109 protein-coding genes, 1 tRNA gene and 1 pseudogene (1 of these 111 cut by a window edge) are annotated in these 113820 nt (G+C 71.3%); 90 read left to right on the forward strand and 21 right to left on the reverse strand.

What is annotated here, in order from left to right; genetic code table 11:
- Nucleotides 1–155 precede the first annotated feature (155 nt).
- The 4 genes from ACZ407_RS07470 to ACZ407_RS07485 all read left to right on the forward strand — a co-directional run bounded on the left by ACZ407_RS07470 (nt 156) and on the right by ACZ407_RS07485 (nt 4038).
- The gene (locus ACZ407_RS07470; RefSeq protein ID WP_468126291.1) at nt 156–725 is read left to right on the forward strand and encodes a TetR/AcrR family transcriptional regulator; all 570 of its coding nucleotides are present in this window, start codon (nt 156–158) and stop codon (nt 723–725) included.
- A 108-nt stretch (nt 726–833) separates the two neighbouring features.
- On the forward strand, nt 834–2324 hold the full coding sequence (locus ACZ407_RS07475) for an MFS transporter (RefSeq protein ID WP_468126292.1): 1491 nt from the start codon (nt 834–836) through the stop codon (nt 2322–2324).
- A gap of 78 nt (nt 2325–2402) precedes the next feature.
- Nucleotides 2403–3458, forward strand: coding sequence for a UDP-N-acetylmuramate dehydrogenase (locus ACZ407_RS07480; RefSeq protein WP_468126294.1), 1056 nt, complete (start codon nt 2403–2405; stop codon nt 3456–3458).
- 97 nt (nt 3459–3555) lie between these two features.
- On the forward strand, nt 3556–4038 hold the full coding sequence (locus tag ACZ407_RS07485) for a hypothetical protein (RefSeq protein ID WP_468126296.1): 483 nt from the start codon (nt 3556–3558) through the stop codon (nt 4036–4038).
- Here ACZ407_RS07485 and ACZ407_RS07490 read toward each other — a convergent pair.
- Both ACZ407_RS07490 and ACZ407_RS07495 read right to left on the reverse strand, forming a co-directional pair.
- On the reverse strand, nt 3973–4992 hold the full coding sequence (locus ACZ407_RS07490; protein WP_468126298.1) for an adenosine deaminase: 1020 nt from the start codon (nt 4990–4992) through the stop codon (nt 3973–3975). The two genes, ACZ407_RS07485 and ACZ407_RS07490, sit on opposite strands and share 66 nt — an antisense overlap.
- Nucleotides 4993–5122: 130 nt before the next feature.
- Nucleotides 5123–6349, reverse strand: a complete 1227-nt coding sequence (locus ACZ407_RS07495) for a pyridoxal phosphate-dependent aminotransferase (protein ID WP_468126299.1) — start codon at nt 6347–6349, stop codon at nt 5123–5125.
- Between the two features lie 216 nt (nt 6350–6565).
- Here ACZ407_RS07495 and ACZ407_RS07500 point away from each other — a divergent pair.
- The 10 genes from ACZ407_RS07500 (at nt 6566) to ACZ407_RS07545 (ending at nt 19778) form a co-directional block, all read left to right on the forward strand.
- Nucleotides 6566–6638 (forward strand) — tRNA-Trp (locus ACZ407_RS07500).
- A gap of 105 nt (nt 6639–6743) precedes the next feature.
- Complete coding sequence (secE, locus tag ACZ407_RS07505; RefSeq protein ID WP_468126301.1) at nt 6744–7025, forward strand: preprotein translocase subunit SecE; 282 nt, start codon at nt 6744–6746, stop codon at nt 7023–7025.
- 86 nt (nt 7026–7111) lie between these two features.
- Complete coding sequence (gene nusG, locus ACZ407_RS07510; protein ID WP_468126303.1) at nt 7112–8017, forward strand: transcription termination/antitermination protein NusG; 906 nt, start codon at nt 7112–7114, stop codon at nt 8015–8017.
- Between the two features lie 171 nt (nt 8018–8188).
- Nucleotides 8189–8623 (forward strand): 50S ribosomal protein L11, encoded by a 435-nt coding sequence (rplK, locus tag ACZ407_RS07515; protein WP_468126304.1) that lies wholly within the window; start codon nt 8189–8191, stop codon nt 8621–8623.
- An 84-nt stretch (nt 8624–8707) separates the two neighbouring features.
- A complete protein-coding gene (gene rplA / locus ACZ407_RS07520; protein ID WP_468126306.1) occupies nt 8708–9430 on the forward strand; it encodes a 50S ribosomal protein L1 in 723 nt (240 codons plus the stop codon).
- Between the two features lie 159 nt (nt 9431–9589).
- Nucleotides 9590–10462: an SCO4651 family lipoprotein gene (locus ACZ407_RS07525; RefSeq protein WP_468126307.1), complete on the forward strand. Its 873-nt coding sequence runs from the start codon at nt 9590–9592 to the stop codon at nt 10460–10462.
- Nucleotides 10463–10731: 269 nt separating this feature from the next.
- Entirely contained in the window at nt 10732–11262 is a 531-nt protein-coding gene (gene rplJ / locus ACZ407_RS07530; protein WP_468126309.1) for a 50S ribosomal protein L10, read from the forward strand.
- Nucleotides 11263–11376: 114 nt separating this feature from the next.
- On the forward strand, nt 11377–11763 hold the full coding sequence (gene rplL / locus ACZ407_RS07535; protein ID WP_468126310.1) for a 50S ribosomal protein L7/L12: 387 nt from the start codon (nt 11377–11379) through the stop codon (nt 11761–11763).
- 534 nt (nt 11764–12297) lie between these two features.
- Nucleotides 12298–15780, forward strand: a complete 3483-nt coding sequence (gene rpoB, locus ACZ407_RS07540) for a DNA-directed RNA polymerase subunit beta (RefSeq protein ID WP_468126312.1) — start codon at nt 12298–12300, stop codon at nt 15778–15780.
- A gap of 98 nt (nt 15781–15878) precedes the next feature.
- Nucleotides 15879–19778, forward strand: a complete 3900-nt coding sequence (locus ACZ407_RS07545) for a DNA-directed RNA polymerase subunit beta' (protein ID WP_468126314.1) — start codon at nt 15879–15881, stop codon at nt 19776–19778.
- A gap of 82 nt (nt 19779–19860) precedes the next feature.
- Here the strand turns inward: ACZ407_RS07545 and ACZ407_RS07550 are convergent, their stop codons facing one another.
- Nucleotides 19861–22329 carry a YfhO family protein gene (locus tag ACZ407_RS07550; RefSeq protein ID WP_468126571.1) on the reverse strand — a complete coding sequence of 823 codons (2469 nt, stop codon included), beginning with the start codon at nt 22327–22329 and terminating at the stop codon, nt 19861–19863.
- Nucleotides 22330–22722: 393 nt separating this feature from the next.
- Between ACZ407_RS07550 and rpsL the strand changes: the two genes are divergently transcribed.
- From rpsL to truA, 35 genes are all read left to right on the forward strand, one after another.
- Nucleotides 22723–23094, forward strand: coding sequence for a 30S ribosomal protein S12 (rpsL, locus tag ACZ407_RS07555; protein ID WP_007265893.1), 372 nt, complete (start codon nt 22723–22725; stop codon nt 23092–23094).
- Nucleotides 23095–23096: 2 nt separating this feature from the next.
- Nucleotides 23097–23567 carry a 30S ribosomal protein S7 gene (gene rpsG / locus ACZ407_RS07560; RefSeq protein WP_053731192.1) on the forward strand — a complete coding sequence of 157 codons (471 nt, stop codon included), beginning with the start codon at nt 23097–23099 and terminating at the stop codon, nt 23565–23567.
- A 39-nt stretch (nt 23568–23606) separates the two neighbouring features.
- Nucleotides 23607–25739 carry an elongation factor G gene (gene fusA, locus ACZ407_RS07565; RefSeq protein WP_468126315.1) on the forward strand — a complete coding sequence of 711 codons (2133 nt, stop codon included), beginning with the start codon at nt 23607–23609 and terminating at the stop codon, nt 25737–25739.
- Between the two features lie 150 nt (nt 25740–25889).
- Entirely contained in the window at nt 25890–27083 is a 1194-nt protein-coding gene (gene tuf / locus ACZ407_RS07570) for an elongation factor Tu (protein ID WP_468126316.1), read from the forward strand.
- A 501-nt stretch (nt 27084–27584) separates the two neighbouring features.
- Nucleotides 27585–27893 (forward strand): 30S ribosomal protein S10, encoded by a 309-nt coding sequence (gene rpsJ, locus ACZ407_RS07575; protein ID WP_003948644.1) that lies wholly within the window; start codon nt 27585–27587, stop codon nt 27891–27893.
- A 14-nt stretch (nt 27894–27907) separates the two neighbouring features.
- On the forward strand, nt 27908–28552 hold the full coding sequence (gene rplC / locus ACZ407_RS07580; RefSeq protein ID WP_468126318.1) for a 50S ribosomal protein L3: 645 nt from the start codon (nt 27908–27910) through the stop codon (nt 28550–28552).
- Nucleotides 28553–28557: 5 nt separating this feature from the next.
- Nucleotides 28558–29208 (forward strand): 50S ribosomal protein L4, encoded by a 651-nt coding sequence (rplD, locus tag ACZ407_RS07585; RefSeq protein WP_468126320.1) that lies wholly within the window; start codon nt 28558–28560, stop codon nt 29206–29208.
- Complete coding sequence (gene rplW / locus ACZ407_RS07590) at nt 29208–29528, forward strand: 50S ribosomal protein L23 (protein WP_125642234.1); 321 nt, start codon at nt 29208–29210, stop codon at nt 29526–29528. Before rplD ends, rplW begins: the two co-directional genes overlap by 1 nt.
- 39 nt (nt 29529–29567) lie before the next feature.
- Nucleotides 29568–30404: a 50S ribosomal protein L2 gene (rplB, locus tag ACZ407_RS07595; protein WP_393574707.1), complete on the forward strand. Its 837-nt coding sequence runs from the start codon at nt 29568–29570 to the stop codon at nt 30402–30404.
- Nucleotides 30405–30416: 12 nt separating this feature from the next.
- Nucleotides 30417–30698, forward strand: coding sequence for a 30S ribosomal protein S19 (rpsS, locus tag ACZ407_RS07600; RefSeq protein ID WP_166628878.1), 282 nt, complete (start codon nt 30417–30419; stop codon nt 30696–30698).
- Nucleotides 30699–30741: 43 nt separating this feature from the next.
- Nucleotides 30742–31089 carry a 50S ribosomal protein L22 gene (gene rplV / locus ACZ407_RS07605; protein WP_030201575.1) on the forward strand — a complete coding sequence of 116 codons (348 nt, stop codon included), beginning with the start codon at nt 30742–30744 and terminating at the stop codon, nt 31087–31089.
- Nucleotides 31089–31922: a 30S ribosomal protein S3 gene (rpsC, locus tag ACZ407_RS07610; RefSeq protein ID WP_219664737.1), complete on the forward strand. Its 834-nt coding sequence runs from the start codon at nt 31089–31091 to the stop codon at nt 31920–31922. Before rplV ends, rpsC begins: the two co-directional genes overlap by 1 nt.
- Before the next feature lie 5 nt (nt 31923–31927).
- Nucleotides 31928–32347, forward strand: a complete 420-nt coding sequence (rplP, locus tag ACZ407_RS07615; RefSeq protein ID WP_352193895.1) for a 50S ribosomal protein L16 — start codon at nt 31928–31930, stop codon at nt 32345–32347.
- Nucleotides 32347–32571, forward strand: coding sequence for a 50S ribosomal protein L29 (gene rpmC, locus ACZ407_RS07620; protein ID WP_114053741.1), 225 nt, complete (start codon nt 32347–32349; stop codon nt 32569–32571). The genes rplP and rpmC overlap by 1 nt, the downstream gene beginning before the upstream one ends.
- A complete protein-coding gene (gene rpsQ / locus ACZ407_RS07625; RefSeq protein WP_468126323.1) occupies nt 32571–32852 on the forward strand; it encodes a 30S ribosomal protein S17 in 282 nt (93 codons plus the stop codon). Before rpmC ends, rpsQ begins: the two co-directional genes overlap by 1 nt.
- A gap of 98 nt (nt 32853–32950) precedes the next feature.
- Nucleotides 32951–33319: a 50S ribosomal protein L14 gene (gene rplN / locus ACZ407_RS07630; protein ID WP_003956455.1), complete on the forward strand. Its 369-nt coding sequence runs from the start codon at nt 32951–32953 to the stop codon at nt 33317–33319.
- A 2-nt stretch (nt 33320–33321) separates the two neighbouring features.
- On the forward strand, nt 33322–33633 hold the full coding sequence (rplX, locus tag ACZ407_RS07635) for a 50S ribosomal protein L24 (protein ID WP_468126325.1): 312 nt from the start codon (nt 33322–33324) through the stop codon (nt 33631–33633).
- Complete coding sequence (gene rplE / locus ACZ407_RS07640; protein ID WP_352193892.1) at nt 33633–34184, forward strand: 50S ribosomal protein L5; 552 nt, start codon at nt 33633–33635, stop codon at nt 34182–34184. The genes rplX and rplE overlap by 1 nt, the downstream gene beginning before the upstream one ends.
- A gap of 5 nt (nt 34185–34189) precedes the next feature.
- Nucleotides 34190–34375, forward strand: a complete 186-nt coding sequence (locus tag ACZ407_RS07645; RefSeq protein ID WP_003956452.1) for a type Z 30S ribosomal protein S14 — start codon at nt 34190–34192, stop codon at nt 34373–34375.
- Nucleotides 34376–34596: 221 nt separating this feature from the next.
- Nucleotides 34597–34995 (forward strand): 30S ribosomal protein S8, encoded by a 399-nt coding sequence (gene rpsH / locus ACZ407_RS07650; protein WP_079429302.1) that lies wholly within the window; start codon nt 34597–34599, stop codon nt 34993–34995.
- Between the two features lie 20 nt (nt 34996–35015).
- Nucleotides 35016–35555, forward strand: coding sequence for a 50S ribosomal protein L6 (gene rplF / locus ACZ407_RS07655; RefSeq protein ID WP_468126327.1), 540 nt, complete (start codon nt 35016–35018; stop codon nt 35553–35555).
- Nucleotides 35556–35559: 4 nt separating this feature from the next.
- Nucleotides 35560–35943, forward strand: coding sequence for a 50S ribosomal protein L18 (gene rplR / locus ACZ407_RS07660; protein ID WP_468126329.1), 384 nt, complete (start codon nt 35560–35562; stop codon nt 35941–35943).
- A 45-nt stretch (nt 35944–35988) separates the two neighbouring features.
- Nucleotides 35989–36594 carry a 30S ribosomal protein S5 gene (gene rpsE, locus ACZ407_RS07665; RefSeq protein WP_030201551.1) on the forward strand — a complete coding sequence of 202 codons (606 nt, stop codon included), beginning with the start codon at nt 35989–35991 and terminating at the stop codon, nt 36592–36594.
- Nucleotides 36594–36776: a 50S ribosomal protein L30 gene (gene rpmD, locus ACZ407_RS07670; RefSeq protein WP_005313525.1), complete on the forward strand. Its 183-nt coding sequence runs from the start codon at nt 36594–36596 to the stop codon at nt 36774–36776. Before rpsE ends, rpmD begins: the two co-directional genes overlap by 1 nt.
- A 2-nt stretch (nt 36777–36778) precedes the next feature.
- The gene (gene rplO, locus ACZ407_RS07675; RefSeq protein ID WP_226734101.1) at nt 36779–37234 is read left to right on the forward strand and encodes a 50S ribosomal protein L15; all 456 of its coding nucleotides are present in this window, start codon (nt 36779–36781) and stop codon (nt 37232–37234) included.
- 349 nt (nt 37235–37583) lie between these two features.
- A complete protein-coding gene (secY, locus tag ACZ407_RS07680) occupies nt 37584–38897 on the forward strand; it encodes a preprotein translocase subunit SecY (protein WP_468126331.1) in 1314 nt (437 codons plus the stop codon).
- A complete protein-coding gene (locus ACZ407_RS07685; protein ID WP_468126333.1) occupies nt 38897–39544 on the forward strand; it encodes an adenylate kinase in 648 nt (215 codons plus the stop codon). Before secY ends, ACZ407_RS07685 begins: the two co-directional genes overlap by 1 nt.
- Nucleotides 39545–39632: 88 nt before the next feature.
- The gene (gene map, locus ACZ407_RS07690; protein ID WP_468126334.1) at nt 39633–40484 is read left to right on the forward strand and encodes a type I methionyl aminopeptidase; all 852 of its coding nucleotides are present in this window, start codon (nt 39633–39635) and stop codon (nt 40482–40484) included.
- A gap of 153 nt (nt 40485–40637) precedes the next feature.
- On the forward strand, nt 40638–40859 hold the full coding sequence (gene infA / locus ACZ407_RS07695) for a translation initiation factor IF-1 (protein WP_003956442.1): 222 nt from the start codon (nt 40638–40640) through the stop codon (nt 40857–40859).
- A gap of 61 nt (nt 40860–40920) precedes the next feature.
- On the forward strand, nt 40921–41034 hold the full coding sequence (gene rpmJ / locus ACZ407_RS07700; RefSeq protein ID WP_003956441.1) for a 50S ribosomal protein L36: 114 nt from the start codon (nt 40921–40923) through the stop codon (nt 41032–41034).
- A gap of 187 nt (nt 41035–41221) precedes the next feature.
- Complete coding sequence (gene rpsM, locus ACZ407_RS07705; protein ID WP_146481856.1) at nt 41222–41602, forward strand: 30S ribosomal protein S13; 381 nt, start codon at nt 41222–41224, stop codon at nt 41600–41602.
- Nucleotides 41603–41670: 68 nt separating this feature from the next.
- Nucleotides 41671–42075, forward strand: coding sequence for a 30S ribosomal protein S11 (rpsK, locus tag ACZ407_RS07710; protein ID WP_003948617.1), 405 nt, complete (start codon nt 41671–41673; stop codon nt 42073–42075).
- A gap of 174 nt (nt 42076–42249) precedes the next feature.
- Nucleotides 42250–43272, forward strand: a complete 1023-nt coding sequence (locus ACZ407_RS07715) for a DNA-directed RNA polymerase subunit alpha (RefSeq protein ID WP_010473911.1) — start codon at nt 42250–42252, stop codon at nt 43270–43272.
- A gap of 163 nt (nt 43273–43435) precedes the next feature.
- A complete protein-coding gene (rplQ, locus tag ACZ407_RS07720) occupies nt 43436–43900 on the forward strand; it encodes a 50S ribosomal protein L17 (RefSeq protein ID WP_468126336.1) in 465 nt (154 codons plus the stop codon).
- A 91-nt stretch (nt 43901–43991) separates the two neighbouring features.
- The gene (truA, locus tag ACZ407_RS07725; RefSeq protein WP_468126338.1) at nt 43992–44855 is read left to right on the forward strand and encodes a tRNA pseudouridine(38-40) synthase TruA; all 864 of its coding nucleotides are present in this window, start codon (nt 43992–43994) and stop codon (nt 44853–44855) included.
- Nucleotides 44856–44967: 112 nt separating this feature from the next.
- Here the strand turns inward: truA and ACZ407_RS07730 are convergent, their stop codons facing one another.
- Entirely contained in the window at nt 44968–45783 is an 816-nt protein-coding gene (locus ACZ407_RS07730; protein ID WP_468126340.1) for a hypothetical protein, read from the reverse strand.
- Nucleotides 45784–45846: 63 nt separating this feature from the next.
- Here ACZ407_RS07730 and ACZ407_RS07735 point away from each other — a divergent pair, with 63 nt between their 5' ends.
- From ACZ407_RS07735 to glmM, 4 genes are all read left to right on the forward strand, one after another.
- Nucleotides 45847–47484: an ABC-F family ATP-binding cassette domain-containing protein gene (locus ACZ407_RS07735; RefSeq protein WP_468126341.1), complete on the forward strand. Its 1638-nt coding sequence runs from the start codon at nt 45847–45849 to the stop codon at nt 47482–47484.
- Nucleotides 47485–47964: 480 nt separating this feature from the next.
- The gene (gene rplM, locus ACZ407_RS07740) at nt 47965–48408 is read left to right on the forward strand and encodes a 50S ribosomal protein L13 (RefSeq protein ID WP_468126343.1); all 444 of its coding nucleotides are present in this window, start codon (nt 47965–47967) and stop codon (nt 48406–48408) included.
- 42 nt (nt 48409–48450) lie between these two features.
- Nucleotides 48451–48966, forward strand: a complete 516-nt coding sequence (gene rpsI, locus ACZ407_RS07745) for a 30S ribosomal protein S9 (protein WP_226734092.1) — start codon at nt 48451–48453, stop codon at nt 48964–48966.
- A gap of 129 nt (nt 48967–49095) precedes the next feature.
- Nucleotides 49096–50454: a phosphoglucosamine mutase gene (gene glmM, locus ACZ407_RS07750; protein ID WP_468126345.1), complete on the forward strand. Its 1359-nt coding sequence runs from the start codon at nt 49096–49098 to the stop codon at nt 50452–50454.
- Nucleotides 50455–50502: 48 nt separating this feature from the next.
- Here glmM and ACZ407_RS07755 read toward each other — a convergent pair whose 3' ends face one another.
- Together ACZ407_RS07755 and coaA are read right to left on the reverse strand one after the other, a co-directional pair.
- Nucleotides 50503–51468, reverse strand: a complete 966-nt coding sequence (locus tag ACZ407_RS07755) for a DUF389 domain-containing protein (protein ID WP_468126347.1) — start codon at nt 51466–51468, stop codon at nt 50503–50505.
- An 88-nt stretch (nt 51469–51556) separates the two neighbouring features.
- Entirely contained in the window at nt 51557–52552 is a 996-nt protein-coding gene (gene coaA / locus ACZ407_RS07760; RefSeq protein ID WP_468126349.1) for a type I pantothenate kinase, read from the reverse strand.
- A gap of 289 nt (nt 52553–52841) precedes the next feature.
- Between coaA and ACZ407_RS07765 the strand changes: the two genes are divergently transcribed.
- The 8 genes from ACZ407_RS07765 to ACZ407_RS07800 all read left to right on the forward strand — a co-directional run bounded on the left by ACZ407_RS07765 (nt 52842) and on the right by ACZ407_RS07800 (nt 61093).
- On the forward strand, nt 52842–53618 hold the full coding sequence (locus ACZ407_RS07765; RefSeq protein WP_468126350.1) for a hypothetical protein: 777 nt from the start codon (nt 52842–52844) through the stop codon (nt 53616–53618).
- A gap of 136 nt (nt 53619–53754) precedes the next feature.
- Complete coding sequence (gene glmS, locus ACZ407_RS07770) at nt 53755–55602, forward strand: glutamine--fructose-6-phosphate transaminase (isomerizing) (protein WP_468126352.1); 1848 nt, start codon at nt 53755–53757, stop codon at nt 55600–55602.
- Nucleotides 55603–55642: 40 nt separating this feature from the next.
- On the forward strand, nt 55643–56011 hold the full coding sequence (locus tag ACZ407_RS07775) for a holo-ACP synthase (protein ID WP_468126353.1): 369 nt from the start codon (nt 55643–55645) through the stop codon (nt 56009–56011).
- Between the two features lie 4 nt (nt 56012–56015).
- Complete coding sequence (locus ACZ407_RS07780; protein WP_468126355.1) at nt 56016–57449, forward strand: NAD(P)H-hydrate dehydratase; 1434 nt, start codon at nt 56016–56018, stop codon at nt 57447–57449.
- Between the two features lie 426 nt (nt 57450–57875).
- Nucleotides 57876–59018, forward strand: a complete 1143-nt coding sequence (gene alr / locus ACZ407_RS07785; protein WP_468126356.1) for an alanine racemase — start codon at nt 57876–57878, stop codon at nt 59016–59018.
- 34 nt (nt 59019–59052) lie between these two features.
- On the forward strand, nt 59053–60228 hold the full coding sequence (locus ACZ407_RS07790; protein WP_468126358.1) for an alpha/beta fold hydrolase: 1176 nt from the start codon (nt 59053–59055) through the stop codon (nt 60226–60228).
- Nucleotides 60197–60745, forward strand: coding sequence for a tRNA (adenosine(37)-N6)-threonylcarbamoyltransferase complex ATPase subunit type 1 TsaE (gene tsaE, locus ACZ407_RS07795; RefSeq protein WP_468126359.1), 549 nt, complete (start codon nt 60197–60199; stop codon nt 60743–60745). Before ACZ407_RS07790 ends, tsaE begins: the two co-directional genes overlap by 32 nt.
- Before the next feature lie 135 nt (nt 60746–60880).
- Nucleotides 60881–61093, forward strand: a complete 213-nt coding sequence (locus ACZ407_RS07800) for a hypothetical protein (protein ID WP_468126360.1) — start codon at nt 60881–60883, stop codon at nt 61091–61093.
- Nucleotides 61094–61206: 113 nt separating this feature from the next.
- Here the strand turns inward: ACZ407_RS07800 and ACZ407_RS07805 are convergent, their stop codons facing one another.
- Complete coding sequence (locus ACZ407_RS07805; RefSeq protein WP_468126361.1) at nt 61207–61761, reverse strand: hypothetical protein; 555 nt, start codon at nt 61759–61761, stop codon at nt 61207–61209.
- Nucleotides 61762–61886: 125 nt separating this feature from the next.
- Between ACZ407_RS07805 and tsaB the strand changes: the two genes are divergently transcribed.
- The 5 genes from tsaB to ACZ407_RS07830 all read left to right on the forward strand — a co-directional run bounded on the left by tsaB (nt 61887) and on the right by ACZ407_RS07830 (nt 65651).
- Nucleotides 61887–62549 (forward strand): tRNA (adenosine(37)-N6)-threonylcarbamoyltransferase complex dimerization subunit type 1 TsaB, encoded by a 663-nt coding sequence (gene tsaB / locus ACZ407_RS07810; protein ID WP_468126362.1) that lies wholly within the window; start codon nt 61887–61889, stop codon nt 62547–62549.
- 20 nt (nt 62550–62569) lie between these two features.
- A complete protein-coding gene (gene rimI, locus ACZ407_RS07815) occupies nt 62570–63055 on the forward strand; it encodes a ribosomal protein S18-alanine N-acetyltransferase (protein ID WP_468126573.1) in 486 nt (161 codons plus the stop codon).
- Complete coding sequence (gene tsaD / locus ACZ407_RS07820) at nt 63048–64211, forward strand: tRNA (adenosine(37)-N6)-threonylcarbamoyltransferase complex transferase subunit TsaD (RefSeq protein WP_468126363.1); 1164 nt, start codon at nt 63048–63050, stop codon at nt 64209–64211. The genes rimI and tsaD overlap by 8 nt, the downstream gene beginning before the upstream one ends.
- A gap of 2 nt (nt 64212–64213) precedes the next feature.
- Nucleotides 64214–64474, forward strand: a complete 261-nt coding sequence (locus tag ACZ407_RS07825; RefSeq protein WP_468126575.1) for a hypothetical protein — start codon at nt 64214–64216, stop codon at nt 64472–64474.
- Nucleotides 64475–64937: 463 nt separating this feature from the next.
- Entirely contained in the window at nt 64938–65651 is a 714-nt protein-coding gene (locus ACZ407_RS07830) for a hypothetical protein (RefSeq protein WP_468126365.1), read from the forward strand.
- On the opposite strand, the gene ACZ407_RS07835 is transcribed toward ACZ407_RS07830, so the two are convergent.
- On the reverse strand, nt 65648–66928 hold the full coding sequence (locus ACZ407_RS07835; RefSeq protein ID WP_468126367.1) for a class I SAM-dependent methyltransferase: 1281 nt from the start codon (nt 66926–66928) through the stop codon (nt 65648–65650). The genes ACZ407_RS07830 and ACZ407_RS07835 overlap by 4 nt on opposite strands.
- Before the next feature lie 100 nt (nt 66929–67028).
- Here ACZ407_RS07835 and ACZ407_RS07840 point away from each other — a divergent pair, with 100 nt between their 5' ends.
- Both ACZ407_RS07840 and ACZ407_RS07845 read left to right on the forward strand, forming a co-directional pair.
- Nucleotides 67029–67961 (forward strand): polysaccharide deacetylase family protein, encoded by a 933-nt coding sequence (locus tag ACZ407_RS07840; protein ID WP_468126368.1) that lies wholly within the window; start codon nt 67029–67031, stop codon nt 67959–67961.
- A complete protein-coding gene (locus tag ACZ407_RS07845; RefSeq protein ID WP_468126369.1) occupies nt 67958–68857 on the forward strand; it encodes a polysaccharide deacetylase family protein in 900 nt (299 codons plus the stop codon). Before ACZ407_RS07840 ends, ACZ407_RS07845 begins: the two co-directional genes overlap by 4 nt.
- 45 nt (nt 68858–68902) lie before the next feature.
- On the opposite strand, the gene ACZ407_RS07850 is transcribed toward ACZ407_RS07845, so the two are convergent.
- Nucleotides 68903–70315: an FtsW/RodA/SpoVE family cell cycle protein gene (locus ACZ407_RS07850; RefSeq protein ID WP_468126371.1), complete on the reverse strand. Its 1413-nt coding sequence runs from the start codon at nt 70313–70315 to the stop codon at nt 68903–68905.
- A 469-nt stretch (nt 70316–70784) separates the two neighbouring features.
- On the opposite strand from ACZ407_RS07850, the gene groES reads away from it, so the two are divergent.
- Nucleotides 70785–71093: a co-chaperone GroES gene (gene groES, locus ACZ407_RS07855; RefSeq protein ID WP_007265952.1), complete on the forward strand. Its 309-nt coding sequence runs from the start codon at nt 70785–70787 to the stop codon at nt 71091–71093.
- 114 nt (nt 71094–71207) lie between these two features.
- Nucleotides 71208–72839 carry a chaperonin GroEL gene (groL, locus tag ACZ407_RS07860; RefSeq protein WP_468126373.1) on the forward strand — a complete coding sequence of 544 codons (1632 nt, stop codon included), beginning with the start codon at nt 71208–71210 and terminating at the stop codon, nt 72837–72839.
- A 90-nt stretch (nt 72840–72929) separates the two neighbouring features.
- Here the strand turns inward: groL and ACZ407_RS07865 are convergent, their stop codons facing one another.
- From ACZ407_RS07865 to ACZ407_RS07875, 3 genes are all read right to left on the reverse strand, one after another.
- Nucleotides 72930–73622 (reverse strand): ester cyclase, encoded by a 693-nt coding sequence (locus ACZ407_RS07865; RefSeq protein WP_468126374.1) that lies wholly within the window; start codon nt 73620–73622, stop codon nt 72930–72932.
- A 74-nt stretch (nt 73623–73696) separates the two neighbouring features.
- Complete coding sequence (locus ACZ407_RS07870) at nt 73697–74470, reverse strand: SDR family NAD(P)-dependent oxidoreductase (protein WP_468126375.1); 774 nt, start codon at nt 74468–74470, stop codon at nt 73697–73699.
- A gap of 25 nt (nt 74471–74495) precedes the next feature.
- Complete coding sequence (locus ACZ407_RS07875) at nt 74496–75176, reverse strand: MOSC domain-containing protein (RefSeq protein WP_468126376.1); 681 nt, start codon at nt 75174–75176, stop codon at nt 74496–74498.
- A gap of 80 nt (nt 75177–75256) precedes the next feature.
- Here ACZ407_RS07875 and ACZ407_RS07880 point away from each other — a divergent pair, with 80 nt between their 5' ends.
- Complete coding sequence (locus ACZ407_RS07880; RefSeq protein WP_468126378.1) at nt 75257–76153, forward strand: LysR family transcriptional regulator; 897 nt, start codon at nt 75257–75259, stop codon at nt 76151–76153.
- A 99-nt stretch (nt 76154–76252) separates the two neighbouring features.
- On the opposite strand, the gene ACZ407_RS07885 is transcribed toward ACZ407_RS07880, so the two are convergent.
- Nucleotides 76253–76576: a WhiB family transcriptional regulator gene (locus ACZ407_RS07885; protein WP_468126379.1), complete on the reverse strand. Its 324-nt coding sequence runs from the start codon at nt 76574–76576 to the stop codon at nt 76253–76255.
- Between the two features lie 377 nt (nt 76577–76953).
- Here ACZ407_RS07885 and ACZ407_RS07890 point away from each other — a divergent pair, with 377 nt between their 5' ends.
- The 4 genes from ACZ407_RS07890 (at nt 76954) to ACZ407_RS07905 (ending at nt 81496) form a co-directional block, all read left to right on the forward strand.
- Nucleotides 76954–77565, forward strand: coding sequence for a response regulator transcription factor (locus tag ACZ407_RS07890; RefSeq protein WP_003948568.1), 612 nt, complete (start codon nt 76954–76956; stop codon nt 77563–77565).
- A 369-nt stretch (nt 77566–77934) separates the two neighbouring features.
- On the forward strand, nt 77935–78564 hold the full coding sequence (locus ACZ407_RS07895) for a sigma-70 family RNA polymerase sigma factor (protein WP_468126381.1): 630 nt from the start codon (nt 77935–77937) through the stop codon (nt 78562–78564).
- 142 nt (nt 78565–78706) lie between these two features.
- Nucleotides 78707–80212, forward strand: coding sequence for an IMP dehydrogenase (gene guaB, locus ACZ407_RS07900; RefSeq protein WP_468126382.1), 1506 nt, complete (start codon nt 78707–78709; stop codon nt 80210–80212).
- Nucleotides 80213–80371: 159 nt separating this feature from the next.
- Entirely contained in the window at nt 80372–81496 is a 1125-nt protein-coding gene (locus ACZ407_RS07905; protein WP_468126384.1) for a GuaB3 family IMP dehydrogenase-related protein, read from the forward strand.
- Nucleotides 81497–81644: 148 nt separating this feature from the next.
- Here ACZ407_RS07905 and ACZ407_RS07910 read toward each other — a convergent pair whose 3' ends face one another.
- Nucleotides 81645–82874, reverse strand: a complete 1230-nt coding sequence (locus ACZ407_RS07910; protein ID WP_468126385.1) for a nucleotide sugar dehydrogenase — start codon at nt 82872–82874, stop codon at nt 81645–81647.
- A gap of 262 nt (nt 82875–83136) precedes the next feature.
- Between ACZ407_RS07910 and ACZ407_RS07915 the strand changes: the two genes are divergently transcribed.
- The 7 genes from ACZ407_RS07915 (at nt 83137) to ACZ407_RS07945 (ending at nt 98055) form a co-directional block, all read left to right on the forward strand.
- On the forward strand, nt 83137–84843 hold the full coding sequence (locus ACZ407_RS07915; protein ID WP_468126386.1) for a glycerol-3-phosphate dehydrogenase/oxidase: 1707 nt from the start codon (nt 83137–83139) through the stop codon (nt 84841–84843).
- A gap of 151 nt (nt 84844–84994) precedes the next feature.
- Nucleotides 84995–87349 (forward strand): serine/threonine-protein kinase, encoded by a 2355-nt coding sequence (locus tag ACZ407_RS07920; RefSeq protein WP_468126387.1) that lies wholly within the window; start codon nt 84995–84997, stop codon nt 87347–87349.
- Between the two features lie 174 nt (nt 87350–87523).
- Nucleotides 87524–90604, forward strand: coding sequence for a protein kinase (locus ACZ407_RS07925; RefSeq protein ID WP_468126389.1), 3081 nt, complete (start codon nt 87524–87526; stop codon nt 90602–90604).
- Between the two features lie 137 nt (nt 90605–90741).
- Complete coding sequence (locus tag ACZ407_RS07930; RefSeq protein WP_468126391.1) at nt 90742–92421, forward strand: serine/threonine-protein kinase; 1680 nt, start codon at nt 90742–90744, stop codon at nt 92419–92421.
- A gap of 143 nt (nt 92422–92564) precedes the next feature.
- Entirely contained in the window at nt 92565–94196 is a 1632-nt protein-coding gene (locus tag ACZ407_RS07935) for a succinic semialdehyde dehydrogenase (RefSeq protein ID WP_468126392.1), read from the forward strand.
- 25 nt (nt 94197–94221) lie between these two features.
- Nucleotides 94222–96024 (forward strand): GMC family oxidoreductase N-terminal domain-containing protein, encoded by a 1803-nt coding sequence (locus ACZ407_RS07940; RefSeq protein ID WP_468126393.1) that lies wholly within the window; start codon nt 94222–94224, stop codon nt 96022–96024.
- A gap of 321 nt (nt 96025–96345) precedes the next feature.
- The gene (locus ACZ407_RS07945; RefSeq protein WP_468126395.1) at nt 96346–98055 is read left to right on the forward strand and encodes an LPXTG cell wall anchor domain-containing protein; all 1710 of its coding nucleotides are present in this window, start codon (nt 96346–96348) and stop codon (nt 98053–98055) included.
- Between the two features lie 343 nt (nt 98056–98398).
- On the opposite strand, the pseudogene ACZ407_RS07950 reads toward ACZ407_RS07945, so the two are convergent.
- A pseudogene (locus ACZ407_RS07950) lies at nt 98399–98710 on the reverse strand (chorismate mutase); the annotation flags it as partial.
- Nucleotides 98711–98969: 259 nt separating this feature from the next.
- On the opposite strand from ACZ407_RS07950, the gene guaA reads away from it, so the two are divergent.
- The 4 genes from guaA to ACZ407_RS07970 all read left to right on the forward strand — a co-directional run bounded on the left by guaA (nt 98970) and on the right by ACZ407_RS07970 (nt 104009).
- On the forward strand, nt 98970–100550 hold the full coding sequence (gene guaA / locus ACZ407_RS07955; RefSeq protein WP_468126396.1) for a glutamine-hydrolyzing GMP synthase: 1581 nt from the start codon (nt 98970–98972) through the stop codon (nt 100548–100550).
- A gap of 205 nt (nt 100551–100755) precedes the next feature.
- Nucleotides 100756–101673 (forward strand): class II aldolase/adducin family protein, encoded by a 918-nt coding sequence (locus tag ACZ407_RS07960; RefSeq protein ID WP_468126398.1) that lies wholly within the window; start codon nt 100756–100758, stop codon nt 101671–101673.
- 80 nt (nt 101674–101753) lie between these two features.
- Nucleotides 101754–103019, forward strand: a complete 1266-nt coding sequence (locus tag ACZ407_RS07965) for a hypothetical protein (protein WP_468126400.1) — start codon at nt 101754–101756, stop codon at nt 103017–103019.
- Between the two features lie 525 nt (nt 103020–103544).
- Nucleotides 103545–104009 (forward strand): TQO small subunit DoxD, encoded by a 465-nt coding sequence (locus ACZ407_RS07970; RefSeq protein ID WP_468126577.1) that lies wholly within the window; start codon nt 103545–103547, stop codon nt 104007–104009.
- Here ACZ407_RS07970 and ACZ407_RS07975 read toward each other — a convergent pair.
- Both ACZ407_RS07975 and ACZ407_RS07980 read right to left on the reverse strand, forming a co-directional pair.
- Nucleotides 103979–104179, reverse strand: a complete 201-nt coding sequence (locus tag ACZ407_RS07975) for a hypothetical protein (RefSeq protein WP_468126401.1) — start codon at nt 104177–104179, stop codon at nt 103979–103981. The genes ACZ407_RS07970 and ACZ407_RS07975 overlap by 31 nt on opposite strands.
- Nucleotides 104166–105521 carry a PspC domain-containing protein gene (locus tag ACZ407_RS07980; protein WP_468126402.1) on the reverse strand — a complete coding sequence of 452 codons (1356 nt, stop codon included), beginning with the start codon at nt 105519–105521 and terminating at the stop codon, nt 104166–104168. Before ACZ407_RS07980 ends, ACZ407_RS07975 begins: the two co-directional genes overlap by 14 nt.
- 132 nt (nt 105522–105653) lie before the next feature.
- On the opposite strand from ACZ407_RS07980, the gene ACZ407_RS07985 reads away from it, so the two are divergent.
- Together ACZ407_RS07985 and ACZ407_RS07990 are read left to right on the forward strand one after the other, a co-directional pair.
- Nucleotides 105654–106958 (forward strand): ATP-binding protein, encoded by a 1305-nt coding sequence (locus ACZ407_RS07985; RefSeq protein ID WP_468126403.1) that lies wholly within the window; start codon nt 105654–105656, stop codon nt 106956–106958.
- Nucleotides 106955–107647: a LuxR C-terminal-related transcriptional regulator gene (locus tag ACZ407_RS07990; RefSeq protein WP_468126405.1), complete on the forward strand. Its 693-nt coding sequence runs from the start codon at nt 106955–106957 to the stop codon at nt 107645–107647. The genes ACZ407_RS07985 and ACZ407_RS07990 overlap by 4 nt, the downstream gene beginning before the upstream one ends.
- 70 nt (nt 107648–107717) lie before the next feature.
- Here the strand turns inward: ACZ407_RS07990 and ACZ407_RS07995 are convergent, their stop codons facing one another.
- Nucleotides 107718–108812 carry a C40 family peptidase gene (locus ACZ407_RS07995; RefSeq protein WP_468126407.1) on the reverse strand — a complete coding sequence of 365 codons (1095 nt, stop codon included), beginning with the start codon at nt 108810–108812 and terminating at the stop codon, nt 107718–107720.
- Nucleotides 108813–108953: 141 nt separating this feature from the next.
- Here ACZ407_RS07995 and ACZ407_RS08000 point away from each other — a divergent pair, with 141 nt between their 5' ends.
- Nucleotides 108954–109307 carry a hypothetical protein gene (locus ACZ407_RS08000; RefSeq protein ID WP_468126409.1) on the forward strand — a complete coding sequence of 118 codons (354 nt, stop codon included), beginning with the start codon at nt 108954–108956 and terminating at the stop codon, nt 109305–109307.
- Nucleotides 109308–109388: 81 nt separating this feature from the next.
- Here the strand turns inward: ACZ407_RS08000 and ACZ407_RS08005 are convergent, their stop codons facing one another.
- Nucleotides 109389–109904: a C40 family peptidase gene (locus ACZ407_RS08005; RefSeq protein WP_468126411.1), complete on the reverse strand. Its 516-nt coding sequence runs from the start codon at nt 109902–109904 to the stop codon at nt 109389–109391.
- Nucleotides 109905–110462: a coiled-coil domain-containing protein gene (locus ACZ407_RS08010; RefSeq protein ID WP_468126413.1), complete on the reverse strand. Its 558-nt coding sequence runs from the start codon at nt 110460–110462 to the stop codon at nt 109905–109907.
- Nucleotides 110463–110658: 196 nt separating this feature from the next.
- Between ACZ407_RS08010 and pcrA the strand changes: the two genes are divergently transcribed.
- Nucleotides 110659–113178, forward strand: a complete 2520-nt coding sequence (gene pcrA / locus ACZ407_RS08015) for a DNA helicase PcrA (RefSeq protein ID WP_468126415.1) — start codon at nt 110659–110661, stop codon at nt 113176–113178.
- Nucleotides 113179–113262: 84 nt separating this feature from the next.
- Here pcrA and ACZ407_RS08020 read toward each other — a convergent pair whose 3' ends face one another.
- A protein-coding gene (locus ACZ407_RS08020; protein ID WP_468126416.1) for a M23 family metallopeptidase crosses the window boundary here: on the reverse strand, nt 113263–113820 show its 3' end. 972 nt of this gene lie beyond the right edge of the window; only the last 558 of its 1530 coding nucleotides appear in the window; its start codon lies off the right edge, out of view — the gene reads right to left on this strand; it ends in the stop codon at nt 113263–113265.

Below are 113820 nucleotides of genomic sequence, written 5' to 3' on the forward strand. Positions count from 1 at the left end.
GCCACGGGCTGCGGTGCGCTCCGCTCTCTTTTCCCCCTCCCCCTTCCCCCCCCCCCCCCCCCCCCCCCCGCCCCCCCCCCCCCCCCCCCCCCCCCCCCCCGCGGCGCGTTCGGACCCCCTTGACGGAGTTAGTGATTGAGTACTAACTTTCTTGCATGGTCAGGATGAGCGCGGACGAGCGGCGCGAGAGCGTCATCCGGGCGGCGATGCACGAGTTCGCCCGGGGCGGGTACTACGGCACCTCCACCGAGGCGATCGCCAAACGGGTCGGGGTCTCGCAGCCCTACCTCTTCCGGCTCTTCCCGAACAAGCAGGCGATCTTCCTCGCCGCCGCGATGCGGTGCATGGCGGAGACCCGGCAGGTCTTCGCCGACGCCGCCGAGGGGCTGGAGGGGGAGGAGGCGCTGGACGCGATGGCGAACGCGTACACGCAGCTGATCGCCGACGATCCCGACAAGCTGCAGATGCAGCTCCAGACGTACGTGGCCGTGGCGGCCGCCGAGGCGGCGGGCGAGCACGAGTTCGGCGAGCTGGTCCGCGCCGGCTGGCTGGAGCTCTGGAGCACCGTCCACATCCCCCTGGGTGCGGACGAGAAGGAGACCACGACGTTCATGGCGTTCGGGATGCTGATCAACACCCTCGCCGCCATGGGGTTCAAGCCGGGCCATCCCATCTGGGAGGGCCTCTACCCGTCGGCGCGGGCCAAGGGCGCCGCAGGGGAGTAGCCGGGCGGGAACGCGCGCCGGGAGCGGCGCGCGTCTTTTCACGGCAAGGAAAGTTAGTCATCAATAACTAACTCGAACCGACCGACCACGGGAACCGCAGGGGAAGCGATGGAACAGCAGTCCGGGACACTGCGCGGCCGCGCCGCGTGGGCCCTCGTCATCACCGGTGCCGCCAGCTTCATGGCGGCCCTCGACAACCTCGTCGTCACCACCGCCCTCCCCGCCATCCGCGAGGACCTCGGCGGCGGGCTCGAAGACCTCGAATGGACGGTGAACGCCTACACGCTCACCTTCGCCGTCCTGCTGATGCTCGGCGCCGCACTCGGCGACCGGTTCGGCCGCCGCCGGCTCTTCCTCGGCGGCCTCTCCGTCTTCACCGCCGCCTCCGCGGCCGCCGCCCTCTCACCCGGCATCGACGAGCTGATCGCCGCCCGGGCCGTCCAGGGCGCCGGCGCCGCCGTCATGATGCCGCTCACCCTCACCCTGCTCACGGCCGCGGTCCCGGCCGCCCGCCGGGGCACCGCCCTGGGCATCTACGGAGCCGTCACCGGAATCGCCATCGCCAGCGGCCCGCTGATCGGCGGCAGCCTCACCGAGCACATCTCCTGGCAGTGGATCTTCTGGCTGAACGTGCCCATCGGCCTGGCCCTGCTGCCCCTCGCCCGCCTGCGGCTCGCCGAGTCCACCGCCCCCGAGGCCCGCCTCGACCTCCTCGGCACCGTGCTCATCAGCCTCGGCCTCTTCGGCATCGTCTACGGCCTGGTCAACGCCAACATCGAGGGCTGGACCAGCCTGCCCGTGCTCACCGCCCTCGGCGGCGGAAGCCTCTTCACCGCCCTGTTCGTCCGGCACGGGGTCCGCGGCCGCCGGCCCCTGCTGCCCATGAAGCTCTTCCGCAACCCCGGGTTCTTCGGCATCAACATCGCCAGCCTGCTGATGTTCCTCGGCATGTTCGGCTCGATCTTCCTGCTGGCCCAGTTCCTCCAGGGCGTGTCCGGCTTCTCGCCCACCGAGGCGGGGATCCGGATGCTCCCGTGGACCGCCATGCCCATGATCGTCGCCCCGCTCGCCGGATTCCTCTCCGACCGGATCGGCGGCCGCCCCGTGGTCGTCGCCGGACTCGCCCTCCAGGCCGCCGGGCTCGCCTGGTTCGCCGCCGCCCTCGCCCCCGGCGTCGCGTACACCGCCCTGCTGCCCGCCCTGGTCCTCGGCGGCACCGGCATGGCCCTGTTCATCGCCCCCGCCGCCAACGTGCTCATGTCCACCGTCGGTCCCGCCGACCGGGGCGTGGCCTCCGGCGCCAACAACGCCCTGCGCGAGGTCGGGGGAGCCCTCGGGGTGGCCGTGCTCTCCTCCGTGTTCTCCGCCCGGGGCGGCTACGAGAGCGCCGAGGCCTTCACCGACGGCACCGTCCCCGCCCTGTGGATCGGTGCCGCCGCCGTGGCCCTCGCGGCCCTCGCCGGGCTCCTCATCCCCGGCCGGGCCAAGGCCGCCCGCACCCTCCTCGCGGCCACCGGCCCCGAACCGGCCACCGGCCCCGAACCGGCCCCCGAACCGGCCCCCGGAACCGCCCCCGCCCCCGCCCGCGCCCGGGTGTGAGCAACCGCGCACCCCGAACCCCACAGCGGTCCGTGGCCCCGCCGGGAAGGCAGGGCCGCGGACCGTACTCTTGTCCACGTGCAGGAACTCCACGACGCCCCCCTCGCCCCGCTGACCACCTTCCGGCTCGGCGGCCCGGCCACCCGGCTGGTCACCGCGACCACCGACGCCGAGGTCGTCGCCGCCGTCCGCGCAGCCGACGAGAGCGGCACCCCGCTCCTCGTCATCGGCGGCGGCAGCAACCTGGTCATCGGCGACCGCGGCTTCGAGGGCACCGCCCTGCGCATCGCCACCACCGGCTTCCACCTCGACGGCACCCGCCTGGAGCTCGCCGCCGGCGAGAACTGGTCCGACGCCGTCGCCCGCACCGTCGAAGCCGGGCTCGCCGGCATCGAATGCCTCGCCGGCATCCCCGGCTCCGCCGGCGCCACCCCGATCCAGAACGTCGGCGCCTACGGCCAGGAAGTCTGCGACACCATCACCGAGGTCGTCGCGTACGACCGCACCCGCCGCGAGACGGTCACCCTGACCGCCGCCGAGTGCGCCTTCTCCTACCGCGACAGCCTCTTCAAGCACCAGCCGGACCGCTACGTCGTCCTGCGCGTCCGCTTCGCCCTGGAGGACGCGGGCGGCCTCTCCGCGCCGATCAAGTACCCCGAGACGGCCCGCGCCCTCGGCGTCGGCGCCGGCGACCGGGTCCCCGCCGCCACCGCCCGCGAGACCGTGCTGCGGCTGCGCGCCGGCAAGGGCATGGTCCTCGACCCCGAGGACCACGACACCTGGTCGGCCGGCTCCTTCTTCCACAACCCGGTCCTCGGCGACGAGGCGTACGCGGCCTTCCTCGCCCGCGTCCACGACCGGCTCGGCCCCGACACCGCCCCGCCGGCCTACCCCGCCGGGGAGGGCCGTACGAAGACCTCCGCGGCCTGGCTCATCGACAAGGCCGGCTTCACCAAGGGCTACGGCACCGGCCCGGCCCGGATCTCCACCAAGCACACCCTCGCCCTGACCAACCGCGGCGGGGCCACCACCGAGGACCTCCTCGCCCTCGCCCGCGAGGTCGTCGCGGGAGTCCACGCCGCCTTCGGCGTCACCCTGGTCAACGAACCGGTGACCGTCGGCGTCAGCATCTAGGACGACCGAGACCACCAGACCCCCCCGAGGCACCGGAGGACCGCGGCCGGCCATGCGCTGCCCCCTGCACGGGTCCGGAACGGACCCCACCCGACTGGTGGGACGGACGATCGAGCGGATCGTCGCGTCCTGGCACCTCTACGAAGGCGAGCGCTCCGAGGTCCCCCTCGACGTCTGGCTCATCGACGGCCTGGGCGAGGCCACGCGGATCACCACCGGCTCCGACTGGTGCCTGATCGTCGAGGCCTCCGCCCCGCACGAGTCCTACGAGTCGCACGACATGGGCGCCTGGGGCCGCATCGAGATCGGCGAGGACCTCGGCGACCACCCGTTCCTGCGCCACCTCGGCGAGACCGTGGCCTCCGTGGCGGAGTTCGCCCTCCCCGACCACGGCCGCACCCACCTGGAGATCGGCTTCCCCAGTGGCCAGGTCCGCGCCGACTGCCACGAGGGCGACCTGCGCCTCACCCGGATCGCCGGCCCGCCCGCCGGCACCCCCGCGGGCCGGCCCCCGTCAGCTCGCGAGCCAGTCGTCGATGCCCGAGAGCAGCTTTCCCCGGACGTCCTCGGGAGCCGCTGAGCCGCGCACCGACTGCCGGGCCAGCTCCGCCAGCTCCGCGTCCGTGAAGGCGTGGTACCGGCGGGCGATCTCGTACTGCGCGGCCAGCCGCGAGCCGAAGAGCAGCGGGTCGTCGGCGCCCAGCGCCATCGGGACCCCCGCATCGAAGAGCGTCCGCAGCGGCACGTCCTCGGGCTTCTCGTACACGCCCAGCGCCACGTTCGAGGCCGGGCAGACCTCGCAGGTCACCCGCCGCTCGGCGAGCCGCCGCAGCAGCCGGGGGTCCTCGGCGGCCCGCACCCCGTGCCCGATCCGGGAGGCGTGCAGGTCGTCCAGGCAGTCCCGGACCGAGGAGGGCCCGGTCAGCTCCCCGCCGTGCGGGGCGGCCAGCAGCCCGCCCTCGCGGGCGATGGCGAAGGCCCGGTCGAAATCACGGGCCATGCCGCGCCGCTCGTCGTTGGACAGGCCGAAGCCCACGATGCCGCGGTCCGCGTAGCGCACGGCCAGCCGGGCCAGGGTCCGGGCGTCGAGCGGGTGCTTCATGCGGTTGGCGGCGATCAGCACCCGCATCCCGAGACCGGTGTCCCGCGATGCGGAGTCCACCGCGTCGAGGATGATCTCGATCGCCGGGATCAGCCCGCCCAGCAGCGGGGCGTACGAGGTCGGGTCGACCTGGATCTCCAGCCAGCCGCCGCCGTCGCGGACGTCCTCCTCGGCGGCCTCCCGCACCAGCCGGACGATGTCCTCGGGCTGCCGCAGACAGGCGCGGGCGGCGTCGTACAGGCGTTGGAAGCGGAACCAGCCCCGCTCGTCCGTGGCCCGCAGCTTGGGCGGCTCCCCGGCCGTCAGCGCATCGGGCAGCCGTACGCCGTACTTGTCGGCGAGCTCCAGCAGCGTGGCCGGGCGCATGGACCCGGTGAAGTGCAGGTGCAGATGGGCCTTCGGCAGAAGCGTGAGATCGCGTACTTGCTCCATCTGGTGATCCTGCCGCACGAACGGGTGGTTTGGGAGGGCGTTTTCCCGATCGTGGAATGCGCGAACACAAAAGCGGGCGGCACCTCGAACGAGGCGCCGCCCGCTTCCGGGACGCGCGGGGACCGCAGGCTCAGGCCTTGGCCTCGGCCAGCAGGTTCTGGATCCGGGTGACGCCCTCGACCAGGTCGTCGTCACCGAGCGCGTACGAAAGGCGCAGGTAGCCGGGGGTGCCGAAGGCCTCGCCCGGGACCACGGCGACCTCGGCCTCGTCCAGGATCAGCGCGGCCAGCTCCATGGAGGTCTGCGGGCGCTGCCCGCGGATCTCCTTGCCCAGCAGCTCCTTCACCGAGGGGTAGGCGTAGAACGCGCCCTCCGGGGTCGGGCAGAAGACGCCGTCGATCTCGTTGAGCATCTTCACCATGGTCTGGCGGCGGCGGTCGAAGGCCTTGCGCATCTCCGCGACGGCGTCCAGGTTGCCCGAGACGGCGGCGATGGCGGCCACCTGGGCGACGTTGGAGACGTTCGAGGTGGCGTGCGACTGGAGGTTCGTCGCGGCCTTGACCACGTCCTTCGGGCCGATGACCCACCCGACCCGCCAGCCGGTCATCGCGTACGTCTTGGCGACGCCGTTGACCACGATGCACTTGTCGGCCAGCTCGGGCACCAGCACCGGCAGCGAGGTGAAGACCGCGTCGCCGTAGACCAGGTGCTCGTAGATCTCGTCGGTCAGCACCCACAGGCCGTGCTCGGCGGCCCAGCGGCCGATCGCGCGGGAGTCCTCCTCGCTGTAGACCGCACCCGTGGGGTTGGACGGGGAGACGAACAGGACGACCTTGGTGCGCTCGGTGCGCGCGGCCTCCAGCTGCTCCACGGTGACCCGGTAGCCCGTGGTCTCGTCGGCCACGACCTCGACCGGGACGCCGCCGGCCAGGCGGATGGACTCGGGGTACGTGGTCCAGTACGGAGCCGGGACGATGACCTCGTCACCCGGGTCCAGGATCGCGGCGAAGGCCTCGTAGATCGCCTGCTTGCCGCCGTTGGTGACCAGCACCTGCGCCGGGTCCACCGCGTAGCCGGAGTCCCGCAGGGTCTTCTCGGCGATGGCCTTCTTGAGCTCGGGCAGGCCGCCGGCCGGCGTGTACCGGTGGTACTTCGGGGTGCGGCAGGCCTCGACCGCGGCCTCGACGATGTAGTCCGGGGTCGGGAAGTCGGGCTCGCCCGCGGCGAAGCCGATGACCGGGCGCCCGGCGGCCTTGAGGGCCTTGGCCTTGGCGTCGATCGCGAGGGTCGCGGACTCGGAAATGGCGCCGATGCGGGCGGACACGCGGCGCTCGGTGGGAGGCGTTGCAGAGGTCATGCGGCCCATCGTCCCAGACGGAAAACGGCCGCCGCACACCGTTTCAGGGACCGGACGCAAGAGGTCCGGATCCGCGCCGGCGGGAGGTCGGGACAGGTGCTGTTCGACGCGGGGACCAAGAGCACGTACACTCACCTGTCGTTGGCCTTCGCCGATCGCTCAGAACGCGGGCACTCCGTGCACTCGCTCCGATGCGGTAGGTTGGGGAAGCAACAAAGGGTCGTAGCTCAATTGGTAGAGCACTGGTCTCCAAAACCAGCGGTTGGGGGTTCGAGTCCCTCCGGCCCTGCTCCACACTCCTTCGCCGGATGTGTGCGCAGGTACGTACTTCGATGCACCGCCGTGCGGCTCAACCGGGCGCGGCACGGCCATGACCCGGATTCAGGTGAGAGACGTGACGGACGCCCTGGGCTCCATCGACATGCCTGACGCCGAGGACGACACCCGCGAGAAGAAGGCCCGCAAGGGCGGCAAGCGCGGTAAGAAGGGCCCTCTCGGCCGCCTCGCGCTGTTCTACCGCCAGATCGTTGCGGAGCTCCGCAAGGTCGTTTGGCCGACTCGGAACCAGCTGACGACGTACACCACCGTGGTGATTGTCTTCGTCGTCATCATGATCGGTCTCGTTACCGTGATTGACTATGGGTTCCAGGAAGCCATCAAGTACGTCTTCGGCTGATCCCCGCGGAGGGCGGCGCCTTGATGAGGCGACCGCCCCTTTTCGCATGTTCCACCCCTCTTTGTATCCAGGAAGAAGCAGCCACCGTGTCTGACCCGAACCTGAACGTGAGCCACGACTCCGTCGAGTCCGTCGAGGACGAGCTCGACATCGTCGAGGCGGCGGACGCTGTGGACCCGGACGAGGCTGAGATCGCCGACGCCGCCGAGGCGGACGAGGACGCCGCCTTCGAGGCCGACGAGGACGAGGCCGACGAGGACGGCCAGGCCGAGGACGCCGACGAGGACGAGGAAGACGAGTCCGAGGACGAGGAAGGCGCCGAGGAGGACGAGGCCCCCGAGGCCGAGGCCGCCCCGGAGGAGCCCGCCGAGCCCGTCGACCCCGTCCAGGCGCTCCGCGACGAGCTGCGCCTGCTCCCGGGCGAGTGGTACGTCATCCACACCTACGCGGGCTACGAGAAGCGCGTGAAGGCGAACCTGGAGCAGCGTGCCGTCTCGCTGAACGTCGAGGAGTTCATCTACCAGGCCGAAGTGCCCGAGGAAGAGATCGTCCAGATCAAGAACGGCGAGCGCAAGAACGTCCGCCAGAACAAGCTTCCCGGCTACGTCCTGGTCCGCATGGACCTCACCAACGAGTCCTGGGGCGTCGTCCGCAACACGCCGGGCGTCACCGGCTTCGTGGGCAACGCCTACGACCCGTACCCGCTGACCCTGGACGAGATCGTCAAGATGCTCGCGCCGGAGGCCAAGGAGAAGGCCGACAAGGCCGCCGCCGAGGCCGCGGGCCTGCCCGCCCCGGCCGTCAAGCGCACCATCGAGGTCCTGGACTTCGAGGTCGGCGACTCGGTCACCGTCACCGACGGCCCCTTCGCCACCCTCCAGGCGACCATCAACGAGATCAACCCCGACTCGAAGAAGGTCAAGGGCCTCGTCGAGATCTTCGGTCGCGAGACCCCGGTCGAGCTCAGCTTCGACCAGATCCAGAAGAACTGATCCAGGTCTTCTGAAGCGAAGCTTCCGGACAGGTCAGACCGGCCCCTCGCGGCCGGTCTGACCTGCTCGGTTTTAAGCCCCGCACCGATACCCGCTATCGTGGTGCGGTATGCCTCCATCCGGATGACCGGTTGGCGGCTGGAAAACTCTCACTAGGACCCGGAGAGAGCAATGCCTCCCAAGAAGAAGAAGGTCACGGGGCTTATCAAGCTCCAGATCAACGCCGGTGCGGCCAACCCGGCCCCGCCGGTCGGCCCCGCGCTGGGTCAGCACGGCGTCAACATCATGGAGTTCTGCAAGGCCTACAACGCCGCGACCGAGTCGCAGCGTGGCATGGTCGTGCCGGTGGAGATCACGGTCTACGAAGACCGTTCCTTCACCTTCGTCACCAAGACCCCGCCGGCCGCGCGCCTGATCCTCAAGGCCGCCGGTGTGGAGAAGGGCTCGGGCGAGCCGCACAAGACCAAGGTCGCCAAGCTCACCAACGAGCAGGTTCGCGAGATCGCCACGGTCAAGCTGCCCGACCTGAACGCCAACGACCTGGACGCCGCCGCGAAGATCATCGCCGGCACCGCCCGTTCCATGGGCATCACGGTCGAGGGCTGATCAGCCTTTCGCAGTCCCCAGTGGTAGGGCCCGCGCTGGCCCGCACCACGACTCCACACCTGAAGCAAAAACACAGGAGCAGAAGTGAAGCGCAGCAAGACCCTCCGCGCTGCGGACGCCAAGGTCGACCGGGAGAAGCTGTACGCCCCGCTCGAGGCCGTCCGTCTCGCCAAGGAGACCTCCTCCACCAAGTTCGACGCGACCGTCGAGGTTGCCTTCCGCCTGGGTGTCGACCCGCGCAAGGCCGACCAGATGGTCCGTGGCACCGTGAACCTCCCGCACGGCACCGGTAAGACCGCCCGGGTCCTGGTCTTCGCGACCGGTGACCGTGCTGCGGCCGCGGAGGCCGCCGGCGCCGACATCGTCGGCTCGGACGAACTGATCGACGAGGTCGCGAAGGGCCGTCTGGACTTCGACGCGGTCGTCGCCACCCCGGACCTCATGGGCAAGGTCGGCCGCCTCGGCCGCGTGCTCGGTCCGCGTGGTCTGATGCCCAACCCGAAGACCGGCACGGTCACGATGGACACGGCCAAGGCCGTGACCGACATCAAGGGCGGCAAGATCGAGTTCCGCGTCGACAAGCACTCGAACCTGCACTTCATCATCGGCAAGGTCTCCTTCTCCGATGACAAGCTGGTCGAGAACTACGGCGCGGCCCTGGAGGAGATCCTCCGTCTGAAGCCGTCCGCCGCGAAGGGCCGCTACATCAAGAAGGCCGCCCTCTCCACCACCATGGGCCCCGGCATCCAGCTGGACCCGAACCGCACCCGGAACCTCCTCGTCGAAGAGGACCCGGCCGCGGTCTGAGCCTGACGGCTCGCCTGCACGGAACCGGGCCCCGCACCTCTCCGGAGGTGCGGGGCCCGGTTTTTGGCTTTCCGCCCGCCTGTACGCGCCGGTAATGTCGGTTTCCGTTTGCTGATCACAGCCGATGACCACAGCCGTACCACGTGGGGGGAACGATCCATGAGCACGTACCAGAGGAAGACCGCCGCGGCCCTGCTGGCCGCCGTCCTGCTCGCCGGCGGAGCCACCGCCTGCGAGGACGGGAAGAAGGCCGACAAGGGCGCCGCCAAGGCCTCCGGGGCGGCGCAGCCGGCCCGCAAGCCCGCCATGGCGCCGGCCGCGTACCTGGAGAAGGTCGAGCGCAACTCGCAGGACATCACCTCGCTGCGGTACACGATGCAGGGCGGTGCGGGCGGGCAGAAGGTCTCGGGCGAGGTCTCCATGCGCCTCAAGCCGACCATCGCGATGTCCATGGTGATGGCCAACCCGCAGAAGGCCGGGGAGAAGATCGACATACGCCTGGTCGACGGCGTGATGTACATGGGCGCCGAGGGCAAGTGGCTCAAGTTCGACCTCAAGGCCGCGAGCCCGGAGTCGGCGGCGCAGCTGGACGCCCTGGGGAACGCGGGGCAGAGCGGGGAGAACCCCGGTGACCGCGCCGGCGCGCTGAAGGCCTCCAAGGACCTCAAGGTGGTCGGCGAGGAGACCGTCGACGGCGAGAAGACCACCCACCTGTCGGGCACGGTGACCCTGGACCAGATGAAGGCCTCGCTCGCGGGGAACACCCCCGAGGCCAAGGCCCGCAAGGAGAAGCAGATCAAGCAGCTGGAGCAGCAGGGCGTGACCAGCCTGCTCATGGACATGTGGATCGACGGCACCGACCACACCAAGCAGATGCGCATCCGGGGCCGGATGAAGCAGGGCCCGATGGACATGACCATGAAGTTCCTGGACTACAACAAGCCCGTGCAGGTCACCGCCCCCACGGGGGAGGTCGTGGACCTCGGCGAGGCCATGAAGAAGAAGGGCGCCACCGGCGGCGTCCAGGGCTGAGGCGGAGCCCGGGCCGGGCGATTTGCCTCGGCTCGGGCCCTTCACGTACAGTCGTCGAGAAGCCAAAGACCGCTGGTCGTTGCTGCGTCCCTCACCGGGCGCGGCGGCCGAAGGATCCGTTGAATACGGACGACCCGCGCAGGTGACAGTGGAAAGTTCCCGGATCCCGTATCCGGTCGAGCTCAGCCCCGTGCGCCTGCGCCGGGGCGTTTTGTTTTGTTCAGCCCCTTCCGAGCGGTCCTCATCACCCGGAAGGAGGCCGACGCTCTATGGCAAGGCCCGACAAGGCTGCATCGGTAGCCGAGCTCACGGACGCGTTCCAGAGCTCGAACGCCGCCGTGCTGACCGAGTACCGGGGTCTCACCGTGGCGCAGCTCAAGACGCTGCGTCGTTCGCTCGGTGAGAACGCCCAGTACGCCGTGGTGAAGAACACGCTGACCAAGATTGCGGCCAACGAGGCCGGGATCACCGCACTGGACGAGCACTTCGCTGGTCCGACCGCGGTCGCCTTCGTCACCGGTGACCCGGTGGAGTCGGCGAAGGCTCTGCGTGACTTCGCCAAGGAGAACCCGAACCTCATCATCAAGGCCGGTGTCCTTGACGGTAAGGCTCTCTCCGCCGACGACATCAAGAAGCTTGCGGACCTCGAGTCCCGCGAGGTTCTGCTCTCCAAGCTGGCCGGCGCGTTCAAGGGCAAGCAGTCCCAGACTGCCTCGCTCTTCCAGGCGCTGCCGTCGAAGCTCGTCCGCACCGTGGACGCCCTTCGCGCCAAGCAGGACGAGCAGGGCGGTGCCGAGTAATTCGGCTCGCGCATTGATCCGCGCCGCCTAGTGCGCGGGTCGTAGCGGGCCGTAAGTACGCCCGCCTTTCGATACATACGGCACCTGCCGGAATTAGTGGAAGGATCGCCCATCATGGCGAAGCTGTCTCAGGAAGACCTGCTCGCGCAGTTCGAGGAGATGACCCTCATCGAGCTCTCCGAGTTCGTGAAGGCGTTCGAGGAGAAGTTCGACGTCACCGCCGCTGCGGCGACCGTCGCCGTTGCCGCCCCGGCCGGTGGCGCGGGCGACGCGGGTGCGGTCGAGGAGAAGGACGAGTTCGACGTCATCCTCACCGGCGCCGGCGACAAGAAGATCCAGGTCATCAAGGTCGTGCGTGAGCTGACCTCCCTGGGCCTGAAGGAGGCCAAGGACCTCGTCGACGGCACCCCGAAGCCCGTCCTCGAGAAGGTCAACAAGGAGGCCGCTGACAAGGCCGCCGAGGCCCTCAAGGCTGCCGGCGCGGCTGTCGAGGTCAAGTAACACCTCTGGGGCCTCCTGCAGGCCCCTGCCAAGGGCGATCACCCGTAAGGGTGGTCGCCCTTTGGCGTATCCGCGGTGCCTGACTTGCCCTCTCCTCGTTGGGGAGTATGGTGATCTTCGTTGCCTGGCGGCCCCCCGATCGGGCCCGGTGATGATCCGCACGGGGCAGGGGGCCTTGACGAACGGCACGCGGCGCGCAATTCTCAGGACGCGTCGTTACGTCGATCCGGATTCGAGGCATGGATCGACTGCGAAGAGGGCAGTACTGATACACGCTCTGTGTGCGAGGGCCGCAGTGTGAACAACAAGGGGAAGGCCTGTTGCCGGACTCCGGAAACCTGGTCTGGACATCAGTGAGCCAAGTGGCTACACTGACCCTTTGCGCTGCCTGTTAGCTGCCCCCTGCCCGTCGCCAGGGGCATGCCCACGCTGAAGCACACACGGAGAAGTCTCTCTGACCAGGGGTTTCATCCTTTGTGTACGGCTGGGACCGGTACGCGCGTAGTGAGTCCGAGCCCTCGGAAGGACCCCCTCTTGGCCGCCTCGCGCAACGCCTCGACCAATATGAACAACGGCGCCAGCACTGCCCCGCTGCGCATCTCCTTTGCAAAGATCAAGGAGCCCCTCGAGGTTCCGAACCTCCTGGCGCTGCAGACCGAGAGCTTTGACTGGCTGCTCGGCAATGCCGCCTGGAAGGCTCGCGTCGAGTCGGCTCTCGAGAGTGGACAGGACGTCCCCACCAAGTCCGGTCTGGAGGAGATCTTCGAGGAGATCTCCCCGATCGAGGACTTCTCCGGGTCGATGTCGCTGACCTTCCGCGACCACCGCTTCGAGCCCGCGAAGAACTCCGTCGACGAGTGCAAGGAGCGCGACTTCACGTACGCGGCCCCGCTCTTCGTCACGGCCGAGTTCACGAACAACGAGACCGGCGAGATCAAGTCCCAGACGGTCTTCATGGGCGACTTCCCGCTCATGACCAACAAGGGCACCTTCGTCATCAACGGCACCGAGCGTGTCGTCGTGTCCCAGCTGGTCCGCTCCCCGGGTGTCTACTTCGACTCCTCCATCGACAAGACGTCCGACAAGGACATCTTCTCCGCCAAGATCATCCCGTCCCGGGGTGCCTGGCTGGAGATGGAGGTCGACAAGCGCGACATGGTCGGTGTCCGCATCGACCGCAAGCGCAAGCAGTCCGTGACCGTCCTCCTGAAGGCCCTCGGCTGGACCACCGAGCAGATCCTCGAGGAGTTCGGCGAGTACGAGTCCATGCGCGCCACCCTGGAGAAGGACCACACCCAGGGCCAGGACGACGCGCTGCTCGACATCTACCGCAAGCTGCGTCCGGGCGAGCCGCCGACCCGTGAGGCCGCGCAGACGCTGCTCGAGAACCTGTACTTCAACCCGAAGCGCTACGACCTCGCGAAGGTCGGCCGCTACAAGGTCAACAAGAAGCTGGGTGCCGACGAGCCGCTCGACGCCGGTGTGCTCACCACCGACGACATCATCGCGACGATCAAGTACCTGGTCCGCCTGCACGCCGGCGAGACCGAGACGATCGGCGAGAACGGCAACTCGATCGTCGTCGAGACCGACGACATCGACCACTTCGGCAACCGTCGTCTGCGCAACGTCGGCGAGCTCATCCAGAACCAGGTCCGCACGGGTCTGGCCCGCATGGAGCGCGTCGTCCGCGAGCGCATGACCACGCAGGACGTCGAGGCGATCACGCCGCAGACCCTGATCAACATCCGGCCGGTCGTCGCCTCCATCAAGGAGTTCTTCGGCACCAGCCAGCTGTCGCAGTTCATGGACCAGAACAACCCGCTGTCGGGTCTGACGCACAAGCGTCGCCTCTCGGCGCTGGGTCCCGGCGGTCTGTCCCGTGAGCGGGCCGGCTTCGAGGTCCGAGACGTGCACCCGTCGCACTACGGCCGCATGTGTCCGATCGAGACCCCCGAAGGCCCGAACATCGGTCTGATCGGCTCGCTCGCGTCCTACGGCCGCGTCAACGCGTTCGGCTTCATCGAGACCCCGTACCGCAAGGTCGTCGACGGCGCCGTCAGCGACGAGGTCGACTACGTCACCGCCGACGAGGAAGACCGCTTCGTCATCGCCCAGGCCAACGCGCGCCTGGACGACGACATGCGCTTCGCCGAGGGCCGCGTCCTGGTCCGCAAGCGCGGCGGCGAGGTCGACTACGTCGAGCCGTCCGACGTGGACTACATGGACGTCTCCCCGCGCCAGATGGTGTCCGTCGCGACCGCGATGATCCCCTTCCTGGAGCACGACGACGCCAACCGCGCCCTCATGGGCGCGAACATGATGCGCCAGGCCGTTCCGCTCATCAAGGCGGAGGCCCCGCTCGTCGGCACCGGCATGGAGTACCGCTGTGCCGTCGACGCCGGCGACAGCATCAAGGCGGAGAAGGACGGTGTGGTCCAGGAGGTCTCGGCCGACTACATCACCGTCGCCAACGACGACGGCACGTACACCACGTACCGCGTAGCCAAGTTCTCCCGCTCGAACCAGGGCACCTCGGTCAACCAGAAGGTGATCGTCAACGAGGGCGACCGGGTCGTCGAGGCCCAGGTCCTCGCCGACGGTCCGGCGACCGAAGAGGGCGAGATGGCCCTCGGCAAGAACCTGCTCGTGGCATTCATGCCGTGGGAGGGTCACAACTACGAGGACGCGATCATCCTGTCGCAGCGCCTCGTGCAGGACGACGTCCTCTCCTCGATCCACATCGAGGAGCACGAGGTCGATGCCCGTGACACCAAGCTCGGCCCCGAGGAGATCACCCGGGACATCCCGAACGTCTCCGAGGAGGTCCTGGCCGACCTCGACGAGCGCGGCATCATCCGCATCGGTGCGGACGTCGTCGCCGGCGACATCCTCGTCGGCAAGGTCACGCCCAAGGGCGAGACCGAGCTGACCCCCGAGGAGCGCCTGCTCCGCGCGATCTTCGGCGAGAAGGCCCGCGAGGTCCGTGACACCTCCCTGAAGGTGCCCCACGGCGAGATCGGCAAGGTCATCGGCGTCCGCGTCTTCGACCGCGAGGAGGGGGACGAGCTTCCCCCGGGCGTGAACCAGCTGGTCCGCGTCTACGTCGCCCAGAAGCGCAAGATCACCGACGGTGACAAGCTCGCCGGCCGCCACGGCAACAAGGGTGTCATCTCCAAGATCCTCCCGATCGAGGACATGCCCTTCCTCGAGGACGGCACCCCGGTCGACATCATCCTGAACCCGCTCGGTGTCCCGTCCCGAATGAACCCGGGGCAGGTCCTGGAGATCCACCTCGGCTGGCTCGCCAGCCGCGGCTGGGACGTCTCCGGCCTCGCGGACGAGTGGGCCCAGCGCCTGCAGGCCATCGGCGCCGACAAGGTCGCCCCCGGCACCAACGTCGCCACCCCGGTGTTCGACGGTGCCCGTGAGGACGAGCTCGCCGGCCTCCTGCAGCACACGATCCCGAACCGCGACGGCGAGCGCATGGTGCTCCCGTCCGGCAAGGCGCGCCTGTTCGACGGCCGCTCCGGCGAGCCGTTCCCGGACCCGATCTCGGTCGGGTACATGTACATCCTCAAGCTCCACCACCTGGTCGACGACAAGCTGCACGCCCGTTCGACCGGTCCGTACTCGATGATCACGCAGCAGCCGCTGGGTGGTAAGGCGCAGTTCGGTGGCCAGCGCTTCGGTGAGATGGAGGTGTGGGCGCTGGAGGCTTACGGCGCCGCGTACGCCCTCCAGGAGCTCCTGACCATCAAGTCCGACGACGTCACCGGCCGAGTGAAGGTCTACGAGGCCATCGTCAAGGGCGAGAACATCCCCGAGCCGGGCATTCCCGAGTCCTTCAAGGTGCTCATCAAGGAAATGCAGTCGCTCTGCCTCAACGTGGAGGTGCTGTCCTCGGACGGCATGTCCATCGAGATGCGCGACACCGACGAGGACGTCTTCCGCGCGGCGGAGGAGCTCGGTATCGACCTGTCCCGGCGCGAGCCGAGCAGCGTCGAAGAGGTCTGACGGGCCTGACGGGGGCTCCCACCGGAGCCCCCGTCGTCCCCGGGACCGTTCAGACCACTGATCAAGAGACACGACCCCGAAAGAGGGATTGACGCACAGTGCTCGACGTCAACTTCTTCGACGAGCTGCGGATCGGCCTTGCCACCGCGGACGACATCCGAACCTGGTCGCACGGCGAGGTCAAGAAGCCGGAGACCATCAACTACCGCACCCTGAAGCCCGAAAAGGACGGACTCTTCTGCGAGAAGATCTTCGGTCCGACCCGGGACTGGGAGTGCTACTGCGGCAAGTACAAGCGTGTCCGCTTCAAGGGCATCATCTGTGAGCGCTGTGGCGTCGAGGTCACCCGCGCCAAGGTGCGCCGTGAGCGGATGGGCCACATCGAGCTGGCCGCTCCCGTCACGCACATCTGGTACTTCAAGGGCGTCCCGTCGCGCCTGGGCTACCTGCTCGACCTGGCGCCGAAGGACCTCGAGAAGGTCATCTACTTCGCCGCGTACATGATCACCTTCGTGGACGAGGAGCGTCGTACCCGCGACCTGCCGTCCCTGGAGGCCCACGTCTCCGTCGAGCGCCAGCAGATCGAGAACCGCCGTGACGCGGACCTCGAGGGCCGCGCCAAGAAGCTGGAGTCGGACCTCGCCGAGCTCGAGGCCGAGGGTGCCAAGGCCGACGTGCGCCGCAAGGTGCGCGAGGGTGCCGAGCGCGAGATGAAGCAGCTCCGCGACCGCGCCCAGCGCGAGATCGACCGTCTGGACGAGGTCTGGTCGCGCTTCAAGAACCTCAAGGTCCAGGACCTGGAGGGCGACGAGCTCCTCTACCGCGAGCTGCGTGACCGCTTCGGCACGTACTTCGACGGCTCGATGGGTGCCGCGGCGCTGCAGAAGCGCCTGGAGTCCTTCGACCTGGAGGAGGAGGCCGAGCGCCTCCGCGAGATCATCCGTACCGGCAAGGGCCAGAAGAAGACCCGTGCGCTCAAGCGCCTCAAGGTCGTCTCCGCGTTCCTGCAGACCAGCAACAGCCCCAAGGGCATGGTGCTCGACTGCGTGCCGGTCATCCCGCCGGACCTGCGTCCGATGGTGCAGCTGGACGGTGGCCGCTTCGCGACCTCCGACCTGAACGACCTGTACCGCCGTGTGATCAACCGCAACAACCGCCTGAAGCGCCTTCTCGACCTCGGTGCCCCCGAGATCATCGTGAACAACGAGAAGCGCATGCTCCAGGAGGCGGTCGACGCCCTCTTCGACAACGGCCGCCGCGGCCGCCCGGTGACGGGCCCCGGCAACCGTCCGCTGAAGTCCCTCAGCGACATGCTGAAGGGCAAGCAGGGTCGATTCCGTCAGAACCTGCTCGGCAAGCGAGTCGACTACTCGGCGCGTTCCGTCATCGTCGTCGGCCCGCAGCTGAAGCTGCACCAGTGCGGTCTGCCCAAGGCCATGGCGCTGGAGCTCTTCAAGCCGTTCGTGATGAAGCGCCTGGTGGACCTGAACCACGCGCAGAACATCAAGTCGGCCAAGCGCATGGTCGAGCGCGGCCGCACCGTCGTGTACGACGTCCTCGAAGAGGTCATCGCCGAGCACCCGGTGCTGCTGAACCGTGCGCCCACGCTGCACCGCCTCGGCATCCAGGCCTTCGAGCCGCAGCTGGTCGAGGGCAAGGCCATCCAGATCCACCCGCTCGTCTGCACCGCGTTCAACGCGGACTTCGACGGTGACCAGATGGCCGTCCACCTGCCGCTCTCCGCGGAGGCGCAGGCCGAGGCCCGCATCCTGATGCTGTCCTCGAACAACATCCTCAAGCCCGCCGACGGCCGTCCGGTGACGATGCCGACCCAGGACATGGTCCTCGGTCTGTTCTTCCTCACCACCGACGGCGAGCTGCGCGACGTCAAGGGCGAGGGCCGTTCCTTCGGCTCCACCGCCGAGGCGATCATGGCGTTCGACGCCGGCGAGCTCTCGCTGCAGTCGGCCGTGGACATCCGCTTCCCGGTGGGCACCATCCCGCCGCGCGGCTGGGTGCCCCCGGTCGCCGAGGAGGGCGAGCAGGAGTTCCAGCCGGGCGACAGCTTCCGTCTGAAGACCACGCTGGGCCGTGCGCTCTTCAACGAGCTGCTGCCCGAGGACTACCCGTTCGTCGACTACTCGGTGGGCAAGAAGCAGCTCTCCGAGATCGTCAACGACCTGGCGGAGCGCTACCCCAAGGTCATCGTGGCGGCGACGCTCGACAACCTGAAGGCGGCCGGCTTCCACTGGGCGACCCGTTCCGGTGTCACCGTGGCCATCTCCGACGTCGTCGTGCCCGAGGCCAAGAAGGCCATCGTCGCGGGCTACGAGGCTCAGGACGAGAAGGTCCAGAAGCAGTACGAGCGCGGTCTGATCACCAAGGACGAGCGCACGCAGGAGCTCATCGCGATCTGGACCAAGGCGACCAACGAGGTTGCCGAGGCGATGAACGCGAACTTCCCCAAGACCAACCCCATCTTCATGATGGTTGACTCGGGTGCCCGAGGAAACATGATGCAGATGCGACAGATCGCCGGTATGCGTGGTCTGGTGTCGAACGCGAAGAACGAGACCATCCCGCGTCCCATCAAGGCCTCGTTCCGCGAGGGCCTCTCCGTGCTCGAGTACTTCATCTCCACGCACGGTGCCCGTAAGGGTCTCGCCGACACCGCCCTGCGTACCGCCGACTCGGGTTACCTGACCCGTCGTCTGGTGGACGTCTCGCAGGACGTGATCATCCGCGAGGAGGACTGCGGCACCGAGCGCGGTCTGAAGCTCAAGATCGCGGTCCGCGGCGAGGACGGCGTCCTGCGCAAGGCCGACGACGTCGAGACCTCCGTGTACGCCCGCATGCTGGCCGAGGACGTCGTCATCGACGGCAAGGTCATCGCGCCGGCCAACGTGGACCTCGGCGACGTCCTGATCGACGCGCTGGTCGCCAACGGCGTCGAGGAGGTCAAGACCCGCTCGGTCCTGACCTGCGAGTCCGCGGTCGGCACCTGTGCCTTCTGCTACGGACGCTCGCTCGCCACCGGCAAGCTGGTCGACATCGGTGAGGCGGTCGGCATCATCGCCGCCCAGTCCATCGGTGAGCCCGGTACCCAGCTGACGATGCGTACCTTCCACACCGGTGGTGTGGCCGGTGACGACATCACCCAGGGTCTGCCGCGTGTCGTCGAGCTCTTCGAGGCCCGTACCCCGAAGGGTGTCGCCCCGATCTCCGAGGCCGCCGGCCGCGTGCGGATCGAGGAGACGGAGAAGACCAAGAAGATCGTCATCACGCCGGACGACGGCTCGGACGAGACGGCCTTCCCGATCTCGAAGCGCGCCAAGGTCCTCGTGCACGAGGGCGACCACGTCGAGGTGGGCCAGAAGCTCACCGCGGGTGCCACCAACCCGCACGACGTGCTCCGCATCCTCGGCCAGCGTGCCGTCCAGGTCCACCTGGTCGGCGAGGTCCAGAAGGTCTACAACTCGCAGGGCGTGTCGATCCACGACAAGCACATCGAGATCATCATCCGGCAGATGCTCCGCCGGGTGACGATCATCGAGTCCGGCGACGCCGAGCTGCTCCCGGGCGAGCTCGTCGAGCGCTCGCGCTTCGAGACCGAGAACCGTCGTGTGGTCACCGAGGGCGGTCACCCCGCCTCCGGCCGTCCGCAGCTGATGGGTATCACCAAGGCCTCGCTGGCGACGGAGTCCTGGCTGTCGGCCGCCTCCTTCCAGGAGACGACCCGAGTCCTGACGGACGCGGCGATCAACGCCAAGTCCGACAGCCTCATCGGCCTCAAGGAGAACGTCATCATCGGTAAGCTCATCCCGGCCGGTACGGGTCTGTCCCGCTACCGCAACATCCGGGTGGAGCCCACCGAGGAGGCCAAGGCCGCGATGTACTCGGCCGTCGGCTACGACGACATCGACTACTCGCCCTTCGGCAGTGGGTCCGGCCAGGCCGTCCCGCTGGAGGACTACGACTACGGCCCGTACAACGGCTGACGGTCGCGCGAGTCAGGCTCGTGAAGAAGCCCCCCACCGCTCCGAGAGGAGCGGCGGGGGGCTTCTCCCGTTTCCGGTCCTCCTACGCAGCACGGGACCTGCGATGCAGCCCGTGCAGGGTGCCCGCGGCCAGGAGCAGCAGGGCCGCCCCGCCGGCCGCGAGCCCGGGGAGCAGCCCCCGGGGGCGGAAGGTGCAGGACACCTCCCGGGTGCCCGGGGCCGCCGCCACCGCGAGCAGGCCGTGGAACGCGCGCCGCGGGGCCGAGCAGTGCCAGCCGGGCACGGCGGGGGCCGCGATCACCACGGTGCCGGCGCTGCCCGCGGGCAGCACGGCCCGTACGGAGTGCCCGCCGGTGCGGACCGAGACGGCCCCCTCGGCGGTCAGCCGCCGGACGGCCGCGCCGAGGGCGGCGCGGTCCAGGCAGCCCACGGCGTCCGCGGGAGCGCTGCCGGGGCCCTCGGTGCGCAGCAGCAGGTCCACGCGCCCGGAGGCCGGGACCGGGCCGAGCCGCAGGACGCCGGTGGCCTTCCCGGCCAGGGGGCGGGATGCGGTCCCGTACCGGAGCCGGCCGGTGAGGGCGGGGGCGTACCAGTGGGCCTCGGTGCCGGGGGTGCACCGGGCGGAGAACAGGGTGCCGGCCGGGGTGCGCGGGCCGCGGACCGTGCGGGGGACCTCGTACACGGTGCTGCCGAGGACGGCCTCCTGGCGGCCCCAGACCCCGGCCGGGGAGTGCGGGGAGGCGTACGGGCGGCGGCGTACGGTCACCAGCGGGGGAGCGGGGAAGGTGCGGGCCCGCCAGCCACCGCCGGGCGCCGGGTGGACCCGGGCGCCCACCGAGAAGACCGCGTCGAGCACCGGGCTGTCGGCGCCGAAGAGGGTGCGGCCGTCGTTCTTGTAGCCGTATCCGAGGGGGGCGAGGGTCCGGAAGGCGACGGCCGGCAGGTAGCTGCTGTAGTACTGCGGGCCTTCGCCCCCCAGCGCCAGACCGTCGTTGTACGAGAGCTCCGGGCGGCCGGGGTCGGTCCGGTACGCGGGCCAGCCGTCCACCCTGCGGACGGCGGCGGCGCGGGCGCCGACCTCCGGACCGGAGGTGGGCCGGGGCCGGGCCCAGCTCTCGCGGGAGCGGCGGAGGTCGGCCGTCAGCGCGGAACCCGCGGACTCGGCGCACACGGTCGCGGCCATCAGCAGGGCCCCGGCCGCGGCCAGGCCCCGGCGCCGCCGAGGGCCGCTGCCGTGCAGCCCCAGGCAGAGGCCGAGGACCGACAGGGAACCCCCGCCGAGGACGGCGGCCCAGGTCCAGGGGGTGAAGTCGTCGGCCCCGCGCAGCAGGAAGGCGGCCGCGGCCAGGATGCCGAGGGCGGCGGCGAGCCGGGCGGGCCGGGGCCGGGCCGCCAGCCCCAACCAGGCCGTGACCACGAGCAGGGCGGCGAGCACGAAGGTCTCGCGGTACGGGTTCCCGTTGGGCACCGCCAGCCCGTGCCAGGCGTACTGGGTGGGCGGGAACTGGAAGGAGGCCGCGACCAGCACGGCCGCCGCCCCCCAGGCCAGCCGGGTGCGCCGGGCCACCGCCGGGTCGAGGAGGAAGGCCAGGGCGAGGACCAGGCCGAGGGAGGCCACGTAGAGCCGGGGGTGCCCGCCCCAGTGGTAGGAGCCGGGCAGCAGGCCCATGAGGAAGAGCGGGGTGGGCACCGGCTCGAACGCGGCGGCCCGGGTGGGCTGGGAGGCTCCGCTGGCGAGCACCGAGGGCAGCAGCAGGGGCAGGGTGAGCGCGATGCCGGTGCCCGCGGCGGCGGCCGCGCGCACGAGGGCCCGCACCTGCTGCCGGGTCCCGGCCCGCAGCAGGAACAGCCGGACCGCGAGCACGATGCCGGCGGCCGCCGTGGCCATCATCGCGGTGTAGAAGTTCCCCTGCCAGGCGAGCGCCACCAGCAGCACGGCCGAGGGCAGCCGCCGCTCCTGCACGCACCACTCGACGGCGATGCCGAGCAGCGGCAGGGACACCAGCCCCCACTGCCACATCGGGATGTACGAGGCGTCGGCGAGGGACCAGCCGCACAGCCCGTAGCAGGTGCCGAGCACGGCGCGCAGCGGGCCGGGGCCCGGGGCGAGCCGGCCCAGCCAGCAGGCCATGGTCGCGGCGGCCAGCCCCAGGGTGAGCGGGGTGAGGGCGAAGACGGCCAGGTCCACGCGGTCCCGGGGGACGAGGACGGCCGACCAGGAGAGCGGATTGCCGAGGTAGGTGTGGAAGTCCGCCAGGAACTGCTGGCCGTAGCCGGTGCGCCAGGTGAACAGCAGGTCCCCGGCGGCCCGGCCGTGCACCAGGTCCCACAGGCCCTGGTGGAAGGGCACGTACTGGTTGGCCTGGTCGTTCAGGGCCCGGGGGCGGTCGCCGAAGGGCTGCGCGCCGCGCAGGGCCCAGGCGAGGGTGAAGGAGCCGGCGGTCAGGAGGAAGGCGAGGACCGGGCCGCGAAGGGCGCGGCGGATCCGGTCGGGGTCCGGTCGGAAGGGTCCCGGGCGCGGGGCCGGCAGGGTGATCGGCTCCGGTACCACGGTCCCCAACGTGCTGCTCCCATCCGCCCGCGAGCCGCTGACCTGCGGACCCGTCCCGACCTGGACTGACCTGCTGGAACGTTTTGGTGCTTAAGAACCATTCGGCAGTTTAGGGGCGGGGCGGGCGCGGGGCCCGGAGGTCGTGCGGGGGGTCGCCGGGCGTGGGCATTTGTTTTGACCGGAGTGGATGCGATAGGTACGCTCAGACCTTGTGCCTGGGGTGTGCCTGGGCTCCTGTGCGTGTCCATCCACCGCACGCGAGCCCGCCGTGGCCGCCGCAATCTGTACGTCTCCGCGTTTCGCGGGAGCTTGCAGCATTCGACACACCCGACCGCGTGGGTCGGCGAAGTTCCAGGTTAGTTTCACCAACGGCACACAGAAACCGGAGAAGTAGTGCCTACGATCCAGCAGCTGGTCCGGAAGGGCCGGCAGGACAAGGTCGAGAAGACGAAGACGCCTGCGCTTGAGGCTTCGCCCCAGCGCCGTGGCGTCTGCACGCGTGTGTTCACGACCACCCCGAAGAAGCCGAACTCGGCGCTCCGCAAGGTCGCGCGTGTGCGTCTGACCTCCGGCATCGAGGTCACCGCTTACATTCCGGGTGAGGGACACAACCTGCAGGAGCACTCGATCGTGCTCGTGCGTGGTGGCCGTGTGAAGGACCTGCCGGGTGTTCGTTACAAGATCATCCGCGGTGCGCTTGACACCCAGGCTGTCAAGAACCGCAAGCAGGCCCGCAGCCGCTACGGCGCCAAGAAGGAGAAGTAAGAATGCCTCGTAAGGGCCCCGCCCCGAAGCGCCCGGTCATCATCGACCCGGTCTACAGCTCTCCTCTGGTCACCTCGCTGATCAACAAGATCCTCCTGGACGGCAAGCGCTCCACCGCCGAGCGCATCGTCTACGGCGCCATGGAAGGCCTCCGCGAGAAGACCGGCAACGACCCGGTCATCACGCTGAAGCGCGCGCTCGAGAACGTCAAGCCGTCCCTCGAGGTCAAGTCCCGCCGTGTCGGTGGCGCGACCTACCAGGTCCCCGTCGAGGTCAAGCCGGGTCGTCAGTCGACCCTGGCCCTCCGCTGGCTCGTGGGCTACTCCCGCGCCCGCCGCGAGAAGACCATGACCGAGCGCCTCATGAACGAGCTGCTCGACGCCTCCAACGGTCTTGGCGCTGCCGTCAAGAAGCGCGAGGACACGCACAAGATGGCCGAGTCCAACAAGGCCTTCGCGCACTACCGCTGGTAGTCGCAACCCACATCGAGACCGAGAGAAGACCGAAGCCTTATGGCTACCACTTCGCTTGACCTGGCCAAGGTGCGCAACATCGGCATCATGGCCCACATCGACGCGGGCAAGACGACCACCACCGAGCGCATCCTGTTCTACACCGGTGTGTCTTACAAGATCGGTGAGGTCCACGACGGCGCTGCCACGATGGACTGGATGGAGCAGGAGCAGGAGCGCGGCATCACGATCACGTCCGCCGCGACGACCTGCCACTGGCCGCTCGAGGACGTCGACCACACGATCAACATCATCGACACCCCGGGCCACGTGGACTTCACGGTCGAGGTGGAGCGTTCGCTCCGCGTCCTCGACGGTGCCGTCACCGTGTTCGACGGTGTTGCCGGTGTCGAGCCGCAGTCCGAGACGGTGTGGCGCCAGGCCGACCGTTACGGCGTCCCGCGCATCTGCTTCGTCAACAAGCTCGACCGCACCGGCGCCGAGTTCATGCGCTGCGTCGACATGATCAAGGACCGCCTGGGCGCGGTTCCGATCGTGATGCAGCTGCCGATCGGTGCCGAGGCCGACTTCCAGGGTGTCGTCGACCTCGTGCGCATGAAGGCGCTCGTCTGGTCCGCCGAGGCCACCAAGGGCGAGATGTACGACGTCGTCGACATCCCGGCCTCGCACACCGAGCTCGCCGAGGAATGGCGCGGCAAGCTCGTCGAGACCGTTGCCGAGAACGACGAAGAGATGATGGAGCTCTTCCTCAACGGCGACGAGCCGTCCGAGGAGCAGCTGCACGCCGCCGTGCGTCGCATCATCCTGGGCTCCGGCAAGGGCAAGGGCGAGCCCACGATCACCGCGGTGTTCTGTGGCACGGCGTTCAAGAACAAGGGCGTCCAGCCCCTGCTCGACGCCGTCGTCCGCTACCTCCCGTCCCCCCTGGACATCGAGGCCATCGAGGGCCACGACGTCAAGGACGCCGAGGTTGCCGTGAAGCGCAAGCCGTCGGACGAGGAGCCCCTCGCCGCGCTCGCGTTCAAGATCATGAGCGACCCGCACCTCGGCAAGCTCACCTTCGTCCGGGTCTACTCGGGCCGCCTGGAGGCCGGCACCTCGGTGCTGAACTCCGTCAAGGGCAAGAAGGAGCGCATCGGCAAGATCTACCGCATGCACGCGAACAAGCGTGAGGAGATCGACGCGGTGGGCGCCGGCGACATCGTCGCCGTCATGGGCCTGAAGCAGACCACCACCGGTGAGACGCTGTGCGACGAGAAGGCCCCGGTCATCCTGGAGTCCATGGACTTCCCGGCCCCGGTCATCCAGGTCGCCATCGAGCCCAAGTCCAAGGGTGACCAGGAGAAGCTGGGTGTCGCCATCCAGCGTCTCGCGGAGGAGGACCCCTCCTTCCACGTTCACTCGGACGAGGAGACGGGCCAGACCATCCTCGGCGGTATGGGCGAGCTGCACCTCGAGGTGCTGGTCGACCGTATGAAGCGCGAGTTCAAGGTCGAGGCCAACGTCGGCAAGCCGCAGGTCGCGTACCGCGAGACGATCCGCAAGGCCGTCGAGCGCATCGACTTCACCCACAAGAAGCAGACCGGTGGTACCGGTCAGTTCGCCAAGGTGCAGATCGCGATCGAGCCGATCACCGACCCCGATGGTCCGGCGTACGAGTTCGTGAACAAGGTCACCGGTGGCCGCATCCCGAAGGAGTACATCCCTTCGGTCGACGCGGGTGCGCAGGAGGCCATGCAGTTCGGCATCCTGGCGGGCTACGAGATGACCGGCGTCCGCGTCATCCTGCTCGACGGTGGCTACCACGAGGTCGACTCCTCCGAGCTCGCCTTCAAGATCGCCGGTTCGCAGGCGTTCAAGGAGGGTGCGCGCAAGGCGTCGCCCGTTCTGCTCGAGCCGATGATGGCCGTTGAGGTCACCACGCCCGAGGAGTCCATGGGCGATGTCATCGGTGACATCAACTCCCGCCGTGGCCAGATCCAGGCCATGGAGGACCGTCACGGAGCCAAGATCGTCAAGGGCCTCGTGCCGCTTTCGGAGATGTTCGGCTACGTCGGAGACCTCCGCAGCAAGACCTCGGGTCGCGCAAGCTACTCGATGCAGTTCGACTCCTACGCCGAGGTTCCCCGGAACGTCGCCGAGGAGATCATCGCGAAGGCCAAGGGCGAGTAACTCTCTCGTTTCACGCTTTAGGCTTGTCACCGGAATCCCTGGGGCAACAACGGCAACCGCTCGAGTTGCCCCGGGGGAGCCGGCATTCCAGCAAAGATCACCTGGCGCCGATGAGTAAGGCGTACAGAACCACTCCACAGGAGGACCCCAGTGGCGAAGGCGAAGTTCGAGCGGACTAAGCCGCACGTCAACATCGGCACCATCGGTCACATTGACCACGGTAAGACGACCCTCACGGCCGCCATTACCAAGGTGCTGCACGACGCGTACCCGGACCTGAACGAGGCCTCGGCCTTCGACCAGATCGACAAGGCTCCTGAGGAGCGCCAGCGCGGTATCACCATCTCCATCGCGCACGTCGAGTACCAGACCGAGGCGCGTCACTACGCCCACGTCGACTGCCCGGGTCACGCGGACTACATCAAGAACATGATCACCGGTGCCGCGCAGATGGACGGCGCCATCCTCGTGGTCGCCGCCACCGACGGCCCGATGCCGCAGACCAAGGAGCACGTGCTCCTGGCCCGCCAGGTCGGCGTTCCGTACATCGTCGTCGCCCTGAACAAGGCCGACATGGTGGACGACGAGGAGATCCTGGAGCTCGTCGAGCTCGAGGTCCGTGAGCTCCTCTCCGAGTACGACTTCCCGGGCGACGACGTTCCGGTCGTCCAGGTCTCCGCTCTGAAGGCCCTCGAGGGCGACAAGGAGTGGGGCGAGAAGCTCCTCGGCCTCATGAAGGCCGTCGACGAGGCCATCCCGACCCCGCCGCGTGAGACGGACAAGCCGTTCCTCATGCCCGTCGAGGACGTCTTCACCATCACCGGTCGCGGTACGGTCGTCACCGGCCGTATCGAGCGTGGTGTCCTGAAGGTCAACGAGACCGTTGACATCATCGGCATCAAGCCGGAGAAGACCACCACCACGGTCACCGGCATCGAGATGTTCCGCAAGCTGCTCGACGAGGGCCAGGCCGGTGAGAACGTCGGTCTGCTCCTCCGTGGCATCAAGCGCGAGGACGTCGAGCGCGGCCAGGTCATCATCAAGCCCGGTTCGGTCACCCCGCACACCGAGTTCGAGGCCGCCGCGTACATCCTGTCGAAGGACGAGGGTGGCCGTCACACCCCGTTCTTCAACAACTACCGCCCGCAGTTCTACTTCCGTACCACGGACGTGACCGGCGTCGTGACCCTCCCCGAGGGCACCGAGATGGTCATGCCGGGCGACAACACCGACATGAAGGTCGAGCTGATCCAGCCGGTCGCCATGGAGGAGGGCCTGAAGTTCGCCATCCGTGAGGGTGGTCGTACCGTGGGCGCCGGCCAGGTCACCAAGATCACGAAGTAATTCGTGCTCTGACCTGGTAGCTCTTCGGAGCAGCCAAGCATGAAGGAAGGGCCCCGGCCCGCCGCGAGAGCGGCGAGCCGGGGCCCTTCTGAATGTGAGATGGGGTACCCTCCCCCCTTGCGATTGGCGCGCCCTGCGTCATGTATGGCAAACTGTTCAAGTTGCTCGGTTGAGTACCGATGCTGCGCGCCTCCCGCCGGGAGGACCGGAAGCGAGTCCCACAGTACTCGTCGCCTTTATCTGCCTCTCGGGGCAGCAATGGGGCGGACGTACGGGAATCTTCCGGGAAGCGTCAGCGGGGTGCCGGCCAGGCACTCGGTGGGTGTTTCTCCCCCGAACCGCGGTCGTGGACCGCGCCCCCTTGAAGAGGGAATTTCCGTATGGGAATTTTCAGAGAGGGAGTGCGACACGCCCGACCGCGGGGGTCGGCGAGAAGCGGCCGAACAGGCAGCCGACCGAGTACCAGAGCGTTCCACAGAGACAAAGGACTACGAAGTAGCCATGGCGGGACAGAAGATCCGCATCCGGCTCAAGGCCTACGACCACGAGGTCATCGACTCCTCGGCGAAGAAGATCGTCGAGACGGTGACCCGCACTGGTGCGTCGGTCGCGGGCCCGGTGCCGCTGCCCACTGAGAAGAACGTGTACTGCGTCATCAAGTCGCCGCACAAGTACAAGGACTCGCGCGAGCACTTCGAGATGCGCACGCACAAGCGCCTGATCGACATCCTCGACCCGACGCCCAAGACCGTTGACTCGCTGATGCGCCTGGACCTTCCGGCCGGCGTTGACATCGAGATCAAGCTCTGAGAGGCGCGGAGAAGATGGCTAAGCAGATCAAGGGCGTCCTGGGCGAGAAGCTCGGCATGACCCAGGTCTGGGACGAGAACAACCGCATCGTCCCGGTGACCGTCGTCAAGGCCGGGCCCTGTGTCGTCACCCAGGTCCGCACCAACGACATCGACGGCTACGAGTCGGTCCAGATCGCCTTCGGCGAGATCGACCCGCGCAAGGTGAACAAGCCCCTCAAGGGCCACTTCGCCAAGGCCGACGTGACCCCGCGCCGCCACCTGGTGGAGATCCGCACCTCCGACGCCAGCGAGTACACGCTGGGCCAGGAGGTCACTGCCGAGGTGTTCGAGTCCGGCGTCAAGGTTGACGTCACGGGCACGAGCAAGGGCAAGGGCTTCGCCGGTGCCATGAAGCGCCACAACTTCCGTGGTGGCAAGGCTTCGCACGGTGCCCACCGCGTGCACCGCAAGCCCGGTTCGATCGGTGGCTGCGCCACCCCGGGCCGTGTCTTCAAGGGTATGAAGATGGCCGGCCGCATGGGTAACGACCGGGTCACCACCCAGAACCTGACCGTTCACGCCGTTGACGCGGAGAAGGGCCTGCTGCTCATCAAGGGCGCGGTTCCTGGTCCGAACGGCGGCCTCGTCCTGGTCCGCACTGCGGCCAAGGGGGCCTGAGGACTATGAGCACCATTGACATTCTGTCGCCTGCCGGCGACAAGACCGGGACCGTTGAGCTTCCGGCCGAGATCTTCGACGCCAAGGTCAGCGTTCCGCTGATCCACCAGGTCGTCGTCGCGCAGCTTGCTGCCGCCCGTCAGGGTACGCACAAGACCAAGACGCGTGGCGAGGTCCGCGGTGGTGGCAAGAAGCCGTACCGCCAGAAGGGCACCGGCCGCGCCCGTCAGGGTTCGACCCGTGCGCCGCAGTTCGCCGGCGGTGGCGTCGTGCACGGCCCCGTGCCGCGTGACTACTCGCAGCGGACCCCCAAGAAGATGAAGGCTGCCGCTCTGCGTGGCGCCCTCACCGACCGGGCCCGTCACTCCCGCATCCACGTCGTCTCCGGCGTGGTCGAGGGTGCCGCCTCCACCAAGGCCGCCAAGACGCTGTTCGGCAAGATCTCGGAGCGCAAGAACCTGCTCCTGGTCGTCGAGCGTGCCGACGAGGCCGCGTGGCTGTCCGCCCGCAACCTGCCCCAGGTGCACATCCTGGAGCCGGGCCAGCTGAACACGTACGACGTGCTCGTCTCCGACGACGTGGTCTTCACCCAGGCCGCTCTCGAGTCCTTCGTGTCTGGCCCCAAGGCCGCTGAGACCGAAGGGAACGAGGCCTGATGTCCGAGGCAACGATCACCAGCAAGACCTTCACGGACCCGCGCGACATTCTGGTTCGCCCGGTTGTCTCCGAGAAGAGCTACGCGCTGCTGGACGAGAACAAGTACACGTTCATCGTCGACCCCCGCGCCAACAAGACCCAGATCAAGCAGGCCGTCGAGGCGGTCTTCTCGGTCAAGGTCGCCGGGGTGAACACGATCAACCGCCAGGGCAAGCGCAAGCGCACCCGCACCGGTTTCGGTAAGCGCGCCAACACCAAGCGCGCCATCGTGACCCTTGCCGAGGGCGACCGTATCGACATCTTCGGCCAGGCCTCCTAACGGAGCGCCCTGGTCCGAATATCGGACGAGGACTGAGAAATGGGTATCCGCAAGTACAAGCCGACGACTCCGGGCCGTCGTGGCTCCAGCGTCGCCGACTTTGTCGAGATCACGCGGTCCACGCCGGAGAAGTCGCTGGTCCGTCCCCTGCACAGCAAGGGCGGCCGTAACAACGCCGGTCGTGTGACCGTTCGCCACCAGGGTGGCGGACACAAGCGCGCCTACCGTGTGATCGACTTCCGTCGTCACGACAAGGACGGCGTGCCGGCCAAGGTCGCGCACATCGAGTACGACCCCAACCGCACCGCGCGCATCGCGCTCCTGCACTACGCGGACGGCGAGAAGCGCTACATCATCGCCCCGCGTGGCCTGAACCAGGGCGACCGGATTGAGAACGGCCCCACGGCCGACATCAAGCCCGGCAACAACCTGGCGCTGCGCAACATCCCGGTCGGTACGACCATCCACGCCATCGAGCTGCGGCCCGGCGGCGGCGCGAAGTTCGCCCGTTCCGCGGGTGCCTCCGTGCAGCTGCTGGCGAAGGAAGGTGCCATGGCGCACCTCCGTATGCCGTCCGGCGAGATCCGCCTGGTCGACGTTCGCTGCCGCGCCACCATCGGCGAGGTCGGCAACGCCGAGCAGTCGAACATCAACTGGGGCAAGGCCGGCCGCATGCGCTGGAAGGGCGTCCGCCCGACCGTCCGCGGTGTCGCGATGAACCCGGTTGACCACCCGCACGGTGGTGGTGAGGGCAAGACCTCCGGTGGTCGCCACCCGGTCTCCCCGTGGGGTCAGAAGGAGGGTCGTACTCGTTCGCCGAAGAAGGCTTCGAACAAGTACATCGTCCGCCGCCGCAAGACGAACAAGAAGCGCTAGGAGCGGGTTTAGATGCCGCGCAGTCTCAAGAAGGGGCCCTTCGTCGACGACCACCTCATCAAGAAGGTGGACGCCCAGAACGAAGCCGGCACCAAGAACGTCATCAAGACCTGGTCCCGTCGCTCGATGATCATCCCGGCCATGCTGGGCCACACGATCGCGGTGCACAACGGCAAGACCCATGTCCCGGTGTTCGTCACCGAGTCCATGGTCGGCCACAAGCTCGGCGAGTTCTCGCCGACTCGCACCTTCCGCGGCCACGTCAAGGACGACCGGAAGTCGAAGCGCCGCTAATCGCGGGGTGGGAACGACTATGACTTACACCGAAGGGACAACCATGGAAGCCAGGGCCCAGGCGCGGTACATCCGCGTCACGCCCATGAAGGCCCGCCGTGTGGTGGACCTCATCCGTGGCATGGACGCCACGGAGGCCCAGGCGGTCCTGCGTTTCGCCCCGCAGGCCGCGTCTGTGCCGGTCGGCAAGGTGCTTGACAGCGCCATCGCCAACGCCGCGCACAACTACAACCACACGGACGCCTCCTCGCTGTTCATCAGCGAGGCGTTTGTTGACGAGGGCCCGACCCTGAAGCGGTTCCGTCCGCGCGCCCAGGGCCGTGCCTACCGGATCCGCAAGCGGACCTCCCACATCACCGTGGTCGTCAGCAGCAAGGAAGGAACCCGGTAATGGGCCAGAAGGTAAACCCGCACGGGTTCCGGCTCGGCATCACCACCGACTTCAAGTCGCGTTGGTACGCCGACAAGCTGTACAAGGACTACGTCAAGGAAGACGTCGCCATCCGTCGGATGATGACGTCCGGCATGGAGCGCGCCGGCATCTCGAAGGTTGAGATCGAGCGCACCCGTGACCGTGTCCGCGTGGACATCCACACCGCCCGCCCGGGCATCGTCATCGGCCGCCGCGGCGCCGAGGCCGACCGCATCCGCGGCGACCTCGAGAAGCTCACCGGCAAGCAGGTGCAGCTGAACATCCTCGAGGTCAAGAACCCCGAGGTCGACGCTCAGCTCGTCGCCCAGGCCGTTGCCGAGCAGCTGTCCTCCCGCGTCTCCTTCCGTCGGGCCATGCGCAAGAGCATGCAGTCCGCCATGAAGGCCGGCGCCAAGGGCATCAAGATCCAGTGTGGCGGCCGTCTCGGCGGCGCCGAGATGTCCCGCTCGGAGTTCTACCGCGAGGGTCGTGTGCCGCTGCACACGCTGCGCGCGAACGTCGAGTACGGCTTCTTCGAGGCCAAGACCACCTTCGGCCGCATCGGCGTGAAGGTCTGGATCTACAAGGGCGACGTCAAGAACATCGCCGAGGTCCGCGCCGAGAACGCTGCGGCCCGTGCGGGCAACCGCCCGGCCCGTGGTGGCGCTGACCGCCCCGCCGGCCGTGGTGGCCGCGGTGGCGAGCGTGGCGGCCGTGGTGGCCGCAAGCCGCAGCAGGCTGCTGCGACCGAGGCCCCCAAGGCCGAGGCCGCTGCCGCCGCTCCGGCCGAGAGCACCGGAACGGAGGCCTGACCGACATGCTGATCCCTCGTAGGGTCAAGCACCGCAAGCAGCACCACCCCAAGCGCCGTGGTATGGCCAAGGGTGGCACTGAGGTGGCATTCGGCGAGTACGGCATCCAGGCGCTGACCCCGGCGTACGTGACCAACCGCCAGATCGAGTCCGCTCGTATCGCCATGACCCGCCACATCAAGCGTGGCGGCAAGGTCTGGATCAACATCTACCCGGACCGCCCGCTCACGAAGAAGCCTGCCGAGACCCGCATGGGTTCCGGTAAGGGTTCCCCGGAGTGGTGGATCGCGAACGTGCACCCGGGTCGGGTCATGTTCGAGCTGTCCTACCCGAACGAGAAGATTGCGCGTGAGGCTCTGACTCGTGCGGCCCACAAGCTGCCGATGAAGTGCCGGATCGTCAAGCGCGAGGCAGGTGAGTCGTGATGGCGGCCGGTACCAAGGCGTCGGAGCTGCGCGAGCTGGGCAACGAGGAGCTCGTTGCCAAGCTGCGTGAGGCCAAGGAGGAGCTGTTCAAGCTCCGTTTCCAGGCGGCCACGGGTCAGCTGGAGAACAACGGCCGGCTCAAGTCCGTCCGTAAGGACATCGCTCGCATCTACACCCTGATGCACGAGCGTGAGCTCGGTATCGAGACGGTGGAGAACGCCTGATGAGCGAGAACAACGTGACTGAGAACACCGAGCGCGGTTTCCGCAAGACCCGTGAGGGTCTGGTCGTCAGCGACAAGATGGACAAGACCGTCGTCGTCGCCGTCGAGGACCGCGTCAAGCACGCGCTGTACGGCAAGGTCATCCGCCGTACCAACAAGCTCAAGGCGCACGACGAGGCCAACGCCGCGGGCATCGGCGACCGCGTTCTCCTCATGGAGACGCGTCCGCTGTCCGCGACCAAGCGGTGGCGTGTCGTCGAGATCCTCGAGAAGGCCAAGTAATTAACCTGAGGGGTTTCCCTCAGGTCAGTTCCGCCAGGCTCGGCAGGGGCTGAGAGATCAGCCCCTGCCGGGAACCGGCAGACAAACAGGAGATAGACGTGATCCAGCAGGAGTCGCGGCTTCGCGTCGCCGACAACACTGGTGCCAAGGAGATCCTTTGCATCCGTGTTCTCGGTGGCTCGGGCCGCCGCTACGCGGGCATCGGTGACGTCATCGTCGCCACCGTCAAGGACGCGATCCCCGGTGGCAACGTGAAGAAGGGTGACGTCGTCAAGGCGGTCATCGTTCGCACCGTCAAGGAGCGCCGCCGCCAGGACGGCTCGTACATCCGCTTTGACGAGAACGCCGCCGTCATTCTGAAGAACGACGGCGACCCTCGCGGCACCCGCATCTTCGGCCCGGTCGGGCGTGAGCTGCGCGAGAAGAAGTTCATGAAGATCATCTCGCTCGCGCCGGAGGTGCTGTAAGCATGAAGATCAAGAAGGGCGACCTGGTCCAGGTCATCACCGGTAAGGACAAGGGCAAGCAGGGCAAGGTCATCCAGGCCCTGCCGGCTGAGAACCGCGTCCTCGTCGAGGGTGTCAACCGGGTCAAGAAGCACACCAAGGCCGCGCAGAACCAGGCCGGTGGCATCGTGATCACCGAGGCCCCCATCCACGTCAGCAACGTTCAGCTGGTTGTGGAGAAGGACGGCAAGAAGGTCGTCACCCGCGTCGGTTACCGCTTCGACGACGAGGGCAACAAGATCCGCGTTGCCAAGCGCACGGGTGAGGACATCTGATGGCTACCACTCCGCGTCTGAAGACGAAGTACCGCGAGGAGATCGCGGGCAAGCTGCGTGAGGAGTTCTCCTACGAGAACGTCATGCAGATCCCCGGCCTCGTGAAGATCGTGGTCAACATGGGTGTGGGCGACGCCGCCCGCGACTCCAAGCTGATCGAGGGTGCCATCAAGGACCTCACCACGATCACCGGTCAGAAGCCGGCCGTCACCAAGGCCCGCAAGTCCATCGCGCAGTTCAAGCTGCGTGAGGGCCAGCCGATCGGTGCCCACGTCACCCTCCGTGGCGACCGCATGTGGGAGTTCCTGGACCGCACCCTGTCGCTCGCGCTGCCGCGCATCCGCGACTTCCGCGGCCTGTCCCCGAAGCAGTTCGACGGCCGGGGCAACTACACCTTCGGTCTCACGGAGCAGGTCATGTTCCACGAGATCGACCAGGACAAGATCGACCGTGTCCGGGGTATGGACATCACCGTGGTGACCACGGCGACCAACGACGACGAGGGCCGTGCCCTCCTTCGTCACCTCGGCTTCCCGTTCAAGGAGGCGTAAGCGAGATGGCGAAGAAGGCTCTCATCGCGAAGGCTGCCCGCAAGCCCAAGTTCGGCGTGCGCGCGTACACCCGCTGCCAGCGCTGCGGTCGTCCGCACTCCGTGTACCGCAAGTTCGGCCTGTGCCGCGTGTGCCTTCGTGAGATGGCTCACCGTGGCGAGCTGCCGGGCGTGACCAAGAGCTCCTGGTAAACCCGCACACCCTTTGGGTGTTGAGGTTTTCCAGACGCTCTCGGTAAGCATCAGGTCGGCGGACCGCCCATCCCGCATGCCGTAGGCTTGTGGGGTTGGGCGTCCGCCGCCCTACCGACTTACTACGCCGTAGGTCCCCGCGCCGCACCCGTCCCGCCTCTGTGTGGGGAGAGGGATGGCGCATACAGGAAACCCCGGCGAGAGAGGCCGAAGGCCGATTCATGACCATGACTGACCCCATCGCAGACATGCTGACTCGTCTGCGTAACGCAAACTCGGCGTACCACGACCAGGTCGTGATGCCGCACAGCAAGATCAAGTCGCACATCGCGGAAATCCTCAAGCAGGAGGGTTTCATCACCGGCTGGAAGGTCGAGGACGCCGAGGTTGGCAAGAACCTCGTCCTCGAGCTGAAGTTCGGTCCGAACCGCGAGCGCTCGATCGCCGGCATCAAGCGCATCTCGAAGCCGGGTCTGCGCGTGTACGCGAAGTCCACCAACCTGCCGAAGGTTCTCGGCGGCCTGGGCGTGGCGATCATCTCCACGTCCCACGGTCTCCTGACCGGCCAGCAGGCGCAGAAGAAGGGCGTGGGTGGGGAAGTCCTCGCCTACGTCTGGTAGTCGGGAACGGAGGAAAAGCTATGTCTCGCATTGGCAAGCTCCCCATCCCGGTTCCCGCCGGCGTGGACGTCACCATCGAGGGCCGCACGGTCACCGTCAAGGGCTCCAAGGGCTCCCTGACGCACACCGTTGCCGCTCCGATCGAGATCGTTAAGGGCGAGGACGGCGTTCTGAACGTCACCCGCCCGAACGACGAGCGTCAGAACAAGGCCCTCCACGGCCTGTCCCGCACGCTGGTGGCCAACATGATCACCGGTGTGACCACGGGATACACCAAGGCGCTCGAGATCAGCGGTGTCGGTTACCGCGTTGCCGCGAAGGGCTCCGACCTGGAGTTCCAGCTCGGCTACAGCCACCCGATCCTGGTGGAGGCGCCCGAGGGCATCTCCTTCAAGGTCGAGTCGCCGACCAAGTTCTCGGTCGAGGGCATCGACAAGCAGAAGGTCGGCGAGGTCGCCGCCAACATCCGCAAGCTGCGGAAGCCCGACCCGTACAAGGCCAAGGGTGTCAAGTACGCGGGCGAGGTCATCCGCCGCAAGGTCGGAAAGGCTGGTAAGTAAAGCCATGGCATACGGTGTGAAGATCGCCAAGGGCGACGCTTACAAGCGCGCTGCGAAGGCGCGCCGCCACATCCGCATCCGCAAGAACATGTCGGGTACGGCGGAGCGTCCGCGCCTCGTCGTGACGCGTTCGAACCGCGGCATCACCGCGCAGGTCATCGACGACCTCAAGGGCCACACCCTGGCGTCGGCGTCCCACCTGGACGCTTCGATCCGCGGTGGCGAGGGCGACAAGTCCGCGCAGGCCAAGCAGGTCGGCGCCCTGGTCGCCGAGCGCGCCAAGGCCGCCGGTGTCGAGGCCGTCGTGTTCGACCGTGGTGGCAACAGGTACGCCGGGCGCATTGCCGCTCTGGCTGACGCCGCCCGCGAAGCCGGGCTGAAGTTCTAAGCCCCGGTTCCGGGACTAACGGACGTAACAGAGAGAGGTAATCCAATGGCTGGACCCCAGCGCCGCGGCAGCGGTGCCGGTGGCGGCGAGCGGCGGGACCGGAAGGGTCGCGACGGTGGCGCTGCTGCCGCCGAGAAGACCGCGTACGTTGAGCGCGTTGTCGCGATCAACCGCGTCGCCAAGGTTGTCAAGGGTGGTCGTCGTTTCTCCTTCACCGCGCTCGTCGTGGTGGGTGACGGTGACGGCACCGTAGGTGTCGGCTACGGCAAGGCCAAGGAGGTGCCGGCCGCCATCGCCAAGGGTGTTGAGGAGGCCAAGAAGCACTTCTTCAAGGTCCCCCGTATCCAGGGCACCATCCCCCACCCGATCCAGGGTGAGAAGGCGGCGGGCGTCGTCCTGCTGAAGCCTGCTTCCCCCGGTACCGGTGTTATCGCCGGTGGCCCGGTGCGCGCCGTCCTGGAGTGCGCCGGCGTTCACGACATCCTGTCGAAGTCGCTCGGCTCCGACAACGCGATCAACATCGTGCACGCGACCGTGGAGGCCCTGAAGGGCCTGCAGCGTCCCGAGGAGATCGCGGCTCGCCGTGGTCTGCCGCTCGAGGACGTCGCCCCCGCGGCTCTGCTTCGTGCGCGTGCGGGAGCGGGTGCGTAATGGCTCGCCTCAAGATCACGCAGACGAAGTCGTACATCGGCAGCAAGCAGAACCACCGCGACACCCTTCGTTCGCTCGGGCTCAAGCGCCTGAACGACGTGGTCGTCAAGGAGGACCGCCCCGAGTTCCGCGGCATGGTGCACACCGTCCGCCACCTCGTGACGGTTGAGGAGGTCGACTGATCATGGCGGAGAACAACCCGCTCAAGATCCACAACCTCCGTCCCGCCCCGGGCGCCAAGACCGCCAAGACCCGCGTGGGTCGTGGTGAGGCGTCCAAGGGTAAGACGGCCGGTCGTGGTACCAAGGGCACCAAGGCCCGTTACCAGGTTCCGGAGCGCTTCGAGGGTGGGCAGATGCCCCTCCACATGCGCCTCCCGAAGCTCAAGGGCTTCAAGAACCCGTTCCGCACGGAGTACCAGGTCGTGAACCTGGCCAAGCTGGCCGAGCTCTACCCCGAGGGTGGAGAGGTCACCGTGGCCGGTCTCGTCGAGCGCGGTGCCGTGCGCAAGAACAGCCTCGTCAAGGTCCTGGGCCAGGGCGAGATCTCCGTGGCGCTGCAGGTTTCGGTTGACGCCGTCTCCGGCTCCGCCAAGGAGAAGATTGCCGCCGCCGGCGGCACCGTCACCGAGCTCGTCTGATTCCGGACACCCTCGGCTGACAAGCCTTTGTGAAGCCCGGCCGGTACCCCTTTCGGGGGGTGCCGGCCGGGCTTCCGGCGTTTGCGCGGGCTCCGGGCGGCCTGGCGGAGGAGGGCCCTCCGGGCTGTGATTCCCGTCGGTCGTACCCGTCGAAAGCCGTACGGTCCGGGGCAAGCTCCCCCTTGGCGCAGACGGGATGTTTCACGGTTGCGTGGCTGCCGGGTAAGGTGGCGTTGCTAATCTCCAGGCAGTCTGCACCCTCGACCAGTGTGCGGCTGCCTCTCTGTCACCGCCGACTTACACCAAACCGTCACCTCACGCGCGTAACGCGGGGGTCGCAGGAGGCACCGTGCTCACCGCGTTCGCCCGGGCGTTCAAGACGCCCGACCTGCGCAAGAAGCTGCTCTTCACGCTCGGCATCATCGTGATCTACCGGCTCGGGTCCCAGATCCCGATCCCGGGCATCAGCTACAAGAACGTCCAGATCTGCCTTGACCAGGCCGGGTCGGGGCAGGGCCTCATGGGCCTGATGCAGATGTTCAGCGGTGGTGCTCTGCTCCAGATCACGATCTTCGCGCTCGGCATCATGCCGTACATCACGGCGAGCATCATCCTGCAGCTGCTGACCGTGGTCATTCCCCGGCTGGAGAACCTCAAGAAGGAGGGGCAGGCCGGCACCGCCAAGATCACGCAGTACACGCGTTATCTGACGGTCGCGCTCGCCGTCCTCCAGGGCACCGGCCTGGTCGCGACCGCGAAGAGCGGCGCCCTGTTCCAGGGCTGCCCGGTCGCGGGCCAGATCGTGCCGGACCAGTCGATCTTCCAGATCGTCGTCATGGTCATCACCATGACCGCCGGCACCTGCGTCGTCATGTGGCTCGGTGAGCTCATCACCGACCGCGGCATCGGCAACGGCATGTCCATCCTGATGTTCATCTCGATCGCCGCCGGCTTCGTCGGCGCCCTGTGGGGCATCAAGCTCCAGGGCAAGATCGCGGACGGCTGGGTCGAGTTCGGTGTCGTCATCCTGGTCGGCCTCGCGATGGTGGCCCTGGTGGTCTTCGTCGAGCAGGCCCAGCGCCGGATCCCGGTCCAGTACGCGAAGCGCATGATCGGCCGCCGCGCCTACGGGGGTACGTCGACGTACATCCCGCTCAAGGTGAACCAGGCGGGTGTGATCCCCGTCATCTTCGCCTCGTCGCTGCTCTACATCCCGGCGCTGATCGTTCAGTTCAGCGGCTCCAACGCGGGCTGGGCCGTCTGGATCCAGAAGCACTTCGTCAAGGGCGACCACCCCTACTACATCGCCGCCTACTTCCTCCTGATCGTGTTCTTCGCCTTCTTCTACGTGGCGATCTCGTTCAACCCGGAGGAAGTCGCCGACAACATGAAGAAGTATGGTGGGTTCATCCCGGGCATCCGGGCCGGTCGACCTACTGCCGAGTACCTGAGCTACGTGCTCAACCGGATCACCTGGCCGGGGTCGCTGTACCTGGGTCTCATCGCTCTTGTGCCGACAATGGCGTTGGCTGGCTTCGGCGCGAACCAGAACTTCCCCTTCGGCGGGACGAGCATCCTCATCATCGTGGGTGTGGGCCTGGAGACCGTGAAGCAGATCGAGAGCCAGCTCCAGCAGCGCAATTACGAAGGGTTCCTCCGCTGATGCGTATCGTCCTCGTCGGTCCTCCCGGGGCGGGCAAGGGAACGCAGGCCGCGTTCCTCGCCAAGAACCTGTCGATCCCGCACATCTCCACGGGCGACCTCTTCCGGGCCAACATCAGCCAGGGCACCGAGCTCGGCCTGAAGGCCAAGGGGTACATGGACGCGGGTGAGCTCGTCCCGGACGAGGTCACCATCGGGATGGCGCAGGACCGGATGGAGCAGCCGGACGCCGAGGGCGGCTTCCTCCTGGACGGCTTCCCGCGCAACGTCTCGCAGGCCGAGGCCCTCGACGAGATGCTGAAGACCGCCGGCATGAAGCTGGACGCCGTCCTCGACCTGGAGGTCGAGGAGGACGAGGTCGTCAAGCGGATCGCGGGCCGCCGGATCTGCCGCAACGACTCCGCGCACGTCTTCCACGTGTCGTACGCCCCGCCGAAGACCGCGGGCGTCTGCGACCACTGCGGCGGCGAGCTGTACCAGCGCGGTGACGACACCGAGGACACCGTCCGCAACCGGCTGGAGGTCTACCACACCCAGACCGAGCCGATCATCGACTACTACAAGGCCCAGGGCCTCGTGGTGACGATCTCGGCGCTGGGCGAGGTCCAGGAAGTCACGCAGCGCGCGATGGACGCGCTGAAGAAGTAGTACCGCAGTAGCCCTGTACGGCCGCGGTGTCCACTGGACGCCGCGGCCGTACTGTTGAGCAGAGACGTTCGTACGAGAGGCAGCAGGCATGGTCCAGATCAAGACCCCGGAGCAGATCGCGAAGATGCGCGAGGCGGGGCTGGTCGTCGCCGCCATCCACGCGGCGACCCGGGAGGCGGCCGTGCCGGGCGCCACCACGCGGGATCTGGACATGGTGGCCCGCAAGGTCATCGCCGACCACGGGGCCAAGTCGAACTTCCTCGGGTACGGCGGCTTCCCCGCGACCATCTGCACCTCGGTCAACGAGGTCGTCGTCCACGGCATCCCGGACGACAAGACGGTCCTCAAGGACGGGGACATCATCTCCATCGACGCCGGCGCCATCGTGGACGGCTGGCACGGGGACGCGGCGTACACGGCCTTCGTGGGCACCGGTCATGCTCCGGAGCTCGTCGAGCTGTCCCGCGTGACCGAGGAGTCCATGTGGGCCGGCATCGCGGCCATGAAGCTCGGCAACCGCCTCGTGGACATCTCCAAGGCCATCGAGACGTACATCAAGCGGCAGCCGCGCCCGGCGGTGGGCGAGCACAGCCGCGGCAAGTTCGGGATCATCGAGGACTACGGCGGCCACGGCATCGGGTCCGAGATGCACATGGACCCGCACCTGCTGAACTACGTCTCCCGCAAGCGCGGCAAGGGCATCAAGCTGGTCCCGGGCGTCTGCCTGGCCATCGAGCCCATGGTGAGCCTGGGCACCGCCCAGACCGAGGTGCTGGCCGACGACTGGACGGTCATCACCACGGACGGGACCTGGTCCTCGCACTGGGAGCACTCGATCGCGCTCACCGAGGAGGGCCCGATCGTCCTGACCATGCCGGACTGCGGCAAGGCCAAGCTGGCCGAGTACGGGGTGACCACGGCCCCCGACCCCCTGGGGTAGGCAGCAGCTTAATGATCTACTGTGTGGGGCAGACTTTCCGGATTCGTCTTTCTGGGTGCCCTGACGTAGACTGACTCGTCGGCTCCTTTGCATCTGCATGTCCGCATGCGTGGGCGAGGAGTCGATCAAGGTAGCCGATTCGAAAGGCGAAGCGTGGCCAAGAAGCAAGGTGCCATCGAGATCGAGGGCACCGTGATCGAGTCCCTCCCGAACGCCATGTTCAAGGTGGAGCTCCAGAACGGTCACAAGGTCCTCGCGCACATCAGCGGAAAGATGCGGATGCACTACATCCGTATCCTCCCGGATGACCGGGTCGTCGTGGAGCTCTCTCCGTACGACCTGACGCGTGGCCGGATCGTCTACCGGTACAAGTAGATCTTGCCCCTTCACCCGCTCCTGCGCGGGTGGTGGCACTGACCCGGAGAACCTCACCCACATGAAGGTCAAGCCGAGCGTCAAGAAGATCTGCGACAAGTGCAAGGTGATCCGCCGTCACGGCCGGGTCATGGTCATCTGCGACAACCTGCGCCACAAGCAGCGCCAGGGCTGACGCACGCCGACCGACCTGCAATTTCGCAGTTCTTCGCGCGACGCAACACACGTAAATACGCAGAGCCCGCCCAGCCCCTCACCGGGCCGGCGGCACCTCCGGCGGGGGCCGGGGACCCGGTCTGTACCTCATACGGCGGACCGGGAGCGGCTTTGCGGAAGACCCCCGAGCACACAGGAGCCATTGAATGGCACGCGTTTCCGGTGTCGACATCCCGCGCGAAAAGCGCGTGGAGATCGCACTCACCTACGTCTTCGGTATCGGGCGCACCCGGTCCAAGGAGATCCTCGCCTCCACCGGCGTGAACCCGAACACCCGCGTTCGTGACCTGGCCGAAGAGGACCTGGTCAAGATCCGCGAGTACGTGGACGCCAACCTCCGCACCGAGGGTGACCTCCGCCGCGAGATCCAGGCCGACATCCGCCGCAAGGTCGAGATCGGCTGCTACCAGGGTCTGCGCCACCGCCGTGGCCTGCCGGTCCACGGTCAGCGCACCAGCACGAACGCCCGTACCCGCAAGGGCCCGCGTCGCGCCATCGCCGGCAAGAAGAAGCCGGGCAAGAAGTAGTCCTCAGCGGACTCGCTTTCCAGCGGTCTTGCGCTGTAGGACCGACCACCTCCCTGTAGGAGTAAGAGATGCCCCCCAAGGGTCGTCAGGGCGCTGCCAAGAAGGTGCGCCGCAAGGAAAAGAAGAACGTCGCTCACGGCCACGCGCACATCAAGAGCACGTTCAACAACACGATCGTGTCCATCACGGACCCGACCGGCAACGTGATCTCCTGGGCCTCCGCCGGCCACGTCGGCTTCAAGGGCTCGCGCAAGTCCACCCCCTTCGCCGCGCAGATGGCCGCCGAGTCGGCCGCCCGCCGCGCGCAGGAGCACGGCATGCGCAAGGTCGACGTCTTCGTCAAGGGTCCCGGCTCCGGCCGTGAGACCGCGATCCGCTCCCTCCAGGCCACGGGCCTCGAGGTCGGTTCGATCCAGGACGTCACCCCCACCCCGCACAACGGCTGCCGTCCGCCGAAGCGCCGCCGCGTCTGACCCGCCACGGGTCCGAGCAGCGCGTTTCGACGCTCTGAGCCGAGTGTCCGGGCGGTACGGCCCCTCCGGGGGGCGTGCCGCCCGTACGCTTGCAGTACCGCTGCACCGCCGCTCGGCGTGCAGCACCCCGTCGGGCGTCAAATAGTGGGCGTCCACGACTGAAGGAACACAGACATGCTTATCGCTCAGCGTCCTTCGCTGACCGAAGAGGTCGTCGACGAGTACCGCTCGCGGTTCGTGATCGAGCCGCTGGAGCCGGGCTTCGGCTACACCCTCGGCAACTCCCTGCGCCGTACCCTCCTGTCCTCGATCCCGGGTGCCGCTGTCACCAGCATCCGCATCGACGGCGTCCTGCACGAGTTCACCACCGTGCCGGGCGTCAAGGAGGACGTGACCGACCTCATCCTCAACATCAAGCAGCTGGTCGTCTCCTCGGAGCACGACGAGCCGGTCGTGATGTACCTGCGCAAGCAGGGTCCCGGCCTGGTCACCGCTGCCGACATCGCGCCCCCGGCCGGTGTCGAGGTGCACAACCCGGACCTGGTCCTCGCCACGCTCAACGGCAAGGGCAAGCTGGAGATGGAGCTGACCGTCGAGCGCGGTCGCGGCTACGTCTCCGCCGTCCAGAACAAGCAGCTGGGCCAGGAGATCGGCCGCATCCCGGTCGACTCCATCTACAGCCCGGTCCTCAAGGTCACCTACAAGGTCGAGGCGACCCGAGTCGAGCAGCGCACCGACTTCGACAAGCTGATCGTCGACGTCGAGACCAAGCAGGCCATGCGCCCGCGTGACGCCATGGCCTCCGCCGGCAAGACCCTGGTCGAGCTGTTCGGTCTGGCCCGCGAGCTCAACATCGACGCCGAGGGCATCGACATGGGCCCGTCCCCGACGGACGCCGCCCTGGCCGCCGACCTGGCGCTGCCGATCGAGGAGCTGGAGCTCACCGTTCGGTCGTACAACTGCCTCAAGCGCGAGGGCATCCACTCCGTGGGTGAGCTCGTCGCCCGCTCCGAGGCCGACCTGCTCGACATCCGCAACTTCGGTGCGAAGTCGATCGACGAGGTCAAGGCGAAGCTGGCCGGCATGGGCCTGGCCCTGAAGGACAGCCCGCCCGGATTCGACCCGACCGCCGCGGCGGACGCCTTCGGCGCCGACGACGACGCGGACGCGGGCTTCGTCGAGACCGAGCAGTACTGAGAGCTCGGGACCACGGTCCCGTAGACGTCTGCCGGCCGGCTTCGGCTGGCCGTGCAGTTCCCCGCGCCCCTCACGGGGCGCGGGGTCTCCGACAGGCGACCGCCTGCTCGGATACTGACCCCGGTACCTCGTACGGCCGGGGCAGACACCAAGGAGAAACACCATGCCGCGTCCCACCAAGGGTGCCCGTCTGGGCGGCAGCGCCGCGCACGAGAAGCTGCTCCTCGCGAACCTCGCGAAGTCGCTCTTCGAGCACGGCCGCATCACCACGACCGAGGCCAAGGCCCGCCGCCTGCGTCCGGTCGCCGAGCGCCTGATCACCAAGGCGAAGAAGGGCGACATCCACAACCGTCGCCTGGTGCTGCAGACCATCACGGACAAGGGCGTCGTCCACACGCTCTTCACCGAGATCGCCCCGCGCTACTCCGAGCGCCCGGGTGGCTACACCCGCATCACCAAGATCGGCAACCGTCGTGGCGACAACGCCCCGATGGCCGTGATCGAGCTGGTCGAGGGCGAGATCGCCAAGAAGGCGACCGTCGCCGAGGCCGAGGCCGCCACCAAGCGCGCCGTCAAGGAGGCCGACGCGGCCACCGAGACCGCCGCCGAGGAGACCACGGAGGCCTGAGCCCCCTGGTTGCCGTAAAGGCCTGGAACGGGTCCGTCCCCTCGCGGGGGCGGGCCCGTTCTGCTTGCCGGAAGACTGAGAGGATGCAGGGGTGAGTGACGAGGTGGAGCCCGGACGTGTCCGGGTGCGGCTGGACCTGTCGTACGACGGCAAGGACTTCTCCGGCTGGGCGAAGCAGACGACGCGCCGGACCGTGCAGGGCGAGCTGGAGTCGGCCCTCCAGACCGTGATGCGGCTGAAGGAGCCGGTGGAGCTGACCGTGGCCGGGCGCACCGACGCCGGGGTGCACGCCCGCGGGCAGGTGGCGCACCTGGACCTCCCCGAGGAGGTGTGGGCCGAGCACCACGACAAGCTGCTGCGGCGGCTGGCCGGGCGGCTCCCGCACGACGTGCGGGTCTGGAAGGTGGCCGAGGCCCCGTCCGGTTTCAACGCGCGGTTCGCGGCGATCTGGCGCCGGTACGCGTACCGGGTCGGGGACCACAAGGGCGGGGTGGACCCGCTGCGCCGCGGGCACGTGCTGTGGCACGACTGGCCGCTGGACGTGGCCGCGATGAACGAGGCCTCGAAGGCGCTGCTCGGGGAGCACGACTTCGCCGCGTACTGCAAGAAGCGCGAGGGCGCGACCACGATCCGCACGCTCCAGCAGCTGAGCTGGGAGCGGGACGCGGACGGGATCGTGACGGCCACCGTGCGGGCCGATGCCTTCTGCCACAACATGGTGCGCTCGCTGGTCGGCGCCCTGCTGCACGTGGGGGACGGGCACCGGCCCGTGGAGTGGCCGGGCCGGGTGCTGGCGGCCGGCGTACGGGACTCCGCGGTGCACGTGGTCAAGCCGCACGGGCTGACCCTCGAAGAGGTGGGCTACCCGGCCGACGAGCTGCTGGCGGAGCGCAGCCGGCAGGCCCGCAACATGCGGACGCTGCCGGGCGGGGCCACGGGCGCGGGCTGCTGCTGAGCCGGGCCCCGGGCGGGGGCCGGTGCGGGACCGGGCCCCGCCCGTGCCGGGGCCGAGCCGGCTCCCGGGACGGGGGCGCGCGGCCGTGACCCTCGGCCGGGCCGGGGGCCGGTCAGTGGGCGGCCGAGGCCTCGGCGAGGGTGCGGCCGCGCTTCACGATGCGCTGGAAGGTGTACTCGGCGAGGTCGTCGCCCGCGGTCTCGACCGCCCGGTCCTTCTTGGTGACGTCCCTGCCGGACTGGAAGCCGGACAGGGTGACGTAGAGGAACCGGCCGTAGGCGTTGGCGGTGCGGCGGCAGACCTTGGACCTGGTGCACGCCTTCTTCCCCTTGCCGGGCTGGAGGGCGGTCACCGAGCCGGGCAGCTCCTCCTTGGCCTTCGCGGCCTGCTCGGTGCTGTCGAAGGCGGCCACGCCCACGGTGGTGGCGATGCCGTCGCGCTGGTAGGTGCCGCGGACCAGCTTGCGGCAGCCGTGCCGGGCGAGGACCTTCGCCACCGGGTCGGGGGCGGCCTTGGCGCAGTCCGACTTGGTGTCCCCGGCGGTCTGGGTGTACTTCCGCCCGCTGACCTCGGCCGACTTGCCGGGGAAGAACTCCGTCGCGTTGAAGGGCAAGTGGTCGCGCTTGCCGTCGGCGAGGAAGTCCAGCGGGGCCGGGCCGGCCGTGGGGGCGGCGGAGAAGACCGGCGGGGCGGAGGCCGTGGGCCCGGCCTGCCGGGGGGTGTCGGATGCGTCACGTCCGCCGGAGCGGCCGAGGTACAGCGCGCCGGCCACCACGACCACGAGGGTCAGGGCGGTGAGCGCCCCCGCGCCCGTCCACAGGAGCCTCCTGCGGCGCTGCCGGGCGGCGTGGGCGTCGGCCAGCGCCTCCCAGTCCGGTGTGTGCGGCGGCTGCGCACCCTGCTGAAACGGTCCCTCCCCAAAAGCCATGCCGCGCATCCTAGGCCGAGCCGGAGAAAACCCGCTTGGGTGTCCGCGACCGGGGCCGGGACAATGCGCAGCATGGGACATCTTGAGGCCGGACACCTGGACTACTACCTGCCGGACGGACGCGTGCTGCTGTCGGACGCCTCCTTCCGGGTGGGGGAGGGGTCCGTGGTCGCGCTGGTCGGTGCGAACGGAGCGGGCAAGACCACGCTGCTGAAGCTGATCTCCGGGGAGCTGCAGCCGCACGGCGGCGCGGTCACCGTGAGCGGCGGCCTGGGCGTGATGCCGCAGTTCGTGGGCTCCGTACGGGACGAGCGCACCGTGCGCGACCTGCTCGTCTCGGTGGCGCAGCCGCGTATCCGGGAGGCCGCGCAGGCGGTGGACCGGGCCGAGCACCTGATCATGACGGTGGACGACGAGGCCGCGCAGATGGCCTACGCGCAGGCGCTGAGCGACTGGGCCGACGTGCAGGGCTACGAGGCCGAGACCCTGTGGGACGTGTGCACCACGGCCGCGCTGGGGGTCCCGTACGACAAGGCGCAGTTCCGCGAGGTGCGCACGCTCTCCGGCGGTGAGCAGAAGCGGCTGGTGCTGGAGGCGCTGCTGCGCGGGCCGGACGAGGTGCTGCTGCTCGACGAGCCGGACAACTACCTCGACGTACCGGGCAAGCGGTGGCTGGAGGACCAGCTGAAGGCCACCCGCAAGACCGTGCTGTTCGTCTCCCACGACCGGGAGCTGCTCTCCCGGGCCGCCGAGAAGATCGTCAGCGTGGAGCCGGGGGTGGACGGCTCGGACGTGTGGGTGCACGGGGCCGGTTTCGCCACCTTCCACGAGGCGCGCAAGGAGCGCTTCGCCCGCTTCGAGGAGCTCAAGCGGCGCTGGGAGGAGAAGCACGCCCAGCTGAAGAAGCTCGTCGTCACCCTGCGGCAGGCCGCTGCGGTCAGCCACGAGATGGCCTCCCGGTACGCGGCCGCGCAGACCCGGCTGAAGAAGTTCGAGGAGGCGGGCCCGCCGCCGGAGCCGCCGCGGGAGCAGGAGATCACGATGCGGCTGCGCGGCGGCCGTACCGGGGTGCGCGCGGTCACCGCGAAGAACCTGGAGCTCACCGGCCTGATGAAGCCCTTCGACCTGGAGGTCTTCTACGGGGAGCGGGTCGCGGTGCTCGGCTCGAACGGCTCCGGGAAGTCGCACTTCCTGCGGCTGCTGGCGGGGGACGAGGAGCGGCCCGTGGCGCACACGGGCGAGTGGAAGCTCGGCGCCCGCGTGGTCCCCGGCCACTTCGCGCAGACCCACGCCCATCCGGAGCTCTTCGGGCGGACCCTCGTGGACATCCTGTGGACGGAGCACGCCAAGGACCGCGGCGGTGCGATGTCCGTGCTGCGGCGCTACGAGCTGGAGCGGCAGGGGGACCAGCCGTTCGAGAAGCTCTCGGGCGGGCAGCAGGCCCGGTTCCAGATCCTCCTGCTGGAACTCTCCGGGACCACGGCCCTGCTCCTCGACGAGCCGACCGACAACCTGGACCTGGAGTCGGCCGAGGCCCTGCAGGACGGTCTGGAGGCGTACGAGGGCACGGTGCTGTGCGTCACGCACGACCGCTGGTTCGCGCGCTCCTTCGACCGCTACCTGGTCTTCGGCTCGGACGGGGTGGTACGGGAGACCCCGGAGCCGGTCTGGGACGAGCGCCGGGTCGAGCGGAAGAGGTGACCTCGGGGGCCCCGGTCCCTCCTCCCCGCGCACGGGGAGGAGGGGGACCCGGTCCCGGGGGGCCTCGCCGGCACGGTGATGCTCGCCGCATTCCGGGCCTCCGGTCGGCCGGAGGTCGTGCACCGGGCTCGCGTCGGGTTACTCTGGAACCCGTAACAACTGCGGGGTCCCCACCCAGGACCGAACCGGAGTGCGCCGCGACGCCGGATCCATCGGCATCGCGGACCGCGTTTTGACCCGTATGGGTCCTCATGGGTATCCTGCTGGTTTGTTATGCGTATGGGCCGATTCATTCTCACGTGATGGGGCCTTGCGCCGGTCCACCGGACCGATGACCAGCAGTTCAAACCGTTCGTAAGGGTTGCGTCCCCGATGCGAACGAGGGCTGTCGTGATCGTCCGTGGTGACCCTGTCAGGACCCGTCCCGCGGGGCTAGCGCCCCTTGGGATGACCCACCACTGAAGAAGCGAAGGCATACGCGTGCGTACGTTCAGCCCCAAGCCCGGCGACATCTCGCGCCAGTGGCTCGTCATTGACGCCCAGGACGTTGTCCTCGGCCGTCTGGCGACCCAGGCCGCTGCCCTCCTGCGGGGCAAGCACAAGCCGACTTACGCCCCCCACATGGACATGGGCGACTTCGTCATCATCGTCAACGCCGACAAGGTTCACCTGTCCGGCAACAAGCGCGAGCAGAAGATGGCGTACCGCCACTCCGGCTTCCCGGGCGGTCTCCGCAGCGTCCGTTACGAGGACCTGCTGACGAACAACCCCGAGAAGGCCGTCGAGAAGGCCGTCAAGGGCATGCTCCCGAAGAACTCCCTGGGCCGTCAGATGCTCTCGAAGCTGAAGGTCTACTCGGGCGACCAGCACCCCCACGCTGCCCAGCAGCCGGTGCCGTTCGAGATCACCCAGGTCGCGCAGTAATCCCGGCCACCCCCTAAGACGTAGAGAATTCTGAGGAGAATCGTGGCCGAGACCACCGTCGAGACCCCCATCGAGGGCGACGAGACCTACGACGCTGTGACCACCTTCGAGTCCGAGGCCCCGGAGGGTGACTACACCTCCGAGTCCCTGGCCTCGCGCTTCGGCGACCCGCAGCCGGCTGCCGGCCTGGGCCGTCGCAAGAACGCCATCGCCCGCGTCCGGATCGTTCCGGGCACCGGCAAGTGGAAGATCAACGGTCGCACCCTCGAGGACTACTTCCCGAACAAGGTGCACCAGCAGGAAGTCAACGAGCCCTTCAAGGTGCTCGAGCTTGACGGCCGCTACGACGTCATCGCCCGCATCGCGGGTGGCGGCGTCTCCGGCCAGGCCGGCGCCCTGCGCCTCGGCGTGGCCCGCGCCCTGAACGAGGCGGACGTGGAGAACAACCGCGGCCCGCTGAAGAAGGCCGGCTTCCTCTCCCGCGACGACCGTGCGGTCGAGCGCAAGAAGGCCGGTCTCAAGAAGGCCCGCAAGGCTCCGCAGTACAGCAAGCGCTAATCTCCGCCTGCTGCTCTGCACGAATCCGCCCCGGCGGCACACTCTGTGCTGCCGGGGCGGTTCGTTTATCGCCACAAGCGACGTATATCTGTCTCAAAGCACTAGAACTCGGTAACTCGGAGGACAACAGTGGGACGACTCTTCGGTACAGACGGTGTACGCGGTGTCGCGAACGCGGATCTGACGGCTGAGCTCGCTCTCGGCCTGTCCGTGGCGGCCGCACACGTGCTCGCCGAGGCGGGCACCTTCGAGGGGCACCGCCCCACCGCCGTGGTCGGCCGGGACCCCCGCGCCTCCGGCGAGTTCCTGGAGGCGGCCGTGGTGGCCGGCCTCGCGAGTGCCGGCGTGGACGTCCTGCGCGTCGGTGTGCTGCCCACCCCCGCGGTGGCGTATCTCACCGGTGCGCTGGGCGCCGACCTCGGCGTCATGCTCTCCGCGAGCCACAACGCCATGCCCGACAACGGCATCAAGTTCTTCGCACGCGGCGGCCACAAGCTCGCCGACGAGCTGGAGGACAAGATCGAGGCCGTCTACGAGGAGCACCGCACCGGCGCTCCCTGGGACCGGCCGACCGGCGCGGGCGTGGGCCGGGTCTCCGACTACACCGAGGGCTTCGAGAAGTACGTCGCCCACCTGATCGGCGCCCTGCCGAACCGCCTCGACGGACTGAAGATCGTCCTGGACGAGGCGCACGGCGCGGCCGCCTTCGTGTCCCCCGAGGCCTTCGCCCGGGCCGGCGCCGAGGTGGTCACGATCGGCGCCGAGCCGGACGGCCTCAACATCAACGACGGCTGCGGCTCCACCCACCTGGGCCTGCTCAAGCAGGCCGTGGTCGAGCACGGGGCCGACCTGGGCATCGCCCACGACGGCGACGCCGACCGCTGCCTGGCCGTGGACTCCTTCGGCAACGAGATCGACGGGGACCAGATCCTCGCCGTGCTCGCCCTCGCCATGCAGGAGGCCGGCACCCTGCGCGGGGAGGCCGTCGTCGCGACCGTCATGTCCAACCTCGGCTTCAAGCTGGCCATGGAGGACAAGGGCATCGCGCTCGTCCAGACGGCGGTCGGCGACCGCTACGTGCTGGAGTCGATGAAGGAGCACGGCTACGCCCTCGGCGGCGAGCAGTCCGGCCACGTGATCATCCTCGACCACGCGACCACCGGCGACGGCACCCTCACCGGCCTGATGCTGGCCGCCCGGGTGGCCGCGACCGGCCGCAGCCTGGCCGAGCTGGCGGCGGTCATGAACCGGCTGCCGCAGATCCTGATCAACGTGCCCGACGTGGACAAGTCCCGCGTGGCCACCTCCGGCGAGCTGGCCGCGGCCGTCGCCGAGGCGGAGCGGGAGCTCGGCTCCACCGGCCGCGTGCTGCTGCGCCCCTCCGGCACCGAGCCGCTCGTACGCGTGATGGTCGAGGCCGCCGACATCGAGCAGGCGCACTCCGTCGCGGGCCGGCTGGCCGACGCCGTCAAGTCCGCGCTCGGCTAGGACGTCACCCCTTCCGGTGGACGGGTGCGGGTGCACCCGGCCGGCCGGTCACCCCCGTGTGCCCCGTGGCGCACCCGGCTTCCGGGTCATCCGGCCCTGCTGGGTGCGCCACAGCAGTTTCCAGCCGACGAGGGTCAGGCAGCCCGCCAGGATGATCCCGAGCAGGTTGAGCATCAGCTGCTCGGCCGAACCCCACATCTGCGGGAAGTCCCCGTAGCTGAGCGCCACGGCCGCATTGGCGGCGGCCGGCACGGTGGTCACCGAGATGGCCACGCCCACCAGGGCCCCCGCCTTGGCGGAGGTCAGCGAGAGCACCCCGGCCACCCCGGCGAGCAGCGCGACGACGAACGAGAACGGGTCCGGCTGCCAGATGAAGCTGGTGTTCGGGCGCGGGTTGTCCAGCAGGCCCGGATGGAACATCCCCAGGGCGTCCATCACCAGGCTGAACACGGTGGTCGCCACGATCGCCGCGGCGAAGCCGGTCAGCAGCGCGATCAGCGAGCGGAACGCCATCCGGGGGACCCGCTGCACCAGCCCGGTGCAGATCCCCGCCAGCGGGCCGAACTCCGGGCCCACGGCCATCGCGCCCACGATCAGGATGGCGTTGTCGAGGGCCACGCCGCAGGCCGCGATCATCGTCGCCACGATCATGAACGCGGCATAGGTGATGGTGAGCGTGGACTCCTCGTGGGTGGCCTCGGCCAGCTGCTCCCAGATCACCGCGTCGGCGGCCTCGCCCGGGGCCTCCTCCTCGGCCGCGTCGGCCCGCGCGGACAGGGACAGGTCGATGTTCTCGACGGCGATCGAGCCGTCCTTGTCGATGCCGAGCTCCCGCAGCTCGTACAGGAGTTCGTCACCGGCCTCGCGGGCCACGTCGCACAGGACCAGGTCCCCCCGGGGATCGCGGGCGGCGCCGGGCAGCACGGCCAGGTGGGTGGTCCCGACCGTCGACTCGATGGCCGCGACCACGGCCTCCGTACGGTCCGCCGGGGTGATCATCCTCAGGTGCAGCATGCCCGCACCCTAAACGGCGCAGCGGCGCCGCGGGCCCGAGCCGGGGGCGCGGGCGCGCCCCCGGCGGTGAACCCTTCCGGCCGGAGCGTCAGAGCTTGCGCAGGCTGAGCCGCTGGACCTTGTGGTCCGGGCCCTTGCGGATGATGAGGTTGGCGCGGCCGCGGGTCGGGGCCACGTTCTCCAGGAGGTTGGGGCGGTTGATGGTGCGCCACATGGTGCGGGCGTAGTCCATGGCCTCCTCCTCGGAGACCTGGGTGTACTTCCGGAAGTAGGAGAAGGGATTCTGGAACGCGGTCTCGCGGAGCTTCGCGAACCGGCTGAGGTACCAGCGCTCGATGTCCTCGGGCCGGGCGTCCACGTACACGCTGAAGTCGAAGAAGTCGGCGAGCCCGACCCGGGTGCGGCCGTCCTTGCCGGGCAGGGCCGGCTGGAGGACGTTCAGGCCCTCCACGATGAGGATGTCCGGGCGGCGGACCGTGAGCCGCTCCCCGGGCACGATGTCGTAGATCAGGTGCGAGTAGACGGGCGCGGTGACCTCGTCCTTGCCGGCCTTGATGTCGGCCACGAACCGGGTCAGCGCCCGCCGGTCGTACGACTCGGGGAAGCCCTTGCGGGACATCAGGCCGCGCTCGCGCAGCTCGTCCATCGGGTACAGGAAGCCGTCGGTGGTGACCAGCTCCACGCGGGGGTGCTCGGGCCAGCGCGCCAGCAGGGCCTGGAGCAGGCGGGCCACGGTGGACTTGCCCACGGCCACGCTGCCGGCGACGCCTATGACGAACGGGGTGCCGGCCTGGGCGCCGTGCCCGTTGCCCGCGTCCCCGAGGAAGGTGTTGAGGGCGCCGCGGAGGTTGCTGGTGGCGCCCACGTAGAGGTTCAGCAGGCGGGACAGCGGGAGGTAGACGTCGCGCACCTCGTCGAGGTCGATGACGTCGCCGAGGCCCCGAAGGCGCTCGACCTCCTCGGCGGTGAGCGGCAGCGGGGTGCGCTCGCGCAGGGCGCTCCACTCTGCGCGGGTGAGGTCTACGTACGGCGACGCCTCGGTCCGGCGCCGGTCGGTTCCGCTTCGTGGCGGCGAAGTGATCACAGGGCCATTGTCGTCGCCTGCGGGGGGTTGTGGGCCGTGGGGTCGGTCACGTGGCGCAGTGCGGGGGGGCCGGCGGGTCGGCCGGGGGAGGCCGGGAGGAGGCCGAGGGGCGGGAACGTGCAGGGGAAGTGAACGTCCGGAGGGTTGCGCCGATCTTGGTCTCGATTCTGCGGTGGACCGGTATCGCCCCCGCAACGATCTTGTCCGCGGGCCGGGTGCGCGGGCGCGGCCGCCGTAGATTCGGTCCGGCACCTGCCTGCTCATCGTTTTCTCATCGGGGGGATCTTCCGTGCGTTCTGCTCTCGTTCGTCGTGGCGCCGTCACCGTGTCCGCGGTGTCGCTGGCCCTGCTGGCCACGGCCTGTGGTTCGGGCGGCGAAGACAAGAAGGACGAGGGCAAGGCCCCCGGCGCCACCGCCCCGTCCGCGCCCGCGAAGGGCAGGACGGACGCCGAACTGGCCGCCTTGCTCGTCACCCAGGCCGAGCTGCCGGACCACAAGCTGGACCCGAAGGCCGGGGCCGCGCTGGACAAGTCCGCCGGCGCCCCGGTCGCCACCGACAAGGCCGAGTGCAAGGTCCTGGCCCAGCTGCAGAGCTCGCAGAAGGTGGGCGCCCCCACCGGCGTCGCCCGCACCGCGGTCACCAGCAAGCCGGAGCAGCCGGGCGCCACCGCCAGCCCGGAGGAGCGGCTCGCCGCCATCCAGAAGGCGCTCGGCGCGACCGCCACGATGGTCGGCCTGCAGTCCTACGACGGCAAGGGTGCCGAGGAGCTGACGGCCTCCGTCAAGAAGGCCGAGGAGGCCTGCGCCGGCGGCTTCACCGTCACCCAGGACGGCGAGGTCACCAAGATCAAGAGTGTTCAGGCGGGACCCTCCGCCACCGGCGGCGACGAGGCCGTCAGCCTGGAGCTCTCCATGGACATGAAGGAGGGCGGGAAGACCGTGCCGCTGCTGCTGACCGTGGTCCGGTCCGGCAGCACCGTGGCCACGTTCTCCTCCATCAGCCTGCTCGGCCAGACCAAGGCCCCGACCGCCGTCGTCAACGCCCAGGTCAAGAAGCTCGGCTGACGCCGCGTCGGAACCGGGCCCGCCGCCCGGTTCACCCGTACGGCGGTCAACCCCGCTCCGGCAGGTTCGCCGGGGCGGGGTTTTCCGCGCGCACGGATGCCCGGCCGCCGGGCCAACCGGGCGTACGCTGCCGCACATGTGCGGAATCGTGGGTTACGTAGGAGCGCAGTCTGCGCTCGATGTGGTCATCGCCGGACTGAAGCGACTGGAGTACCGGGGCTACGACTCGGCAGGCGTGGCCGTGCTCGCGGACGGCGGACTGGCCGCCGCGAAGAAGGCCGGAAAACTCGTCAACCTCGAAAAAGAGCTGGTGGGCAGGCCGTTGCCGGCCGGCTCCACCGGGATCGGACACACCCGCTGGGCCACCCACGGCGGGCCCACCGACGCCAACGCCCACCCCCACCTGGACAACTCGGGGCGGGTCGCCGTCGTCCACAACGGCATCATCGAGAACTTCGCCGCCCTCCGCGAGGAGTTGGCCGCCCGCGGGCACCGGCTGGACTCCGACACCGACACCGAGGTGGTCTCGCACCTGCTCGCCGAGGCCTTCTCCTCGACCGGGGACCTCGCCGAGGCCATGCGGCAGGTCTGCCGGCGGCTGGAGGGCGCCTTCACCCTCGTCGCCGTACACGCCGACGAGCCCGGCACGGTGGTCGGCGCGCGCCGCAACTCCCCGCTGGTGGTGGGCGTCGGCGAGGGCGAGTCCTTCCTCGCCTCCGACGTGGCCGCCTTCATCGCCCACACCCGGTCCGCGATCGAGCTGGGCCAGGACCAGGTCGTCGAACTGCGCCGGGACGGGGTCACGGTGACGGACTTCTCCGGCGCCCCCGCCGAGGTGCGGGCGTACCACGTGGACTGGGACGCGTCCGCCGCCGAGAAGGGCGGCTACGACTACTTCATGCTCAAGGAGATCGCCGAGCAGCCCAAGGCGGTCGCCGACACCCTCCTCGGCCGGATCGACGGCAACGGCTCGCTGACCCTCGACGAGGTGCGCATCCCCGACTCGGTGCTGCGCGAGGTGGACAAGGTCGTCATCGTGGCCTGCGGCACCGCCTACCACGCCGGGATGATCGCCAAGCTGGCCATCGAGCACTGGACGCGGATCCCCTGCGAGACCGAGCTGGCCAGCGAGTTCCGCTACCGCGACCCCATCCTCGACCAGCGCACCCTGGTCATCGCGATCTCGCAGTCCGGCGAGACCATGGACACCCTGATGGCGCTGCGGCACGCGCGCGAGCAGGGCGCCAAGGTGCTCGCGGTCTGCAACACCAACGGCTCCACGATCCCGCGGGAATCGGACGCCGTGCTCTACACCCACGCCGGGCCGGAGGTGGCCGTCGCCTCCACCAAGGCCTTCCTCACCCAGCTCGTGGCCTGCTACCTGGTGGCCCTCTACCTGGGGCAGGTGCGCGGCACCAAGTGGGGCGACGAGATCCGGGCGGTGATCCGCGAACTCTCCGACATCGCGGCCGCGGTGGACGTGGTCCTGGAGACGATGGAGCCGGTGCGCGCACTGGCCCGCTCGCTGGCCCACAAGAACACCGTGCTCTTCCTCGGCCGGCACGTGGGCTACCCGGTGGCCCTGGAAGGCGCCCTCAAGCTGAAGGAACTCGCGTACATGCACGCGGAGGGGTTCGCGGCGGGCGAGCTCAAGCACGGGCCGATCGCCCTCGTCGAGGAGGACCTGCCGGTGGTGGTGGTCGTGCCCTCGCCGCGCGGCCGCTCGGTGCTCCACGACAAGATCGTCTCGAACATCCAGGAGATCCGGGCCCGCGGGGCGCGCACCATCGTGATCGCGGAGACCGGGGACGAGGCGGTGGTCCCGTACGCCGACCACCTGATCCGGATCCCGGCCACGCCGACCCTGCTCCAGCCGCTGGTGGCGACCGTCCCGCTCCAGGTGTTCGCCTGCGAGCTGGCCACGGCGCGGGGCAACGAGGTCGACCAGCCGCGTAACCTCGCGAAGTCGGTGACCGTGGAATAGGAGCCGCGGACGTGCAGCAGGAGCGAGGGGTGGCAGGACAGTGATCATCGGGGTGGGTATCGACGTCGCCGAGATCGACCGGTTCCAGGCGGCGATGGAGCGCACGCCCGGGATGGCGGCCCGGCTCTTCCTCGAAGACGAGCTGCTGCTGCCGAGCGGCGAGCGGCGCGGCCACGCCTCGCTCGCCGCCCGCTTCGCGGCGAAGGAAGCCCTGGCCAAGGCGCTGGGCGCGCCGCCCGGGCTGCTGTGGACGGACGCCGAGGTGTACGTGGAGGACACCGGGCAGCCCCGGCTGCGGGTGTCCGGCACGGTGGCGGCGCGGGCGGAGCTGCTGGGCGTGAAGTCCTGGCACATCTCGCTCAGCCACGACGCGGGGGTGGCGTCGGCGGTGGTGATCGCGGAAGGCTGAGCGCATGCGTACTGCCCAGAGCGTGGAGACCGTACGGGCCGCCGAGCGCGACCTGATGGCACGGCTGCCCGAGGGCGCCCTGATGCAGCGGGCGGCGGCCGGGCTGGCCGCCGCCTGCGCCGGGCTGCTCGGCCGGGTCTACGGGGCCCGGGTGGTGCTGCTCGTCGGCCCCGGGGACAACGGCGGCGACGCCCTGTACGCCGGGGCGCGGCTGGCCCGCCGGGGCGCCGGGGTGGCGGCCCTGCCGATGGACCCCGAACGGATGCACCCGGGCGGGCTGCGGGCGCTGCGGGCCGCCGGCGGGCGGGTCGTCGAACGGATGCCGGCCGGCCGGGTGGACCTCGTGCTCGACGGGCTGCTGGGCATCGGCGGGCGCGGCGGGCTGCGGCCGGCCGCGGCGGCCCTGGCCGGGCAGGCGGCGCAGGCGCGGGCCGCGGGGGCGCGGGTGGTGGCGGTGGACCTGCCGAGCGGGGTGGACCCCGACACCGGTGAGGTGTCCGGGCCGGTGGTGTCGGCGGACGCGACGGTCGTCTTCGGGGCGTACAAGCCGGGACTCCTGACCGACCCCGGGGCGGGCCACGCGGGAGCGCTGCGGCTCGTGGACATCGGGCTGTCCTTCCCCGGGCCCCCGGAGCTGGAGGCCCTCCAGCACGCGGACGTGGCGGCGCTGCTGCCGGCGCCGGCAGCAGCGAGCGACAAGTACCGGCGCGGGGTGGTCGGGGTGGCCGCGGGCTCGGCACGCTACCCCGGGGCGGCCGTGCTCGCGGTGGCGGGAGCGCTGCGCGGGGGCGCGGGGGCGGTGCGGTACGTGGGTCCGGCCGGGGCGGAAGTCCTGGCGCGGTACCCCGAATCCCTCGTGCACGGCGGGCCGCCGGGGAAGGCCGGGCGGGTGCAGGCCTGGGTGGTCGGGCCGGGTCTGGGGGAGGGGCGCGGGGAGGTGGCCGAGCTGCTCTCCGCGGACGTGCCCCTGCTGATCGACGCCGACGGGCTCCGCGGCCTGGACCCGCAGGCGCTGCGCGCCCGCTCCGCACCGACCCTGCTCACCCCGCACGCCGGGGAGGCCGCCGCCCTGCTGGGGGTAGCGCGGGCCGAGGTCGAGGCGGGGCGGCTGGCGGCGGTACGGGAGCTGGCCGGGCGGTTCGGGGCGGTGGTGCTCCTGAAGGGGTCCACGACGCTGGTGGCCGGGCCCGGGCGGGACACCCCGGTGCGGGTCAACCCGACCGGGACGCCGTGGCTGGCGACCGCCGGGAGCGGGGACGTGCTGTCGGGGCTGGCGGGGGCGCTGCTGGCGGCGGGGCTGTCCGCGCCGGATGCGGGCTCGGTGGGGGCCTACCTGCACGGGCTCGCGGGCCGTTTCGCCGCGCGGGGCGGTCCGGCGACCGCCCACGAGGTGGCCCTCGCGCTGCCGGAGGCGTGGCGCGACGCGGCCGCGCCGTGACCGTCCCGGGGCTCCGCCCCGGACCCCCGGTCCCCGAGCGCCGGACGGGCCGGATGCTCCGGCCGAGCCCCGCGAAGGCCAGGTCGTGTCTTTCGGATAGTGCCGGTCAGGCCCGCGGCGTCTGGTGCCACTGCGTTCGCTGCGCTCACTCCGTCTCGGCTCTCTCGGCCTTCCTTCGGATGCCGAGCGCATCGCAAGGCGGAGGGTGGACCGCCGTACCGGACGTACTCGGTCTGCCCGACAGCTCGGCATCCAAGGGCCTTCAAGAAGAGCCGAGACGAAGCGAGCGGAGCGAGCGCAGTGCGGCGAGGCGCGGTGCCAGGCGTCGCGGGTCAGGCAAGATCCGGAAGACACGGCCTGGAGGGGCGGTCGAGCACAGGGGGCGGCTGCGCCGCCCGCGCGCCCGGCTCTGAGAGACTGGGCCGGATGAACGAGACACCGCCGCCGCCCCGCGTACGCGCCGAGATCGACCTGGCCGCCGTACGGCACAACGTGCGCACGCTGCGCGACCGCGCCCCCAGGTCGCAGCTGATGGCCGTGGTGAAGTCCGACGCGTACGGCCACGGCGCCGTGCCCTGCGCCCGCGCGGCGCTGGAGGCGGGCGCGACCTGGCTGGGCACCGCCACCCCCGAGGAGGCGTTCGCGCTGCGCGCGGCCGGGATCGACGCGCCGGTCATGTGCTGGCTGTGGACCCCGGGCGGCCCCTGGCAGCAGGCGGTGGAGCTGGGCATCGACGCGGGCGTCAGCGGCATGTGGGCCCTGGAGGAGGTGCGGGCCGCGGCCCGGGCCGCCGGTCGGCCCGCCCGCATCCAGCTCAAGGCCGACACCGGCCTCGGCCGCAACGGCTGTCAGCCCGCCGACTGGCCCGAGCTGGTGGGCGCCGCCGTCGCCGCGCAGGCCGAGGGCACCGTCCGGGTCACCGGCCTGTGGTCCCACTTCGCCTGCGCCGACGAGCCCGGCCACCCCTCCATCCAGGCGCAGCTGGACGTCTTCCGGGAGATGGTCGGCTACGCCGAGAAGGAGGGCCTGGAGCCCGAGGTCCGGCACATCGCCAACTCCCCGGCCACCCTCACCCTCCCCGAGACCCACTTCGACCTGGTCCGCACCGGGATCGGCATCTACGGGGTCTCCCCGGCCCCCGAACTCGGCACCCCCGCCCAGCTCGGGCTGCGCCCGGCGATGACCCTGCGGGCCTCGGTCGCCCTGGTGAAGGAGGTGCCGGGCGGCCACGGCGTCAGCTACGGGCACCACTACGTGACCGAGGGCCCGACCCGCCTCGCCCTGATCCCCGTCGGCTACGCGGACGGCGTGCCCCGGCACGCGTCCGGCCGCGGCCCGGTGCTCGTCGGCGGCACGGTCCGCACGGTGGCCGGCCGGGTGGCGATGGACCAGTTCGTCGTGGACGTGGGCGGCGACCCGGTCCGCACCGGAGACGAGGCCGTGCTCTTCGGGCCCGGGGACGCGGGGGAGCCCACCGCCGAGGACTGGGCGCAGGCCGCCGGCACCATCGCGTACGAGATCGTGACGCGGATCGGTTCCCGGGTCCCGCGCGTCTACCGGAACGTGTGATGCCCGACCCGACCGCGTGAGGGAATGAGGTGCCGTGAGCGAGAACTGGCGCAAGGCCGGATGGGCCGGCGCCGCGATCGGCGTCCTCGCCGCCGGCGCGGCCGCGGGCGTGGCGGTGGAGCGGCTCACCGTCGGCCGCGGCATACGCATGAAGGCCCGCCTCGCCCTCGACGCCGCCGGCCCGTACGGCTCGCTGCGCGGCACCCCGGGCACGGTCCTGGCCGACGACGGCACCGAGCTGTACTACGAGGTGGACGAGCCCGACCCGGCCCTGGTGGCCCCGGGCAAGCGGCGCCGGCTGCGCCGCTCGGACTCCCCGGCCCCGCTCACCGTCGTCTTCTGCCACGGCTACTGCCTCTCCCAGGACTCCTGGCACTTCCAGCGGGCCGCCCTGCGCGGCGCGGTCCGCGCGGTCTACTGGGACCAGCGCAGCCACGGGCGGTCCGGCCGGGGCCTGGCCCAGGCCGACGGCGAGCCGCTCACCATCGACCGGCTCGGCCGGGACCTGAAGGCCGTCGTGGACGCGGCCGCGCCGGAGGGCCCGCTGCTGCTCGTCGGGCATTCCATGGGCGGCATGACGATCATGGCCCTGGGCGCCCTCTTCCCGGAGCTGGTGCGGGAGCGCGTGGCCGGCGCGGCCTTCATCGGCACGTCGAGCGGCCGGCTCGGCGAGGTCACGTACGGGCTGCCGGCCGCCGGGATGGGGCTGGTGCGCCGGGTGCTGCCCGGGGTGCTGCGGGCGCTGGGCTCGGAGGCGGAGCTCGTGGAGCGCGGCCGCCGGGCCACCGCCGACCTGTTCGCGGGCATGATCAAGCGCTATTCCTTCGGCTCGAAGGACGTGGACCCGGGGGTCGCCCGGTTCGCCGAGCGGCTGATCGAGGCCACCCCCATCGACGTGGTCGCCGAGTTCTACCCGGCCTTCGAACAGCACGACAAGACCGCCGAGCTGGACGTCTTCGCCCCGGTGCCCACCCTGGTGGTGGCCGGAGGCAGGGACCTCATCACCCCCGCCGCGCACGGCGAGACCATCGCCGGCCGGCTGCCCGGGACGGACCTGCTGCTCCTGCCGGAGGCCGGGCACCTGGTCATGCTGGAGCACCCCGAGGCGGTCAACGGTCGGCTGGCGGAGCTCCTCGCGCGCGCCGGGGCGGGACCGGCAGCCGTTAACGTTGGCCGGTATGGAAGCAGCACCGCACACCCGGCCCCTTGAGGCCGACGCGCAGAGCACCCCGCAGACCACCGCGCAGATCACCGTCGACTCCCCGGAGCGGATGCAGGACCTCGGGCGGAAGCTCGCCGGGCTGCTGCGCCCGGGCGACCTCGTCCTGCTGACGGGCGAGCTGGGCGCGGGCAAGACCACCCTGACCCGGGGACTCGGCGAGGGCCTGGGCGTGCGCGGGGCGGTGACCTCGCCGACCTTCGTCATCGCCCGGGTGCACCCCTCGCTGGTGGACGGCCCGCCGCTGGTGCACGTGGACGCGTACCGGCTCGGCGGCGGTCTCGACGAGATGGAGGACCTGGACCTCGACGTCTCGCTGCCGGATTCCGTGGTCGTGGTCGAGTGGGGCGACGGGAAGGTCGAGGAGCTGTCGGACGACCGGCTGCACGTGGTGATCGCGCGGGCGGTCGGGCACGAGGAGGTCCTCGACGACGTGCGCACCGTGACGGTGACCGGGATCGGCGGCCGCTGGGCGGACGCGGGCCTGACGGAACTGCGCCTTCCGTGAGCCGGTACAGCTGCGGGTACTGATTCCGACAAGTTGTCGGCAACCTGTTGCGCCGGCGGCGCGGGACATGGTCACATGGTAGCGAGACCTGGTTAGGTCTACCTAAGTACGGCTTCCCGGGCCCAGGAGGTTGCCATGCAGGCACCAGAGCGCGCTGAAGTCCCCGCCGCCCCCGTCTCCGCTCCCGCGCCCGTCGCCGGAACCGCCGCGGCCGGCGCCCCCGGGCTCGCCGGGCTGTCCGTCCGCGACCTGCTCGCCTCGTGCGCCGCGGCCACCGCGGTCTCCACCCCGCCACGGGCGGCCTCCCGGATGCGCCCGGCCGAAGGCCCCGGCGCCGAGGCCGCGTAAGCGGGCAGCACCGGGTCCCGGCACCCGGCGGGGGCGTCACCGGAACGGGTCAACTCGCGGCCCGGCCGCAGCATGCCCGCTGCGTGCCCGCGGCGCGGTCCGGGCCGTGCGCCCTACGGGACGACGACCACCTTCGAGTTGATCGTCGCGAAGGTCCACATCGCATCCCCGTCGGCACGGGTCATGCGGATGCCGCCGGTCTTCTTCTTCGGGTCCGGCTCCGGCATGGAGCCGTCGGCGCGGGCGCTGAAGCCGATGGTCACGCGGTTGACGCTGGCGAACCGCACGACGTGCTCGATCGGGACCCCGTCCGAGCCGGTGGTGGTGCCGGTGCGCGAGCCGACCAGGTACGTGCCGGGCGTCGGGCTCACCGTGCTGGGCACCACCGCGAAGGTGCGCGGCTTCTTCCCCGGCTCCCCGACCAGCCAGACCTGCTTGAGGCCGAGCGAGTAGACGACGCGTACGCCGGTCCCGGAGTTCGCGGGCACCGGCGGGGTCTTGCCCTGGGCGGGCTTCGCGGCCGGGACGCTCGGGGAGACCCGGGCCGGCTGCCGGGCGGTGCCCCCGTCCTCGGGGATGCTCGCCGAGGCCTGGTAGGCGAGGAAGCACACCACACCGACCGCCGCGGCGGTGAGCCCGGCCACGATTCCGGAGCTGCTGCGTGCCACCTTGTTTCCCGCCTCTCGCTTCGCCCTCCGGGGTCCCCTGGAACCCCCTGGGCTGAAGGTAGCAGCCGGGCCCGGGCCCGCCGGGGCCGCCATTGCGCGCGCCCCCGGAGACGTAGGCTGTTCGCGTGCTCTTGCTCGCAATGGATACCGCCACACCCGCCGTCACCGTCGCCCTCCACGACGGCGGCTCCGTCGTCGCCGAGGCGCACCAGGTGGACGCCCGCCGCCACGGGGAGCTCCTGCTCCCGTCCGTGGACAAGGTCCTCGCCGAAGCCGGCCGGACGCTCGACGAGCTGACCGGCATCGTCGTCGGCGTCGGCCCCGGCCCCTACACGGGGCTGCGGGTGGGCCTGGTGACGGCCGCGGCCTTCGCCTCCGCCCTCGGCGTTCCCGTGCACGGCCTGTGCACCCTCGACGGCCTCGCGTACGCCGCGCAGGACGCCGGCATCGAAGGCCCCTTCACCGTGGCCACCGACGCCCGCCGCAAGGAGGTGTACTGGGCCCGCTACGCCGACCCCCGCACCCGCCTGACCGACGCCGCCGTGGACCGCCCGGCCGACATCGCCGAGCAGGTCGCCGGCCTTCCGTCGGTCGGCGCCGGAGCCCTCCTGTACCCGGAGGTCTTCACCGACGCCCGCGGCCCCGAGCACCAGTCGGCGGCGGCCCTGGCCGCCCTCGCGGCCGAAAAGCTGGCCGCCGGCACGGAATTCCTGCCTCCGCAGCCCATGTACCTGCGCCGCCCCGACGCGCAGGTGCCGAAGAACTACAAGGTGGTCACCCCCCGGTGACGGACGTACAGCTCCGCGAGATGCGCTGGTGGGACATCGCACCGGTGCTGGAACTGGAGCACGACCTCTTCCCCGAGGACGCCTGGTCGGCCGGCATGTTCTGGTCCGAGCTCGCCCACGCCCGCGGCCCGCAGGCCACCCGGCACTACGTGGTGGCGGAGGACCCCGACGGCCGGCTGGTCGGCTACGCGGGCCTCGCCGCCGCGGCCGACCTCGGCGACGTGCAGACCATCGCGGCCGCCCGCGACCAGTGGGGCAGCGGGCTCGGCGCCCGGCTGCTCACCGACCTGCTGCAGGCCGCGTCCGACTTCGAATGCGCCGAGGTGCTGCTGGAGGTACGGGTGGACAACACCCGCGCCCAGCGCCTGTACGAGCGGTTCGGCTTCGAGCCGATCGGCTTCCGGCGCGGCTACTACCAGCCCGGCAACGTGGACGCCCTCGTGATGCGCCGTGCCGACCCCGCAAGCAACCCCGGCCCCGTACAAGGAACTGAGACCCATGGCTGACGAACCCCTCGTCCTCGGCATCGAGACCTCCTGCGACGAGACCGGCGTCGGCATCGTCCGCGGCCACACCCTGCTCGCGGACGCCGTCGCGTCCAGCGTCGACGAGCACGCGCGCTTCGGCGGCGTGGTCCCGGAGGTCGCCTCCCGCGCCCACCTGGAGGCGATGGTCCCCACCATCGAGCGGGCCCTGAAGGAGGCCGGGGTCAGCGCCAAGGACCTCGACGGCATCGCCGTCACCGCCGGTCCCGGCCTGGCCGGCGCGCTGCTGGTCGGCACCTCCGCCGCGAAGGCGTACGCGTACGCGCTCGGCAAGCCGCTGTACGGGGTCAACCACCTCGCCTCGCACATCTGCGTGGACCAGCTGGAGCACGGCGCGCTGCCCGAGCCCACGATGGCCCTGCTGGTCTCCGGCGGGCACTCCTCGCTGCTGCTCGCCCCCGACATCACCAGCGACGTACGGCCGCTCGGCGCGACCATCGACGACGCGGCGGGCGAGGCCTTCGACAAGATCGCCCGCGTGCTGGACCTCGGCTTCCCCGGCGGTCCGGTCATCGACCGGCTCGCGAAGGAGGGCGACCCCTCGGCGATCGCCTTCCCGCGCGGTCTGACCGGGCCGCGGGACCCCGCGTACGACTTCTCCTTCTCCGGGCTCAAGACGGCCGTGGCCCGCTGGATCGAGGCCAAGCGGAACGCGGGCGAGGAGGTGCCGGTGCGGGACGTGGCGGCTTCCTTCCAGGAGGCCGTGGTGGACGTGCTCACGCGCAAGGCGATCCGCGCGTGCAAGGACGAGGGCGTGGACCACCTGATGATCGGCGGCGGGGTCGCGGCCAACTCGCGGCTGCGCTCGCTGGCGCAGGAGCGGTGCGACGACGCGGGGATCGTGCTGCGGGTGCCGCGGCCGAAGCTGTGCACGGACAACGGGGCGATGGTCGCGGCCCTCGGCGCGGAGATGGTCGCCCGCAACCGGCCGGCCTCGGACTGGGACCTGTCGGCGGACTCCTCGCTGCCGGTCACGGACCCGCACGTGCCGGGGAGCGGGCAGGGGGAGGCGCACGGTCACTCACACGGTCACGGGCACGGCCATGGACACGGTCACGGTCACGGCCACTCGCACGACCACGTGCACGAGCTGAGCAAGGACAACCTCTACTCATGACCATGACGGTCGCCCTGATGTGGGAGGCCCGGGCCGCCGGCGGCCGGGGGGCCGAGCTGCTGGAGTGGGCCCGGGCGCAGGTCCTGGCCCGCGACCCGCTCCGGCGGGAGCTGTTCCGGGCGCCGCAGGACCGGGTCCTGGTCATCACGTGGTGGTCGGCGTCCTCCCTCGCGGAGGAGCTCCCCGAGCTCCCGGAACCGGCCCCGGACCTGATCACCCGCCCGGTCCACCGCTGGCGCTTCGAATCAATCGACTCCTCGTAAGGGGTCTCCGCCCCCTGACCCCCGCGCCTCAAACGCCGGCGGGGCTCGATTTTGCCTCGCAGGGTCTGTCCTGCGGGGCCCATTCCAGCCCCGCGGGCACACCTCCAGCCTCGCCGGCGTTTGAGGCGCGGGGTCTGGGGCGGAGCCCCAGTTCGGGAAGGGGCGGGTAGGGGAAAGCCCCGCAGGGATCCGAGCCGGGCCCTTCGGGGGCTCCGCCCCCGCACCCCCGCGCCTCAATCGCCGGCGAGGCTTGATGTGGGGGCTCCGCCCCCGCACCCCCGCGCCTCAAACGCCGGCGAGGCTTGATGTGGGGTGGCCCCGCCCCCGCACCCCCGCGCCTCAAACGCCGGCGAGGCTGGTTGGGGGTTCTGGCCCGGCCCCCGGGCCTCAAGCGTCGGCGGGCCTGGAATGCGGCCCCGCGGGGTCGGAGCGGGCTGGTGGGGGGGCGGTTATGGTCATGGCCATGCCGTCGCGCACGCTGCCCCCGCCTCCACCCCCCGCGCACCTGCGCGCCTGGCTGGACCCGGCACGGGTGCGCACCGAGCGGGCCGCAGCCCTCGCGGACCTGGCCCGCCACAGCCTCGGCCTCCCCCGGCTGCTCACCCTCTGGCTGGTCGCCGCCGTCTGCGCGCTCGGCTGGTCCTTCCTCGGCATGGCCCTGACCGCTTTCGAGGAGGGCGGCCGCAGCGAGACCGCGGTCGGCCTGTTCTTCGCCGTACTGGGCACGGGAGTGCTGGTCCCGGCCGGGCGCTGGGCGGCCGCGGCCGCCCGCCACGACCGCGAGGTGCGCCGGCTCCAGGGCGCCTGGGCCCAGGTGTGCCCGGATCCGGCGGTGGACGCGGCGCTCCGGGACCCGGCCCGCAGCCTGGGCTGGCTGCTCTCCTCGCTGGTGCTGTGCACGGCCGGCCTGTGGGTGACCTTCGGGATGTCGGTCGAACTCCGGCCCGGCGCGGACACGTACGCGGAGGTGGCCTCCCCGATGGGGCTCGGGATGATCCTCTGGATCACCGGCCTGCTCGGCGTGGCCCGCGCCGCGGCGCACTACCGCTGGGCGGTCCACGTGCACGGCACCGGCCGCCCCGGCCCCCTCCAAGACCCCGCCCCCGACCCGTTCGCCGGCCGGCTCCCGGAACCCTCCCCGACCCCGCCGCCCGCCCGCGGCCAGTCGCCGGCCTAGCCCCCCGCAGCCGTGCCGTCGGCCGGGGCCGGGGCCGGGGCCGCGACCGGGGTCCCGATCAGCATCGACGGGGCACCCGCGACGCGGGTCAGGACGACCGTGGCCGCGTTGCGGCCCTGGGGTTTGACCTTGCGGCGGAGTTCTTCCGGTTCGACGGCCGAGCCGCGCTTCTTGACGGTGAGCACCCCGACCTCCCGCTCGCGCAGCAGCGCCTTGAGCTTCTTCAGGTTGAAGGGCAGGACGTCGGTGATCTCGTAGGCCGTGGCGTACGGGGTCGGGCGCAGCTCGTCGGCGGTGACGTACGCGATGGTCGGGTCGATGAGCCGGCCGTTCACGGCCGCGGCCACCTCGGCGACGAGGTGCGCGCGGATGACCGCGCCGTCCGGCTCGTAGAGCCACCGGCCCACCGGGCCCGGCTCCGGGTCGGGCAGCGGTTCGGCCGTGGCCAGCGAGTCCCCGCGCGGGAGCAGGGTCGCGCGGACCGTGCCGGGGGCGGTGCCGAACCACAGCACGGCCTCCTTGACGTCCCCGCCGTCCGAGATCCACTCGGCCTCCGCCTCGGCGGGCACCGCCTCGTGCGGAATCCCCGGGGCGATCTTGATCGCCGCGTACTGCGCCGTACGGGCGGCCCCGACGGCCCAGGACAGCGGGGGCGAGTACGCCTCCGGGTCGAAGATCCTGCCGCGTCCGCCCCGCCGCGCCGGGTCCACGAAGACCGCGTCGTACCCGCTGGTGTCCACCTCGGTGACGTCCGCCTCGCGGACCTCGATCAGGTCGGCCAGGCCCAGTTCCTCGGCATTGGCGCGGGCCACCGCCGCGGTCAGCGGGTCGCGGTCCACGGCCAGCACCCGGATCCCGGCCCGGGCGAGCGCGAGGGCGTCCCCGCCGATGCCGCAGCACAGGTCGGCGAGGCTGCGCACGCCGAGCGCGGCGAGCCGCTCGGCGCGGTACGCGGCCACCGAGGCGCGCGTGGACTGCTCGACCCCGTGGGGCGTGAAGTACATCCGGTACGCGTCCTGCGCACCGAACTTCGCCACCGCGCGCTGCCGCAGCCGGGCCATGCCCAGGGCGGCGGAGACGAGCCCGGCGGGGTGGTCCCGGCGCAGCCGGGTCGCGGTCGCCAGTTCCTGCGCCGGGTCGTGGTCGCGCAGGGCGGTGAGGAGGGCCCGGCCCTCCTCGGTGCGCAGCGCGGCGAAGGCCTCCACTGCGGGGTCGGCGGCGGGGTCGGCTGCGGTGCCGGAGCCGGGGTCGGCTGCGGCCGGCGGGTGGGCGTTCACCTGCTCATTGTCGGCCAGTCGGTGGAAGGTGTGCGCTCGCCGGGGCCCTCCTCAGGGTGTCGCCGCGGCGCGGGAGTCCGCGGGTGACAGCATCCGCGCCATGCAGCTAGTACGACAAAAGGAACAAAAAGCCTCAACGGGAGCAGTGCGCGGCCGGTTCGGGGTGGCGCTGGCCGCGCTCCTGGTCGCCGCCCTCGGCACGGCCTGCGGGGCGGACGGGGACTCCGACGCCGAGCGGGCCGCCAAGGCCAAGGCGCTCGGCGGCCCGGCCGCAGCCGCGGACGCCGCCGCGAAGCTCCGGCAGGCCGAGGCGGCCCGGCTCGCGGCCGTCAAACGGTGGGGCCTGGCCCAGGTCCCGCTCAAGCCGCCGGCCCCGCCGAAGGAGAAGCCGGCGATCACCACCCGCCAGGGCTTCGAGATCGAGGGCGCCGAGGACGCCGACCAGCTCCCCCCGGTGTTCACGACCGTGCCCACCCAGGAGAAGGTCGTCTTCCTGACGATCGACGACGGCGCCGAGAAGGACCCCGAGTTCCTGCGGATGATGCAGGAGCTGCAGATCCCGTACAGCGCCTTCCTGAGCGACTACCTGGTTCGCGAGGACTACGGCTACTTCAAGAAGATGCAGTCCCTCGGCGTCACCCTCAACAACCACACGCTGAACCACCGCTACCTGCCGGCGCTGTCGTACGAGAAGCAGCGGCAGGAGATCTGCGGGCAGCAGGACACCATCCAGAAGCAGTTCGGCCGCCGCCCCACGCTCTTCCGGCCGCCGTACGGCAACTACAACGAGGACACGCTGCGCGCCGCCAAGTCCTGCGGGGTCAAGGCCGTGCCGCTGTGGAACTCCGAGGCCTTCCCGGACCGGATGGACTGGCGGGAATGGGACCGCGACCTGCACGCTGGTGACATCATTCTCACGCACTTCCGGGGCCGCGAGGACTGGAAGGGAACGATGCCTGACATGATCCGTCAGGTCATGAAGACCGTCACGGCCAAGGGATACGCCGTGGCCCGCCTGGAGGACTACTTGTGAGGAACGCGCGCCGGCTGACGGCCGGAACGCTGGCGGCCGGCGCGCTCGTGCTCTCGCTCGGGCTCACCGGATGCGCGCAGAGCGTGGATCCGATCGAGCGGCTGGGGCGCAAGGCCTCGGCCGACGTGACGGGCGGCCCCAGCGCCGGGGCGGCCCGTCCCCGGGCCGCCGGGCCCAGCGCCTCCCCGTCCCCCTCCGCACCCCCGGACGCCCACCGCGCCTGGGGGCTGTCCCGCCCGCTGGAGTTCGCGCCGAAGCCGGCGCGCAAGCCGGCGCTGCCCGCCGCGGCGCCGGGGCGGGTGCCGGTGGTGGACCGGATACCCGTGCCGGCGGGGGAGAAGACCGTCTTCCTGACCTTCGACGACGGTGCGGAGCGGGACCCGCGCTTCCTGAAGATGGCCGCCGACCTCCGACTGCCGATCAGCATGTTCCTGACGGACAGCGTGGCCGGCCCCGGCTACGGCTACTTCGAGAAGCTCCGGGACCTCGGCACGGGCAGCGCCGTGGAGAACCACTCGCTGACCCACCCCAACCTGCGCACCCTGTCGTACGACGCCCAGAAGGCGGAGATATGCGGGCAGCAGGAACGGCTGCAGAAACGCTTCGGCGAGCGGCCCCGCCTGCTGCGTCCCCCGTTCGGCAACTACAACGACGACACCTTGCGCGCCGCCAAGGAGTGCGGGCTCTCCACGGTGGTCCTGTGGCGGGCCTCGATGCAGATCAACAACCTCCGCTACGCCGAGGGCGAGGCCCTCGAACCCGGCGACATCGTGCTCGCGCACTTCCGCGGCCCCGGCGAGCTGAAGGGCTCGACGATCACGGAGATGACCACCCGGATGCTCCGGCGGATACAGGACCAGGGCTACCGGATAGGGCGCCTGGAGGACTACCTCTGACGGCCCGCCCCCGCAGCGCCCCCCGGCCCGCGGGCCCGCCCCCGCTCAGGCCGCCGGCGCCGGCGCCGGCTCGGGATCCGGCCCGGGCGACCGTGCGTCCGCCTCCCGCTGCCGCTCCGCGCTGTCGCTGATCCGCAGCAGCAGGGCGATCATGATCCAGTTGGCCACCAGCGAGGAGCCGCCCTTCGCCAGGAAGGGCAGGGCCTTGCCGGTGAGCGGGATCAGGCCGGTGACCCCGCCCGCCACCACGAAGACCTGGAGCGCGAGCGCCGAGGCCAGGCCCACCGCCAGCAGCTTGCCGAAGGGGTCCCGGGCGCCCAGCGCCATCCGCAGGCCCCGCTGGACCAGCAGCCCGTAGAGCAGCAGGACGGCCATGACCCCGGCCAGGCCCAGTTCCTCGCCCACCGTGGTGAGGATGAAGTCCGAGCGGGCCGCGAAGCCGATCAGCTCCGGGTGCCCCAGGCCCAGCCCGGTCCCCGTGATCCCGCCGCTGCCGAAGCTGAAGAGGGCCTGCGCCGACTGGTCCGAGACGATGCCCGGCGGCCGCCGGTCCGGCGGCAGGAAGATCGCCATCGGCTCCAGCCAGGCCGCGATGCGCCCCTTGACGTGCGGCTCGGTCGAGCCGACCGCGAAGGCACCCACCGCCGCCATGAACAGGCCGCAGACGATCCAGCTGGTGCGCTCGGTGGCCACGTACAGCATCACCACGAAGACGCCGAAGAAGATCAGCGAAGTGCCGAGGTCGCGCTCGAAGACCAGCACCAGCAGGGACACGATCCACACCGTGACGATCGGCCCGAGCTGCCGGCCCGGCGGCAGCCGCATCCCCAGGAACTTCCGGCCCGTCAGCGCCAGCGAGTCCCGGTGGATGACGAGGTACCCCGCGAAGAAGACCGCGATCATGATCTTCACGAACTCGCCGGGCTGGAGCGACATGCCGCCGAGGTAGATCCACCGCTTCGCGCCGTAGGTGTCGGCGGGCATGAAGGCGGGCGCGATCAGGAGGACCAGCGCCACGGCCATCGTGAGGTAGATGTACCGCTGGAGGTGCCGGTGGTCGCGCAGCACCGCCAGGATCGCCAGGCAGATCGCCACGCCGATCACGGTCCACAGCAGCTGCCCGGGCGCGTTCGCCGCCGCGTTCTTGAAGTTCGCCGTGTACGTCTGGTCCAGCCGGGCCAGCAGCACCAGCCCGACGCCCGTCAGCAGCAGCGACAGCGGCAGGATCAGCGGATCGGCGTACGCGGCGAACCGCCGCACGCCCAGGTGCCCCACCAGCGCGAGCAGCGACATGCTGATCGCGAACCCGGAGAGGTTCGCCGGCAGGGCGTCGTTCATCGCCAGGCCCACGCTCGCGTGCCCGCCCACCGTGATCGCGACCACGAAGACGAGCAGCAGGGCCTCGGTGCGGCGGCGCGCCCCGGCCGCCGTCCGGGCGCTCAGGGTCAGTCCGCGCACGGGCCGGGTCCGATGTGCTCGGCAATGGGGCGCTTTATCTTCATATCGTCTAGGACGTTCGCATCCCGTACGAGGTTCCCGGCCGCCCGGTGGCGTCCGCCGGCACCTCCACCCCCGCCGCTGCCCTCGGCGCCCTCGCCATCCTCACCCGTACGGCGGACCGCCGGACGTGTTTCGGGAGATCCGTGGTGGGCACTGTCGGCAATCGGGGGAGGTCGGGAGCCGCCCGGCGGCGCCGCGAGCAGCCGTGGGCCGCGGTTCCCCGGGGGTCCCCCCGCAACATCGCGCCGCGCGAATTGGCACTCCGCTTGACCGAGTGCTAATCACCGGAATAGTCTCGGGCCTGGCACTCGCCCCTGGTGAGTGCCAACACAGCGACGGGCAGGTCCGGCACCCGCGACGACGGATCCACCTGGTCGCCACCTCAGACAGTTAACCCCGTGAGATCTCCGAAGGGGGAGGTCGGATCGTGACGACCGCCAGCTCCAAGGTTGCCATCAAGCCGCTCGAGGACCGCATCGTGGTCCAGCCGCTCGACGCCGAGCAGACCACGGCCTCTGGCCTGGTTATCCCGGACACCGCGAAGGAGAAGCCCCAGGAGGGCGTCGTCCTCGCCGTGGGCCCGGGCCGCTTCGAGGACGGCCAGCGTCTCCCGCTGGACGTCAACGTCGGCGACATCGTGCTGTACAGCAAGTACGGCGGCACCGAGGTGAAGTACAGCGGCGAGGAGTACCTCGTCCTCTCGGCTCGCGACGTGCTCGCGATCGTCGAGAAGTAATCACCCCGAAGCAGATTTGCTTTGAACTGCGCCCCTGGCCACCCCGCTGAAGCCGGGCGGCGAGGGGCGCAGTTCGTTGAAACCCAGATTTTTCGAGAGGGCTGAACCGCTCCCATGGCGAAGATCCTGAAGTTCGACGAGGACGCCCGTCGCGCCCTCGAGCGCGGCGTCAACAAGCTTGCCGACACGGTCAAGGTGACGATCGGCCCCAAGGGCCGCAACGTCGTCATCGACAAGAAGTTCGGCGCCCCCACCATCACCAACGACGGTGTCACGATCGCCCGCGAGGTCGAGATCGACGACCCGTACGAGAACCTGGGCGCCCAGCTCGTCAAGGAGGTGGCGACCAAGACCAACGACATCGCGGGTGACGGCACCACCACCGCGACCGTCCTGGCCCAGGCGCTGGTCCGCGAGGGTCTGCGCAACGTCGCCGCCGGCGCCTCCCCGGCCGCCCTGAAGAAGGGCATCGACGCCGCGGTCAAGGCGGTCTCCGAGGACCTCCTCGCGACCGCCCGCCCGATCGAGGACAAGACCGACATCGCCGCCGTGGCCGCGCTCTCCGCGCAGGACCAGCAGGTCGGCGAGCTCATCGCCGAGGCGATGGACAAGGTCGGCAAGGACGGTGTCATCACCGTCGAGGAGTCCAACACCTTCGGCCTGGAGCTGGAGTTCACCGAGGGCATGGCCTTCGACAAGGGCTACCTCTCCCCGTACATGGTCTCCGACCAGGAGCGTATGGAGGCCGTCCTCGACGACCCGTACATCCTGATCAACCAGGGCAAGATCTCCTCCATCCAGGACCTCCTGCCGCTGCTGGAGAAGGTCATCCAGGCGGGTGGCTCCAAGCCGCTGCTGATCATCGCCGAGGACGTCGAGGGCGAGGCCCTCTCCACCCTCGTCGTGAACAAGATCCGCGGCACCTTCAACGCGGTGGCCGTCAAGGCCCCCGGCTTCGGCGACCGCCGCAAGGCGATGCTCCAGGACATGGCCACCCTCACCGGTGCCACCGTCATCGCCGAGGAGGTCGGCCTCAAGCTCGACCAGGCCGGTCTGGACGTGCTGGGCACCGCCCGCCGCGTGACCGTCTCCAAGGACGACACCACGATCGTGGACGGCGCCGGCTCCTCCGAGGACGTCCTCGGCCGCGTCAACCAGATCAAGGCCGAGATCGAGGCCACGGACTCCGACTGGGACCGCGAGAAGCTCCAGGAGCGCCTCGCGAAGCTGGCCGGCGGCGTGTGCGTGATCAAGGTCGGCGCCGCCACCGAGGTGGAGCTGAAGGAGAAGAAGCACCGTCTGGAGGACGCCATCTCCGCGACCCGCGCTGCGGTCGAGGAGGGCATCGTCTCCGGTGGCGGCTCCGCTCTGGTGCACGCCGCGAAGGTGCTCGACGGCAACCTGGGCAAGGACGGCGACGAGGCCACCGGTGTCGCGGTCGTCCGCCGCGCCGTGGTCGAGCCGCTGCGCTGGATCGCCGAGAACGCCGGCCTCGAGGGCTACGTCATCACCTCGAAGGTGGCGGAGCTCGAGAAGGGCCAGGGCTTCAACGCCGCCACCGGCGAGTACGGCGACCTGGTCAAGGCCGGCGTCATCGACCCGGTCAAGGTCACCCGCTCCGCCCTGGAGAACGCCGCCTCCATCGCCTCCCTGCTGCTCACGACCGAGACCCTGGTCGTCGAGAAGCCGGCGGAGGAGGAGGCCGACGCCCACGGTCACGGCCACGGTCACGGCCACAGCCACTGACGCGTCCGCGCGCTTCTGCAGGAAGGCCCCCGGCCCGCCGTTCACCCGGCGGGGCGGGGGCCTTCCCGTGTCCGGGCGGCCGAGCGGGCGTCAGTCCATCATGCCCAGCTGCCGCATCAGGCCCATGGCGTCGTAGTGCCACCAGCCTTCCTTGATCATGCCGTCCTGACATCGGAAGACCGTGGTGCCGGTCATCGTGCAGGACTTGCCGGTGGGGGCGACGCCCATGAACTCCCCCTTGTGCGTGCCGGTCCAGGTCCACAGCGTGGTGACGTAGTCGTCCTGCGCCATCTGGGCGTCACGGGTGAAGGTGAAGTCGAAGGCGTTGCGCCACATTTGGACGTCCTCGCGGATCGCGGCGTGCCCGGTCTTGTCCACGGGGTTGGAGATGTCGTGGTCGCGGTAGTCCGAGGCGAAGATCTCCTCGATGACGGACATGTCGCCCTTCATGGCGATCTCGTCGTACATCCGGTTCACCAGCATGGTGTTGAGGTGCTCGTCGCGGACCGCGTCGAGGTTGGTGAACGTCGGCATGCCGTCGCACAGGGCCACCATCTCGTGGAACATCCGGTCCGTCTCGGGGAGGTTGGAGTTCTTCATGGCCTCCTCGTACGACGGGAACTCGACGAAGTTCACGTAGTGGTCCGTTTGGTCGCGGTCCTTGCCCACGATGCTGTGGGTGACCGTGCGCTTGCCCTGGCTCTGGGCGACGTACTTGTCCAGCAGGTCGTTCATCGCCTCGGGCTGGTGAGTCCTGTAATCGACCAGTTGTACGAATGTCATGGTGGTCTCCCGTGCTGGGTGGGACCTGTCCAGTTTAGGGAGAATTCACCCGTTCGGCCCGGTCTACCAGCGGGTCACTGGGGCCCGTACTTGCGACCCGTACGGGAGGACACCCCGCCCAGCAGCCCGCGCGGGGTCAGCTTCACGATGCCCATCAGCGCCTTGTACCGGGGGTCCGGGATGGAGACCGTACGGCCGCGTGCGAGGTCGGCCAGCGCCGCCGCCACCAGCTTGTCGGCGTCCAGCCACATCCAGTTCGGGATGTTGTCGGTGCCCATCCCGGCCCGCTCGTGGAACTCGGTGCGCACGAACCCGGGGCACAGCGCCATCAGCCGCACCCCCGAGCCGGCCAGGTCGCGGGCCGCGCCCTGGGTGAACTGCACGACCCACGCCTTGCTCGCGCCGTACGTGCCGCGGGGCACGAACGCCGCCACGGACGCCACGTTGACCACCCCGCCGCGGCCGCGCTCGCGCATGCCCGCAGTGGCCGCCGAGGTCAGCCGCAGCACGGCCTCGATGTGCACCTTGAGCATGGCCAGCTCGTCGGCCATGGCCACGTCGAGGTAGCGGCCCTTGTTCCCGAAGCCCGCGTTGTTCACCAGCAGGTCCACCGGGTTCCTGCGGTCCGCGAGCCGGGCCTCGACCGCCGCGATGCCCTCCTCCGTCGACAGGTCCGCGGTCAGCACCTCGGCCTCGATCCCGTGCCGGTCGTGGAGCTCGGTCGCCTGCTCGCGCAGCCGCTTGGTGTCCCGGGCCACCAGCACCAGGTCGTTCCCGTCGGCGGCGAGCCGCCGGGCGAAGGCGGCGCCGATGCCCGCCGTGGATCCCGTGATCAGAGCAGTCGTCATACGGGAAACCTAGCCTCCGCAGGCGTCAGGCCCGCGCGTCGCTGCCGTACTTCGCCACGTACGCGCGCGCCGTCTCCTGCGAGGACGGGGGCATCGCGTCGCCCGCCGCGAGGGTGCGGGGCAGGAGCTCGCGCTCGGTCGTGAAGGCGCGGAACCAGAAGCCCACCGTGACTTCGTGGTCCGGGCGGTGCAGGATCTCGACCCGGTCGCCGGGGGAGATCTCCCCCGGCTCGACCACCCGCAGGTACGCGCCCGGCCGCGCCGCCCGGGTGAACCTCTTGACCCAGCCGGCCTCGCCCAGTGCGCCCTGGAAGGTGCGGCAGGGGATCCGGGCCGCGGCCACCTCCAGCACCAGGTCCCGGCCCACCCGCCAACGCTCGCCCAGCAGGGCCCCGTTCACGTCGAGGCCCGAGGTGGTGAGGTTCTCCCCGAAGAGCCCGCCGGTCAGCTCGCGTCCGAGCTCGGCCTCCCACCAGTCCAGGTCCTCGCGGGCGTACGCGTACACGGCCTGGTGGTCCCCGCCGTGGTGGCGCAGGTCGCAGATGGCGTCCCCGGCGAGCCCGCTGCCGCCGGTGCCGCGCGGGCCGGGGGCGGCGACCTGCACCGGGCCGGCCACCGGCTGCTTGCCTATGCCGGTGAGGCCGCCCTCCGTGTCGGTGTAGTCGACGGCGGTCGCGCGGCCCAGGTTCACGGAGATCAGATGCATGGGGGGAACGCTAACCGAGCGGTCTCAAAGTGACCAACCACAATTGGCGCGCTCGTCAAAGCGGGCCTTATGCTCGAAGGGTGATTGAGGCACGTCATCTCCGCGTCCTGCGCGCCGTGGCCGCTACCGGCTCCTTCTCCGCCGCGGCCCGCGAGCTGGGCTGCACCCAGCCCGCCGTCAGCCAGCAGATGAAGGCGCTGGAGCAGGGCGCCGGCACCCCGCTGCTGATCCGCACCGGCCGCGAGATGCGCCTGACCCAGGCCGGCGAGGTGCTGGTCCGCCATGCCGCCGGCATCCTCGCCGGGCTCACGGCCGCCGAGGAGGAGGTCGCCGCCATCGCCGGGCTGCGCGCCGGGCGGGTCCGGCTGGTGTCCTTCCCGAGCGGCAGCTCCACCCTCGTGCCCACCGCGCTGGCCGCGATGCGCGCGGAGCACCCCGGCACCCGGGTCTCGCTGGTCGAGGCCGAGCCGCCGCGCTCGGTGGAGATGCTCCGCGAGGGGGACTGCGACGTGGCCCTCGCCTTCCGCTACGCCGGGGCGGCCGACCCGGCGGAATGGGCGGACCTGGTGGTCCGGCCGCTGCTCACCGACAAGCTGGTCGGCCTGGTGCCGGAGGGGCACCCGCTGGCCGGCGCGGAGCGCGTCGGAATGGCCGAGCTGGCCGACGAGCCCTGGATCGCGGGCTGCCCGCGCTGCCGCCGCCACCTCGTCGACGTGTGCGAGGAGGCCGGCTTCACCCCGCGCATCGACTTCGCGACCGACGACTACCCGGCGGTGGTCGGCCTGGTCGGGGCCGGGCTCGGGGTGGCGGTCCTGCCCGAGCTGGCGGTGGAGTCCGTACGGGCCAAGGGAGCGCGGACCGTGGCGGTCGAGCCCGCGGTGCGGCGCGAGGTGGTCGCCCTCACCCTGCCGGACCTGGCCCGGGTGCCGGCCGTCGCCGCCACCCTCGACCACCTGGAGCGGGCCGCGGCCCGCTGACGTCCCCCCGCGCGCCGGGCCCCGCAGGGTGCGGGGCCGGCGGCACGGCAGGCCGGGGGAGAAACGTTCCTTCGGTGGGTGCTCCGGTTGGTGCCTCGGTCAGTGCGCGGGCGTCCCGCTCACGCTGGAGGCGGGGATCAGGCGGTGGCGGGCGCGGCCCATCAGCTCCTCGCGCTCGTCCTCGGTCAGCCCTCCCCACACCCCGTAGGGCTCGCGGACGGCAAGGGCGTGGGCGGCGCACTCCGCGCGCACCGGGCATCGCATGCAGACCTCTTTAGCCGAGGCCTCGCGCGCGCTCCGGGCCGCGCCCCGCTCGCCCTCCGGGTGGAAGAAGAGGGAGCTGTCGACCCCTCGGCAGGCTGCCAGCAGCTGCCAGTCCCAGAGGTCGGCGTTCGGTCCGGGGAGGCGGGAGAAATCTGCCATGGGTAGTCCTTGAGGCCGGTACTGAGACGGATACGGACCAACTAGCCATATCTACTATCCGAGTAGATGTAAATATGACTCATTGGGAATCTAGCCTCAGACACATGCCAAACGGAAGGAAAGCCGCCAAATAGGGCATAGCTCCAGATGGAGGACAGCTGGCTTGTGGCGCCCGTGTTGTGTTGGCGTCCTCACGTAGAGTGCCGAAGGTGTCCGTCCGACCCGTAACTCTTTCGAGTGACCATCGTTGAGAGTGCGAAGGCGGTTGAACGAAGAAGTTCCCGGACAGGTGTCCGAGAGCATCGACCGCACAGGTGACGATACGTACCAGCCTGGAGGCTCAAGGTGACGCGCATCAGCAGCTGCGGAGGGCGGCCATGACATCCGTCCTCGTCTGCGACGACTCCCCGCTTGCCCGAGAGGCGCTCCGTCGCGCGGTGGCCACCGTGCCCGGCGTCGAGCGTGTGACCACGGCTGCCAACGGCGAGGAAGTCCTCCGCCGCTGGGGCGCCGACCGTTCCGACCTCATCCTGATGGACGTACGGATGCCCGGCCTCGGCGGGGTCGAGACCGTGCGCCGGCTGCTCTCGGCCGATCCGGGCGCCCGCATCATCATGCTGACCGTGGCCGAGGACCTGGACGGGGTCGCCCTCGCGGTCGCCGCGGGGGCCCGCGGCTACCTGCACAAGGACGCCTCGCGCGCCGAGCTGCGCGCGACGGTCACCCAGGCCCTGGCCGACCCGACCTGGCGGCTCGCCCCGCGGCGGCTGCGCTCGGCCGAGATGGGCGCCGCGCCCACCCTCACCGCACGCGAGATCCAGGTGCTGGAGGGCATGAGCCACGGGCGTTCCAACGCCGAGATCGGGCGCGAGCTGTTCCTCTCCGAGGACACGGTCAAGACGCACGCCCGCCGGCTGTTCAAGAAGCTGGGTGCGTCCGACCGGGCGCACGCCGTGGCGCTGGGGTTCCGCTGGGGCCTCGTCCGCTGATCGCGTTGCGGTCCCCGTCCGCCTCCGTGCGGGCGGGGCGGCGCGCGGCCGGTGCGCCCGGCGGCGGTCCGCGGGTCCCGGCCGCAGCTCCGGGAGTCTCCGCGAGTCTTGCCGTATCCGGTGTGCGCGAGGGGGTTGGCGGGGCAGAATCCGGGGGACGTGTCGCTTCGCCCGCGATGCCGCATCCTTGAGGGTGGGAGACCATCCAGGGGCGGACGCCGGCGCAGGCGCTGCTGCCTCGGGGACCATTCGGCCGAGCGGGAGGGGAGGGCGTTGACGATGAGTTCCGGCGCGCCCGCTCATAACGCTTCGGTGCACAACACGGGCCACGGTGCCGCGGAACGTCCGGCGCCGAGGCACCATGGATTGATGCGCGACGACGAGGCCAAGGGGTCGCCCACGGCCACGGACCCTTCGGGGCCCCCCAAGAACAGCGGCGCCGGCGCAGTCGGTGCCCTGGTCCGTCGTGCGGTCGAGGGCGACGAGCAGGCCACTCACGACCTCCTCGCCCACGTGCACCCGCTCGCGCTCCGCTACTGCCGGACCCGGCTGTCCCGGCTCCCCGGGGACGCCCGGCACTTCGTCGAAGACCTCGCGCAGGAGGTCTGCGTGGCGGTCCTCATGGCCCTGCCGCGGTACCGGGACACCGGCCGCCCCTTCGAGGCCTTCGTCTTCGCCATCGCCGCCCACAAGGTCGCCGACCTCCAGCGGGCCGCCATGCGGCACCCCGGCAGTACGGCCGTGCCCTCCGATGAGATGCCGGAGCGGCCGGACGACTCGCTGGGCCCCGAGGAGCGGGCGCTGCTGAGCAGCGACGCGGCCTGGGCCAAGAAGCTGCTGGCCAATCTGCCGGAGAACCAGCGCGAGCTGCTCGTGCTGCGGGTCGCCGTCGGGCTGACCGCGGAGGAGACCGGGCAGATGCTGGGGATGTCCCCGGGCGCGGTGCGCGTGGCGCAGCACCGGGCGCTCTCCCGGCTGCGTGCGCTGGCCGAGCAGTGACCGGCGCGCCGAATCGATCAAGGCGGTTTGAAACTCGTAGGAATCCACGAAAATTTGGGTCGATCTTGATCGTGGAATGAGACGCCTCGGTATCCCGTTAGCATGGACATCCGCGCTGAGCAAGACCATCTGGGAAGGTGTCATGACTGTCAACGGTGACGGAGTGCCCGACAAATTCGCCTCTCTCGGGCTGACCTACGACGACGTCCTGCTGCTGCCGGGCGCGTCGGACATGGCGCCGGACGAGATCGACACCTCCTCCCTCATCTCGAAGAACGTCCGGGTGAACGTCCCGCTGCTGTCCGCGGCCATGGACAAGGTCACCGAGGCCCGGATGGCCATCGCGATGGCCCGCCAGGGCGGCGTCGGCGTGCTCCACCGCAACCTCTCCATCGCGGACCAGGCCAACCAGGTCGACCTGGTCAAGCGCTCCGAGTCCGGCATGGTCACCGACCCGATCACGGTGCACCCGGACGCGACCCTCCGCGAGGCCGACGAGCTCTGCGCGAAGTTCCGCATCTCCGGCGTCCCGGTCACCGACGCCGCCGGCAAGCTCCTCGGCATCGTCACCAACCGCGACATGGCCTTCGAGTCGGACCGCAGCCGCCAGGTGCGCGAGGTCATGACCCCGATGCCGCTGGTCACCGGCAAGGTCGGCATCTCCGGCGTGGACGCCATGGAGCTGCTGCGCCGCCACAAGATCGAGAAGCTGCCGCTGGTCGACGAGTCGGGCATCCTCAAGGGCCTCATCACCGTCAAGGACTTCGTCAAGGCGGAGAAGTACCCGAACGCCGCCAAGGACAAGGACGGCCGCCTGCTGGTCGGCGCCGCCGTCGGCGTCGCCGGGGACGCGTACGAGCGCGCCCAGGCCCTGATCGAGGCGGGCGCCGACTTCATCGTCGTCGACACCGCCCACGGCCACTCCCGCCTGGTCGGCGACATGGTCTCCAAGATCAAGTCGAACTCCTCCGTGGACGTCATCGGCGGCAACGTCGCCACCCGCGACGGCGCCCAGGCGCTCGTGGACGCAGGCTGCGACGGCATCAAGGTCGGCGTCGGCCCCGGCTCCATCTGCACCACCCGCGTGGTCGCCGGCATCGGCGTCCCGCAGGTCACCGCCATCTACGAGGCCGCCCTCGCGGCCAAGGCGGCGGGCGTCCCGGTCATCGGCGACGGCGGCCTCCAGTACTCCGGCGACATCGCGAAGGCCCTGGTCGCGGGCGCCGACACGGTGATGCTCGGCTCGCTGCTCGCGGGCTGCGAGGAGTCCCCGGGCGAGCTGCTCTTCATCAACGGCAAGCAGTTCAAGTCGTACCGCGGCATGGGCTCGCTGGGCGCCATGCAGTCCCGCGGCGACCGCAAGTCCTTCTCCAAGGACCGCTACTTCCAGGAGGGCGTGGGCGGCGACGACAAGCTCATCCCCGAGGGCATCGAGGGGCAGGTGCCCTACCGCGGCCCGCTGTCGGCCGTGGTGCACCAGCTGGTCGGCGGCCTGCGCCAGTCGATGTTCTACGTGGGCGGCCGCACCGTCCCCGAGCTCCAGGAGCGCGGCCGGTTCGTCCGCATCACGTCCGCGGGCCTGAAGGAGAGCCACCCGCACGACATCCAGATGACGGTCGAGGCGCCGAACTACTCCCGCAAGGGCTGAGGCGATCGCACAGGGGCGGGCCCGGGGTGACCGGGCCCGCCCCTCGCCGTTTCCGCACGGGCCCGGGTTTCGCCCGTCCCGCCCAGCGGTCACGGGAACGCGGTCGTCCGGCCTTCGGGGATACTGGACGGGCAGACCAAGAGGGAAAGGCCACCACACGTGACTGAGATCGAGATCGGGCGCGGCAAGCGCGGCCGCAGGGCGTACGCGTTCGACGACATCGCCATCGTCCCGAGCCGGCGTACCCGGGACCCGAAGGAGGTCTCGATCGCCTGGCAGATCGACGCCTACCGCTTCGAGCTCCCCTTCCTGGCCGCCCCCATGGACTCGGTCGTCTCCCCGCAGACCGCCATCCGCATCGGCGAGCTCGGCGGCCTCGGCGTCCTGAACCTCGAAGGCCTGTGGACCCGCTACGAGGACCCGCAGCCGCTGCTCGACGAGATCACCGAGCTCTCCGAGGAGGCCGCGACCCGCCGCCTGCAGGAGATCTACTCGGCCCCGATCCAGGCCGACCTGATCGGGCAGCGCATCAAGGAGGTGCGCGACTCCGGCGTCGTGACCGCCGCTGCGCTCTCCCCGCAGCGCACCGCGCAGTTCTCCAAGGCCGTCGTGGACGCGGGCGTGGACATCTTCGTCATCCGCGGCACCACCGTCTCCGCCGAGCACGTCTCCGGCGCCGCCGAGCCGCTGAACCTGAAGCAGTTCATCTACGAGCTCGACGTCCCGGTCATCGTCGGCGGCTGCGCCACGTACACCGCGGCCCTGCACCTGATGCGCACGGGCGCGGCCGGCGTGCTCGTCGGCTTCGGCGGCGGCGCCGCGCACACCACCCGCAACGTGCTGGGCATCCAGGTCCCGATGGCGACCGCGGTCGCCGACGTGGCCGCGGCCCGCCGCGACTACATGGACGAGTCCGGCGGCCGCTACGTGCACGTCATCGCCGACGGCGGCGTGGGCTGGTCCGGCGACCTGCCCAAGGCCATCGCCTGCGGTGCCGACGCCGTGATGATGGGCTCCCCGCTGGCCCGCGCCACCGACGCGCCCGGCAAGGGCCACCACTGGGGCATGGAGGCCGTCCACGAGGACGTGCCGCGCGGCAAGAAGGTGGACCTGGGCACGGTCGGCACCACCGAGGAGATCCTCACCGGCCCGTCCCACACCCCCGACGGCTCCATGAACCTCTTCGGGGCCCTGCGCCGCTCGATGGCCACCACCGGCTACAGCGAGCTCAAGGAGTTCCAGCGGGTCGAGGTCACCGTCGCGGACTCGCAGCACCGCCGCTGACCGCGCCACCCGCACCACGCCGGAGGGCCGGCACCCCGCTCGGGGTGCCGGCCCTCCGGCGTGAGCGGGGGCGGTCGGCCGGGACCGGGCCGGGGCCGTGCCGGGGGCGGGCCGGGCCGGGCCTGCGCCGGAGCCGGCCGGCCGGAACTCACAGCCGGTGGGCGGCTCCCGCCGGGCTGGCACCCCGGGTGTCCAGCAGCAGCTGGGCCTTCACGGCCAGGCCCTGCATGTCGTACGTGCGGTGGTGCTGGAGCAGGACGGTCAGGTCCGCCTCCGCGGCCGCCTCGTACAGGGACTCCGCGCGCGGCACGGGCCGCTCGCGCACCCGCCAGCCCGCGATGTACGGGTCGTGGTAGCTGATGAGCGCCCCGAGGTCGATCAGCCGGCTGGCGATCTCCCGGGCCGGGGAGCCCTCCTGGTCGGCGAGGTCGGGCTTGTACGTGACCCCCAGCAGCAGCACCCGGGCCCCGCGGGCCGACTTGCCGTGCTCGTTGAGCAGGCCCGCGCAGCGCTGGATGACGTACTGGGGCATCCGGCCGTTCACCTCCTGGGCCAGGCCCATCATGCGCAGCGGGTGGCCGGGGGTGCGGGGGGTGTGCGGGAGGTAGTTCGGGTCGAGGGGGACCCCGTGGCCGCCGACCCCGGGGCCGGGCCGGAAGGCCTGGAACCCGTACGGCTTGGTCTCCGCGCAGCGGATCACGTCCCACACGTCCACCCCGAGGTCGTGGCAGAGCACCGCCATCTCGTTGGCCAGGGCGATGTTCACGTGCCGGTAGGTGGTTTCGAGGAGCTGGACGGTCTCGGCCTCGCGCAGGCCGCGGGCGCGGACCACCTTGTCGGTGAGCCGGGCGTAGAACGCGGCCGCGGACTCGGTGCAGGCGGGGGTGAGCCCGCCGATCACCTTGGGGGTGTTGGCGAAGCCGTGGGTGCGGTTGCCGGGGTCCAGCCGGCTGGGGGAGTACGCGAGGTGGAAGTCGCGCCCGGCGCGCAGCCGGGAGCCGGACTCCAGGATCGGGCGCAGGTAGTCCTCGGTGACCCCCGGGTGGGCGGCCGATTCGAGGATGACGGTGGTGTGCGGGCGCAGCCGTGCGGCGAGCGCCCGGGCGGCCTCGCCGACCGCCGAGAGGTCCAGGGCGCGGTCGGCGCCGAGGGCGGTGGGGGCGCAGATCACGGCGGTGCGCACCCGGCCGAGCTCGGCCGGGTTGGTGGTGACGCGGAAGCCGGCTGCCGACATCCGGCGGATCTCGGCGGCCGACAGGGTGCTGTCGGTGGCCGGGCCGGCGTCGAAGCCGACGGTCTCGATGCCCGCGGCGACGGCGGCCTGGGCGAGGGGGAGGCCGAGGTGGCCGAGGCCGATGACGGCGAGGTCTGCGGGCATGGGGGTGGCCGTCCTTCCCTAACCGGAGGGGGCTGGGCGCGCAAGTCCTGTGGACAGCGAGAGCTGGCGCTATGTCAGACTAGGCGTATATATGACCGATCTGCGGCATTGTGGGAAGGCGGCCGCCGTTGTGTTGTCCACAGGCGGTGGCTGATGAGGGTGCGCCGGGTCAGAATCGTGACGAGGGGGATGTGAGCGGGGTCACTGGCGCCGGGCGGAGCACCCGCACCGGCCGGGGCCGCCGCACCGACGGGAGGCAGCAGTGAGGACAGCGGTACTGGGGCCCGAGCAGCGCCAGGAGGCGCTCGCCCGGATGGCCGAGCGCGAGCTGGACGTGCTGGTGGTGGGCGCGGGGGTGGTCGGTGCGGGCACCGCGCTGGACGCGGTCACGCGCGGGCTCGCCACCGGACTGGTGGAGGCCCGCGACTGGGCCTCGGGGACCTCCAGCAGATCGAGCAAGCTGATCCACGGCGGGCTGCGCTACCTGGAGATGCTCGACTTCGCCCTGGTGCGGGAGGCGCTCAAGGAGCGCGGACTGCTGCTGGAGCGCCTCGCACCGCACCTGGTCAAGCCCGTGCCCTTCCTCTACCCGCTCCAGCACAAGGGCTGGGAGCGGTTGTACGCCGGCTCGGGCGTCGCGCTCTACGACGCCATGTCCGTCTCCAGCGGGCACGGCCGCGGCCTGCCCGTGCACCGCCACCTCTCGCGCAAACGGGCCCTGCGGGTGGCCCCCTGCCTGCGCAAGGACGCCCTGGTCGGCGCCCTCCAGTACTACGACGCCCAGATGGACGACGCGCGGTACGTGGCCACCCTCGTGCGCACCGCCGCGGCGTACGGCGCACTGGCCGCCAACCGGGCCCGGGTGGTGGGCTTCCTGCGCGAGGGCGAGCGGGTGGTCGGCGCGAAGGTTCAGGACGTCGAGGCGGGCGGGACGTACGAGATCCGCGCCCGGCAGGTGGTCAATGCGACCGGGGTGTGGACGGACGACACCCAGGCGCTCATCGGGGAGCGCGGCCAGTTCCACGTGCGGGCGTCGAAGGGCATCCATCTGGTCGTACCCAAGGACCGGATCCATTCGACCACCGGACTGATCCTGCGCACGGAGAAGTCGGTGCTGTTCGTCATCCCGTGGGGCCGGCACTGGATCGTCGGCACCACCGACACCGACTGGGACCTCGACAAGGCGCACCCCGCCGCCTCCAGCGCCGACATCGACTACCTGCTGGAGCACGTGAACTCCGTCCTCGCGGTGCCGCTCACCAGGGAGGACGTCCAGGGGGTGTACGCGGGCCTGCGGCCGCTGCTGGCCGGGGAGTCGGACGCCACGAGCAAGCTCTCCCGCGAGCACACCGTCGCCCATCCGGCCCCCGGGCTGGTCGTGGTGGCGGGCGGGAAGTACACGACGTACCGGGTGATGGCGAAGGATGCGGTGGACGAGGCCGTGCACGGCCTGGACCAGCGGGTCGCCGCGTGCGTGACGGAGGACGTCCCGCTGCTGGGCGCCGAGGGGTACCGGGCGCTGTGGAACGCGCGGGCCCGGACGGCGGCCCGGACCGGGCTGCACGTGGTGCGGATCGAGCACCTCCTCAACCGCTACGGGTCCCTGACGGAGGAAATCCTCGAACTGATCGCCGGGGACCCCGGGCTGGCCGAGCCGCTCGGCGGTGCCGACGACTACCTGCGCGCGGAGGTGGTCTACGCGGCCTCGCACGAGGGCGCCCGCCACCTGGACGACGTACTCACCCGGCGGACCAGGATCTCCATCGAGACCTTCGACCGCGGGACCCGATGCGCCCGCGAATGCGCGGAGTTGATGGCTCCGGTGCTCGGCTGGGACGAACAGCAGATCGAGAAGGAGGTGGAGCACTACGAGAAGCGGGTCCAGGCGGAACGGGAGTCGCAGCGCCAGCCGGACGACCAGACGGCGGATGCGGCCCGGCTCGGAGCCCCGGACATCGTTCCGCTTTAACGATCTTGAGGTCCTTCTGAGGTTCGGCGGAACCGCGGACCCCGGGCACCCGTCCGTGCCGGAGTGAGGAACAATGAGGGTTCTGCCGGGGCGGGTTGCCACGCTCCCTGCCGAGGCGGGGGCGAACCGCGCGCGATCGCAGAGGGGACACATGTCGAAGCCGGAGCAGAGGCGCAAGTCGCAGGACCTCACGGGCGGTGCTGCCGGCTCCCTGGCGAAGGACGCTGCCGCGGCGGCCGGTTCGGAGGCGGAAGCCGCCGCGGCCGCCGATTCCGCCGCGGCTGCTGATCCCGCTGCCGCCGCCGATTCCGCTGCCGATTCCGCCGCGGCCGCCGGTTCCGCGGCCGCCGCGACGGACTCGGGGCGGCCGTCCGTGCCGGAGCCGGCCGCGGCTCCCGTCGCGCTGACCAAGGCCGGCCGCGCCGAGCCCCAGGCCGGAGCCCGGTCCGGAGCCGCGGGCGTGGCCGCTCCCGTGGCCGGGTCGGGGTCCGTCACCAAGGCCGAAGCGGTGCCCGCACCCAGGGCGGAAGCCGGGCCGGGGCCCAGGGCCGAGGCGGCCCCGGTGCCGGCCGGCGGCGCAGCCCGTACGCCGGTTGACGGTTCGTCGGACACCGGCGAGCACGAAGGGCAGCTGCTGGCCGGCCGGTACCGGCTGGGCGGGGTCCTCGGCAAGGGCGGCATGGGCACGGTCTGGCGGGCGGTCGACGAGACCCTCGGCCGCACCGTCGCCGTCAAGGAACTCCGCTTCCCCTCCGGTATCGACGCCGACGAGAAGCGCCGCCTGATCACGCGGACCCTGCGCGAGGCGAAGGCCATCGCCCGCATCCGCAGCGGCGGCGCGGTCACCGTCTTCGACGTGGTGCACGAGGACGACCGGCCCTGGATCGTCATGGAGCTCGTCGAGGGCTCCTCGCTCGCCGAGTACATCCGGGAGAAGGGCACTCTCACCCCGCGCCGCGCCGCCGAGGTGGGCCTCGCCGTCCTCGACGTGCTGCGCGCGGCACACCGCGAGGGCATCCTGCACCGCGACGTGAAGCCGTCGAACGTGCTGATGTCCGAAAGCGGCCGGGTCGTCCTCACGGACTTCGGCATCGCCCAGGTCGAGGGCGACCCCTCGGTCACGTCCACCGGCATGCTGGTCGGCGCCCCCTCGTACATCTCCCCCGAGCGCGCCCGCGGTTACAAGCCCGGCCCGCCCGCCGACCTGTGGTCGCTCGGCGGCCTGATCTACGCGTGCGTCGAGGGCGTCCCGCCCTACGACAAGGGCTCCGCCCTCGCCACCCTGACCGCCGTCATGACCGAGCCGGTGGACCCGCCGAGGAACGCCGGTCCGCTCACGGACGTCATCTACGGTCTGCTCGCCAAGGACCCCGACCAGCGGCTCGACGACGCGGGCGCCCGCGCGATGCTCACGGCGATCGTCAACATGCCGGAGCCCGAGCCGGAGCCCCCGGCCGACGAGACCCGCATGATCGCCCTGCCCCCGCTGCCCGAGAAGCCGGACAAGGACGCGGCGCGCGAGGCGGCCAAGGAGGCGGCCCGCGCTGCGAAGGCGGCCAAGGAGAAGGAGCGGGAGAACCGGGAGCGGGCCAAGGCGGCGCTGAAGTCGGCGCGGGCGGCGGCCGCCGCCCCGGCCGAACAGGCCCCCGCACCGACCGCCACGGGATCCGGAGCCCCGCGCAGCGCACCGGCCGCGCCCCTCACCGACGTGCTGCCGCGCCGCACCATCGCCCTGGCGATCGCGGCGTTCGTCGCGGTGCTCGCCGTCATCGGCGGGGTCATCGCGTACGCCTTCAGCGGGGACGAGGAGCCCGGCGGGGGCGGCAAGAACGGCAAGGGCGGGAAGGGTTCCGCCGCCGCCTCGGCCGGCCCGGGCAGCACCGCCGGCAGTTCCTCCGCCAACGGCGGCAGCGCGCAGGGCGGCAAGGGCCAGGGCAAGGGGGAGGGGCAGACCGGCCAGAGCGAGGGGGCCACGGGCGGCAAGGGTCAGGGGCAGGACGGCACCCAGGGCCAGACCCAGGGCCAGGGCGGCACCCAGGGCGGCACGCTGCCCGCCGGGTACGCCGCGATGTCCGACGCCCGGTTCCACTTCACGATGGCCATGCCGAAGGACTTCCGCCGCACCGACATAGCGGGCTCCAACTCCGGCGGGATCTACAGCCGCGACGGCGGCTTCCCGCGGGTGCAGGTCGACTTCAACGACAGTCCGCTCGACGACGCCCGGCTCGCCTGGGTGCAGCTGGCGACGGCCGTCAAGGCCAGCAGCAAGGGCTACAAGCTGCTCGGCATCGCGGAGCAGGACTACCGCGGCTACCCGACCGTCGCCGACTGGGAGTTCGAGCGCAACCAGGGCGGGATGCGGGTCCGCGTGCTCAACCGCGGCTTCAAGGTGGACGCCGACCACGGCTACGCCATCATGATCAGCTGCAAGGTCTCCGAGTGGGACGCGCAGGAGTGCAAGACCCTGCGGGACACGGCCTTCGCGACCTTCCAGCCGAAGGACTGACCCCGACCGGGCCTGACCTCGCCGGACTCGCGACGCGGGTGGCTCCTGCGACGTATCGTGAGAGTCCGCGGACCGTACGCAGCCGCAATGGGCCGGTAAACGACCGCAATTGGCCCGTTCGGTGGCGGTACGGGCGTGGCTGCTCGTGACGGGGGAACGCTCAGGGGAGGGGCCGTGGAGGAGTACGCGGGGAGGGTTCTCGCCGACCGCTACCGGCTGCCGCTGCCGCCGTCCGACGCGTACGAACTGGTCGAGACCCGGGCCTTCGACACCCGCAGCGGGCAGGAGGTGCTGGTCCGGCAGGTCCTGCTGCCGGAGATCGTGGACGCCGAACTCCTCGACGGCGAGGGGATGGGCGGACCGGCCCCGGCAGCCCGCCGGGCGCACGGCGGGGCCACCCGGCGGCCCGCGGACCCCGCGGTGCGGCGGGCCATCGAGGCGGCGCAGGCGGCCGCCCGGATTCCCGACCACCCGCGGCTGGACCAGGTCTTCGACGTCTTCGCCGAGGGCGGCTCCCTGTGGATAGTGAGCGAGCTGGTGCGCGCCCGCCCGCTGGCCGCCCTCCTCGCCGACCGCCCGCTGGGCCCGTACCGCGCGGCCGAGGTGGCCTCGGACGTGCTCACCGCCCTGCGCGTGCTGCACGCCCACGGCTGGACCCACCGCAACATCACCACCCGCACGGTCCTGGTCTGCGAGGACGGCCGGGTGGTCCTCACCGGCCTGGCCGCGGGCGCGGCCGAAGAGGCCCTGTGCGGCTACGACGTGGTGCCCCCGGCGGAGGAGGACACCCCGCCGGCGACGCCGCCGGCCGCCCCGCCCGTCCCGCGTGGTTCCGGCTCCGGGGTGCCGGGCCAGGCCTCCGGCCCGTACGGGGGGCCGGGCGCGCCCTCGGGGTCCGGGCTGCCGCCGCAGGCCCCGGGCGGCCCGGCCGTACCGACGCAGGCCCAGGGTTCCGGGCACCGGGGCGCCGGTCCGGCACCGCTGCCCTCGCAGGACCCGTACGGGGCGCCCGGCCCCGCACCGGGCCCGGCCCCGCAGGCGCAGGCCGGACCGCCCGCCCCGCGCGAGCTGCCCCAGCCGTCCGTCTCGTACAAGTCCCCGTACAAGGACCACATCCCGTCCGGCGGAGCCCAGGCCCCGTCCCACGGCGCGGAAGCGGGTGCGGCCGGTGGTACGGGTGCGGGACCGGGGCCGGGCTCCGGAACGGCCGCGGGTTCCGGCCCGGCCGCCGGGCAGGCGGACCTCAAGGCGGCGGCACGGGCCGGGGCCATCGCCGCGTACCGGGCCGGGGCGCAGGCCGCCGCCCGGGCCGCCGAGGAGCGGCGCAGCGCCGCGGCCGGGGAGGGCCGCCCGGCGGGAGCGGAGGAGGGCCGCCCGGCCGGGGCGGAGGTCCGGCCGCAGGGGTCCAACCTCCCGCAGGGGTACGCGTATCCGTACGGCGGCGGTCCCGACACGCCCTGGCACGGGGCCACCCCGCGCACTCCCGCCCTGCCCGCCGGGTACACCCCCGCCCGGCCGCCGGTGCGCCACGAGCAGGCACCGCCGGAGTCCGCGCCGCCCGGTCCCCCCGGTCCCCCCGCCCCGGCCCCGTACGGGGACCCCGCCCCCGGCCCCTACGGGGCGCCCGGGCCGAGCCCGTACGGGCAGTCCCCGTACGGCGGTTCCCCGGAGCCGGCGGCTCCGCACGAGCCCGCGCCGCCCGTCCCGCCCGAGCCCGCGCCCGCCGCCCCCGCCTACGTGCCCGTACAGGCCACGCGCCCCTCCGGATGGGACGAGCCCGCCGCCGGCGCACGAGCCGGGCGCGGTCCGGACACCCCGCTGGCCGCCGAGCGGGCGCGGCAGACGCGCATCGCCGTGGTCGGGGCCGTCACCGAGCGGTGGGCGCCCGAGCAGGCCCACCCGGTGCACGAGAACTGGCAGCTCGCCGCCCCCGTCGGACCCGCCACCGACCTGTGGGCGCTCGGGGCCCTGCTCTACCGGGCCGTGCAGGGGCACGCCCCCTACCCCGAGGACAGCGCCGCCGAGCTGGTCGAGATGGTCTGCTCCGAACCGCCCGCGTACGCCGAGGAGTGTGGGCCGCTACGGCCCGTCGTCGAGTCGCTGCTGCGTCAGGACCCGACCGAGCGACCGGACTTCGAGGAGCTGCGCGGCTGGCTGCGTTCCCTCGTGCGCTCGGCCCCCGAACCGGACGCCGTCGCACCGCGCCTGCCGGAGCCCGAGCCGGACGCGGCCCGGCTGCCGATCGTGCGCCGCCGCGGTGAACTCGTACGCAAGCGGCGGCTGTCCGCGGGGTCCCGGGGCGGCCGGGGTCCCGGGGGGAGGAAGTCCGGCGGGCGGGCCGGCGGCGGCCGGGACGCCGCGGAACGGCATTCCGCGGAACGGCATTCCGCGGAGCGGCACGCCGGTGAACGGCACTCCGAGGAGCGGGAGTCCGCGCCCCGGGAGCCGGCCGGTCACGGCCGGCACCGGCAGACGGGCCGCTCCGCGCCACCGCCGCCCCGGCCCAGGCCCTCCCCGAGCCCGCGCCCCGCACCCAAGGGCGGCGGCCGCCGGTCCGGTTCGCTCGGCCGCAACCTCCTGCTCGGCGTGTTCCTCGCGCTCGCCGGAGCGGTGGCCTGCGCGATGGTGTTCCTGCCCGACGCCGAGCCCGCGGCCGAGAGCCTCGAACAGCGCACCCCCACGGCGAGCGGCCCGGCCCCGCAGACCCCCGCCGGGTCGGCGCCCGCCCCGCGGCCCACTCCCTCCCGGTCCGCGCCCCCGGCCTCGCCGCGCCCGCAGACCCGCACCAGCCCGCCGGTGGACGTGGGCAAGGGCTACACCCTGGCCCGCGACGCCGAGGGCTTCCAGGTCGCCGTACCCGACGGCTGGGACCGCAGGCCCCTCAACGACGCGGGCCAGGTGCGCTACACCAACGGGGACTACGAGCTGATCGTCGTACCCGGCCGGGACGCCATCCAGGGCAATCCGGACCCGCTGGGCTACCAGCGCGACAAGGAACGGGAGCTGAACCCCTACCGCTCCTCCAGCTGGGCCACCGCCACGGACGTGCGCTCCCTCACCGTGGGTCAGAAAGTGATGGCCGAGGGCCAGTACACGTGGACCGACGCAGGCGGGCGGAACGTATTCGTCCGCAATCGCGTCTTCGCCCTCGGCGGCCGCTACCACGTGGTCATGGTGATGGGTCCGGAGGACACCCGGGACAAGGTCACCGATATCTACCAACGGGCCACGGCCAGTTACCAGTCGGGGGGCTGATCAGGGCCGGAGCGCCGCGCCGGGTGGACCGAAACCGACAGTTGCGTCACAGTGCGGTCTCGCAGGCGCTTCGTGGTACCTGGAGCGCGCCGCCGCTCTTAGTCTGGCCATCCGGAGCAGAGAAGCGGCAGGAATTCGTGAATCAGAGGACAGGCGCGGGCGCGGTGCTTGCGGGCCGTTACCGGCTCGGCGAGTCCATCGGCAGCGGCGGCATGGGCAAGGTGTGGCGCGCGCATGACGAGGTGCTGCACCGCACCGTCGCCGTCAAGGAGCTGACGGCGGGTCTGTACGTCGCCGAAGCCGACCGGGCCGTGCTGCACGCCCGTACCCAGAAGGAGGCCCGGGCCGCCGCGCGGATCGCGCACCCGGCTGTGGTCACCGTCCACGACGTGCTCGAACACGACGACCGCCCGTGGATCGTCATGGAGTACATCGACGGCCCCTCCCTCGCCGACGCCGCCAAGGCGGCCGGCCGGATCGAGCCCCGCGAGGCCGCGCGCATCGGCCTCCACGTGCTGGGCGCACTGCGGGCGGCGCACGCGGTGGGCGTGTTCCACCGCGACGTGAAGCCCGGCAACGTGCTGCTGGCCAAGGACGGCCGGGTGCTGCTCACGGACTTCGGCATCGCCGCGATCGAGGGCGACACCTCCATCACCCGCACCGGCGAACTCGTCGGCTCCATCGACTACCTGGCCCCCGAGCGGGTCACCGGCGGCGCCCCCGACCCGGCCTCCGACCTGTGGTCGCTCGGCGCCACCCTCTACACCGCGGTCGAGGCCCGCTCGCCGTTCCGGCGCACCTCGCCGATCTCCAGCCTCCAGGCCGTGGTCCACGAGGACCCGCCGCCGCCCCGGCAGGCCGGCGCCCTCGGGCCGGTCATCACCGCGCTGCTGCGCAAGGATCCGGCGCAGCGGCCCTCGGCGGGCGAGGCCGAGCAGATGCTCATCGAGGCGATGGAGGGCCGCGAGCCCCGCTCCGCCCACGCCTTCGTCCCGACCCAGCACTTCGGCCCCGAGCACACCGCCGCCGTGGCGGCCCCCGACCGCAGCACCCCGGCGCCGGAGCGGGGCATGGCCCGGCAGGCGCACCCCGGCATACCCGGCCAGGCGGGCCCCGTACCGCCGCAGACCGGACCCGTACCGCCGCAGGCCGGTCCGGGCCTGCCCCCGCCGCCGTACCAGGCGGCCGGGCCGCGCCGTTCGGCCGGGCGGATCCGGCGCGCGGCAGCGGTGGCCGTGGTGGCCGCCCTGCTCGGCGGCGGGCTCGCCTTCGGCTTCCTCAAGCTCTACGGGGGCGCCGGCGGCAGCGGCGGCGACGAGGGCAAGGGCACCCGCACCGCCACCGGTACCGGGGCCACCCCCGGCGCGGTCCCCGCCGGGTGGCGCCAGGTGACCGACCCCGCGGGCTTCACCCTGTGGGTCCCGGAGGGCTGGACCCGCCAGACGGACAAGGGGCAGATCGACTACACCCCGGACGACGGCAAGCACCGGATCCGGATCAGCGTGGACCGCACCCCCGACTTCGCCGACCCGTACGCGCACCTGCTCGACATGGAGCAGAACGTGCGCACCCGGCTGCCGCAGTACAAGCGCCAGACCCTGCACGCGAACACCTTCCTGGGCCGGAACGAGGCCGGGATCTGGGAGTTCACGTGGACCGAGAAGAAGGACTTCCCCGGCAAGCGGCGGGCCGTCGACCAGCTGTACGTGTCCCCCGGGGGCGCGGAGTACGCCATCTACATGTCGGGCCCGCAGGCCGACTGGGACGAGACCCGCGAGCAGTTCGACACCGTGCTGCGCGGCTGGCAGGCGCCGTAGTCCGCGCCCGGCGCCGCATGCGGGCCGCGCGGGGCCGGGTCTGCGCAGATCAGGACAGTTCTGCCAGTGATCACTGGCGTGATGGCAAAAAACGGTTACCGACGGGTACCCAAAGCCGCCCGGAACGTCATACGCTCACGGCCATGACGGACTCGCAGGCCCCGGCCGCCACCCTCCGCAGCGTCCCTGTCACCACCAACCCGGTGGCCCCCGCCCCGGCCGGTGCGCGCACCGCCGCCGACGTGGTGACCCCCGCACTGGTCCGGCGGCTCACCCGCGGGATCACCGGCTCCGGCCGCACCGCCAACCACACCCCCTTCACCGGGGACAAGCTGGCCGACCTGCCCGAGGCCACCGCGGAGGAGGTCGCGGGCGCGTTCGAGGCCGCCCGCGCCGCCCAGCCCGGCTGGGCCGCCTGGCCCGTGCGCCGCCGCGCCGCCGTCCTGCTGCGCTTCCACGACCTGCTGCTCGACCGCCAGTCCGAGATCCTCGACCTGATCCAGCTGGAGACCGGCAAGGCACGCCTGCACGCACACGAAGAGGTGCAGGCCGTCGCCGTCGCCGCCCGCCACTACGGCCGCAAGGCCCCCGCGTACCTGCGCCCCAAGGGCCACGCCGGGGCCATGCCCACCCTCACCAAGGTCACCGAACTCCGCCAGCCGCGCGGGGTCGTCGGCCAGATCGCCCCCTGGAACTACCCCCTCGAACTCTCCGTCGGCGACGCCCTGCCCGCCTTCGCCGCCGGCAACGCCGTGGTGATGAAGCCCGACACCGAGACCGCCCTGACCGCCCTGTGGGCCCGCGACCTGCTCATCGAGGCCGGACTGCCCGCCGAGGTCTTCCACATCGTGCTCGGCGAGGGCCCGGTCGTCGGCCCCGAGGTGGTGCGGCACGCCGACTACGTCTCCTTCACCGGCTCCACGCGCACCGGCCGCGAGGTGGCCCGCGGCGCCGCGGAGCGGCTGGTCGGCGTCACCCTCGAACTCGGCGGCAAGAACGCGATGCTGGTCCTGCACGACGCCGACGTGGAGAAGGCCGCGGCGGGCGCCGTCCGCGCCTGCTTCTCCTCCGCCGGGCAGCTCTGCATCTCCATCGAGCGGCTCTACGTACACGCCTCGATCGCCGACGAATTCGTCGAGCGCTTCGCCGCCCGCACCCGGGCCATGCGCCTCGGCAGCTCCCTCGCGTACGGCGCCGACATGGGCTCCCTCGTCGGCGAACGCCAGCTGGAGACCGTACGGCGGCACGTGGACGAGGCCGTGGCCAAGGGGGCGACCGTGGTCGCCGGCGGCGTGGCCCGCCCCGACATCGGCCCCCTCTTCTTCGAGCCCACGATCCTCGACGGGGTCGAGGCGCCCATGGCCGTCTGCACCGAGGAGACCTTCGGGCCGGTCGTCTCCGTCTACCGGTTCACCGACGAGGACGAGGCCGTGCGCCTGGCCAACGCCACCCCGTACGGCCTCAACGCGAGCGTCTGGACCCGGGACGCCCGGCGCGGCCACGCCGTCGCCGCGCGGCTGCGCACCGGCACCGTCAACATCAACGAGGGCTACGCCCCCGCCTACGGCAGCGTCCAGTCCCCGATGGGCGGCATGAAGGACTCCGGGCTCGGCCGCCGGCACGGCTCCGAGGGCATCCTCAAGTACACCGAGGCGCAGACCGTCGCCCACCAGCGGCTGCTCCCGATGGCCCCCTCCCTCGGCATGGACGACGAGAAGTACGCCGCGTTCATGACCACCAGCCTCAAGGTCATGAAGGCCCTCCGGCTGCGCTGAGACCCGTCCACCAGGAGGCACGGCAGTGGCACAAGAGCGCGACGTCCGCGAGGCCCGGGACGTCCACGACTACGACGTCATCGTCATCGGCTCGGGCTTCGGGGGGTCGGTCTCGGCGCTGCGGCTCACCGAGAAGGGCTACCGGGTCGGCGTCCTGGAGGCAGGCCGCCGCTTCACCCGCGAGACCCTCCCGAAGAACAGCTGGGACCTGCGCAACTACCTGTGGGCCCCGGCCCTCGGCCTGTACGGGATCCAGCGGATCCACCTGCTCGGCAACGTGATGGTGCTCGCCGGGGCCGGGGTGGGCGGCGGCTCGCTCAACTACGCCAACACGCTCTACGTGCCCCCGGCCGCCTTCTTCCAGGACCGGCAGTGGGCGGGCATCACCGACTGGCAGGACGAGCTCGCCCCGTACTACGACCAGGCCAGGCGCATGCTCGGGGTCCGCCTCAACCCGACGATGACCCCCTCGGACGTCCACCTCAAGGCTGCCGCCGAGAAGATGGGCGTGGCGGACAGCTTCCACATGGCCCCGGTCGGGGTCTTCTTCGGGGACGGCGAGGACGCCGACGGAACCTGCACCGCCCGCCCCGGCGGGGAGGTCCCCGACCCGTACTTCGGCGGCGCCGGCCCCGCCCGCCGGGCCTGCACCGAATGCGGCGAGTGCATGACCGGCTGCCGGCACGGCGCGAAGAACACCCTGGCCGAGAACTACCTGCACCTCGCCGAGCGCGCCGGAGCCGTCATCCACCCGATGACCACCGTCACCGCCCTCGCCGAGCACCCCGAGGGCGGCTACCGGGTCCGCACCGTCCCCACCGACCGCCGCCGCAAGGGCGCCGGCCGGGAGCTGCGCGCCCGCCAGGTGGTCCTCGCGGCGGGCACGTACGGCACCCAGACCCTGCTGCACACCATGAAGGACAAGGGGCTGCTGCCCCGGATACCGGACCGGCTCGGGGACCTGACCCGGACCAACTCCGAGGGGCTGGTCGGCGCGCAGACCGACGACCGGCGCTACGCGCGGCGGCACGGGGCCGGCCGGCGGGCCGACTTCACGCGGGGCGTGGCGATCACCTCCTCGGTGCACCCGAACGCCGACACCCACATCGAGCCGGTGCGCTACGGCAAGGGCTCCAACGCGATGGGGTTCATGACCGTCCTCCAGGTGCCGTACGGGCCGCACCGCGTGCGCGCCTGGTGCGCGCGGACCGCCAGGCACCCGCTCCAGCTGCTGCGCTCGCTGTCCAACCGGCGGTGGTCCGAGCGGACCATCATCGGCCTGGTCATGCAGTCGCTGGACAACTCGCTGACCACCTACCGCAAGCCCGGCGGGATCGGGAAGGGACTGCTGACCGCCCGCCAGGGCCACGGCGCCCCCAATCCGGTGCAGATCGCCGAGGCGACGCAGGCGGCCACCTTGCTCGCCGAGGAGATCAACGGGTTCCCGGGCAGCAACATCGGCGAGCTGATGGGCACCCCGCTCACCGCCCACTTCCTCGGCGGCTGCCCGATCGGCGCCTCCCCGGAGGAGGGCGTGGTGGACCCGTACCACCGGCTGTACGGGTACCCGGGGATCTCCGTGGTGGACGGCTCGGCGGTTTCCGCGAACCTCGGGGTGAACCCCTCGCTGACGATCACGGCCCAGGCGGAGCGGGCCATGTCGTACTGGCCGAACAACGGCGACGAGGACCCCAGGCCGCTCCAGGGCGAGGCGTACCGGCGGCTGTCTGCGGTGGAGCCGGTCGCTCCCGCGGTCCCGAAGGAGGCCTTCGGGGCACTGCGGCTGCCCTTCCTGGGCATGCCGGAGGTGCCCAAGAAGGCGGAGTGACGGGAACGGGAAGGCAGGGAGGGCCCGTGAGGGAGGCGGGGAATGCCGCGAGAAAGCGAAAGGGGCTGCACGCCCCCTCCACGTGCAGCCCCTTACGCCGGAGCGTTGGTTCCGCATAGATGACACCCGTGGGGCGCCAGGGGTTGTACGGGCCGGGGCAGGAACCCGTGTGGCCTGCGTCACGCGAACCCCTGGTTCCGTCACGCGAACCGCCGCTTCCGCCACGTGAATCCCTGGTTCCGGGACCGCCCGGTCCGATCGTCTTCATTTCGTGATCTGCAAACATGCAACTCGAATCGATCCGTGCAGGTCGAAGGGGGCATGAGGCTTCTTTCCCTGCTGGCTGCCGCAGGCCTGGCGACCCTGGGCACGGCGGCGCCCGTGCACGCGGCGGACCGCCCCGAGGTCAGCCTGAGCGGACCCGCCGCGGTGCACCTGCGGCCCTTCCCCGCGACCGGGGAGCCGCGGCCGGCCCGGCTGCTGGTGGACACGCAGAACCCCGGGCGGGCGGCCACCGGTCCGTACACCCTGACGGTGGACTTCCGCGGGCTGGCCGGCATCGCCCGGGTCACGGGCCGCAAGGGCGACGGCTGCACCGCCACCGCCACCACCCTGGTCTGCGAGCGCGCCGCGGCCCGGCCGGGCACCGCGCCCGCGGTGGACCTGCGGCTGTACACGCTGCGGGGGAGCCGGCCCGGGGACACCGGCGAGCTCAAGGTGACGGCGCACGGCGCGGGCGCGGGCTTCCGCAGCCTGACCGCCACGGTCGCCGTCGGGGGCACCGACATCTCGGTGATCCCGTTCGAACTCGACGGGAAGACCCGGGTGGGGCAGCGGCAGCAGGTCCCGCTGGCCTTCACCAACACCGGCAGCGAGGACGCCGGCGAGCTGGTCCTCGACCTCACCACCACCCGCGGCCTGGAGTTCGTCGAGCGCTACGACAACTGCACGTACCCCGACCCGCGCCGCCCGGTCCGCCAGAGCACGGTGCGGTGCCGGTTCACCGGCCCCTTCAAGGCGCGCGCCACGTACGAGCTGGACAGCCCGCTCACCCTGCTGACCAGCCGGCACGCCCTGTCCGACAGCTTCTCGTACGCGCTGACCCCGGATCCGGAGGCGGCGGCGGACGGCGCGGCTGCGGACCGCACGGCTGCGGACGGTACGGCCGGCGACGCAGCGGCCGGCGACGGTACGGCGGCCCGGCGCGGGCTTGCCCGGAAGGGCAAGGGGGAGGGGGGCGGAACGGGCACGACCCTGAACCTCGCCCCCCGGCCGCGGACCGCCCTCACCGCGGACCTCCACCCCCAGGACAACGGCCAGGACTTCACCCTCAGGACCGCGAACGAGGCCGACTTCGCCGCCTTCGGGGCCACCCTCAAGGGGGCCGAGGGCAGCACGGCCGAGATGCGCGTGGCGCTGCGCAACCAGGGTCCCGCGTGGGTGGAGGACCCCGACGGCGAGGCCTTCGGCGCGGCTGACATCCGCATCCCGCAAGGGGCCGCGGTCACCCGCATGCCCCAGGGCTGCCACGCCCGCACCGCCGACGGCGCCCCGCGCGAGGAGCAGCTCGGCGCCCCCCGCTACTTCTGCACCGGGGCGGCGAAGGTCTTCCTGGACGGGGACGCGGTCAGCTACCCCTTCGAGCTGCGGGTGACCCGGTTCGTCGCGGACGCCGCAGGGTCCGTCACCGTGGGCCGGTCCTTCGCGACCGGACCCGGCGGCGGGGGCGCGTGGAAGCTGAAGCCCGCGGACCGCAACCGGGCCAACGACACCGCGAAGATCTTCCTCAACCCGAAGAGCACCCCGGTCCCGACCCCGACACCGACCCGGAGCCCGTCCCCGACGGCGACCCCGAGCCCGACGGCCACCGCAAGCCCGTCCCCGTCCCCCTCCGCCTCGCGGGGCCCGGGCGGCGGCCTCGCCTCGACCGGCGGCGGGAACGCGGTGCCGCTCGCGGCGCTCGCGGGCGCGGCCGTGCTGGCGGGCGGCGCACTGGTGCTGGCGTTCCGGCGCCGGCCGGGCGGCGCGTAGGAAGCCCGCCGGGCTACGGGGAGACGCGCGCGCAGGCAGCCTGAGGCGGGCGGGGGCAGTCAGGCGGAGGCCGGCGGAGGCGTGCAGAAAGCGGACCGGCCGGCACCGGGCGTCCCCGGTGCCGGCCGTCCTACGGTGACCGGGCTGCTGTCCCCTGCGGTCCGGTCACACGCCGGAGCGAGGTCCCACGACGTACGCTCCACGGGCCGTACGTCTCATCGCTCCAGCGGAGCCACGCGTGGTTGGTGCGGTCCCGCGCCTGGCTGGCACGGACAACCTCACCAACGAAGCCCGGCGGGGCCGGTCACGGTCCGGACGAGTGACGAACGGCAGGGCGAGGGCCTCAGATCCGGCCCCGGCACAGCTCCAGCAGCTTCATGGCGAGCGCCGTACCGGGCTTGGTGCCGAGTGCATCGCTGAAGTGGGCCAGGACCTCCATCTCGCGCGACAGGTGCACGCGGCGGCCGCCCGACCCGATCCGGGCCTCCTGGATGACGGCCGAGACCGCCATGCGCTCCTGGATCAGGCCGATGATCCGGTCGTCGATCGCGTCGATGCGCTCGCGGCAGCCCGCGATGAGCTCGTCCGCGGCGGCCGGGGTGAGGGTGGTGGCGTTCATGTCTCTCTCCTGGTGGGTCGTGCCGGCAGGAGCGGAAACGCCAGAGCGCCCCGGTCCTTCCGGACCGGGGCGCTCTGGGAAGCAGGTGGCTCAAGCGGAGCAGCACGCGTACCCATGGCGACCGGACCGGCCGGTGCCATAGGTAAAGAGGAAGCTCGCCTGCTTGTGCATGAAACGGATTATTGCCTCCCGGTACCCGAGGAGCCAAACGGGTTCGGATGGTGAGACGAAGACGGGTGTGCGATCCCCGTTAGAATCGACAAAACAACACCCTTTCCCGCCGGAAGGCCGCCCCGTGCCAGAAGCACCCTCCGCCGCCCCGGACGTCGTCCTCGTTGTCGACTTCGGCGCGCAGTACGCCCAGCTCATCGCCCGCCGCGTCCGTGAGGCCCGGGTCTACAGCGAGATCGTGCCCAGCACGATGCCCGTGGCCGAGATGCTGGCCAAGAACCCCAAGGCGATCATCCTCTCCGGCGGCCCGTCCTCCGTGTACGAAGAGGGTGCCCCGCAGCTCGACCGCTCGCTCTTCGAGGCCGGCGTCCCGGTCTTCGGCATGTGCTACGGCTTCCAGCTGATGGCCAAGACCCTCGGCGGCACGGTCGACAACACCGGCGCCCGCGAGTACGGCCGCACCCCGCTGACCGTCTCCAAGCCCGGATCCACGCTGTTCGAGGGCACGCCCACCCAGCAGTCGGTGTGGATGTCGCACGGTGACGCCTGCTCCGCCGCCCCCGAGGGCTTCACGGTCACCGCGTCCACGAACGTCGTGCCCGTCGCCGCCTTCGAGAACGACGCCAAGAAGCTGTACGGCGTGCAGTACCACCCCGAGGTGATGCACTCCACGCACGGCCAGCAGATCCTGGAGCACTTCCTCTACCGCGGCGCCGGCATCGAGCCCAGCTGGACCACCGGCAACGTCATCGAGGAGCAGATCGCCGCGATCCGCGCCCAGGTCGGCGACAAGCGCGCCATCTGCGGCCTGTCCGGCGGTGTGGACTCCGCGGTGGCCGCGGCCCTCGTCCAGAAGGCCATCGGCGACCAGCTGACCTGCGTGTACGTCGACCACGGCCTCATGCGCAAGGGTGAGACCGAGCAGGTAGAGAAGGACTTCGTCGCCGCGACCGGCGTCAAGCTGAAGGTCGTCGACGCGCAGGAGCGCTTCCTCACCGCCCTCGCCGGGGTCTCCGACCCCGAGGAGAAGCGGAAGATCATCGGCCGCGAGTTCATCCGCGTGTTCGAGCAGGCCCAGGCGGAGATCGTCGCCGAGGCCCCGGACGACCAGCCGGTGGAGTTCCTGGTCCAGGGCACCCTGTACCCGGACATCGTCGAGTCCGGCGGCGGCACCGGCACCGCGAACATCAAGTCGCACCACAACGTCGGCGGCCTCCCCGAGGACCTGGAGTTCAAGCTCGTCGAGCCGCTGCGCCAGCTGTTCAAGGACGAGGTCCGCATGGTCGGCCAGGACCTCGGCCTGCCGGAGGAGATCGTCCAGCGCCAGCCCTTCCCGGGCCCCGGCCTCGGCATCCGCATCGTCGGCGAGGTCACCAAGGAGCGCCTGGACCTGCTGCGCGAGGCCGACGCCATCGCCCGCCACGAGCTCACCGCGGCCGGGCTCGACCGCGAGATCTGGCAGTGCCCGGTCGTGCTGCTCGCGGACGTCCGCAGCGTCGGCGTCCAGGGCGACGGCCGCACCTACGGCCACCCGATCGTGCTGCGCCCGGTCTCGTCCGAGGACGCGATGACGGCCGACTGGACCCGGATGCCGTACGAGGTGCTGGCCCGCATCTCCACCCGCATCACCAACGAGGTCAAGGACGTCAACCGCGTGGTCCTCGACTGCACCAGCAAGCCCCCGGGCACCATCGAGTGGGAGTAGGCCTCCCGCCCGCTGCCGTGTAGAGGCCGCCGCTCCGTGACCGGAGCGGCGGCCTCGCCGCTTTCCGGCGGCGGCCGGCTTCCGCTGCCCGCGAGGTGCGGTTGCCGGTCCGAGGCCACCCGGTCGCGGCCGCCCGGTCGCGGCTCTGGCCTCCTCGGGCGGGCGTCGGTACCTTGCGCGCCAGCCGACGAAGGAGCCCCGCCCCATGGCCGAACAGCCGCCCGCCTCCACCGGTCCCGTGCCCGCCGGTCCCGTGCCCGCCGGTCCCGTTTCCGGCGGGCCGGCCCCGGCCGCTCCGGCCCCGCCCGCTCCGGCCCCGCCCGCTCCGGCGCCGACCGCTCCGGCGCCCGTGCCGCCGGAGCGGCTGGCCTTCGCGATGCCGCCGGTGCACGCGGATCCCGCCGAGGAGCGCGCCCACCGCAAGGAGCGGCTCGCCGAGGCGCTGCGGCTGTTCGGCGAGCTCGGCTTCGAGGACGGGGTGTCGGGGCACATCACCGCCCGGGACCCGCAGTACGCCGACTGCTACTGGGTCAACCCCTTCGGGCTGGCCTTCGCCCTGGTCACCGCGGACGACCTGCTCCTCGTGGACGGAGAGGGCCGCGTCCTCCAGGGCGGACAGCACGTCAACCAGGCGGCGTTCACCGTCCACGCGGCCGTGCACCGGGCCCGGCCCGAGGTGGTGGCGGTGGCCCACGCCCACTCCTTCCACGGCCGGGCGCTGGCCGCGCTCGGCGAACTCCTCGAACCGATCAGCCAGGAGGCCTGCGCCTTCTACGAGGACCACGCCCTGCTCGACCGCTACACCGGGGTGACCGTGGACGAGGCGGAGGGGCGGCTGATCGCCGCCGCCCTCGGCCCGCGCAAGGCGCTGATCCTGCGCAACCACGGGCTGCTGACCGTGGGGGACTCGGTGGACGCGGCCGCCTGGTGGTTTCTTTCGATGGAGCGCGCCTGCGGTATCCAGCTGGCCGCCCGGGCCGCAGGCAAGCCGCAGCCGATCGACCACCGCAACGCCGTCGCCACCCGCGAACAGCTGGGCTCGGACCTCGTCGCGTGGATCAGCTACCAGCCCCTCCGGCAGCGCGTCCCGTCAACGCGCCGACCGGGGAATCACCCCCTCTGACATCGGAGGCAATCCGGAGCACTGCCGGGGTGGTGCACAATTCGCAGGCACTGCACGGTAGTTAGAGAGGCGGCACGCTCGTGGCTGTCCAAGAATTGCACCGAAGTACCCACAGCGGCACCTGCACCTGCGAAGACTGCCCCCACGGAGCGCGTGAGGGGCACCGCCGGGCAGTCGCCGCCTTCCTGGAGAAGCGCGACGGCCTGGCCGCCGGCCACGGCCTGCCCGCAGCCGTCGCCCGCTCCGCCGGGGCCTCCCGGCAGTGGGTGTCCGACGAGCTGACCCAGTCCGCCCGGACCGTAGCCGACCGCGGCCGGGAGGCCGGGCACTCCTGGCTGTACCTGCTGTCCCGGCGGGCCGTCCTCACCGTGTGGATCGCCGCCGGGGTGCTGCTCGTGGTCCAAGTGGCCACCGCCCTGGGCACGGGCTGGAGCACCGCCCGGACCGCAGGGCTGCTGTCCGCCCTGGTCCTGGCGGCCCTGCTGACCGTCGCCGCACGCGCCCAGACCCTGCGCGGCGGGCTGCTGGCCCCGCTCGTCGGCGAGGACAACCGGCTCTCCACCTCCCGCGCCGTGCCGTGCGCCTGGCTGCTCCTGACGGCCTTCGCCGCCCTGCTGCCCGCCCTGCGGCTGGCCGCCTCCTCCTCCGGGGCCGAACGGGACGCCCTGTACGCCGGGTTGGAGCTGCCCCGCGCGCTCCCCCTCCTCACGGTGCTCGCCGTCACCTCCGGGGTGGCCGTCCTGGTCCGCCGGGTGGTCGCCGTGCGGATCCTGGGGCAGCGGCTGCAGAAGCTGCCGGCCGACCGGCCCCGCGGCGCCGACCTGCTGACCGACGACTCCGGCCGGGGCAGCTTCCCCGACGCCCAGTACGTGCTCGTCGCCACCGTCACCCTGGCCTTCGTCGCGGTCTCCCTGGCCCGCTACCCCGAGCGGCTGCCCCAGCTGCCCTGGTCCCTGGCCGTGCTGACCGCGCTGTCGGCCGCCGTCTACCTCGCCGCGAAGTACGCGGAGGGCAGCAGGCCGCTGGTGCTGTCGGTGGTCCGCACCCGCGAGCCCGGTGAGCTGAACTCCGCGATCCGTACCGGCGACGACATCGAGATCCGCGGGGTCGGCTTCGTACCCCCGGGCGCGCAGACCCCCGAGATGCTGGCCCGCCTGGTGGTGCGCATCGGCAGCGTCCACGTCCACGTGCCCCTGGTCCCGGTGCCCGGTGGCTTCAGCAGCCCCTCCGACCAGGTGCTGATCGTCCCGGTCCCCGCCGAGGTGGAACCCGGCCTCACCGAGATCCAGGTGGTCACCGCAGCCGGAGTGGAGTCCAACCGCTGCACCATCGACGTGGCCGAGTGACCACCCCGGCCCCCACCCGCACCGCCTGACTCCGCCCCCGCGCCGCACCCCACCCCCGGCCACCTCCTCCAGCCCACGGAAGCCGCCCGGCACCTCGTCCAGGCGACGCCGCGGAGCACCCCGCCCCGGCGACCGCCGCCGATCCGGTCTCGGCGACCGTAGCCACCCCCACCACGGACTCCCGCCGACCACCCCCTCCCGGTGAGCCGACCACCCGGTAACCGAAGCCGCCGGCCACCCCCTCCCGGCGACCGAAGCCGCCGACCACCGGCTCCCGGTGGCGGCCGCCGCCGACCACCTGCTCCCCGGCGACCGCCGCAGCCGACCACCCGCTGCCCGTGACCGAAGCCGCCGAGCAGGTCAGCTCCGGGACAGAGGCGGCCGACAGGTGCCCGCCTTGTCCCAGCGATCGACGCGGCCGAAGTTCGGGGCCATGATGGGCCGGTGACCGGCAACCAGCACCCCGCGCCCGACTCCGCCCCCGTCCCGGCATCCGCCGCCCCCGCCGCCCCAGCGCGCGAGGAGCTGCGGGACCGCGCCGCCCGGTACGCCCTGCTGCCGCTGCGGATCTTCCTCGGCGTGACCTTCGTGTACGCCGGTCTCGACAAGCTGACGGACTCCGCGTTCCTGAAGGCCTCGGGGGACGGCTCCATCGGGGACCTCATGCGCGGGGTCCGCGACAGCTCCGCGATCCCGGCCCTGGTGGACCTCGCCCTCAAGGGGCCGGTCGCCTTCGCCGTGCTGCTGGCCATCGGGGAGATCCTGGTCGGCTTCGGCACCCTCGCCGGGCTGTTCGCCCGGTTCGCCGCCGCCGGCGGAGCCCTGATCTCGCTCAGCCTGTGGCTCACCGTCAGCTGGCAGACCTCCCCGTACTACTACGGGAACGACCTGATCTACCTGATGGCCTGGCTGCCGCTCATCCTCGCCGGCGCCCCCGACCTCTCCCTCGACCGGCTGCTTCACTCCCGCCGGTCGCGGCGTATCGCGTAGGTGGTCAGCCCCACCAGGGCCGCCAGCGAAAGACCTCCCATCACCATCGGAATGATCACGAACCACGGCAGATCGAGCTCGCCGCCCGCATCGGCCAGGTACAGCGCACCTGCGGTCAGCAGGACCAGCCCCGCCACCAGCCGGCCCGGCTGGAACTCATGACGCCGCACGGGTCACCTCCACCTGTCCCACAGCCATCCGCAGCTGTAGGTCGATCGTGCCGCCGGGTGCGGTGCCCGGTGCCGGTGCGAGCGCCGGCCGGAACGTCTGGTCCGTCTGGATGCGTATGTGCTCGGGGGCCTCGCCCGGCAGCCGGAGGTTGCCCAGCCGGATCCGCACCTCTCCCTTCGCGGTGACCTCCGGGGGCAGGACCACCTTGAGCCGCCCCGCGTCCATCTCCGCCCTGACCGTCACCGTCCGTCCCTGGGGGACGTCGAGCCGGCTCAGGTCCAGGGTGGCCAGCCCCGTGCCCCCTTCGTAGCCGGGCCCGACCGCGGAGACCGAGGCCGGGGCCCAGACCGTCTCCCGCCAGTCCGTCCCGATCTCCCGGGGCAGGACCGAGGCACCCAGCAGAAGCCCTGCCGTCAGCAGGGACAGCAGCACGGTGCCGAAGCCGGTGCGGCCCTTGAACGAACTCACCACGAGCCCGAGTCCGAACATCACCAGCGCGGCCGCGAACCCGGTCTGCAGCGCCTCGCCCAGCGGGTTTCCCTGCCAGGTCGCGGCAGTCCCGATGATCGCCGCCAGCACGGCCAGCACGAAGGTACGCCCGCCGATGCCCTGCCCCCGCCGGTCCGGGGCCCCGCTCGCGGCGCTCGCACCCGACGGGCCGGAGTCCCACCCCGCGGGCTCCGGGCGCCCGGCCGCGGGGGTATCGGGCGACCGGGCGGGCCCGGTCTCCTCCTCCGGCCCCCACAGATAGCCGTGGCTGTAGCCGAGATGGAAGGACGGACCCGTCGTGCCGTCCTTCACCAGAGGGTCCCGCCACCACGACATGACCACGGGCGCCGGCGGCGCCTGGGTCTCCGGCGGGGCCTCCGGCCGCGGGGAAGAGGACGGGGCTTCGGGCTCGGGAGCGTCCCGGCGGCGCCGGGTCCGGTGCACCACCGCTCCCACGGCCGCGATGGCCAGGACCGTGAACGTCAGCGTCGCTTCGTTGTCCAGCATGGACAGGAACAGCGCGCACCCCACCAGCGCCGCCAGCACGGCGGCCAGCGTGGAGCCCTCGATCCGGCCCGTCAGCAGGCGCTTCGCCTCGTTGTCCTCCTCGCCCTCCAGCGGGATGAACAGCCAGGCCGTGCCGTACAGGACCAGCCCCAGGCCGCCCGTGACCGTGAGCACTCCGAGCACCACGCGGAAGATCACAGGATCCACCCCGTAGAACCGGCCCAGCCCGCCGCACACGCCCGCCACCACGTGGCTGCGCTTGCTGCGGCTCAGCGGCGGCCGCTCGGCGGGCTCCGGTGCCGGTGGGGCGGAGGCCGCCGCGGGGGAGTCGTGTGCTTCGGTCATGGGTCCATGGTGACGGCCCGCCCGACCGGCCGGTATCAGGACCTACCCTGGCCCGACCCTGATATCCGCACGTCGGAACCGGGGGGTTATCCCTGATGCCCCGCACCTGCCCGGCGTGTGAACATCGGTGGCATGCCAGCAGCAGCGCAGCACCCCAGACACCCGCTCGGGTCCGTGAGCACGGACACCGAGGAGCAGCCGCTGCGCAAGCTGTACCGGAGCGCCGACGGCCGGATGCTCGGCGGCGTCGCGCGGGGGCTGGCCGGACACCTCGGCCTGCCCGTGGTGTGGGTCCGGCTCGGCTTCCTCGCCCTGTTCATGTTCGGCGACGGGCTCGGCGTGCTGCTCTACGCGGCGTTCTGGGTCTTCGTACCGCTCGGCGTGGGCGGCCGTACCGCGGACCGGTCCTTCCTGGAGGCGGTGCTCGCGGGCTCACCGAAGCTGCGCAGGCCCAACAGGCAGGAGATCGCCTCCGTCATCGCGCTGTTCGTCGGCGTCGCCATCTTCGTCAACAAGCTCCGCGTCGGCGGGGACTCCGGACGGTACGTGTGGCCGCTCCTGCTCGTGGGCGCGGGCGTGGTGCTGGTGTGGCGGCAGGCGGACAACGCCCGCCGGGCCCACTGGACCACCGTCACCCGCCGCCACGGCCGGCTGCTGCACGTGGGCCGGGCACTGGCCGGGGTGGTCCTGGTCGGGGTCGGGCTCACCGTGTTCATCGTGGTCCGCGGCTCCGCCGCCCAGCTGGGCAACGTACTCACGGCCGCCCTGGCGGTGCTCGTCGGCATAGCCCTGCTCGCGGGCCCCTGGCTGATACGCATGACCCAGGACCTCTCCGAGGAGCGGCTCATGCGCATCCGCGCCCAGGAGCGCGCCGAGGTCGCGGCCCATGTGCACGACTCCGTCCTGCACACCCTCACCCTCATCCAGCGCAACGCGGAGGACGTGGGCGAGGTGCGGCGGCTGGCCCGGGCGCAGGAGCGCGAGCTGCGCAACTGGCTCTACAAGCCGGAGGGCAGGGGCAAGGACGAGGCGGAGGAGCCCGCCACCCTCGCCGAGGCCGTGAAGAAGGCCGCGGCCGAGGTCGAGGACCACCACGGGGTCCCGATCGAAGTGGTCGTCGTCGGGGACTGCCCGCTCGACGAGAAGCTGGGCGCGCAGATGCAGGCCGCGCGCGAGGCGATGGTCAATGCGGCCAAGTACGGTGGCGAAGGCGGCCCGGTGCAGGTCTACGCCGAGGTGGAGCAGCAGACGGTGTTCGTGTCCGTGCGCGACCGCGGGCCCGGCTTCGACCTCGACGCGGTACCGGACGACAGGATGGGCGTACGAGAATCGATCATCGGCCGGATGCAGCGCAACGGCGGGACCGCCAGGCTGCGTTCCGTGCCCGACGGCGGCACGGAAGTCGAGCTGGAGATGGAGAGGGCGAGTACGGCATGACCGAGGAGAACACGACCCGGCCGGCGGACCGGCGGGTCCGCGTGGTGCTCGTCGACGACCACCGGATGTTCCGGGCAGGGGTCCAGGCCGAGATCGGCGAGACCGACCGGACCGGGGTCGAGGTGGTCGGGGAGGCGGCGGACGTGGACCAGGCCGTCTCCGTGATCACGGCGACCCGGCCCGAGGTGGTCCTGCTCGACGTGCACCTGCCCGGCGGCGGCGGGGCCGAGGTGCTGCGCCGCTGCGCCCCGCTCATGGCGGCGGCCGAGCAGCCGGTGCGCTTCCTCGCCCTGTCCGTCTCGGACGCGGCGGAGGACGTCATCGGGGTCATCCGTGGCGGGGCCCGCGGCTACGTCACCAAGACGATCACCGGCTCGGACCTGGTCGCCTCGGTCTTCCGGGTGCAGGAGGGGGACGCGGTGTTCTCGCCGCGCCTGGCCGGCTTCGTGCTGGACGCCTTCGCTTCCACGGACGCCCCGCCGGTGGACGAGGACCTGGACCGGCTCACCCAGCGCGAGCGCGAGGTGCTGCGGCTGATCGCGCGCGGCTACGCGTACAAGGAGATCGCCAAGCAGCTCTTCATCTCGGTGAAGACGGTCGAGTCGCACGTCTCGGCGGTGCTCAGGAAGCTCCAGCTGTCCAACCGGCACGAGCTGACCAGGTGGGCGACGGCGCGCCGGCTCGTGTGAGAGGGGAGGGGGGACGCGGACGGGCCCGGGGACGGGGCCGGGACTTCCGGGCCGGCCGGGGTGCCGGGGCTCAGGCGGGTCGGGTGGCGCCGGCCCAGGGCATCTCGTCGATCGGGGCGATGCGCACCGTCGAGCCGGGCCGCGGGGCGTGGATCATCCTGCCCCCGCCGATGTACAGGCCGACGTGGCTGATGCCCGAGTAGAAGAACACCAGGTCGCCCGGGGCGAGCTGGGAGCGGGAGACCCGCTGTCCGGCGTTGATCTGCGTGTACGTGGTCCGCGGCAGGGACACCCCGGCCGAGCGCCAGGCCGCCTGGGTCAGCCCGGAGCAGTCGAAGGACCCCGGCCCGGTGGCACCCCAGACGTACGGCTTGCCGATCGCCCCGTACGCGAAGGCCACCGCCTGCGCCGCCCGGGAGCCGGGAGCCGCCGGGCGCCCCGCGGGCGGGGTGGTCCCGCGCGGCCGGGACGCTCCGGCACCGCCGCCGGCCGTACCGCGACCGCCGCCACTGCCCCCTGCCCCGGCGGCGTGCTCGGCCTCGTACCGGGCCCGCTCCTCCGCCGTCAGCCTGGCCAGCAGCTCCTTCGCCGCCCTGAGCTTGCCCTCGACCGTGCTCTTGTGGCGGGCCGCGGCATCCTGCTGGGCCCGCAGCTCCGCGAGGGTCCCGTCGGCCTTCCGCCGCAGCGCGCGCACCTCGTCGAGCCGGTGCCGTACGGCGGCGATCCCGGCGGCGCTGCGGTCGCCCGCCCGCTCCATGAGCGCGGCGCGCTCCAGGTACTCCTGCGGGTCGTCGGCCATCGCCAGCTGCACAGCCGGCCCCAGGCTGCCGGTGCGGTACTGGGAGGCGGCCAGCGAACCGAGGGCGCTACGCGCGGTGTTGAGCCTCTCGGTCTTGCGGGCGGCCTCGTCGCGCAGGGCGTCCAGCTTCCGCTGCGCCCGGCCGGTCTTCTCCTTCGCCCCGTTGTACTTCTCGGTGGCGGCCTCCGCCTCCTCGTAGAGCCGGTCCACCTTGGCCTTGACCTGGGCCGGGGTGAGGCGGGGCTCTGCGGAGGAGGAGCCGTCGAACGCGGTGGCGGTGGCAGCGCCCGCAAGGGCGAGGGTGGTGGCCGCGGCGCGGACCGTGCCACCGGAGAGCGGGCGCTGCCTCGGCTTTCGATGCTTCATGGGGGAGGACGCTAGGGGGACAGGTAACGGGCGGATATCGGAATGACCGGAAAATGCCCTTGTGCTTCCAGGTGATGATCGGAAGTGACCCGACAGGGCCGGTGTCGGGTGCCTGTCTGCCCGCTGGCTACGCTCGGCGGCATGGACGTACTCATCAAGGTCTTCGTCGGGCTCCACATCGTCGGCATCGCCTCGCTGCTGGGCGGTTTCCTCACGCAGATGAAGGCGATGGGCGCCGGCACCGCCCGGTTCGTGCCCGCCATGCTGCACGGCGCGCTCACGATGCTGGTCACCGGCGTCGCCCTGGTGGGCTTCCACGAGATGCAGGACGACGCCGTGAACAACGTCAAGATCGGCGTGAAGCTCGCGATCCTCTTCGTGATCCTGGCGCTGGTCTACGTGAAGCGCGACGAGGAGCGGGTCCCGAAGGGGCTGTTCGGCGCCGTCGGCGGCCTGACCCTCGCGAACATCTTCATCGCCGTCCTCTGGACCTGAGCACCACCGAGGTACGCGGCAGGCCGGGCCGGAGCGCCCGAACCCCGGCCCGCCCGAACCCCGGCCCCGCCCCGGCCCCCGCTATCCGCCCGGCCGGACCCGCCCGTACATCGGCTGGTAGTGGATCGAGTCCTCCCGCACGTACGCCCCCGGCCGCGGGGCATGGATCATGCGTCCGCCGCCGACGTACAGCCCGACATGGCTGATGTCCCCGTAGAAGAACACGAGGTCGCCGGGGAGCAGGTCGGCCGTCGCGATCCGCGGGCCCGCCTCCACCTGCTCCCACGTGGTCCGCGGCAGCTCGACCCCGGCCGCGTGCCAGGCCGCCTGGGTCAGCCCCGAGCAGTCGTACGCGTTCGGCCCGGTCGCCCCCCACACGTACGGCTTGCCCAGCTGGGCCCGGGCGAAGGCCACCGCCGCCGCGGCCGCCCGGCCGGGAGCCGGCCGTTCCGGAGCCGGTCCGGACCCCCGCCCCTCCCGGCCTCCCCGCCCCTCCCGGCGGGCCCGGTCGGCCCGCTCCAGCTCCGCCAGCCGCTCCCGCTCCCGCGCGCTCAGCCCCGCCAGCAGACTCCGCGCCTCGGCCAGCTTCCGCTGCACCTACGCCTTGCGCCGCCCCAGCTCCCGCCGCGTCCCGTCCAGCTCCGCCAGCCCCTCCGCCGCCGTCCGCCGGGTCCGGGCCGCCTCCGCCCGCCGGGACCGCAGCTCCTCCAGCGCCGCCTGCTGCCGCCCTCCGAGCCGCGCCAGTACGTGCCCCTGCACGGCGAAGGCCTGCGGATCCTCCGACAGCAGCAGGGCCGCGGTGTCCCCGACGGCCCCGCCCGCGCGGTACTGCGCCGCCGCGTAGCTGCCCAGCAGCCGCCGGGCCGTGTTCAGTTTCGCCGTGGTCCGCGCCATCTGCGCCATGAGCCGGGAGAGCGCCGCCTGCTGGGCGGCCTGCCGCTCCCGGGCCGCGTCGTAGCGCTGGGTGGCCGCCCCCGCCTGCCGGTACAGCTCGTCCACCCGCCCCCGCACCTCCTCCAGTGCGGGCCGCGGCCGCGGCACGGCGACCGCATCCGGCGCCCCGAGCAGGCTCACCGATGCGAGCGCCGCCGAGGTGACGCCCAGGGCCTGGGCATTCATGCGCAACCCGGTGCGCGGCCTGCGATGGGTGGTCACGGCCGGCACCTCCTTCCGTGGGGGGCCCGAGGCGCGTCGGCTCGGCGGAGCACGCTAGCGCCGCCGCACAGGGCTGGGAAGGGTCCGCGCGCATATGCGCACGGTCGCCGCACGGGCGCACAGCGTCGTGCGGAAGCTGTGATTTTCCGGACGAAGAGCGGGCCGTGTCGGTCCCGGCCTCTAGACTCGGAAGGCGATGAGCAGCCTCTTTGACGACAGCTTCCTGACGGACCTCACCCCCTCCGGCGAGGAGCACCCGCCGCCCCCGGAGGACTACGGCCCCGAAGAGCCCGCGGACGACCTGTTCGACGGGAAGTTCGACGTGCCCATGACCGGTGACGCGTACTACCGCGACGGCGCCCCGAAGCCGGTCATCGACCCGGCGGCCCTGCTCGACGGGCTCAACGAGCAGCAGCGCGCCGCCGTCGTGCACGCCGGATCCCCCCTGCTCATCGTCGCCGGTGCGGGCTCGGGCAAGACCCGGGTGCTCACCCACCGCATCGGCCACCTGCTGGCCGCGCGCAACGTCCACCCCGGCCAGATCCTCGCGATCACCTTCACCAACAAGGCCGCGGGGGAGATGAAGGAGCGGGTCGAAGGCCTGGTCGGCCCGCGCGCCAACGCGATGTGGGTGTCCACCTTCCACAGCGCGTGCGTGCGCATCCTGCGCCGCGAGTCGAAGCGGCTCGGCTTCACCTCCTCGTTCTCGATCTACGACGCGGCCGACTCCAAGCGCCTCATGGCCCTGGTCTGCCGGGACCTCGACCTCGACCCGAAGAAGTTCCCGCCGAAGTCCTTCAACGCCAAGATCTCCAACCTGAAGAACGAGCTGATCGACGAGGAGGCCTTCGCGGCGCAGGCCGCAGGGGGCACCTCCCAGACGGAGTCTGGGGGAGGCTTCGAGAAGACGCTCGCCCAGGCGTACGCGATGTACCAGTCGCGGCTGCGCGAGGCCAACGCCCTCGACTTCGACGACATCATCATGACCACGGTCCACCTGCTCCAGGCGTTCCCGGACGTGGCCGAGCACTACCGCCGCCGCTTCCGGCACGTCCTCGTGGACGAGTACCAGGACACCAACCACGCGCAGTACACCCTCGTACGCGAACTGGTCGGGGCCGGGTACGAAGACCTGCCCCCCGCCGAGCTGTGCGTGGTGGGCGACGCGGACCAGTCCATCTACGCCTTCCGCGGTGCGACCATCCGCAACATCCTCCAGTTCGAGGAGGACTACCCGGACGCGACGACGATCCTGCTGGAGCAGAACTACCGCTCCACGCAGACCATCCTCTCTGCCGCCAACGCGGTCATCGAGCGCAACGAGAACCGCCGCCCCAAGAACCTGTGGACCGACGCCGGCACCGGCGCGGGCATCACCGGCTACGTCGCGGACACCGAGCACGACGAGGCGCAGTTCGTCGCCGACGAGATCGACCGGCTCACCGACGCGGGCGAGGCGAAGGCCGGCGACGTCGCCGTCTTCTACCGGACCAACGCCCAGTCCCGCGTGTTCGAGGAGATCTTCATCCGCGTCGGCCTCCCGTACAAGGTCGTCGGCGGAGTCCGCTTCTACGAGCGCAAGGAGGTCCGGGACGTCCTCGCCTACCTGCGGGTCCTCGCGAACCCGGAGGACAACGTCCCGCTGCGCCGCATCCTGAACGTGCCCAAGCGCGGCATCGGCGAGCGGGCCGAAGCCATGATCGACGCCCTGGCGCTGCGCGAGAAGATCACCTTCCCGCAGGCCCTGAAGCGCGTGGACGACGCGTACGGCATGGCCGCCCGCTCCACCAACGCCGTCAAGCGCTTCAACACGCTGATGGAGGAGCTGCGCACGATCGCCGAGTCCGGCGCCGGTCCCGCCGTGGTGCTGGAAGCGGTGCTGGAGCGCACCGGCTACCTGGCCGAACTCCAGGCCTCCACCGACCCGCAGGACGAGACCCGCATCGAGAACCTCCAGGAGCTCGCCGCCGTGGCCCTGGAGTTCGAGCAGGAACGCGAGGAGGGCGAGGGCACCGGCACGCTCGCCGAGTTCCTGGAGAAGGTCGCGCTCGTCGCGGACTCCGACCAGATCCCCGACGAGGACGAGGACGGCTCCGGGGTCATCACCCTGATGACCCTGCACACGGCCAAGGGCCTCGAGTTCCCGGTGGTCTTCGTGACCGGCATGGAGGACGGGGTCTTCCCGCACATGCGGGCCCTCGGCCAGACCAAGGAGCTGGAGGAGGAGCGCCGGCTCGCGTACGTGGGCATCACGCGGGCCCGCGAGCGGCTCTACCTGACCCGCTCCTCCATGCGCAGCGCCTGGGGCACCCCCTCGTACAACCCGCCCTCCCGGTTCCTGGAGGAGATCCCCGAGCAGTACCTCCAGTGGAAGCGGACCGGAGCGCAGAAGCCGGCCGGTCCGGTGCGCGGTTCGGGATCCTCGCGCGGCGCGGGCGGCCGGGCCTCGTTCGGCACCTCTCCGGAGTCCTTCCTCTCCGGCGGCCTGTCCTCCTCGCGCGCCCGCTCGGGCCCCTCGGGCTTCGCCACGCGGCGGACCGCGGACAAGCCGGTCGTCGCGCTCGTGGTCGGGGACCGGGTGACGCACGACCAGTTCGGGTTGGGCACGGTCATGGAGGTCACCGGTGCCGGGGCGGACGCGCAGGCCACGATCGACTTCGGCGACGCCAAGCCCAAGCGGCTGCTGCTGCGGTACGCGCCGGTGCAGAAGCTCTGACGGCGGGCGGACATGCGAGAGGGGCCGGGCGACATGCCCGGCCCCTCTCGCGTACGCACGTCCTGCCGTGCGGCCTGCTGCCCGCTACATCGGGTCCAGGCCGTGGGAGCGCAGCCAGGTCAGCGGGTTGATCGCCGAGCCGCCCGCGGGCCGGACCTCGAAGTGCAGGTGCGGGCCGGTGGAGTTGCCCGAGTTCCCGGAGTACGCGATCACGTCTCCGGCCTTGACCGATCCGGATCGGAGCTTGGTGCTGCTGAGGTGGCAGTACCAGGTCTCGGTGCCGTCGGGGGCGGTGACTATGGCCATGTTGCCGTAGGCGCTGTTCCACTGGGTGCGGACGGTGCCGTCGGTGGCCGCCATCACGGGCGTGCCGTACGAGACCGGGAAGTCGATGCCCGTGTGCAGGGACATCCAGTTGACTCCGGACTGGCCGAAGCCGGCGCTCAGGCCGTGCTGCGCCACGGGCAGCGCGAACTTGGGGCGCAGGGCCTCCTTGCGGGCCGCCTCCTCCGCGCGCTTCTTGCGCTCGGCCTCCTGGCGGGCGCGCAGGTCGATGCGCTCCTGGGTGCGGCTGGCGCGGTCGGCGAAGTCGCCGGCGTCGGCGCTGAGCGCGGTGAGCTGGGTGTCGAGCTTGCTGTTGGC

It is taken from the genome of Streptomyces sp. NPDC030809, from assembly GCF_055572195.1.

What these genes read in the sequence shown, in the direction of transcription:
- ACZ407_RS07470 (WP_468126291.1), top strand. Translation starts at nt 156, where the DNA reads ATGGTCAGGATGAGCGCGGACGAGCGGCGCGAGAGCGTCATCCGGGCG.
- ACZ407_RS07475 (WP_468126292.1), top strand. Translation starts at nt 834, where the DNA reads ATGGAACAGCAGTCCGGGACACTGCGCGGCCGCGCCGCGTGGGCCCTC.
- ACZ407_RS07490 (WP_468126298.1), bottom strand. Translation starts at nt 4,992, where the DNA reads ATGGAGCAAGTACGCGATCTCACGCTTCTGCCGAAGGCCCATCTGCAC.
- ACZ407_RS07495 (WP_468126299.1), bottom strand. Translation starts at nt 6,349, where the DNA reads ATGACCTCTGCAACGCCTCCCACCGAGCGCCGCGTGTCCGCCCGCATC.
- rplK (WP_468126304.1), top strand. Translation starts at nt 8,189, where the DNA reads ATGCCTCCCAAGAAGAAGAAGGTCACGGGGCTTATCAAGCTCCAGATC.
- ACZ407_RS07525 (WP_468126307.1), top strand. Translation starts at nt 9,590, where the DNA reads ATGAGCACGTACCAGAGGAAGACCGCCGCGGCCCTGCTGGCCGCCGTC.
- rplJ (WP_468126309.1), top strand. Translation starts at nt 10,732, where the DNA reads ATGGCAAGGCCCGACAAGGCTGCATCGGTAGCCGAGCTCACGGACGCG.
- rplL (WP_468126310.1), top strand. Translation starts at nt 11,377, where the DNA reads ATGGCGAAGCTGTCTCAGGAAGACCTGCTCGCGCAGTTCGAGGAGATG.
- rpsG (WP_053731192.1), top strand. Translation starts at nt 23,097, where the DNA reads ATGCCTCGTAAGGGCCCCGCCCCGAAGCGCCCGGTCATCATCGACCCG.
- fusA (WP_468126315.1), top strand. Translation starts at nt 23,607, where the DNA reads ATGGCTACCACTTCGCTTGACCTGGCCAAGGTGCGCAACATCGGCATC.
- rpsJ (WP_003948644.1), top strand. Translation starts at nt 27,585, where the DNA reads ATGGCGGGACAGAAGATCCGCATCCGGCTCAAGGCCTACGACCACGAG.
- rplC (WP_468126318.1), top strand. Translation starts at nt 27,908, where the DNA reads ATGGCTAAGCAGATCAAGGGCGTCCTGGGCGAGAAGCTCGGCATGACC.
- rplD (WP_468126320.1), top strand. Translation starts at nt 28,558, where the DNA reads ATGAGCACCATTGACATTCTGTCGCCTGCCGGCGACAAGACCGGGACC.
- rplW (WP_125642234.1), top strand. Translation starts at nt 29,208, where the DNA reads ATGTCCGAGGCAACGATCACCAGCAAGACCTTCACGGACCCGCGCGAC.
- rplB (WP_393574707.1), top strand. Translation starts at nt 29,568, where the DNA reads ATGGGTATCCGCAAGTACAAGCCGACGACTCCGGGCCGTCGTGGCTCC.
- rpsS (WP_166628878.1), top strand. Translation starts at nt 30,417, where the DNA reads ATGCCGCGCAGTCTCAAGAAGGGGCCCTTCGTCGACGACCACCTCATC.
- rplV (WP_030201575.1), top strand. Translation starts at nt 30,742, where the DNA reads ATGGAAGCCAGGGCCCAGGCGCGGTACATCCGCGTCACGCCCATGAAG.
- rpsC (WP_219664737.1), top strand. Translation starts at nt 31,089, where the DNA reads ATGGGCCAGAAGGTAAACCCGCACGGGTTCCGGCTCGGCATCACCACC.
- rplP (WP_352193895.1), top strand. Translation starts at nt 31,928, where the DNA reads ATGCTGATCCCTCGTAGGGTCAAGCACCGCAAGCAGCACCACCCCAAG.
- rpmC (WP_114053741.1), top strand. Translation starts at nt 32,347, where the DNA reads ATGGCGGCCGGTACCAAGGCGTCGGAGCTGCGCGAGCTGGGCAACGAG.
- rpsQ (WP_468126323.1), top strand. Translation starts at nt 32,571, where the DNA reads ATGAGCGAGAACAACGTGACTGAGAACACCGAGCGCGGTTTCCGCAAG.
- rplX (WP_468126325.1), top strand. Translation starts at nt 33,322, where the DNA reads ATGAAGATCAAGAAGGGCGACCTGGTCCAGGTCATCACCGGTAAGGAC.
- rplE (WP_352193892.1), top strand. Translation starts at nt 33,633, where the DNA reads ATGGCTACCACTCCGCGTCTGAAGACGAAGTACCGCGAGGAGATCGCG.
- ACZ407_RS07645 (WP_003956452.1), top strand. Translation starts at nt 34,190, where the DNA reads ATGGCGAAGAAGGCTCTCATCGCGAAGGCTGCCCGCAAGCCCAAGTTC.
- rpsH (WP_079429302.1), top strand. Translation starts at nt 34,597, where the DNA reads ATGACCATGACTGACCCCATCGCAGACATGCTGACTCGTCTGCGTAAC.
- rplF (WP_468126327.1), top strand. Translation starts at nt 35,016, where the DNA reads ATGTCTCGCATTGGCAAGCTCCCCATCCCGGTTCCCGCCGGCGTGGAC.
- rplR (WP_468126329.1), top strand. Translation starts at nt 35,560, where the DNA reads ATGGCATACGGTGTGAAGATCGCCAAGGGCGACGCTTACAAGCGCGCT.
- rpsE (WP_030201551.1), top strand. Translation starts at nt 35,989, where the DNA reads ATGGCTGGACCCCAGCGCCGCGGCAGCGGTGCCGGTGGCGGCGAGCGG.
- rpmD (WP_005313525.1), top strand. Translation starts at nt 36,594, where the DNA reads ATGGCTCGCCTCAAGATCACGCAGACGAAGTCGTACATCGGCAGCAAG.
- rplO (WP_226734101.1), top strand. Translation starts at nt 36,779, where the DNA reads ATGGCGGAGAACAACCCGCTCAAGATCCACAACCTCCGTCCCGCCCCG.
- ACZ407_RS07685 (WP_468126333.1), top strand. Translation starts at nt 38,897, where the DNA reads ATGCGTATCGTCCTCGTCGGTCCTCCCGGGGCGGGCAAGGGAACGCAG.
- map (WP_468126334.1), top strand. Translation starts at nt 39,633, where the DNA reads ATGGTCCAGATCAAGACCCCGGAGCAGATCGCGAAGATGCGCGAGGCG.
- rpmJ (WP_003956441.1), top strand. Translation starts at nt 40,921, where the DNA reads ATGAAGGTCAAGCCGAGCGTCAAGAAGATCTGCGACAAGTGCAAGGTG.
- rpsM (WP_146481856.1), top strand. Translation starts at nt 41,222, where the DNA reads ATGGCACGCGTTTCCGGTGTCGACATCCCGCGCGAAAAGCGCGTGGAG.
- rpsK (WP_003948617.1), top strand. Translation starts at nt 41,671, where the DNA reads ATGCCCCCCAAGGGTCGTCAGGGCGCTGCCAAGAAGGTGCGCCGCAAG.
- ACZ407_RS07715 (WP_010473911.1), top strand. Translation starts at nt 42,250, where the DNA reads ATGCTTATCGCTCAGCGTCCTTCGCTGACCGAAGAGGTCGTCGACGAG.
- rplQ (WP_468126336.1), top strand. Translation starts at nt 43,436, where the DNA reads ATGCCGCGTCCCACCAAGGGTGCCCGTCTGGGCGGCAGCGCCGCGCAC.
- ACZ407_RS07730 (WP_468126340.1), bottom strand. Translation starts at nt 45,783, where the DNA reads ATGGCTTTTGGGGAGGGACCGTTTCAGCAGGGTGCGCAGCCGCCGCAC.
- ACZ407_RS07735 (WP_468126341.1), top strand. Translation starts at nt 45,847, where the DNA reads ATGCGCAGCATGGGACATCTTGAGGCCGGACACCTGGACTACTACCTG.
- ACZ407_RS07755 (WP_468126347.1), bottom strand. Translation starts at nt 51,468, where the DNA reads ATGCTGCACCTGAGGATGATCACCCCGGCGGACCGTACGGAGGCCGTG.
- glmS (WP_468126352.1), top strand. Translation starts at nt 53,755, where the DNA reads ATGTGCGGAATCGTGGGTTACGTAGGAGCGCAGTCTGCGCTCGATGTG.
- ACZ407_RS07780 (WP_468126355.1), top strand. Translation starts at nt 56,016, where the DNA reads ATGCGTACTGCCCAGAGCGTGGAGACCGTACGGGCCGCCGAGCGCGAC.
- alr (WP_468126356.1), top strand. Translation starts at nt 57,876, where the DNA reads ATGAACGAGACACCGCCGCCGCCCCGCGTACGCGCCGAGATCGACCTG.
- tsaE (WP_468126359.1), top strand. Translation starts at nt 60,197, where the DNA reads ATGGAAGCAGCACCGCACACCCGGCCCCTTGAGGCCGACGCGCAGAGC.
- ACZ407_RS07800 (WP_468126360.1), top strand. Translation starts at nt 60,881, where the DNA reads ATGCAGGCACCAGAGCGCGCTGAAGTCCCCGCCGCCCCCGTCTCCGCT.
- rimI (WP_468126573.1), top strand. Translation starts at nt 62,570, where the DNA reads ATGCGCTGGTGGGACATCGCACCGGTGCTGGAACTGGAGCACGACCTC.
- tsaD (WP_468126363.1), top strand. Translation starts at nt 63,048, where the DNA reads ATGGCTGACGAACCCCTCGTCCTCGGCATCGAGACCTCCTGCGACGAG.
- ACZ407_RS07825 (WP_468126575.1), top strand. Translation starts at nt 64,214, where the DNA reads ATGACGGTCGCCCTGATGTGGGAGGCCCGGGCCGCCGGCGGCCGGGGG.
- ACZ407_RS07830 (WP_468126365.1), top strand. Translation starts at nt 64,938, where the DNA reads ATGCCGTCGCGCACGCTGCCCCCGCCTCCACCCCCCGCGCACCTGCGC.
- ACZ407_RS07840 (WP_468126368.1), top strand. Translation starts at nt 67,029, where the DNA reads ATGCAGCTAGTACGACAAAAGGAACAAAAAGCCTCAACGGGAGCAGTG.
- groL (WP_468126373.1), top strand. Translation starts at nt 71,208, where the DNA reads ATGGCGAAGATCCTGAAGTTCGACGAGGACGCCCGTCGCGCCCTCGAG.
- ACZ407_RS07865 (WP_468126374.1), bottom strand. Translation starts at nt 73,622, where the DNA reads ATGACATTCGTACAACTGGTCGATTACAGGACTCACCAGCCCGAGGCG.
- ACZ407_RS07870 (WP_468126375.1), bottom strand. Translation starts at nt 74,470, where the DNA reads ATGACGACTGCTCTGATCACGGGATCCACGGCGGGCATCGGCGCCGCC.
- ACZ407_RS07875 (WP_468126376.1), bottom strand. Translation starts at nt 75,176, where the DNA reads ATGCATCTGATCTCCGTGAACCTGGGCCGCGCGACCGCCGTCGACTAC.
- ACZ407_RS07885 (WP_468126379.1), bottom strand. Translation starts at nt 76,576, where the DNA reads ATGGCAGATTTCTCCCGCCTCCCCGGACCGAACGCCGACCTCTGGGAC.
- ACZ407_RS07890 (WP_003948568.1), top strand. Translation starts at nt 76,954, where the DNA reads ATGACATCCGTCCTCGTCTGCGACGACTCCCCGCTTGCCCGAGAGGCG.
- ACZ407_RS07895 (WP_468126381.1), top strand. Translation starts at nt 77,935, where the DNA reads ATGCGCGACGACGAGGCCAAGGGGTCGCCCACGGCCACGGACCCTTCG.
- guaB (WP_468126382.1), top strand. Translation starts at nt 78,707, where the DNA reads ATGACTGTCAACGGTGACGGAGTGCCCGACAAATTCGCCTCTCTCGGG.
- ACZ407_RS07910 (WP_468126385.1), bottom strand. Translation starts at nt 82,874, where the DNA reads ATGCCCGCAGACCTCGCCGTCATCGGCCTCGGCCACCTCGGCCTCCCC.
- ACZ407_RS07920 (WP_468126387.1), top strand. Translation starts at nt 84,995, where the DNA reads ATGTCGAAGCCGGAGCAGAGGCGCAAGTCGCAGGACCTCACGGGCGGT.
- ACZ407_RS07935 (WP_468126392.1), top strand. Translation starts at nt 92,565, where the DNA reads ATGACGGACTCGCAGGCCCCGGCCGCCACCCTCCGCAGCGTCCCTGTC.
- ACZ407_RS07945 (WP_468126395.1), top strand. Translation starts at nt 96,346, where the DNA reads ATGAGGCTTCTTTCCCTGCTGGCTGCCGCAGGCCTGGCGACCCTGGGC.
- ACZ407_RS07960 (WP_468126398.1), top strand. Translation starts at nt 100,756, where the DNA reads ATGGCCGAACAGCCGCCCGCCTCCACCGGTCCCGTGCCCGCCGGTCCC.
- ACZ407_RS07980 (WP_468126402.1), bottom strand. Translation starts at nt 105,521, where the DNA reads ATGACCGAAGCACACGACTCCCCCGCGGCGGCCTCCGCCCCACCGGCA.
- ACZ407_RS07985 (WP_468126403.1), top strand. Translation starts at nt 105,654, where the DNA reads ATGCCAGCAGCAGCGCAGCACCCCAGACACCCGCTCGGGTCCGTGAGC.
- ACZ407_RS07990 (WP_468126405.1), top strand. Translation starts at nt 106,955, where the DNA reads ATGACCGAGGAGAACACGACCCGGCCGGCGGACCGGCGGGTCCGCGTG.
- ACZ407_RS07995 (WP_468126407.1), bottom strand. Translation starts at nt 108,812, where the DNA reads ATGAAGCATCGAAAGCCGAGGCAGCGCCCGCTCTCCGGTGGCACGGTC.
- ACZ407_RS08000 (WP_468126409.1), top strand. Translation starts at nt 108,954, where the DNA reads ATGGACGTACTCATCAAGGTCTTCGTCGGGCTCCACATCGTCGGCATC.
- pcrA (WP_468126415.1), top strand. Translation starts at nt 110,659, where the DNA reads ATGAGCAGCCTCTTTGACGACAGCTTCCTGACGGACCTCACCCCCTCC.